Genomic DNA, 115,343 nt, shown 5'->3' with positions numbered 1-115,343 from the left:
CTCGTGACATTCCTGAAGGGTTCAATCCACTAGCTGATGGTGTTTTAATGCAACATCAAATTGAATGCTTAAAAATTAAGGCTGCTATACTTGCAGTACCTAAAGGACGTCGTACTGGCATTACTTTTTCATTTGGTTTTGAAGCCGTTTTAACGGCAGCCGCCCGTAAATCGGCTGGTGGTATGAATGTATTTTACATTGGTGATACCAAGGAGAAAGGTCTTGAATTTATAGGTTACTGTGCCAAATTTTCTAAAGTAATTGCAGAACAACAATCATCGTCAGTATCAAGCATTGAAGAGTTTTTATTTGAAGACATTGATGAGAACAAAAATTCACGCTATATAACCGCATATCGCATACGCTATTCATCAGGTTATCAAATTACCGCTTTATCATCTCGTCCGGCTAATATCCGTGGTTTGCAAGGTTTAGTTATTATCGACGAGGCAGCATTTCATCAAGATGTACAAGGTGTACTTGATGCTGCAACAGCATTACTAATTTGGGGTGGTAGAATTATTGTTATTTCATCACACAATGGTAAATCCAATCCCTTTAATCAATTTTGTATTGATATCGAAAATGGTATTTATGGTGACACAGCAAAAGTTTATCTGGTCACATTTGATGATGCGGTTGGTAATGGTTTATATGAACGTGTTTGTTATATGAAAGGTGAAGAACCAACTATCGAGGGCAAAAAGAAATGGTATACAACAATTCGTAATTCCTATGGTCCTAATAAAGCCGCTATGCGTGAAGAATTGGATGCAATACCTCGTGATGGACAAGGCGTTTGTATCCCGGGTGTTTGGATTGATAGAGCAATGCGTGAAGAACGACCTGCTGTGCGCCTAATTTGTGGTGATGATTTTGCAGCTAAAGATGAGTTAGATCGCATCGCATGGTGTGATAATTGGATTTTTCAGGACTTAGATCCCTTAATTGCTACATTAAATAATCAGAATGAACATGTCTTTGGCATGGACTTTGCCCGTCATCGCCATTTTTCAGTTATCTGGCCAATGGAGATAGAACAAAATTTGACGCGAAAAGTTCCTTTTTGCATTGAGTTAAACAATGTACCCTCAGCACAACAACAGCAAATTTTGTTTTACATTATCAGTAAGTTACCACATTTGATGGGAGGAGCTATTGATGCTACCGGACCGGGGATGGTTTTAGCAGAATATACTGCAGATAAATTTGGTAGGCCATTTATTGCAGAAATTAATTTAAACCGCCAATGGTATGGCCTCTGGATGCAAAAATTTATCAGCGCATTTGAGGATGGTGTAATTGATATTCCACGAGATTTAAATATTGAACAAGATTTGCGGGCAGTACGCTCTGTTGACGGTATTCCCATGGTGCCAAAACTAGAAAGAAAAGATTTAAAAGATCCAGATCTTGTCCGCCATGGTGACTCTGCAATTGCTGGTTGTTTAGCCTGGTATGCAACATTAAATAAAACGGCACAAATTGAGGGACAATCAACTGGTGAGCGAGATATTTATCATCAGCTATATGGCTATGTGAATGATTCATCATTCGAACAATTCACTAGTACTGGCTTTGGCACGGTACGGGGCGGTAACGATTTTGGAGGATTTATTTAATGCTATGGTTTAAAGGCAAAAAGCCACATGTTGAGACAGGAAGAGAATTAGCCGGAACTGGCGAAGGCAATGACATTACGCGGCCTTATCTTGGTCCACTTGCTTTACCTGATGACAGCGTTTTACGAAAGAGAGGCGGAGGCCGTCTAGATATTTATAAGGAAGTACTAAATGATGACGAAGTCAAGTCGGCATTTACCCAACGCCAAGATGCAGTTATTTCACGTGAATGGAAAGTTGAACCAGGTGGAGATAAACCAATTGATACCGAAGCTGCTGAAGCTATGAGTGAGTTACTGAAATCGGTGGGATTTGACCGAGTGACTAAGTTAATGCATTACGGTGTTTTTTATGGTTATGCTGTGGCGGAGTTAATTTATGGCATCAAAGATAATCTATACTGGATTGATGATATCAAAGTTCGTGATCGCCGTCGTTTTCGCTTTACTCCAACCGGTGAACTGCGTTTACTGACACAAAATAATATGCATGAGGGGATAGCATGCGAAGCACCGTATTTTTGGCATTATGCGACTGGTGCCGATCATGATGATGAACCGTATGGACTTGGACTTGCTCACTGGCTTTACTGGCCAAGCTTTTTTAAACGCAATGATATTAAGTTCTGGCTAATTTTTCTGGAAAAATTCGGCATGCCAACGGCTGTGGGCAAATATAGTACAGGTGCAACACCTGAACAAAAACGGGACTTACTGTCACTCACTCGTGCAATTCAGACCGATTCTGGCATTATCATGCCAGATGGCATGACGCTTGAATTGCTACAAATAGCACGCTCAGGCGCAGGCGATTATAAGGCATTCTATGACTCAATGAACGAAGCAATTAGGCGTGTAACCGTGGGACAAATTACCTCGTCTGGTGGTGCTTCAAACTCAATTGGTGGTGATGAATCACTACAAGCAGCTGTGCTGGCATCAATAGCAAAATCAGATTCTGACGTTATGTGTGAGTCTTGGAACCGCGGACCAGGAACATGGTTTACACAGATGAACTTCCCTGGCGCTGCTGTTCCTCAAGTTTCGCGCATTTTTGATGAGCCTGAAGATCTGAAATCGCTATCCGAACGGGATAAGAACATTATTGAATCGACAGGCTACCGCCCAACATTGGCTCATGTGCAAGATACCTATGGTGGTGAATGGGAAGAAAAAAAACAACCAGAAGAGCTAATTAATGCACAATCTTCAAAAAAAGTTGATTTTGCGGAACAACAACCAAATATCTTTGCACCTGTGTTGCAATCAAATCGTTTAAATTCGGAAATACAACCAGTTACCAACCAATGGATTAATCAAATCAAAGAACTGGTTGATAACGTTAAATCGTTAGAAGAATTACGTGATAAATTATTTGAGTTAATTCCAGATATGCAGTTGGATGATTATGCTGAGGTCATGGCGCAAGCATTAACCGCTGCTAATTTAGCGGGTCGCACAGAGCTACTTGAGGATAGCAATAATGGCTAATGTTGCATATGGCTCTTTGCCATTTAAAGAACAAATCGAATTTTTTCGTCGTAAAGCTAATGTGCCTACCAATAGCTATGCTGATATCTATAACAACGAACACGATTATGCATTTGTTGTCGCTGGTGCTAATCGTAATGCACTACTAAATGATTTTCGTGCAGCTATTGATAAAGCTATTAGTCAGGGTACAACACTGGATGAGTTCCGCCAAGATTTTGCTGAAATTGTCGAACGGCATGGTTGGAGTTATAACGGCAGTTTCAATTGGCGTTCCCGTATCATCTACGAAACAAATTTAAACAGTTCTTATCAAGCTGGGCGCTATCAACAACTACGTGATGCCAAGTTTCCATACATGGAATACTTACATAGTGATTATGTTGAACATCCTCGTGAATTACATCAAAGCTGGAACCATTTAGTATTAAATTTTAATGACCCATGGTGGGATAGCCACTTTCCGCCAAACGGGTATGGTTGCCAATGTCGTGTTCGGGGGCGAACTAAAGGTGATTTAAAAAGAATGGGTAAAGATGGTCCTGATGCCGCTCCAACAATAAACTGGGTTGATAGAGTTATCGGTGAAAATAGTGGTAATCCTAGAATTGTAAGAGTGCCTGAAGGAATTGATCCAAGTTTTGAACATATTCCTGGACAATCGCGACTTGATACATTTGTACCCAATCCTTTAGATAGTGATCCAACATTAAAACGTGGTGTGCCATCCGTTAGAGCTACTGATGAATGGCCGTCCATACGTGAAGTTAGTAAAAATAGGTTATTAGAAAAAGGCTTAACGGAAGAAGATTACGCCAATATATTCTTAAATGAATTTGGTGCAACGTTAACCAATCCTGCTATTTTTAAAGATGTAGCGGGTGAAGCATTAGTAATCGGTAAACAGCTTTTCACTGTTAGCAAAACAGGTGAACTTAAAGTTACAAAACGTGGTCGTGAGCAATTTTTATTATTACTAGCTGATTCATTAAAACTACCGGATGAAATTTGGACGAGAATGGAATACTTTGATCATCTGCAAAAATCAGTAGTTCGTCGGCGCTATATCTCACGTTTTATGATTGATGGCGAAATTAAGCCGATGCTCGCAGTATTTGAAGTTGGTGATGATGGTTGGCTCGGAGTTACAACATTTGCACCGGATAATCCTGATTATCTAGAGCAATTGCGGGTTGGTATTAGAGTGTTTAAGCGAAAATAAAACCCAATCGCCGACACGTTGGGTAGGCAGCGCGTGGGATTAGAGGTCCTGTCGGAGACTGCCCGCGAATACCTTTTAAATAGTATAGGTGAAAAAATGACTGGCGTAAACATTGAATTTAATATACAAGATGCTCTTGATGCTATGCTTCATATTGAGGCAGCCATAGATGATATGTCTGGTTTATTTGATCACATGGGTGAAGTGTTATTAGATATTCATGAAGCGCGCTTTAATGCACAAGAATCGCCAGATGGAGTGCCTTGGCAAGAGTTATCACCTTGGTATAAAGAATCCAAGCCAAAACAAAAAGATAAAATATTGACCCTGGATGGAACTTTACGCAGTACACTGCGATGGCAGATTGAGGGCAATACTTTGTTATTTGGTACCAACTTAATCTATGGCGCAATTCATCAATATGGTGGCACAATTAAGCCAGTTACTGCAAAAGCATTGAATGTTGGAGGACGTCCGGTAACACAAGTTGTAATTCCTGCTCGCCCGTGGCTTGGTGTTAGTGCGCAAGATAAATTGCTGTTAGTTGATGTTGTTCGTGAACATCTTGGTTTCACATAAAACGCAATTTAACGCGTTTTAAGCGACTTTATTCTAAAATGCTAGTCAGTTTATTTACGAATCACTTTAATCGTGTTGTAAATGCTTTATAATAAGTTTTTAGCTTATATTTCTTTTATTATTTTGCCAATCCAATCTCCAAATCATTAAAAAATTATCTGCCCGCGTTCAGATTACCCTTTCCTTAAAATAGATCATGATGCTCTATATCAATTTATTGGAGCATTTTTTATGGCACTTATCCCCGTTTTTAAACCTGGTACGCATACTGCGGTAGATGGTCGAAAAATCACTTTTACTTTAGAGAACTGTATTGATTTAGCAGAAAGCTACGATCCAAGTTTGTCAGAAGCGCCTGCTGTAATTGGTCATCCTAAATTAACCGCTCCTGCGTATGGCTGGGCTAAAACATTTCAAATCAAAGACGGCTTGGTTTACGCCGAACTTGATCAAGTTAACCCCGAATTTGCTGAAGCATTCAATTCAGGTGCTTATAAAAAACGTTCATTATCAATCTATTTACCAGAATCACCAGGTAATCCTAAGCCTGGTCATTACTATGCGCGCCATATTGGTTTTTTAGGTGCAGCGGCTCCTGCTATTAAAGGCTTGCCTGACGCCAGTTTTGCTGAGTCTGACGGTGAGCTAGGTGCTGCTGAGTTTGCCATGCCATTTAATGAAGATTTTTTATTGATGTTTTCAAATCTGCGTGAGTACTTGATTGAAAAAGATGGTATCGAAAAAGCAGATCAACTTTTACCAAAATGGCAACTTGAATATTTAGCTGAACAAGTTGCACAAAATAGAAAGGAGAACGAAATGCCACAACCAAACAACATCGATTTTGCAGAGCAACAAGCCAAAATTGATGCAAAAAATGCAGATTTAGCTGCACGTGAACAAGCATTACTTGAAAAAGAACAAAAGAACCAGCGGGCAGAATTTGCTGCCTTTGTTGATGAATTAGTTAAAGATGGAAAATTATTACCTGCGCATAAAACTACAGTTGTTGAAGTATTTATGGCGTTGGGTAGTGATCCAATTTCATTTGCTGAAGGTGATGCAACTGTTAACAGTTCCCCAGTTGATTTAATCAAAAAAGTACTTTCTGAGCGTCCCGCTTTTATGAACTTTGCTGAAAAATCGGCTGCTGAAGATGAAGAAAATAAAGTTGATATACAAGACCCGAAGGCAATAGCTGAAGCTGCGGCTCAATATCAAAAAGAACAAGCAGACAAAGGTAATACTATTTCGATCAGCCAAGCAGTTACGCATGTAACCAAGGCTAAAAAGTAAAACTACTAATTTTAAAGGCTGATTATTAATATCAGTATCATTTTAATTTTAACTAAAAGGTTTTTATATGAATATTCCAGGATTAACAGTAGCAAAAACCGCTGAAGGCGAAGTCAAACCACGCGTGATTGTCTGTCATGGTAGTGAAGATGGGCTAGCAAAAACAGCGATTGACGGTAACGCATTATTAATCGGTGTATCAACAATTGTTGGTGGCGGTGACGGTGAAGTGTTTGATGTTGTGCGCAGTGGGTTGGCACAAGTTTTTTATAGCGAAGCGATTGCGATTGGTGACCCAATTACTGCTGCAGCAGATGGTAGAGCGAAAAAGGCGGCTTCTGGCGATTTTATTATTGGTTACGCTGAGGAAGTTGGCGATACAGATGAATTAGGTTCTATTTGGATCTGCCCTAGCAAACTAGCTTAATATTTTTAACTAATGGTCTAAGACCTTTAATACACAATTATTTAGAAGGAGTTTTATATGCAACGCCCTTTTCCCATTGATCCTCAGTTGACTGCTGTAGCAATTGCTTATCGCAATACTAAATTAATCGCCGATGAAGTTCTTCCACGAGTACCGGTAGAATCCCCTGCCTTTAAATGGTTAGAATATGATTTTTCAGAACGATTTACATTACCAAATACAAGAGTAGGACGTACTTCACAACCAAATCAGGTTGAATTTAGTGCAATAGAAAAAGAAAGTTCGGTAACAGATTATGGTCTGGATAGTCCGGTTCCGCAAGATGATATTGACTCAGCGATTACTGGCTATGATCCGCTTGGACATGCCACTGAAGCTACTACTGATTTGATCTTGTTAGACCGCGAAGTACGCACCGCTAATGTGCTTTTTAACGGAGATAACTATAACAACAAAACAACATTAACTACTGCCGAGCAATGGAACGACCCAACAAGCGATCCAATAAAATTGATTACTGATGCATTTGATTCAATGATCCAACGTCCAAATATCGGTACATTAGGCCGTCGAGTTGCCACAATTTTACGTCGTCATCCGAAGATTGTTGCTGCGTATCACGGTAATTCAGGAGAAAGTGGTTTAGTTCCTCTTGGCTTTTTGGCCGACCTATTAGAGTTAGAATCCATTTATGTTGGAGATGCATTTTTAAATAGTGCAAAACCCGGTAAATCTCCAAAACTATTACGAGCATGGGGCGACAAAGCAGCATTTATTGTGCGTAACAAATTAGCGAATACTAAGGGCGGAGTAACATTTGGTTATACGGCACAATTTAAAGACCGTGTGTCAGGTTCAATCAATGATCCAGATATTGGTTTACGTGGTGGTCAACGTGTGCGTGTTGGTGAATCAGTCAAAGAAATAGTTGTAGCAAAAGATGCTGGCTATTTGTTTGAAAATGTTATTTCGCCAAACAGTTAATAATGTGAATAGTAACCAACGGTAATCTATCGTTGGTTCGAGTCAAAATTATGAATATTCCATACATTACATTGCTAAATTTATCAGAACGTCCGGGGCTAACTGAGCTTGCACAATTGGTAGCACAAGATGGTGAAATCCCCGCAGATGCTAAGTTGTTAGATGCCATCATTAATAGTAATGACATTTCAAGTTGGACATCTGATGAAATTACTAATGCAAATCGTGCAATCTCACGCATTAATGAATCAATTGATGATGCTGAAGCTGAAATAAACGGTTTTTTACGCCAACGCGGGCACAAATTACCATTAATCAAGGTACCACGATTGTTGAGTGATTGGGCTCGAATTATTGTTCGTTACAAATTGCATCGCAATCGTGTTTCTGATGAAAAAAACGATCCTATCGTGCGTGATTACAAACAAGTTCTGGGCTTTTTAAAAATGGTAGCTGAAGGTAAATATTCGCTGGGTATTGATGATGCTTTGCCTGTCGCAGGTGGTGTACCAAAACAGACTGGACCTGTTCGTGTATTTGATATGAACACATTACGGGATTTTGGACGATGAGTAGCGCACCATTTGATGTATCAGTCATTGCAGAAAAACTAAAAGGTTTAATGTCTGATAAAACCTTAGTTTTTGTTGGTACCAGTGCTGAATACAGCAAGCTGACTGATTTAACTTCAGCACCTACCCCTGCTGCTTACGTTTTGCTTGGTAAAGAAACGCCAAATGATAAGCCCGCAGGAACACGTCAGTCAGTAAGTGTTAATTTTGGTGTTGTGGTTGTTGCACGTGATATTTCAAGTCAAGCAACCAATATTCAAAATGTTAAACAGCTAGCAAACCCCGTTATAGGTGCGGTGCGTGATTTGTTGATTGGTAAAACAGTTCAGTTTATTGATGGAGTTCGTCCAGTCACATGGGTTGGAGGACAAACTCTAGGTTTTCAAAATGGCGTATTAGTGTGGATTGATTCGTATCAGACTCAGCATTTTATTGGTAGCCGCTAAATAGTTTTAGGAGAAATATATGTCAGATTTATTGATGAGTTTACAAGGTACCATAAACCTTGCTACGCGTAATACCGCAAGTTCACCAGCACGACCAGGTGCATTTCGTCATGTTGGAACCGCCGATTCATGCGAAATGGAACTAAGTGTCGAAACTGTGACACAAAATGAATCGTACACTGGGCAGCGTTTACAGGTTGGAGAATTAACACTAGGCAAAAGTGGCACTCTGAACCTCACATTAAAAGATTGGTCAATCGAAAATATTGCCCTCGCGCTCTATGGTGAAAAAATCACGGTGAATTCAGGTATAGCAACTGATGAAAAATTACCTGACGGGCTCGTTGTCGGTGACCGTATCAAACTCGCGCATCCATTTGTGTCAGATGTTGAGTTAAAAGCTGTTGATGGTTCGATGTTAATTTTGGGCAATGACTATGAAATAGAATCAGCACATGCGGGGTTAATCAAATTATTAACTACAGCAGCATTAACTGCAACGGTTGATTATTCATATGCTAAAACTGACAGTCTAGGTATTTTTACTCGTCAACCCCCAGAACGCTGGTTCATGTTAGATGGCATTAATACAGATCGCGATGATGAACACGTTATTGTTGAATTATTCCGCGTTAAATTTAATCCAATTTCAAATTTCTCATTATTACATAACGAAGGTTATGGTGAACTGCCGTTAACTGCGACTGTTCTGGCCGATATGAGTCAAACAAAAGACAGTTCACTCGGTTATTTCGGTTCATATATTCAAAAAGCAAAATAATAAACTAATGATTAATTATTCATTGCGGTGATATTTCACCGCTTTAATCGCAGGTAAATAAAATGGCAGAAAAAGTTACAGCAACAAAAGAAGAATCCAATGATTTGGAAGTTTTAATGCCAAATCGTGAAATTACTCTAGCTGGCGAAATAATTACAGTACGCGAATATTCATTTAAAGATGCATTGACCATTGGACGTGAGATTGACCAATTTGCAGCATTAATTGTGAATGAAATGAATGGTTCAAATAAAATCACTATTGAGCAAGCCGACATGCTTATTATGAATAACCTAGAGCTTGTTTATTCATTAATCAGCACCTCAATTCAAAAACCAATTTCATTTATTGAGGCGTTGTCATATGAAAATGGTTTACAGCTGCTCGACTGGTGGTGGGTCGTTAATTCTGGTTTTTTTATGAACGCGGTAACTCGCAAAATCATTCGGCAAAACGCTGCAAAACAGGCAAATCAGTAAGCTGGAGTGAGATTTTTACACTATTAATTAAAAACGGACATGAACCACAGCAGTTACCGTATTACACACAACGCCAATTACTGCTGTATTACGATGAATTAATTAAGTTACAAAACCGAGAACGAGCTAACCGAATTGAAGATATTTGTGTTGGCTTTAATGGTGGTAAACAAGTTACAAAGTTTGTAAAACAGTTACGCGGAGAGCAATAATAATGGCTAATAACGATATGAATATTGCAATGAAGTTCACGGCTGACGTGAATCGTGCTAAAAAAAATATTCATGAAGTGGGTGATGAGTTAAAAAGCGTCTATGAAAAGCAAGTAGATGCGATGAACCGTGGCCAACAAGCTATTATCAAATTATTGCAACAAGAACAAGCTGAAGAAAAGGCACAGCAAGCAGCAGCTAAAGCCACTAAAGTCCATCAAAAAGAAGTTGAAAAACTGCGCAATGGATTAGATCAGCTATTGGGTAAAATTGATCCAGCAGTTAAAGGTTTGGGCCGTCTTGATGAGTTAGAGAAAAAATTACGTCAATCGAAAAAAGCTGGTGTACTTGATAATGAAACATTTGATAGTTATCTAAGTAAAATAAATAATCAAAGAGCCGCATTATCAACCGTTGAATCTCTAAACGACGGCACCCAAAAATTAAATTTAAATACACTGAGCGCCCGCCGCAGTATCGCTAGTATGATTAAGCAGTTAGCGAATGGCAATTTTAGAGGTGCTGGCAATTCGTTATTTTCAATAGCTAATGTAACAGGTAAGTTACCACCTCTATTCAGTGCTGCAACATTGTCTGTTGTTGGGTTTATTGGGGCAGCATACGGAATTGCAAAGGTTTTGTATCGCATTTCATCTGAGCAAGAAGCTTTTAAAAAATCGATTATTTCAACAGGAAATTATGCTGGTACAACAGCATCAAACCTTGAGGTAATGTCACAAAAAATTGGAAGCATTGGCCATAATTATTCCGAAACTAGAGAAAACATCGCACAGTTAACCCAACAAGGTCAATTGTCAGCTAAGTCAATCGAAAACATAGGTACAGCTGCTGCATACATGTCAGCATTAACAGGACAAAGTAGCAAAGAAGCGATATCCAGTTTTAACAATATTCAAAACTCAGTTACTGAATGGGCATATGAAACAAATAAACAATATCATTGGATGGATCTTGCTACATACCAACGGATAGCTGCGCTTGAAGCTCAAGGGGACACAGAACAAGCAATTGCTGTTGCCACTGGTAAATATGCAGATGTACTCAAAGCACGTGCTGAAGAAATGAAAAATCAACTAAATTGGTTAGAAACAGCATGGGTGAATTTTAAAAATGGTATTAGCGATCTCGGAAATTCTATAACAACGGAATTAAAGTTCAGTTTTGGCTTAGCAACATTAGATGAAGAAATTAAAAAAATTGAACAAGCCAAGAAAAGAGGTTTTTATATTGTAAATGGCTCAAATTCTATTGAGTACAATGAAAATGATGATAAATTGTTACAACAAAAGTATGCCGAAAGAGATAAGCTGCAAAATGAAGCAGCTAAAAATCGGGAACAAGCAATTGCAGCCGAAAAATCCATTTCCGCTCAAAAACAACTTGATGAACTTCATAAAAAAAATACTACTGATGCAGAACGTCAATCTCAAGCCGTCGAACAATTAAATAAAAACTACCAGGCATTATGGGCAGATGAAAAAGGACGCAAAGATCTACAAGAGCACGGTGTTACATCAGATGACGGTAAATCATTCTCAGGTGGTCAGTACGATAAAGATGTAAAAAACATTACGGACAAAGGTATTCAGGGATATAACCAGAGCCTTGAGAAATCACTTAAACTAACAACCGAACTACAACGCGTAACGTATGAGATCAATGAAGGCCAATATAAAAATGCATCGCAAGCAGAAAAAGATAGAGCTATTGAACTCGCTAAACAGATTGATGCTAAAAATGCAGCTAAAAATAAAAAATCTGATTTTTCATTAAAAAATGATAAAAACAATCTAGCATTACAACAACAATTAAATGAACTATTACTTGGTACAAAAGCAACTGATACAACAGTTGAACAATGGTATAACAATTTACTAACTCAATTTAAAAAATCTGGAAATAAAGAAGGTATCGATTTAATCGACCAGATTTTACCGTTAAAAAAAGCTGAAGCAAATCTAAATGCTATCACTGCTAAAATTCAGCAAGCGCAATCACGTCAATCAACCAAAGAACAAAGTATCCAGGCGCAAGTAACCAGTGGTTTAATTACACAAGTAGAGGCACAAAGTCAGCTAGTCGAACTACATAAGCAAACAGCGCAAGAGCTTGAAAATTATTTACCCATATTGCAAGCAATGACTGATTTGCCGGGACAAGCAGGAGAAAATGCCCAAAAATCACTAGCAACACTTCAGTTACAAATTGCTGAGTTAAATAAAACCACGGATGCACTCACTAGTGCATTTCAAAACGGTTTACAAACAGGTATTCAAAGTAGTTTGGATAGTTTAGCCAAAGGAACATTCGAACTAAAAGATGCACTGCAAAATCTGGCTCAAAGTATATTGTCATCAATGGCGCAAGTTGCGACAAAAGGTTTAGCAGATATGGCAATGAATGGACTATCAAATTTAGGTAATTCATTGTTTGGTACAGCAACAGATGCTGCTGTTGATAATGCAAGTGCTGCTGCTTCAGCAGGACTGATGGAAACAGCTATTGCTACAAGTACTGCTACTGGGGCAGGATTAATGGGTGAGTCGATTTCGATGTCGGCTGGAATTGGAGCTGAAACAATTTCCGCATCAATGGTAACGGCTGGTACAGCTGCTGGTGAAATTATTAGTGCAGCGATGATTGCTGCAGCGGGTGCAAATGCGGGTAGTTCGGCAGTTGGTGCAGCAGCAGTTGCAGCAGCTACAGGGGGGTATATTTCGGGACCAGGTTCTAGCACATCAGACTCAATTCCAGCGCGATTATCTAATGGTGAGTTTGTTGTGAATGCCGCATCTGTTAAAAAATATGGCATTGATTATTTACATGCTATCAATACCGGGCGTGCTCATCGTTACGCTTCAGGTGGATTGGTTTCAAATGTTAGCAGTCCTAGAGCGCCAAATATATATGATGAAAATTCAACATCACGCACTGCTAATCAATCACAATCAGCGCCCGTTATTCAACAAACGTTAGTTTTAGATAGTGGTGAAATGATGAAATCGGGTATTAGTTCAGTGGCAGGTTCACGGGCAATGATGACGTGGATTCGTGCAAACTCCCAAACCCTAAAACAGGAGTTGTCATAATGAAAAAATTTTTATGGCAAGCTGAACCAGATTGGACTAATGGCATAACTGAAATACTGGAATGGAAAACCGATATTTTACAATCGTACAGTGGCGCAGAACAACGCATTGCTCGGCGATTATCACCGCGCCGTACGTTTGAATTTTCCATTTTAATTAATGGTAATGAACGTGCACGATTTGAAAATAGATTGGCGTTTGTAGGTGGTAATTCGTGGTATTTCCCTGTTTATACAGATGTCACCTATCTCGATGATGACATTAATACAGGCACTACAGTTCTCCCGTGTAATACAATTGGTCGTGATTTTGTAGTTGGCAATAAAGTACTAGTTAAAAGTGAGATTAATAATATTAATCAAACAGCATTACTAGAAGTCGCAGCTGTAAATGATTATTCAATTACATTAGTTAACCCTCTTAGATCGCATTTTAATGCTGGTGCATGTATTTATCCTATAAAATTAGCTGTGCTAACAGATGTGCCCGAGCTAACTCGTTACAATGATGATTTATTAAGTGCTCAAATTCGATTTCGAATTAGTGAACACAATGCATTTAGTAATGATATTTCACATTTACCCATTTATCGTAATTTTCCTGTTTTAAACATGTTCCCCGATTGGTCAGAATCATTAAAAGGTCGATATGAGCGATTTTTAATTGAGCTCGATAATGGTTCTAGCGCTCCATCCCGATTAGATACTGCACGGTTACCATTTTTTGTGCAAGAATTTCGTTGGTTTCTAACTGAGCGAAATGAGCACATGCAATTGCGTCAATTATTTTATTATCTTAATGGTTGTCAAAAAAATATTTGGGTATCAAGCCAAGCGAGCGATTTTAATGTTCTAGCTGTTGATGGTCGAGTTCTTGAAGTTGAAAACACTGGATTTAATGAAATTGGGTTAATGTCAGGTCGAAAAGATTTAGTCATAACTTTATGTAATGGCAATGAGCTATATCGTCGTATTGAAAAAGTTGCAGTTGCATCTGATGAAATTGAACGACTGCTGCTCAACGATTCAATCAATGTAAATGCTGCTGATATTTTGTCAGTTTCGTTTTTAACATTGTGCCGTTTAGATTCGGACTCTGTCAGTTGGGAGCACGTAACAGATGCTGACGGACTAGCTAACATAACTTGCAGTTTTAGAGGGGTTCGTGATGAATTGGAATCAATTTGAATATTCAACAAATAATGGTAAACCATTAACGTTATACGAGTTTGTTAGAAATGAACAAAAATACTATCGTTATACAAATGCTGACCGTGATGTTGAATTTAATCATACGATTTGGTTCAGCGAGGCTATAAGCAACACTGGTTTAAGCATTGGTTCAGGTAATAATTTAGAAATTACTCTGCCATCTAATAATGATGTAGTGCGACTATTTCGTGGCGTACCACCAACTAAACCTGTTGTAATCAAAATGTATCAGTTACATGAAAATGACAATGAGTTTAGAGTTATCTGGATTGGAAAAATCCAAGAAGTTAAACGAGAATCAATTGAAAAAGCAAAACTCATTACAGCAAGCGTTGCAAGTTCGTTTGAGCGGAATGGCCTCAGGTTAACTTACGGGCGGTCATGCCCTTATGCTCTCTATGATCATAACTGCCGAATTAGACAAGAAAATTATAAAACATCAAATATCGAAATTATGGCGTTGGATGGTGCAAATATTACTGTCAATTTACAAAATGTTCAATCGGGGTATTTTTCAGGTGGATATATGGAGTTTTATATCGACGGTATTCAAGAACTGCGTGGATTGAAATCACAAGTTAATAACGTGATTGGCGTCCTTGGTGGCACCCAAGGTTTACAAAAAGGAATGAAAATTAATTTATACCCTGGTTGTGATAAAACCATCAAAACGTGTAATGAAAAATTTAATAATCATCTTAACTATGGGGGGCAACCCCATATTCCGGGTATTTCACCGTTCACAATCGTCAAGCTTTTTTAATTTGGAGGAATTCTATTATGTGGTGGGCTGTTGCTAAATTTGTCGCTGTTATTGTTGCTAGTTATGTTATTGCTCGTGTCACAGCAAAACACCCCAAAAGCAATCGACCAACTGCAGCAACGGAGGACGATTGGAATATGCCGGTTCCTGACGAAGGTACCCCTCAATGTGTGTTTTTTGGTGATTGTTGGACTGCCGATTGGTTTGTTTTAGGTTATGGTAACTATCGTTATAGTGCAATTCGTAAGTAAATTGGAGCATTCATTATGAAAATAACAATGGAACATATTCGTGCGGGCGGTGGTTGTGCGTGGGGATTACGTGAATTTTTCAAACGTTATCATCTAGATTTAAATGCATTTATTAGAGACGGTTATATTGATTCAACAACTTTATTAAAAACAGGTGATGCACTAGCAATTAATATAGTCAACATTGCAGAGGGAACTGAAAATGGGCGGTAGTTCATCAGGTAAAGTTACAGTGGGGTACAGATATCATTGGGATTTATTCTGTGGTCTAGGTCGTGGTCCAATTGATTCACTCGTGGCTATAACTGCAGATAAAAAAATAGTTTGGCTAGGTACTGCAAACGAAGCAACAAATAATTGTACTATTCTGATTAATAAACCAAATCTATTTGGTGGTGAAGATACGGGGGGTGAAGGCGGTATTCAAGGGAGTTTAATTATAATGATGGGTGAAAAAAATCAAGTACCATCATATAGTTTATCAAGTATTTTACGCGGACTGATTCCTGGGTTTAGAGGGTTAGTTACTACTTTCTATTCAGGATTAGTCAGTTGCTATAGTGCATCGCCAAAGCCTTGGACCTATCGCGTTCGTAGAACAATAGAAGGTTGGGATGGTGACCCTTGGTACCCGGAAAAATGTTTGATTTTAATGTGTGATGAAACAGCTGAAATCCAAGGTATTGAGGGGGAAATTGAAAGTCGTTATGGACCTATAAACACAATAATAAAAAAACCGAATTTTATAAGCAAAAATAAAGAAAAAACGCCAGAAGAAGAGGAAGCAGAGCGAAAAAAACGCGAAGAAGAAAAGCGAAGAAGAGAAGAGAGGAAACGAAAAATTAATGCGTTGCGTAATGATCTTTATTATAACATTCGTAATATACATGCAATGAATCCAGCTCATATATTATTTGAATGTGCGACTAACCGAGACTGGGGGCGTGGTTTGTCATGGAACGATATTGATGTTGACAGTTTTAAAAAAGCGGCCGATACACTATTTGCCGAAAAATTTGGTATGTGTTTTCGATATAATCGGCAAGATCAACTACAAACGTTCATACAACAAGTTTTAGATCATGTTGGTGCTGCGCAATATGCTGATCTCTCAACCGGAAAACTAAAATTAAAGTTAATTCGTAATGACTATGACCCAAATATGTTACCGCTGTTTACATATGATAATGGTATTTTATCAGTGCAAGATGACGATAGTGCCAGTAGTGATGCATCATATAATGAAATAGTTGTGACCTATCACAATCCAGTAACTAATGAGGATGCAACTGTTCGTGCACAAAATCTGGCATCTATTCAACAAGTTGGTTTAATTAGTAATTCTGTTGAATACAAAGCTATACCGACACAACAATTGGCAGCGAGACTGGCGGAACGTGATCTTGAAATGAATGCTGCGGGCATTACACGTTTAATCATTAAATTTGACAGGCGTGGAGGCATATTAGAGCCTGCATCTTGTTTTAGAGTATCCCTGCCCGACCGTGATATTGAAAATATGATTCTGCGTGTTGGAAAAATAGAAGAACAAGGAGATGGGGCTTTATTAATTACAGGAGTCCAAGATGTTTTTAGTTTGTCATCAACATCATTTAGCAGCGAACAACAAAACAACGAATGGACGGCAACGGATAATTCAATTCGCGCTGTAAATAATGTCAAATTAATTGAACTTCCCTATGCACTTCTTGTGACAAGATTAAGTGCAGCAGACATGGCGTATTTAAAACCATCATCGGGTTATTTTGGTGTGATGGCAAAAGCTCCCACCCCCATGTCAATTAATTATGTATTGCTATCGCAAGCAGCAGGAGCTGAATCAATTAATGAAAATCGATGTGACTGGACAGCAAGTGCAACATTAATTAATGATATTGAAAAGTTAGAAACAAAATTTGAAATTAAGATTGATTCTGATTACCAGATGTCAATTGGCGAAGGTATTATAATTGATGACGAATTCATGCGTATTGATGAATTTGACGTTGAAACAAATATGTTAACGGTCGGTCGCGGTTGCGTTGATACGCTACCAACATTTCATCATGCTGGCTCGACAATACGTTTCTATATGAGTGTTCTGGAAACAGATCATATTGAATATATTAGTGGTGAAACAGTTGGAGTTAAACTACTTACGCAAACTAATGCTGGCAGACTAGATGAAGATATTGCTCCAGTTGAAAAAATTGTTATGGGCAATCGTCAAACTAGGCCGTATTTACCAGGGAACATCAAGGTTAATGATTCATTATATCCAGATCTAATTGAATCAGCTGATTCATATGTCTTGAGTTTTACTCATCGTGATCGTTTGTTGCAAGCTGATCGGCTAATTGATTGTTTATCCGATAATATAGGTCCAGAACCAGGTACTGAATATATAGTTGAAATAGCAGATTATTATACAAACGAAGTCTTATGGAGTTTTAATGCTACTGATACGTTAATTGCATTGCCGTATGTCTCAAATCAAGATCATATCTATGATGATCGCCACATACTCACATTGTATAGCATGCGGGACGGTTACGAATCGTTATACAAATTTACAGCTGAATTACCGGAAGGCCATTTGGTTGGAGGTGAATATGTCTAATCAAAATGAATACTATTACGGACAAGGTAAAGTATTTTTATCTCAACTAAATAGTGGACAATGGCGTTGGATTGGCGATGTTTCATCATTAAAAGTCAATTTTGAATTTGAAGAACAATATAGCAAGCGCAGTATAGGTGGAAGATTAGTTAAAGATAAACGTTATATAACATTTACAGGTGGAAATGTGACTGCGACATGGTTTGATCGTTCTGTTGAAAATCTAGAATTATTATTGCGCGGAAAGTCTATATCACATCAACAAAGTGGGGCTGAAGATGAATTTAGTAATATAAAAGCTGGCATGACAATTTATCTACAGCATCAAAATGTACGGGATGTATTCATAGAAAATCTAAAAGAAAATACCGATTATATTATCGATTATAACCAAGGTTCTATTTTATTTATCACAAAACCGCACTCGCCAGTACTAATTGAATATGACCATTCTGGACTTGACGGTATCAGTATTTTAAATAATGAACCGATAGAGCTTGCCCTTCGTTATGTTGGACACAACATTATTGATAATAAATCGGTAAATATTGAACTTTTTAGATTATCACTAGATCCAGTCGAATTCATTAATTTAATTGATGACAAATCAGAATTTTCAAATATTGAAACAACATTACAACTATTACCAGATCTAACAAAAAATCCAAGATCAGATTTTGGGATGTTCGGCCGAATGATCAAATTTACAGATTTTATCGATATCTTATACGACGATGAAATTGCATATGATGAACAATACAACTTTTCAAATTAAATTAGAGGTAAATGTAATGGAGAATTTAAATGAAGTGGCTAGCTGGGATGATGCGGTTTATTTAATTCAACGTAAAGATCGTGTAGGCGGTGGCGTTAGAGGCATTGCAAATAAGCCACACATGGCACTGGCAAATCGAACACAATATCTAAAAAAAGCTGTAGATGAAAATACTGAGGCATTAACACTAACATTATCCGCATCTAATAATAATCCCAATTTTAATGCACAAAATAATCGTATTGAAAATCTAAACAATCCCGTCAATTTAAAAGACGCGGCAACTAAAGATTATGTTGATGTGTCAGATGAGCTATTACAAAAACAAGTAAATGAACTGAAAGAAGCACAGATCGGTTACGAAAATGTAGGTAACTTTAAAGCTGGATGCACATTAAATACTCGTAATGAAATTGTCTATGATGAAGTTACAAGGAAATATTATGCTTGGGCAGGAAATCTTCCGCATGTTGTTTTACAACATACAAATGTTGTTGATGAAATAGCAAATGGACAACCATGGCTAGTAATTGAAAATTCAAACGAATTTAATGCAAAAATTGAAAGCATTAAACAAACAGTTCAAAGTGTAGCTACACGTTTTTATGGTTTTAGAAAAGAAGGGGCAAAATTGATTTTAGAGTGCGCTGGGAATATTGACAATAAAACATTGCTAGTCTCAGATTTTATTGAGTGGTTAATGGCACCCGGCGGATGTGAATTTAAAATTAAAGATAAAGATCTATTAATGATTATATAAAACGGAGGTAAAAATGGTAACTATAAATTTGGGAAACATCAGGTTTAACTGGTGTGGTGAATATAGTGAAACAACGACATATTATCAAGATGATGTGGTTGGTTGTAATGGTTCAAGCTACATAGCAAAAAAAACAAATAAAGGCATTAGCACAGCTGATCGTGATGCGTGGGATCTGATGGTCGCTGGAGCGGAAAAACCCTACGTGATTGGTGAACAAAAATTAATGCCGTTTCGTGCATCTGAATTGCCGCCTGGATGGTATTTTAGAAACGGTGATAATTATTTACTAGATTCGCCACCCGGGCGAGCGTTAGACAGTCTATCGGCAAATTATAAAGAAGACTATAAAATCACTATAAAAGTAATTAATGGTCAGCAATATATCAACGTACCCTCAGCTTTTTCGTCTGATGGACGTGGTTTTTTTGAGCGAGCTGTTGATGGAACGACTCGCCAGGTAGGTAGTGTTGAAGATGACGCAATTCGTGAAATTTGGGGGCATTTCGATTCGGGCGTTGTTGATAATCATGTCAATTATGCAAAAGGAGCTTTTGCTGGGTCAAGCGCTATAAATCCAAATGGCGGAGCGTTTCAACCAGCAAGAGACTGGCGCGCATGGGGTTATGAGTTTTTCGCATCACGAGTTGTACCAACCGCTAACGAAAATAGACCAATTAATGTCGGCATGACGCCAGCTATATATTTAGGAGTTTAATATGATTAATTATTATTTTGACAATACAAATGCACTAAAACCATTTACACATGAATTAGAAGCGAACGATGACACGTTACCACCAGATAATGCATTACGCATACCTCCCGAATTCAAAAACGGTTATTGGCCGTGTGAACAGAACGGCAAATGGGTATTAGTTGAAGACCATCGCGGTAAAACAGTTTATAACACAGAAACTAAAGAATTGGTTAAAATTGATTATTTGGGAGAAATAAAAGAAGGGTTTACGCCACTAGAACCGTTTCAGTTTTCAAAATGGAACGGTAAAAAATGGGTTTTAGATGAGGACGAACAAAAAGCGTTTAAAATAAAACAAAATAAAGCTCAAAAAAATTTATTGCTAAACGAGGCAAATGAAAATATATCAATTTTGCAAGATGCTATTGATTTTGACATGTCAGAAAATGGCGATGAAGAAAAACTAAAGTTATGGAAAAAATACCGAATTCTATTAAATCGCATTGACGCATCAGATATAAATGTAATTTTTCCAGAAAAGCCGTAAAATGTAATTTATTTTCATATTTAGAAATACGCGGCGCAACTAATTATCAATTGATTCACTGTATAATTATCGCGCGTCGCATCATATAAATAAAAAATTAAAATTAACATCATTGGAAGCAAGAGTATATATCATGAGTTTTTTGGCTATTTTACTGCTAGCATTAGCCATGTCTACAGATGCCTTTGCGGTAGCGATTTGTCGTGGCGTATCATTAAAATCAACGCCGTTTTTAGGCGCATTAAAAGTGGGGATCTTATTTGGTTTTGTTGAAGCCATCACGCCATTACTAGGTTGGTTAATTGGTTATATTGCCTTACAATATATTGAAAGATGGGATCATTGGATTGTTTTTACCGTTATGCTATTGTTAGGTCTAAACATGATCTATCATAGTTTTAAACAAGATAACGATGACAACTGTGATGCAAAACCACTTCCTTCATCAAAAAAATCATTTCTAATATTAGTTCTTACTGCGATTTCAACAAGTATTGATGCATTTGCTGTTGGTGTCGGATTAGCACTTGCCAGCGTTAATATTTATATTGCCGCCACCATGATTGGGCTTGCAACCTGTATCATGGTTACGTTGGGCTTATTGCTAGGTAAAAAAATTGGTTGTTTAATTGGTAAACAAGCATCATTTATCGGTGGCATCGTTCTTATTGTCATCGGTTCAATCACATTGTACCAACATCTCGCTATATAATTTTATTCTTTACTTAAGTTTAGATATAAAAAAACCCCCAGTAATTGGTTGTCCAACTATTGGGGGGCACTTCACATATTGGAGTGGTTTTTTATTTTGACTGGCTAAATAGGGGAATTACATCATTCCGCCCATTCCTCCCATGCCGCCCATACCACCAGCAGCACCTAAATCAGCTTTATCATCTTTAGGTAAATCAGTAACCATACATTCAGTTGTGATCATAAGACCTGCTACTGATGCAGCATATTGTAATGCACTACGTGTTACTTTAGTTGGATCTAAAATACCCATGGCAATCATATCACCATATTCTTCAGTTGATGCATTGTAACCATAGTTACCTTTACCGCCTTTAACCGCATTAACCACAACAGAAGCTTCTTCACCGCAGTTAGTAACGATTTGACGTAATGGCGCTTCCATTGCACGAAGAGCAACTTTAATACCAACGTTTTGATCTTCGTTTGCACCTTTAAGGTCTAAAATTGCAGAAGCAGCACGAACTAACGCAACACCACCACCAGCAACAACACCTTCTTCAACTGCTGCACGAGTCGCATGTAATGCATCTTCAACACGTGCTTTTTTCTCTTTCATTTCAACTTCAGTTGCTGCACCAACTTTAATTACTGCAACACCGCCAGCTAATTTAGCCACACGCTCTTGAAGTTTTTCTTTATCGTAATCAGAAGTTGATTCTTCGATTTGTTTACGAATTTGTTCAACGCGTGCATTAATTAATGATTCTTCACCAACACCGTCGATGATAGTTGTGTTATCTTTATTAATAACCACACGTTTAGCTTGACCTAAATCTTCAAGTGTTGCTTTCTCAAGCTCTAAACCAATTTCTTCCGAAATTACAGTACCAGCAGTTAAGATTGCGATATCTTGTAACATTGCTTTACGACGATCACCAAAACCAGGAGCTTTAACCGCTGCAACTTTAACAATACCACGCATAGTATTCACAACTAATGTTGCTAATGCTTCGCCTTCAACATCTTCAGCGATGATTAATAAAGATTTACCTGCTTTAGCAACGGCTTCTAATACTGGTAATAATTCACGGATATTAGAGATTTTTTTATCTGCTAATAAAATATACGGGCTATCTAATTCAACAGTCGCAGTTTCAGGTTTGTTGATGAAATATGGTGATAAATAACCACGGTCAAACTGCATACCTTCAACAACATCTAATTCGTCTTGTAAACCAGTACCATCTTCAACAGTGATAACACCTTCTTTACCAACTTTTTCCATTGCTTGAGCAATTAAAGTACCAACAGTTTCATCAGAGTTTGCTGAAATAGTACCAACTTGGGCAATCGCTTTAGAATCAGCACATGGTGAAGATAATTTTTTAAGCTCTTCAACTGCTGCAACAACTGCTTTATCAATACCACGTTTTAAATCCATTGGATTCATACCAGCAGCAACGGCTTTTAAACCTTCGTTAACAATAGCTTGAGCAAGTACAGTTGCAGTAGTAGTACCGTCACCAGCTGCATCGTTTGCTTTTGAAGCTACTTCTTTAACCATTTGCGCACCCATGTTTTCGAATTTATCTTCTAATTCGATTTCACGAGCAACTGACACACCATCTTTAGTGATAGTTGGCGCACCAAATGATTTATCTAATACAACATTACGTCCTTTTGGACCTAAAGTTACTTTAACTGCATCAGCTAATACATTAACGCCTTTAAGCATTTTAGCACGAGCGTCATTTCCAAATTTTACATCTTTAGCTGCCATCTTCGTATTTCTCCTAAATTCTGTATATAAGTTAAATTATCTGCCAGTTATTCTTGAACAATGGCTAAAATATCGCTTTCTGATAAGATAAGCACTTCTTCGTTATCAATTTTTTCTGTTTTAACGCCATATCCTTCATTGAAAATTACGATATCACCAACTTTAACATCTAATGGTTGAACTTGACCATTTTCTAAAATGCGACCATTACCAACAGCTAAAACTTCACCACGTGTTGATTTACCTGCTGCTGAGCCAGTTAACACAATACCGCCAGCTGATTTTGATTCTACTTCTTTGCGTTTAATGATCACACGATCATGCAATGGACGAATTTTCATTAGTTATCTCCTAGCACTAATTTTTACTTAAGTAATTATTGACAATAAATCATAAAATTATGATATGTATTATATAGTGCATTATAGATGGGGATTAATTTATATTCTTCAAGAGAATAAAATAAAAAAATTTTCTAATTGATTAATTATTCGTCATCTTTCCGTTCAAATTCTCCTTCGATCACATCATTATTTACTTGTACATTGCGACTAGAAGAAAATGAATAAAATTTAGTAGGAAGTTTTTTAACAATAAAGCGCACAATATATTCCTGAACATATGGAATTAATAAAATTCCCCCTAGGATATCAGTTAGAAAACCTGGAATAAATAAGAAAAAACCAGCAAATAATAGCGAAACACTATTAATAATTTCTTCTTTTGGGCTTTGTTGATTAGCAATCTTTTGTTGCATAAGGCTTAAATTTTTTAACCCTTGCTTTTTAATTAATGAAAAACCAATAATCGAGGTAGCAATAATGCCGATTAATGCAAGCAATACCCCCACTGAATTAGCAACTGCGATAAAAAAACTAATCTCACAATAAACATAAATAAAAAATATAATAAAACCAATAATTCGCATACAAAAATTCCTCTAAATATAGAGCGACATTATTTTCAATCGACTATTAAGATGGTGATGATTAGTTAAATTTCAACCAAACAGTTTATATTTTTAAAAATATCTTACAAAAAGGATTGACGAATAATCTCTAATCGTGTTTAATACAGCTCCATTGTTGCCCGGATAGCTCAGTCGGTAGAGCAGGGGATTGAAAATCCCCGTGTCCGTGGTTCGATTCCGCGTCCGGGCACCAATCACCAAATTTTAAGACCTGCTTCTAGCAGGTTTTTTTATGTCTAAAGCCTTTTCCAAGCTACCTTCCAAAGGATTTTCTTTGTCAACCGATGTCAACTGAGATTACCCCATATCAAGTGCAAAATCGGATACAAACCCGGATACATTTGGTTCGATAATGGCGTGTATCCATAAAATGGCTGTAAAGCCTTTATTGGCAAGGGTTATAGAGAATTGCTTGTAAAATTCATGTTTCTTTATTTAATTAGAATTGAGGTTATTATTACGTTTTATGGCAGCAATCACCAAATTTTAAGATTCGATAAATTCGAGTGGATAACCATGATGTTCAGCCAGTTTATCCAGATAACGGGTAACTCTACCAGCCGACAAGCTGACTGCAATATCAATGCCTAATGCCTTACGATTAAAGCCATCTATCACATTATTGAAGTTCTAAATCGGCGTTGATTGCAACTGCTGTCACTCATAAAATTCATTGATCAGCATTCAACTTGTTTATTGGGTGCTAATAGTTTTTCAGGGCTTCGCGGAGCGAGCAATACACTGTTTATGCTTTATCCTAAGATTAAACCTTAATTCACAATACACCCGTTTATGGTTCCATTTATAACTCAGCTTTCTGATGCGATTAAAACATTTGGCAAAGCCCCAACGTAAATGCTTATTAGTCATCGTACTGAGTACCGATATAATCACCAAATTTTCCTCAAGTTGATAATAGTAAGCAAAGCAGCTTAAGCCAACGATATTGCAGCTCATGGCAATATTAATAGAATGACTTTCTTACAATTGCACTACCCAAACTTTACGTTTCTTAGTAGGCACTAGAGCTTTTTTGTAATTTCCTTCTGGAGCTGAGCTTTTAAACTAAGTTCAACAACCATCTGCTTAATCTTAAGATTTTCAACTTCTTTTAAGATAGATATAATTTGATGTTCAGTCATTTTTTCATGGTTAAATCCTCTGTGGATTAATAAAGAGAATGTTCTACTCTTTTACTGTAATATTTTAGGGAGTAGTTACAGATTTTTTAATATCAATAGTAAAGGTTGATAATGTTTGAGTCTATGAACCTTTATACCTTTTTCTTTTAATCCATCAAATGTAGGTGGAGTATTAATTTCATGAAGAAGATGTAAATCTATATAGATAAGGACTTCGCTCCCACCTAAGGAATCAACAATATGTGATCACCAAATTTTCTAAAAAATTTATTTTAGGATTCATCGATATCACCAATAGACGTTAAAGGTTCTTTCTTTTTAGAGAAAGAAACAAAACACAATAAAGATGCAAATGTTAAAATAGCTACAACCGCCCAAACTGCTCCCCATCCATAGCCATGTGCAATACTAGATACTAGAATAGGTGTTAAAAAATATGCAAAAAATACTGTGGCACCAACCATACCCAATGCAGTTCCTGCTCTTTCAACACCAGCTTTTACAGCTGCTTCAGTATAAGCAAGACCGTGCCATGCATGTCCAAATAAACCCGTTAATACAAGAAAAGCAACACCTGAGTAAGTGTTATTCACCATTAAACAAAGTATAAAAGAAGCAATTCCACTTAGTACGGCATAATACTTCAATAAAGAAATACGATTCTTTTTCCGATCAGTATAATAACCTGACCAAATTCTGAGAATTCCACCACCTATTTGAACACCAATGAGAATGATAGAGATCAAAGTTAAATTGATATCGAGAACATCTCTCATATAAACACCTCCAAAGGTAAGTACTGCCATTTGCGGTACAGTTAGAAAGCCTGCGGCGATAACAACTTTCCAAACGTCAGCACTTCTCAGTGGTGACACGGTAAGAGTAGATGTTTTTACTTGTTTGAATTCATTTTGTTTAGAGTTAATAAAAAACAAAACAGCAAAGCTGACAGTTAAACCTATTACAGCTAAGGCTAAAAAAGTCACTTCAAAACCATATGAATATGCTAGCCAAGGAAGTAAACCAGTACCAATTGCCCCACCTACTGGAATTGCAGTTTGGCGAACACTCATAGCAAAGCCTCGCTCACTATCATCAAACCATTGCATTACTGTTCGACCTGATGACGAGTTAATACTACCGCCACAAGCTCCAGCCATTGCCAAAGCAGCTCCTAAATGTAAATATTTAATTCCACTATTTGAATTTCCTGGTGTAAACCATAATGCTATAACGACAAATACCAGTGTTGATGACCATAGCCCTAAAATTAGAACTGTCTTATCGCCTAACTTATCCGTGATGATTCCCCAAACTATCTCAGAAGCTGCAACACCAAGTCCCATTGAACCTAAAACAAAACCAAGTTCATGCAATGAAAAATTGTAAGATTCTCGCATTAAAATTCCAGTTATAGGAATGCCAGCAAACCCCATTGCGAATGTTGCTTGTGCCAACACTCCGATTCCAAGCACAAACCAACGATAATTATTTTTTTTATTCATATATTTGTATTTCCTTAATTAAGAGTTTAAATTTAGTGTTTTAGATTCTGTTTATAGGTGACGCAAATTTTTTACTCGACTCGCTGTGCCTTTTAGCTCAAGTAGAAAAATCACAATTTTGATTAATGAAATGAACTGTTTAGTCATTTCATCAATAGATTGTGAGCAAGTGATGTTATATTTATTTGCTAGGCAAATATCATTATCTGTAGCCACGATCTCTATAGTGTGATTTTTACTTCCAACAATAGCATTAAATACAAGCTCAACATCTTTATTCAATGCCCTAGAAAATCTTGTAATTTCAGACCAAGTAATACTCCGACAAATCAATTTTATTGCTTCAAAATCAAATGTAGATGAAGCTGGAAATCCTTATTCGATATGATTAACTCCAAATGACTTTAACTTTAGAGTTATTTGGAGTTTATGTATTGGATTCATCACGTTTTGTGATGTTTGTTCCTTGTCATTTGACGTTGTATCTAAAATTGATATTTTTTTCATTTTACAATTTCCTTTTTTTCTTTATAATGAAAATACATACTATTATGTATGTTAATAAATTTACTAAGACTTGTACACTATTAAATTAAACTAGTTTTAATACATTGATTAATAATTGTAATTTAATTTGATTATGGTTAAATAATTTAATTAATAACATACCAATAAGTATGTTTTAATTTAAAAGGAGATAATGATGACAAATGTAGCTATTAATGGTTTTGGTCGTATTGGACGAAGTTTTATACGTGCATTGCAAGAGAGTTCGAATGATATCAACGTCGTTGCAATCAATGATTTAGGCTCAATTGAGCAACTAGCTCATCTTTTAAAATATGACACAGCTTTTGGACGTTTTACTAAAAGTATCGAAGTAAAAAAAGATTATTTAGTTATTGATGGTTACGAAATTGCTGTTTACCAAGAACGTTATCCTGAAAATCTTCCATGGGCTAAACATAAAATTGATGTTGTTCTTGAATCAACAGGAATATTCAATGATGGAAAAAAAGCACAAGCACACATAAAAGCTGGGGCTAAAAAGGTTCTGATCTCCGCACCAGCCTCAAATGTTGATTTGACTATTGTACAAGGTGTGAATAACCATATGTACAATAGGAATGAACATCACATCATTTCAAATGCTTCATGTACTACAAATTGTTTAGCACCTTTAGTAAAAGTAATACATGAAAATTTTGTTATTAAATCAGGATTTATGACTACTATTCATGCTTATACTCAAGATCAGAATCTTCAGGATGGCCCACATCGAGATATGAGGCGAGCACGTAGTGCAGCTCAAAATATCGTCCCGACGTCAACTGGTGCAGCACAATCAATTGGTATAGTTATACCTGAATTAAATGGAAAACTGGATGGTGGTTCGATACGAGTTCCAGTTATCACCGGTTCAATGATAGATCTGACAGTAGAACTAGAGAAAGAAGTGACAGCACAATTAGTAAATAATACCATTAAGGACGCAGTTAAATCCGAAGAAATGGAGGGTATTCTTGTTTACACCGAAGATGAAATTGTTTCATCTGATATTATTCAAAATCCAGCTTCCTCTATTTTTGACTCTAAACTGACTAAAGTTATAGATGGTAAATTACTCAAAGTTGTTAGTTGGTATGATAATGAATGGGGGTTTTCAAATCGTTTAGTGGATACAATATTGCAAATGAAATAATTATTTAATAAGATCATACCATCTTAGGATGGTATGACGTTCTGCCGCAAAAATGAATACAAAACGAAATTCAAAAGAAAAACTAATCAAAGCTATGGCTGTTCTTTTGTTAGAGAAAGGTCTAGCCAATACAAGCCCAAATGATATTTTGACTCGTGCAGAAGTTGGTCAAGGTAGCCTGTATCATTATTTTCAGGGTAAAGAAGATTTATCACTAGCAGCAATAAAATATAATGTAGAGCAATTAGTAAATTTCAATACGTTAGTTTTAAGTTCTGATAAAAATGCATATGATAAACTTTCAGATCTTCTATTAAAATCCCGTAATATAGATAGAGGGTGTTTAGTTGGTCAACTTGCTCGAGATAGATCGATTATGGAAAATAAAGGTTTAGCTGCGGAAGTTAATCGTGGATTTGAGTCAATGAAACAAACTTTAGAAAGTATCATAAAAGTTGGGATTTCTGAAGGTACTATCTCTAATATTCTCGCTCCGTTAGAAGCCGTAACACTTATTATGTCTACTTCGCAAGGTGCTTATATTATAGCAAAAGGATTGCAAGATGATTCCTATTTCCACTTAGCTATTAATACCCTATTGAAAATATTTACTCCGTAACATAATTTTTACAGTTTCGTTTGTTTTTTTGCTTTTCATTTATCAATTTCACAAATTGCTGGTCGTGGATAAGATAAACGATCCTCGCCCGAAAAGTAGACAAAAGTCACCTCTATGATATAAACAAAAATCATAGGAGACACATATCATAGTCAAAAAATTTAGTGTCTAATTCAAACAACAATCTTTTGATTATGCGTTATCTCATGCACACATTCCTATAAGTGAACTTACCAATCACTTAAGAATAGGCAAATCAACCCTAGATAAGTAGAAAATTATGCAGCTTGTTTTAATGGTTAATATTCACTGACGTTTATGCTTTTAAGTTATTTCTTTTATTTTTAAATAACACTTCAATTGTATCGCAATTTTATATACAACATATACTACATGTACTTTCATACTAAATTAAAAACAATAATTAAAATGAGAACTGAAACCAAAGAATCTCTTATTAATATTAGAGCTAAAGTATTCCCAAAAGAATTGATTGATATTGCAACATATTTAATATCTAAATCACGTACTGATTTTATTTTAGAAGCGACCAGCTTAAAGGCTGAAGATATTTTGCTTAATCAGTGTTTTTTTAATCGACGATAAACAGATAAATCCCTTCAATCATGCAATTGAAGTTTTTTTGATAGTAATAAAAAAATCCAAGCTTTATTACCTCGGAAGTCACCATGGTAAAAATAGAAGCACCACACATTATTCAATGTACATCATGATGTTACATCATTTAATTATGAAGAGTTGTCTTTGAATGAATGATTGAAGAAAAATCTATAAAAAATTAGAAAAGTAATGTTTCGGTACATTTATGGTATGTAACAATAACAAAATAATTGGCTTTTATTGTTTATCAACTGGTAGTATCTAACATTGAGTAGATTTAAGCGCAATATGCACGATCCTATTTTAGGCACCAATCACAAATTTTAAGATCTGCTTCTAGCAGTTTTTTTATATCTATAGCCTTTTCCAAGCTACCTTTCAAAGGATTTTCTTTGTCAACCGATGTCAACTGAGATTACCCCATATCAAGTACAAAATCGGATACAAACCCGGATACATTTGGTTCGATAATGGCGTGTATCCATAAAATAGCTTTAAAGCCTTTATTTGTAATGCTTAAGAGAAATTGCTTGAGCGCTACCTTTTATGATCAGTATTTTTTCATACTAACTCAAATTTTTGTGAGCAGATCACGTAAAATGGAAACCACATAGTTGAAAAACTATTTTGGGATTTCGATGGCAAAAACATCTTATTATCTCGAATAAAAAGAGATTATTAGCAATAATCTTCTATTTTGGTATTAATTATCGATATAAACATCAGTGCTGACTTTTGTTTGCTTGATTTAATGTACAATACGAATGATATGTAGTATTAAATAGAGGATTTCTTCATTTGAAATCGTGATATTAAGCTGATTGATTAAATATTTTTTAATGACATTTGCACATTTAAACTCATCTGGATATTGCCTAATCACCTGTTGAAAAACAAAATCATTATCAGATTGTAGCTGCTTCTGCTCAAAAATACGCTGAATAAAAAACTGCATATGAGTTAAAAAGCGTGAATAATGTAACGATTGTTTATCTATTCGAATTGCAAAATTAAATTGAATAATATTGAATATATCCTTCAACATTTTAACGGACAATAACGTGTGCTGCATAGTTTGTTGATGTGATTGGCCGTTAACTAAATGAAAGGCTATGTTACCGGCTTCCTCCTCAGGTAAACTAATATTAAGACGTTGGTTTATATAGGTTATGCCGTACTTTGCAACTTCAAACTCTTTAGGATAAAAGCTTTTCACTTCGTATAACAAGCGATTTTGAATAACCACTCCTGAATAATATCTTTCAATAGCATAATTGAGGTGATCTAATAAGGTAAAAAATAGCGTTTCTCTAAAGGTAGTTTGTAATGTTTTGCTCGCATAATCTAACAAAAATCTCGTTAACTCGATGTAATCATCAGGTAATGATTCAATTAAGTTAAGATAACCTTGAATATCTGTTATTTGTTGTAAAACAAAACATTTCTCAATCTGCTCAGCATCGAGCAGATCACCAACTTTAGCATTAAAACCGATCCCTTTTCCCATCAGGATCACCTCGTTATTATCACTATTTTTGGATAATACTAGGCTGTTATTTAAAATTTTATCGACTTTAAATGTTATCATAACTATTACGTCAATTTATCCAACTGACCATTAGCCTTAATTAATTTCTGATACCAAAAATAACTCTTTTTCTTGATACGTTTCATATCTTTTAAATCAAATTCGCCTCGATTAACATAGATAAAACCATAACGCTTACCATAACCTTGATGAGTACTTACCACATCAATAACAGACCATGGGCAGTAACCAATAAGTTCAACACCATCGGTGATAGCCAATTGCATTTGGGTTATATGTTGGCTAATAAAGTCGATGCGATAATCATCGTTAACAGTATTATCTGCATTAAGTTTATCTGGAGCACCAATGCCATTTTCAGTAATTAGAATTGGTAAATTGTAACGTTCATAAACTTTTCTTAAAGTTAATCTTAAACCAATAGGATCAATTACCCATCCATAAGCCGTTTTGTTGACAAAAGGATTTTCCGCCGCTCGATAAACGCCCTGTTCACCCAGCATGATTTGTTGATCGCCAGCTCTGGCTGATATATCGGAAGCATTTCCTTTACTGGCGGCAATTGTTGCTGTTGAATAATAATTCATGGCAATAAAATCAGGTTGAGCATTTTTTAATACAACGAGATCCTCTGCCAAAATTGTTGGGCAAAGCCCTCTATCCTGTAAATAACTTAAAAATAACGCATTATAGCGCCCCAAAATAGCGGTATCGAGGAAACTCCAACATCGAATAGTTTCCCAATTATGAGCTGCTATAGCATCTTCAGGTCGGCAAGTTTCAGCATACATTGAAGTGATATTTAATGCTGGCCCAATTTTAGCATTGGGACAAAGAGTGTGGCATAGCTGCATAGCTTTAGCCTGAGCGATAAACATATGGTGATTTTGTTGATAGAGTGTTTTCTTATCTGGTAATTTACCATTTTCAGGAACACCAATTGCACCAGGATGAAGAATCATGGTGTTTTGTTCATTAATTGTTAGCCAATATTTAACTTTTTCACCAAAATTTTGGAATAGAACTTCAGTATATCGGACAAAAGCATCAATGGTTGATCGTTCACTCCATCCCCCTTGTTTGTCCAATTTATAGGGTAAATCAAAATGATATAGAGTTACTATTGGTTCAATATCATAACGTTTAAGTTCATCAATTAAGTTGTGATAAAAAGCTAACCCTTGTTGATTAACGTCACCAATACCATCTGGAATAATACGCGTCCAAGCAATAGAAAAACGATAGGCTTTTAAGCCTAATTCAGCAAAAAGCCGCACATCTTCTTTATAATGATGATAGTGATCACTTGCTACTTTAAAATCGGCTACATCTTCAGGATGACAATACATATCGACAATTGACGGAGATTTTCCATCTTCATCCCATGCCCCTTCAAACTGATAAGCCGATGTTGATCCTCCCCATAAAAAATTTTGAGGAAACGGTTTTAATGTTTTATAGAGCATGATTATCACCTTGATTTGCTTTTTTAACTAATATCAGATCATCACCTATTGCCACCATATTTTTCTTAAAATTTTCAACAAAATACTGATCTGAATGTAAAATAATTATTGGGGTAGTTGTCATATAACCAGCTTGATTGATAGCAGCTAAATCAAATTCAATTAACTCATCACCAATATTAACCCGCTGACCTTGTTCAACTTTAGCTGTAAAAAATTGGCCACCTAACTTAACGGTATCTAGTCCTATATGGATCAAAATTTCAATACCCTGATCACTTTTTATACCGATCGCATGTTTTGATTCAAGTAAACTGACAACCTTACCACTAATTGGTGCAACAACTTTACCTTGATTAGGCTCAATGGCTATACCATCACCTATCAAATTTTTTGAAAAAACATCATCTTTTACTTCTGATAGTGGTATTACTTTTCCTGTTAAAGGACTGCTTAAGATAACATTACTCAAATCAGCAGCGACAGAGTTATTTGTTGAAGATAATGTTGATTCTGTATCAATAGTTTTAATCAAATCATCCTCATCAATTGGATCATCAAATCCCATAAACCATGTCAATACAAATGTTACGACTATCGCAATACAACATGTCACCAGAGCATGAACAATATTCATCGGGTTATCGCCTATAAAAGCAGGTAAACCAGCTAATCCTGGTGATACAAAAGCATAACGTAATAATCCAGATACCCCTGCATAAACGCCAGCAACTCCACCACCTATCATTGAAGCGATTAATGGGCGTTTTAGCTTTAAGGTTACGCCATACAATGATGGTTCAGTAATACCTAATAATGCGGTGAAACCAGCAGAATACCCAAGTTGTTTTAGATTTTTATTTTTAGTTTTGATTGCTACACATAATGTAGCTGCACCTTGTGCTATATTTGAGGCTAGCATACCAGGACCATTAATCATTTCAGAACCATTACGACTTAACTGTCCTGTTGCGATTGGTGTCATTGCCCAAGCTGTACCGGTAATAATTAAAAATGGCTGTAATCCGCCCATTAACATTGGAATTAACCAACTAGCTTTACTATTTATATAACCCGCCCCTTGTGCAACTAAATCATTTAGTAAGATGCCAAATGGACCAATAATCACTAATGCTAATGGCCCTGCTATCAATAGAATAATCATTGGTTTGATAAAAAATTTTATCATTGATGGAGTCACTTTTTCAGCAAAGCGCTCAATATAAGACATTGCCCATACGGTAATAATGATAGGTAATACAGAACCTGCATAATCGGCTAATTTAACCGGGATACCAATAAAAGAAACATCTTGACCCAACGCCATTAATTTTCCTAAATTGGGGTGTAACATTGCACCTGCAATAGTCATAGCTAAAATAGGATTACACGAAAATTTACTTGCAGCACCATACGCTAACAAAATAGGCATAAAGAAAAATGCCGCATCAGCCAACATGTCCAACAAATAATAGGTATGGCTATCTGGCGATAACACCCCCATTAACTTACATATAGCTAATAACGCTTTAATCATCCCCGCACCAGTTAATGCAGGAATTACAGGCGTAAATGAAGTGGATATAATGCCAATAATATATGAAAGTATCCCTTCTTTCTTTTTGCTTCTTACCTTGCCATGTTGTTGGTTAGATAAATTCTGACTAATAGCTTGATACACTTGTTGGACTTCGTTACCGATCACTACTTGGAACTGCCCCCCACTATCTACAATACTAATAACACCAGTTAATTTCATGATTGCATCACAATCAACAATATTTTTATCAAAAAGATCAAACCGTAAACGAGTTGCACAATGAGTCAAGGAATTAACATTATCTTTTCCCCCAACTAACCGCAAAATTTGTATTCCTAACTGTTGATAATCCATATATACACTCACTCTAAAAGATCCAAAAAAAAAGACCAAAACAAAAACTCACCTTCTAGATAAGTTTTTGTTTTGGTCCTGCCTGAATTAAATCAGTAACATGCCTTAATGGATCCGATAGTATATATAACTAATATTTATTTCAAATTAAAATTCAAGAAATGTGATCTATATCTTATTTTATATAACTTAGATAATTACATTGCTATGCGTTAATTAAGCGCGAACTTTAATATTTTTGCTAATTTTTAAGGAGCCTTCAATTTCAGCTTTGTGCAATCAATTGAACTCTTTATTTAATAAAATAACCCAAATAATCCACTGTGAATAATCACTAATCATCTTTAGGGGAATGTGTTGAAGAAATTACTGAATCAACAAAAAGGCAATATATATTATAATGGTGTTGAATACCCTTTACCGGAACCAGTATATTAATATCTAAGTAACCAAGATCCTCTACTCCAACCAAAACCTAAAATGGACAGATTCTATCTTTAATCTTCTGTCCTTTATTTTTAACTTCGTAAATGATTCTTTTATAGTTTATTTACTTCATATCTTAATAAATTAAAACAATTAGTTAACTTAACAGTTATTCTGCGGTAGCGATTGAGATCTAGTTCACAGTTCTTCTAAATCAAAATTGACTCAACGCCAATTGTATGTTTGTATGCTATTAAACAGGCATGTGACTGGTAGAGCAGGCAGGACCTTAATAAATTGCGTAGGTAAAACAGCATTTTATTAGGTTCTGCTTTTTTTTACCACTAACAAAAGCAATAGGAGATAGTAATGGATTATCAAAAAATAGCCGTAACCATTCTAGATAATATTGGTGGCAAAAGTAACATCGCGCATTTAGAACATTGTGCAACAAGGCTAAGATTTACCTTAAAAGATGATAACCTAATTAATATTGCGGCTTTAGAAAAAATTGAGGGTGTTATAGGCGTACGGCAAAACGTTCAATGCCAAATAATTATTGGTAATGAAGTGGTTGAAGTTTATAACGAAATAATTAAATTAATTGGCAACATTAACGAAAATAGCGTTAACCATCAGCCTAATAGCAAGAAAAAAATAAGTGCTATTTTACTCGATTTTCTTGTTTCAATTTTTCAACCATTAATTCCAGCAATTGCTGGCGGCGGTCTGTTGAAATCTTTTGTAATACTGTTTGCCATGCTCGGATTGATTGATGAGAATGGATCGAACTATAAAATTTTGCAATTAATTGGTAGTGCGCCCTTATATTTTTTACCGATACTGGTCGCATTTACCACCGCGAATAAATTAAAAGCGAATCCATTAGTAGCGGCATCCGCGGTAAGTGCGTTAATCCTTCCTGATATGGTGGCTCTACTACAAAAGGACAGCACCCTCTTCTCTTTGCCTTTAGAGAATATCAATTATGCGTTTCAAATATTTCCAGCCATTTTAACCATCCTTTTTTATTCTGTTGTTGAAAAATTTTTCACGAAATATTCATTTAAAGTTATTCGTCTGTTCTTTGTGCCAATGATGAGTTTAATCATTACCGTACCGGTCTCGTTACTGTTACTTGGTCCCCTTGGCTACAACGCCGGTGTGATATTTTCTAAATTTATTATATTTTTTTATACCCATTTTTCATGGATTACCACCGGATTATTAGCCGCGGTACTTCCATTTATGGTTTTTGCCGGCATGCATAAAGCAATGCTGCCTTATGCCATTGATGCAATGGGTAAAACTGGATGTGAAATGTTATATATGCCGGCTTCTTTAGCACACAATATTGCTGAGTCAGGTGCTTGTTTTGGCGTAAGTATTAAAACTAAAAATAGTAAATTAAAATCGATTGCTTTATCTGCCGGATTATCCGCCCTTTTTGGTATTACCGAACCTGCGTTATATGGTGTGACAATTGTAAATAAAAAAATTCTTTATAGCGTGATGACCGCTGGTTTAATTGGTGGCGCTTTTGCTGGCATTATTTTATTAAAAGCATTTGTTCTGGTAGGTCCAGGTTTAGCCAGTATGACCATGTACATTGATAAAGACAATGCGATGAACATAGTCTGGGCATTTGTGACTTTAGGGATATCGTTTTTAGTGGCATTTATTCTTTCCGCCATACTATTCAAAGATAGTGTTGAGATTGATGATGAAAAGATAAATAACAACACTAAAAATATAACTAAAGATGAAGTTATCCAAATTAGAAGCCCGATTAAGGGTAAAGTGATACCAATGACGGAAATTAACGATAATGTTTTCTCTACTGGTATTGTTGGTCAAGGTATCGGTATTATTCCCAATGATGGCGTTTTAAAATCACCCTGTAAGGGGGTTATCGCTATGATATTCCATACTAAACATGCTCTAAGTATTCAATTAAATAATGGCGCTGATCTGCTTTTCCATATAGGAATCGATACGGTACAACTCAATGGTAATGGTTTTGAGACACTGGTTAATGTTGGCGATATTGTCGATATTGGTGATGATTTAATTAAATTTGATATCAACATCATTAAAAATAAACAACTAGATCCTACTGTAATATTTTTAGTCACCAATCCAGAAGACTATACTATTTCTACTTTTAATGAAACTAAACAAGTCACTAACGACGATACTATTTTAGAAATTAAGCCAAAGATATTAAGCTAAGGAGAGTAACCAATGAAAAATTTAGCATTTCCAGATAATTTCTTATGGGGCGGAGCGATAGCCGCCAATCAAATCGAAGGCGCATGGAATATTGACGGCAAAGGAATTTCTGTTGCAGATATAGCAACCTATAAACCAAATCTCGATGTCAAAGATTATGTTGCTCATATGGCAGTAACCAGTGAAGGAGTAATGGCGGCGATAAGCGATCCTTCTGATAAAAATTATCCGAAACGACGAGGGATTGATTTTTATCATCGTTATAAAGAAGATTTAGCGCTTTTTGCTGAAATGGGATTTAAGACATTACGCTTATCCATTGCTTGGACCAGACTGTTTCCGACTGGTGAGGAACTTACACCAAATCCTGAAGGCGTTGAGTTTTATAAAAATGTTTTTAAAGAGATGAAACGACTGGCAATAGAACCTATTGTGACCTTATCACATTATGAAATGCCAGTAGCATTAAGTATTAAATATAATGGTTGGGTAAAACGTTCAGTAATTGATGATTTTGTCCGTTTTTCTACCGTTTGTTTTGACCAGTTTGGCGCTTATGTAAAATATTGGTTAACCTTTAATGAAATAGATAGTATTTATCGACACCCGTTTACTACAGCCGGAATTATTCCGGATAAATGTAAAGACGGGCAACTTGAACAAGATATCTATCAAGCTTTACATCATCAATTTGTAGCAAGTGCATTGGTTACCAAAATCGCCCGCGAAAAAATTGCAGATTGTAAAATAGGCTGTATGCTCACTAAATTAACCACTTATCCATTGACATGTAAGCCAGAGGATGTGGAATTGGCGTTGCAAAAAACCTTAGACAATTATTTTTACGCCGATGTACAAATTAAAGGTGAATATCCTAAACTTACATTGGCTAATTTAAAACAAAAAGGAATTGATATTAAGTTTGAAGAGGGCGATAAGCAACTTCTTAAACAAAATACCGTCGATTTCTTATCTTTTAGCTACTATATGTCAAAAGCTGAATCGACAAATCCTGATGCTGATCGCATACCCGGTAATACGATTATCGGCGTTAAAAATCCTTACTTAAAATCCACAGAATGGGGCTGGCAAATCGATCCTAAAGGGTTAAAAATTTCACTAATTGAACTCTATGACCGCTATAATATTCCAATGATGATCGTCGAAAATGGGATTGGCGCAATTGATAAGTTAGAGGGCGACATCGTTCATGACCATTATCGAATCGAATACTTTAAAGAACATTTTAAACAAATGAAAGAAGCCATTGATGAGGGCGTGGAGTTAATTGCTTATACCAGTTGGGCACCAATAGATTTAATCAGCGCCAGTACTTCGCAGATGTCCAAACGTTATGGTTTTATCTACGTAGATCAAGATGATGAAGGTAATGGCACCTTAGCTAGATATAAAAAGGAATCATTTTATTGGTATAAAAAAGTGATTGAAACCAATGGTAAAGCTATTTACGACAAATAGCTGGAGTGTGAATAATGATTTTGGTGGTAAAAGTATTAAATTCTAGTGTCGTTTTAGTTGAAGAAGAGGGTATCGAAAAAATCGTATTAGGGAAAGGCATTGGTTTTGGTAAAAAGCCCGGTGATACCATTGATGATGAGCGAGTGGATAAAATATTTTTAGAAAAAAATATTAAACTTTCCTATATCACCGATTTAGCGAAAGAAGTCCCTTTTCAATTTTTTCAGATAACCAAAGAAATCATCACATTAGCTGAAAACAACTTAAACAGAAAACTGAATAATAATATTTATTTAACACTGACAGATCATATTTACTTTGCGGTTGAACGAGTTAAAAAAGGTCTGTTTATACCCAATAAATTATATTGGGAAATAAAAAATTATTATCCGCAAGAGTTTAATATCGCTAAGCAAGCTATTGAGTTACTCAATGCCAGATATAATCTCACTTTTCCTGAAGAAGAAGCGAGTAATATTGCATTTCATCTCATTAACGCTCAAACCACGACCACGCAAAATCTTAATACGTTTCAATATGCCAAAATGATAAATTCAATAGTGAATTTGGTGAAGTATTCCGTCGGCGTGCCAATAGATACCTCATCAATTCACTATAGCCGTTTTATTACCCATATTAAATTTTTTGTAGAACGATTTTATGCCAATAATCAATTACAAGAAGATAATAACGATCTTTATCAACAAATATCCTCGCTTTATCCTTATGCGATGCATATTGCAGAAAAAGTAAAACAGTACATCGATCAAACTTATCATAGCTCAATATCTGATGATGAGGTGGTCTATTTGGGGATTCACATTAATAGACTAATACGCAATACCAAATGAATAGTCTTAGATTTTTATCTAAACAGGTTACGCTAAAGTAAGCAATCCTTTTTAGATAATTTTTCTTCTCTTATCAGATAACAAATTGTGATATTAATGGTTTTGTGTTAGTTTCTTTGTCTCAACTAACTACATTCATTATTGGCTTTGCCAAGGTCTAACTATGCCCAATTCATCTGCTAAAAAAGTCGCTTTTGCTGCTTTTATTGGTACTACCATTGAATGGTATGATTTTTATATCTATGCGTTAGCATCAGTCTTAATTTTTGGTCAGCTTTTCTTTCCTTCTGATAATCAATTTGTGCAAGTTTTAGGGGCATTTGCCTCATTTGCAGTTGGTTTTTTATCTCGACCATTAGGCGCAATAATTTTTGGCCATATTGGCGATCGATTAGGGCGAAAAAAATCGCTAATTATCACCTTGCTATTAATGGGGATTGCTACAACATGTGTTGGTTTGTTACCCTCTTATCAACAAGCAGGAATCATCGCACCGATACTGTTAGTTGGATTACGTATTTTACAAGGTATTGCTGTCGGTGGTGAATGGGGTGGCGCAGTATTAATGGCCAATGAACATGCTCCCAAAGGCTTAAAAAACTTCTTCTCATCGTTTGCTCAGTGGGGTAGTCCGGCAGGTAATATCCTCGCATTATTGGTTTTTTCTTATATCATTAGCTTGCCTACAGATAAACTTATAGATAGCGGTTATTGGCGCATCCCGTTTTTAGTCAGTTTTATTCTATTAATTGTTGGTATTATTGCCAGAATTACCTTAACCGAGTCACCCGTATTTATCGAATCAGCTAAAAAGCAAGCTAGCTTGAAACAAAAAGAGTCAGTGCCAATTATTGAGGTGTTTAAACGGGCAACGTCAATATTGGTATTAGCTATATGCGCCAATGTACTATCATTTAGTGGTATTTTTTCTAATACGCTAATGATTGGTTATACAACAATGGCACTAGGGGTTGAGAAGAAGATCATCGTTGATGCACTATTTTGGATTGCAATGGTACACTTTATTGCGCAACCGTTTATCTCTTATTTTTCAGAAAAGTTTTCAGCAACACGCTTTTTAATTATTTCAGCAATATTAGCGATGGCATCCGTATTTTTGTTATTCCCAATTATTCAAGCAGGAACAAAAACCAGTTTTATTATTGGTATTTCATTAAATGTGATCTGTTACAGTGGTTTCTATGGAGTAATAGCGGGTTATTTAAGCCGAATTTTTCCTGCTAGAATTCGCTATACCGGCTTATCCATGAGTTATCAAGGTTGCGCAGCTATTTTTGGTAGCCTTATTCCATTGATCGGGGGTTATATTATCTTTACCTACCAAACTTATTGGTTACCATTAGCACTATTTTATTGCGGATTAGCAATGCTATCCATTATCAGCATCTATCTTTTAAGCCATTATCACTATTATGATGAATAAAAAGGCAACTACTTATGAAAACCGTTTTATCAATTCAATCTAATGTTGTTTATGGCTATGCAGGCAACAAAGTTGCCACATTAGCCATGCAATTACAAGGCGTTGAAGTCATGCCGATCCACACAGTACAACTATCGAGTAATACGGTTTATCCCGATTATGATGGTATTGTATTAGGGGCTCAGCAAATTACACGGATCGTAAATAGTCTCGAAAAAATTGGCGTTTTAAAATCAATTGATGCCGTCATATCAGGTTACATTGGCCTTGCCGAACAAGGTGAAGAAATTATCGAAGCAGTAAAAAAGATAAAATATTATAACTCTAACGCCATTTATGTGTGCGATCCGGTTATGGGCGGAGATATTAATAAAGGCAGTTCGCTACCGCAAAATATTATTGATTTTTTCACTAAGCAAGCGATTAAACATGCAGACTATATTACGCCGAATTTATTAGAATTACAGATATTATCGAATATCGAAATTAAAACCTTTAACGATGTACAAACGGCAATTAAAAAACTGCAAAATCAACCTATCCAAGCAATTTTAGTTAAAAATTTAGTCCATGCCGGTAAAACCACAGAATTGTTTGAAATGATATTAGCCACACCATCGCAAAGTTATCACCTTGCCCGTCCATTATATGACTTCCCTTATCGTCCATTGGGCGTTGGCGATTTAATCTGTAGTTTGTTCACTGCTCATTTAATTAATGGCAAATCACAATTAAATGCATTTGAACTAGCCGCCAATGCAGCGAATCACGTATTAGCTGTTACCAAACAAAAAGAGGCTAGAGAACTAGCGATTATTGATTCACAAGACTGGCTAAAAAAACCTGATTTACAGTATCGAGCAACACCATTATTATAAAAACAGCATTTTAAAAATAATTTGATTTAGATTATTGGCATAATTAATTAAAAGCGTTAACAATAGATTAATATGCCATATAAACAGGATGGATGAGATGAAAGGTTACCGAATAAATATTAGTTTGATTGTAATAGCGTGGTTGGCAACTATTGGAGTAGCTACTGCTTATGAACTTGATTGCCCAACCCGAATCAATATTAAATCCGATCATCCTGAACTTGAAGCAACTCCTGAGGGTTGGCAAGTTTCAATGAAAAAAAACCGTAGTTTACTACTCAGTGGTATTGGTGTTTATTCCGATGAGCCAGTTAAATTATTTCAATTAAAACCTGAAATTGGCATTATTGATGGCAAAAAACATGACCTTACTTGGCAAATCAATTCAGCCTATGATGAAAATGGAAACTACGTTAGTTGTAGCTATAATGGCGATGAAGTCCAATTAGTAAAAAAAATCGATCCATCGATGAAAAGTTGCTGGGCGGATTATTCAAATGATAAAAATCAACACACAACAGCCAAACTTATCTGTAGTGCTAATGAATGGCAAAAGGTGGAATAAATCTGGTTTTTTAATTTTAAATGCTTTGAATTTAAGTATCTTTAATAGTGTTTGTTATGCTTAGTCGGTTTGATAATTATCTCATCGACTTATCAAATTTGGCATATTTTAATCTATGCTTAGATGTCATTAATTGAACTAATAAGAAATATATCAAAATTTGTAACAAGAAAATAAGATATTTGTGGTTTTACACAATGAAAAAATTATGCCTTTTCCTGTATTCATTATGTGTAAAAATAATTAAGGAGTCTATACCATCAAAAGGACAACGATAATGTATCATTCTCTATTACCGATTGAGCAACATCTTGCCGCTGAACGTTTTTTGCTGGCGTTGCCGGATTTGGTGGCGACAACGCCTTTATGTCGACGTTTTAAACCAGCTTCATTGTTCATAAATATTGCGCCAATGACGTTAAGCAATCAACCACATAGCTTTATTGCAGATAAGTTTAACCTTTCAGCGCGAGCAGCACGGCGGTGGGATAATGTTATCCGTCAGTTGTTAGCACAATATGAACCGGATCTTTATCAAGCGATTCTTAACCTTGCTCAAGCAAAACCAACAGAAGTTTTTCAGCAAGCTAAGGCTTTTAAATCGTGGCTTACTGGACTACTTAAGACGTCTGTCATGCCTTGCGATTATTGCCACTCTTTGAATACTATTCGCATTGGCCATCGGCTTAATTTTCGTTGTAAAACCTGTCGACGAACCTTTAATCCACTGAAACAATATCAACTTAATAAGTTATCTCACCATGAACGATGGTTACCGTTTATTGATTTATTGCTGCAAGGTGAAACATATAAAACCATTCAGCAACAATTAGGCATTAATGCCAATACCGCAGCTAAATGGCAGCGCTATTTTTTTACATTAATGGAAGAACAAGGATTTACACTTTTGGTTAACTATTGCCGAGCAAAGCGACGCCAGCGTTATCGTCAAACCTGGTTAGATATTAATGCAAAATAATATAATTGTAAAAAATATTGAGGAGTTTATGCTGTCTTAAATTAAATTGCTAAACAATTTATAGCTAAAAGTTTTTAACAATACGTTTGAATAAAAATCTGTTTTTTTAATTAATTATTATTAATAATCTTATAACTAATATAAATTCATAAATAAACAAGTTTCTTGCTTTGTGATATCGGTGGTGGCTATTGCAATAGTGTATTTATCTAGATAGTAATGAATCAATACTAGAATCAATCATTGTTGGATTATTAAGACTCTTTCAATATATCGGTATTATTGCAGAAACAACTCTTTCTCTATTCTTACTGGAAACAAATACACGATAGTTATTTTTGTTTTTTTATATTAGTGTATCAGTAATTTTAGTGGTAATTTGGCAATGTTTGGGGTTGTTTATTCTAAGGTGTGAATTTTAATTGGTTAAAAGAATTAAATTACCTTAATTTATTCAATAAAAACAACATTAAAACTAAAAAATAATCTGAAAGTTTACTAATTCATTTAAGAGTCCTAAAATACTAAAAAATTACAACTAAAAAGGCTTATTTGTTTGTAATTTAATTATTATATCAAATGGATATTTAGGTTTGAGGGGAGTTTTGTGGCAATAAGAAGACAATATAGAGGTGATGAAGATGATAAAGAATATTTTCAACGACTATTTCAATCTGCAAATATTAATTTTTTGATTGGCTCTGGAGCATCTCAACCTGCTATAAATATGCTAGGTGATATAGAAAATAACTTACAGAAACTTATAGAAGAAGAAAATGAACCAGATTATTTTGGCCTTGCAGAAAGTTTCTTATCAAAAATTTGGGATGTAACAGATAATCTTTTAGAACGCAATTTCATTATTAATATTGATCCTACTAAGATTGATACTACAAAAAAAAATTATATAAATTTCATAGCAAGTTTAGAAAATATTTTAATTAAAAGGCGAACCAATCTATTACCAAGAAGAATAAATATCTTTACAACTAATTATGACTTATTTATTGAAGAAGCAGCTACTTACCGACATAATTTAATTCTAAATGATGGTTTTACTCATCGCAAAAATATTTTTAATGAATTTATCTATGATCCTAAAAGTTTTTATCGTTCAACTTATGCTACAGGAAATTTTTATAATTATAGTGTTGAATTACCAACTATAAATTTAATCAAATTACACGGTTCTCTTTCATGGAGTAAAGAGAATGATGATATCTACTATAGAATTCCACCAGAAAGACCTATTAATTTTGAAGATGAAAAAGCGAAGAAAGATTGGGTTAATCAACATGCGCTAGTTTTGCCACGCAAAGAAAAATTTAAAGAAACAGTTTTAGAAAATATTTATTATGATTTGTTAAGAACGTATTCTAACGAATTGGATAAAGAAGGAACATTATTAATCGCATTTGGATTTTCTTTTGGTGACGAGCATATAGAATTATTAACTAAAAAAGCTTTACGGAATACTACTCTTAAATTACTTATATTTTCATATAATGATAATAGTATTAAATCTTATGAAGATAAATTTAAAGACTTTTCCAATGTGGAAATTATTTATTTAAAAGATAAAAACATGGATTTAAAAAGTTTTTGTTCAATATTAAAAATCATTTAGGTTATACACATGACTGAATTTTTCATTGATAATGAAGCAGTACTTAGAATAGGTGAAGTAGTCGAAGTATCAGGAAGGAATATAACAATTCTTGTAGATAAAAATAAAAATTTAAGCGATCTTTTTTTTAATGGCAAAGTACTGAGAAATGTTTCTGTAAACAGTTTTATTGAAATAAAAAAAGGATTTCTTAGTTTAATTGTAAAAATTGAATCCGAAAAAATTATAGAAGATAAAAACTATTCTTTAAAAAATATTGGTGGTTCAAGTTCTAATCGTTATCTCCGTTTTTTGACTACATCACTACTTGGCTTTATTGATAATCGAGGAATATTTGTTGGCGGAACAAGGGAATTTCCTCTTATTGGTAACGAAGCATTTATTGTAACTGAACCAATTATTCAGTGCATTCATAATATAACAAATGAAAAAGATTTTAGTATAAACTTCGCTAAAACAGATTTAGAAAATATTGATATTTCAATTCCTGTTGATGGGTTATTAAATTCGCACATAGCTATTTTTGGTAATACAGGTAGTGGAAAATCAAATACTTTAGCTGCATTATACAAAAATGGTTATGAAACCTTGAAAACTAAAATAGTAAATAATTTTCATAGTAAATGTCGATTTTTATTATTTGATTTCAATGGCGAATACATTTCTAATGATTGTATTACTCCCGATAAAAAGGTTTATAATCTTTCCACTCATACAGATAAGGGTGATAAAATCCCAATTCCTAAAGAAATGCTACTGGAGCACGAAATGCTTTCTATTTTATCCAGTGCATCAGAAAAAGCTCAAAAACCTTTTTTAAAAAGAGTGTTGGATTTTTATACTATAATTAACGCTACTACAACTAGTACTCCAATAGATTATTTTAGATCTATTCTCAAAAATTGCGTTAAAAAAACACTTACAATTAGTGATAAAGTAAAAGCAGATACTATTTTTGATTTTTTTAGGCCATTATTTAAAGATGATGATTTAACATCTGATTTAGAATTTAATTTTAAAAATAAAGTTTGGACAGTAAGAGATACAGGTAAATATATAGATACTGAAAATGATGCTGAACAAACAAAAATTTATAAATCTGCTGAAAAATTTACATTTGCTACTGATTTATTAGATAATTTATTACAATTTATGTATTTAAAATTAATACAAGAAATGTTATCAAATAGATCAGAACAAGCTCATATTTCACCAGTAATTAATAGGCTTATTAGTAATAGAAAGGATATTAGAAAAATTTTTGATACTTCTGGAGCAATAAAATTTTGGACAGAGAGTAATTTTGTTGTAATTAATCTTAACATGGTTAATCTTACAATGAAAAAAATACTACCTCTACTAATATCAAGGTGGGCTTATAATAATAAAAAACAAGAAAGTGAAACTTCCTCACTTTCATTTATTATTGACGAAGCTCATAATATTCTTTCTAGTACATCTAGCAGAGAGTCAGAAAGCTGGAAAGATTATCGTTTAGAAACTTTCGAGGAAATAATTAAAGAAGGTCGAAAATTTGGTGTATTTGTTACTATTTCCAGCCAAAGACCAAATGACATATCGCCAACAATTATTTCACAAGCTCACAACTATTTTATTCATCGATTAATTAATCAAAATGACTTATTTTCCATCCAAAAAGCAGTCTCATATATTGATAAAGTGAGTGAGGAGTCAATACCAACACTACCAAGAGGTACTTGTATATTTAGTGGTGTTCTAAGTCAAATGCCATTAAAGTTAAGAATAACTGAATTAGATGATAAATATAAACCGAAAAGCAATACTTTATCATTTAATGATTTTATATGAGAAAACAATCATCAATACTTTATTAACATCAGATCACAACATCCTATGTAAATATCATATTTTTGAACCTTTATTAATTAGCTAATAAAAACCACCAACCCTTTACCTTCCCCCAATTTTTGTAAAAATATTGAGGAGTCTATACCGTCTTAATTTTTCTTAATAAGAAAATAGATGCTATAAAACACAATAATTCCATGTTGAGAATTTTTAGTTACTTTTTATAATCATATAGTTATGAAAAAGTCCATCCTCAAGATAAGGTTTAGCTGTGGTTTGAATTAAATCGGCATTTTCTTGTGCTTGAATGACTGACGTAATCACTTATATCAATCATGATGATTAATAAAAAGAGCGCTCATTTTAATAACGGCGCTTTTTACATTCAATTTTACTAAAGCTTATTATTTATCATCACCAGCCAATAAATATAATGCTTCGTATGGTCTTAATTGGATTTCAGAGTCGAATGTTGTTGCTGGCTGATAATTACTCAATAATCTTTGCCAATTAGTACTTTGTAAGGTTTTTGGTAACTGCCAGTTAACAGGTTGTTCAGTAAGATTGGTTATCACTAATAGTTGTTGATTATTATAACGGCGCAAGTAGCACCAATAATCAGCAACATTGGCGGTTAAATCCTGATAATCACCTAAAATAAATATCGGGTATTCTTGGCGTAATTTAATTAATGCTTGGTAGCAGTAAAAGATAGAATCGGGATCTTCAAGTGCGGCTTTGACATTGATTTGTTGATAATTACTTGCCACTTCGATCCATGGTTGACCTTTAGTGAAACCAGCATTTAAGCTATCATCCCATTGCATGGGGGTTCGGCTGTTGTCACGCGATTTGCTCGCTAATATGGCTAAGATTTCCGCTTTATCCATACCTTCGGCTATTTTTTCGTGGTAGATATTTAGGCTTTCAACATCACGATACTGGTCAATATTATCAAAATGTGGATTGGTCATGCCGATCTCTTCGCCTTGATAAAGGTATGGCGTACCCTGTAATCCATATAGCAACATGGCAAGCATTTTGGCGGATTCTGTGTGATATTGGCTTTCATTGCCTAAGCGTGACACAATTCGCGGTTGATCGTGATTACACCAGAAAATAGCATTCCAAGCTTTATTATGCATCCCGGTTTGCCACTCGCCGATGATATTTTTTAACTGGAGTAGATCAGGTTTGGCTAATGCCCATTTATAGCCATTTGGATAATCGACTTTTAAATGGTGGAAATTAAATGTCATAGTTAGCTCTTTTCCGTCTAATGAGGCATATTTTAAGCAGTTAGCTAACGAGGTCGAAGACATTTCCCCCACCGTTTTTAGATCATTGGGTTGAAAGGCATCTCGGCTCATTTCTTGTAAAAACTCGTGGATTTTAGGCCCATCGGTATAGAAGCGTCGACCATCACCATTGTTGTCATCTGCAAAATCTTGTTGTTTGGAGACTAAATTAATCACATCCAGTCTTAAGGCATCCACGCCTTTATCTGCCCAAAACTGGCATACTTTTTTAATTTCGTTACGAACTTGTGGATTTTCCCAATTAAGGTCAGCCTGCTCTTTGGCAAATAGGTGTAAGTAATATTGCCCAGATTGTTCATGCCATTGCCATGCTTTACCACCAAACTTGGAGCGCCAATTATTGGGCTCGCTACCGTCCGCCTTAGCATCTTTCCAGATATAAAATGAGCGATAAGGGCTAGATTTATCTAAGGCTGATTTAAACCATGGATGTTCGGTTGAGGTATGATTAAACACCATATCCATCATAATGCGGATGCCACGTTCATGCGCCTGTTTGACTAATAATTCAAAATCCGCCATTGAACCATAAGCCGGATCGATATCGTAATAATCGGCAACATCATAGCCATTATCAATTTGCGGTGATGGATAAATTGGCGTTAACCAAATGGCACTAATACCAAGTTTTTTTAGATAATCTAAGCGACTGATAATACCTAACAAATCACCGGTTGCCAGATCTTGACTGGCTTGAAAACTTTTTGGGTAGATTTGGTAAATGGTACCGTTTTGCCACCATGGGATAGCTATTTTATTCATTGCTCGCTCTTTATTTTTAATCAGTAGATTCAAATTCACCAGCGGTAAAAACCGTGGTGAATCCCCTATTTATAACCGTTATCGGATATTTAACGTGCCTTTTTTCTGTTTTATTTTGTAAACAATGGCGGTTAATACGATTGGCACCACAATCGCCACCAACATAGCCAAGGCATAAATCGCCCAGAAGACTGGTTTTATCGATAGGATACCGGGTAATCCACCGACGCCGATACCATTGGATAACACCCCATATAAGCCACAAATTAATCCGGCACAAGCAGCACCAATCATGGCGCAAAACATCGGGAATTTATAGCGTAAATTGATACCATACATCGCTGGCTCAGTCACACCGAGATAGCCAGATATTGCTGCAGGAATGGATACTTCACGTTCATTATGTTTTTTACTTATTAAGATGATACCAACCACCGCTGAAGCTTGGGCAATATTGGATAAAGCGATAATTGGCCAAATAGGTGTGCCACCCATGCTTTCGGTAATCTGCATATCGATGGCTAATGTGGTGTGGTGAATACCTGTAATAACCAAAGGAGCATAGAAGAAGCCAAAAATAGCAGAGCCAATAAAGGCATAATTACCGGTCATTAAATACTTAACCACATAAGCAATACCATCGCCGAGCATGCGCCCAATTGGTCCTAAAACGAAGTGAGCTAAGACGACTGATACCATTAAGGCAACAATTGGCACGATAACTAAATTTAAGTAATCAGGAATAATTTTGCGAAGACGCGTTTCAATCCATCCTAACGCTAAACCGGCAAAAATTGACGGTATAACTTGTGCTTGATAGCCAACTTTAGCAATGGTAAACCAACCAAAATCCCATACTTTGGGAATGGCCTTACCCAAATCATAAGCATTCATCAGTTGTGGTGAAACTAATGTGATGCCTAATACAATGCCCAAAACGGGTGATCCGCCCATTTTTTTCACCGTAGACCAGCAAATAGCTACTGGTAAGAAGTGAAAGATAGCTTCACACGGTAACCATAGGAAATCGTTAATTGGTATCAGCCAACTAAAAGTATGTATTAGCGGTTTATTGTCAATGGTTGGCATTTCACCAATCACATTACGTAAGCCAAGTAGTAAACCACCCGCAATGAGTGCGGGTAATAATGGCACGAAGATTTCCGCTAAATTCGAGATTAACCGTTCAAACCAGGACATATTTTGTTTAGCTGCGGCTTTGGTTTGTTCTTTGGTTGCTTCATCAATATTTAACTGTTCAGTGAGTAATTTGTAATAACGGTCAACATCCGTGCCAATAATAACTTGGAATTGCCCGGCGTTATTAAAGCAACCTTTGACAAAAGGTAATTCTTCAATAGCGTCAACATTGGCTATTTTCGGATCAGCAAGCGCAAATCTTAATCTGGTTAAACAATGGGTGACACTGGCAATATTTTCTTTTCCGCCAACCAGCTCAATTAGTTGCATAATTGATGCGGTTGAAACTTTAGGTGCTTTCGCCATTGTTAAGTCTCCTTATTTTCAATTTAAGCCAATATTTTGGTTTTTAGTTAAATCATTTCGATCCTAATTTGATAGAGATTAAGCATAAATGGAATTACTATTTAAATAAATGGGAACGTTCCCTTTTTGTGATAAACCTCACAATTTTCAGATAATCACAGCTAAATGCGATACACAGAGAGTTATCTCAGTAATTGGGATGGAACAGTAATAATTTTAGCGTTTACTTGTTTTTCTAACATCAGTAATAGCTCGTTTGCAGCATAGATGCCCGCTTTATCAAAACCAAGATCAACCGTTATCGTTTGAGAAAATAAGAAATTTAGTAACTCACTACTACCGATACTAATAACAACAATATTATTAATATTTTTTTCCGATAAAAATTTATTTAAGCCTAAAGCAATCGAATCAGTAGCACAAACTATCGCTGTTGGTGAATGAACTAACACCGATTCGGCAAGCTCATAACCAGAATAATAACTTAAATTACCAAGTACGGCATTGGCTTGAATTTTATAGGCAGTACAAAAATCAATATAGGCCTGATAACGTAAACCACCAGTAGTTTGATCTTGTTTATCAACACCAATAAAACCTATTTTTTTATGTTTTTCTGATTGATATAAGTAAGTTAGTGCTTTATTTACTGCACCAATATCATCATAACAAATACAAGAATAAGCCGGAAATGGCCTAGCAATCACCACACATTTATGTTGCCAAACCGTTAACAATGAACTGTCCAATCCCGTAAAAGCAAACACAATAATGCCATCAGCTTGTTTTTCTCTTAACATCGTCAGATGTTCGGCGACTTTTGTGGCACTAAATTGACTCTCAATAATTATAGGATCATAGCCATTAGCATAAAAAATCGGCAACATACTTTGCACTGCATGATTTTCAGATATTGAATCAAGGCGTGTGACAATAATACCAATCACTTTATTACCATAACCACGCATTGCTCTAGCCGATTTCGATGGCGTAAATTGATATTGTTCAACAATTGCCATCACTTTATTACGAGTTGATTCCTTCACCATAGGATCGTGATTAATCACTCGTGAAACCGTCGATTTACTGACGCCACTTAATTTAGCTATATCTTTAATGGTTAAATTAGTTGATGATTTACTCATAATCAATTTGTTGAATGAATATCAATTAAATCATAGTAATACAGATTAAAGAAAATAGCGATAATCATATCAATGATAAGATTATCGCTAATTCTGATCTTATTTGCTGTATTTTAATTTGTAGATGCTACCCCAATCTAACATAGCATCGTGTACTTGCTTTAAACTTTCTCCGACTTCAGTTAAGGTATATTCCACTTTAGGTGGCACTTGGGCATACACTTTGCGGGTAATTAAACCATTTTTTTCCATAGTGCGTAGATGAGAAGTAAGCACTTTTTGTGAGATGCCGTTGAGTGATTTTTTCAGTTCACCAAAACGTTTGGTGCCAGAAAGTAAGTCTCGAACAATTAGGACTTTCCATTTGTCACCCATTAATAATAGGGTGGTTTCAACAGGACATGGCGGTAAATTTTCAATTGCCTGCATAATAAAATTCCTTTAATTTCAACAATAGTATCTAAATAGTAACTATATTACTACTTGGTACCTACTTTACAATAGAAACTTTGGATATTAAGCTAAAAAAATTAATTTATCTAAGTCGTAATAAGGAGAACAAGATGAAAATTGCAGTAATTGGTGCAAATGGTAAATCAGGACAATTATTGGTTAAAGAAGCATTATCACGAGGACATGATGTCACAGCTATCGTACGTAAACCGAGTTCAAATAGCGACGCAAAAGCGAAAGTATTAGTTAAAGATCTATTTCAATTAACTTATGACGATTTAAAACCATTTGATGTGATTATTGATGCATTTGGTACTTGGACACCTGAATCACTACCATTACATCAAACTAGCCTTAAACATTTAACCGATATTTTAAGCGGTAAACCTAACCGTTTATTAGTTGTTGGTGGTGCCGGCAGTTTATACGTCAACCCAGAGCATACCGTTCGTTTAGCCGATTCACCAGATTTCCCTGATGAATTTAAACCATTAGCCAACAATATGGCGAAAGCTTTAGATCAACTAAGAACCTGTGATGATGTGCAATGGACCTATTTAAGCCCAGCAATTGAGTTTATTGCTGATGGAGCAAGAACTGGTCATTATATTGTTGGTGGCGAGCAATTCTTAGTTAACAGCCAAGGTAAAAGTCAAATCAGCTACGCTGACTATGCGATCGCTATGATTGATGAAGCAGAAAAAGCCCAACATATCAAACAACGTTTCACTGTTGTCGCTGAATAATCAAATTATCCAAAAGTCTTGCCAATTTAATAGGTAAGACTTTTTGGTTTATCTCTTATCTATTCACTACCAATTTGACAGGTCACTTTGATTTCACGATTATCGCTAATTTCTAAATTTGATAATACCGCTAATTGTGGAAAGTTAGGTCTTAAAAACTGCGCCAACATAGCCCGCAAGGTATGATTAACTAATAAAACTGGCGGTGCACCAATTGCATCTTGTTGATTAAGGGCTTGCTGAAGCTGTTGGAGTATATGTTCCGCCAAACCTGGCTCAACATTACTGGTATTTTGTAACGCTTGCAGTAATATTCGCTCTAAACTGATACTTAATCCAATCACTTTTACCGGCTCAGTTCCCGGAAACCACTGCTGAGTAATCACTCTACCCAATGCTATTCTAACAATACTAAGTAACTGGTAAGCATCATTTTGGTTAGCTGCTTGTTCACAAATTGTCTCAATAATCGTACGCATATCACGAATAGAGACTTTTTCGGCCAACAAGTTTTGTAAAATTTTATGAAACGTGGTTAATGGTACGACACCAGGAATAAAATCCTCGACTAATTTAGGAATATCTTGTTTGATGCGATCCAGTAATTCTTGCGTTTCTAAACGCCCTAATAGATCACTGGCAAATTGATGCAATAAGTGATTAAAGTGAGTAGCAATCATGGTACTGGTATCAACCACGGTATAACCTAATATTTGGGCAGCTTCTTTATTATTGGCATCTATCCAAACCGCAGGTAAACCAAATGCTGGTTCAGTTGTTGCAATACCATCAATTTTTTCGGTCACTGTGCCAGGATTAATCGCTAACCACTTGTTATTCATAATTTCACCTTGACCTATTTCGCCACCTTTTATAAAAATTTTATATTGATAAGGAGATAATGAGAGGTTATCGCGAATATGTACTTGTGGTGGTAAAAAACCTAATGTTTGGGCAAACTTTTTGCGTAAACTGCGAATTCGGCCTAGTAATTCACCATTTTGATTTTGATCAACCATAGGGATTAAGCCATATCCGACTTCCATCGCTAAAATATCTTCAATATTGACATCAGACCATGAAGCTTCAACATTTGTCGGTTTAGTTGCTGCTACATTTTGTTGCGGAGTAGACACTGACTTTTCAAGTTTCTTTTGTTTGCTTAACCACCACGAAATGAGTGATAAAATAGCCGTAAACATTAAAAATACTAAATTTGGCATACCCGGAATAAGTCCAAGCAACCCAATTACAACTGCAGTTAAGATTAATACTTGTGGATTATTAAATAACTGCTTTAACATTTGGTCACTGATGTTTTCTTGTGAAGTGACCCGAGTCACAATAACACCTGCAGCAGTGGAAATAATTAGGGAAGGAATTTGCGCAACTAATCCATCACCAATAGTTAATAGCACATAGGTTGTACTGGCATCGGATAATGTCATACCATGCTGCATCACGCCAACTAATAAGCCACCGACAATGGTAATCGCCATAATCAATAAACCAGCGATAGCGTCACCACGCACAAATTTACTTGCCCCGTCCATGGAGCCATAAAAATCGGCTTCTTGAGTAACTTCTGCACGCCGAGCTTTAGCTTCATCCTCACCGATTAGTCCTGCATTAAGGTCGGCATCAATAGCCATTTGCTTACCCGGCATACCATCTAATGCAAAGCGAGCACCTACTTCAGCTATCCTACCCGCGCCTTTAGTGATTACCATAAAGTTAATAATAACTAAAATGATAAACACAACAATACCAATGGCAAAATTACCACCAACTAAAAAGTGTCCAAAAGCTTCAATTACTCGACCAGCCGCATCACTACCAGTATGGCCTTTTAGTAACACCACTCTAGTTGAGGCAACATTAAGAGATAAGCGTAATAAAGTTGCAAACAATAAAACGGTGGGAAAAGCGGCAAAATCAAGAACTCGCTTAGTAAACAGTGCCACAATCAAAATGATAATAGATAAGGCAATATTAAAAGTAAAAAAGAGATCTAAAATAAATGCTGGTAAAGGTAATACCATCATCGAAAGAATCAATAAAATCAGCATTGGTCCAGTTAAAATTCGATAATGACCATTTTTTAAGCTATTTATTGATAATAGATTAGTTAATTTTGATTTCATCATAACAATTGCAATTACCTTTATTTATTCACATATAAAGATTCTGGGATTGATAAATTGGTTGGTTTGAGTGGTTTTTCACCACCATATCTATGCCATCTTTTTAATTGATAAACCCAGGCGAGAATTTGTGCTACCGCAGCATAGAGCTCTGCTGGTATTGATTTACCTATCTCACCATGGCGATATAATGCTCGAGCTAAAGGTGGCGCTTCTAATTGCGGGATCTGATGCTCTTGAGCAATTTGTTTGATTTTGCTCGCTATATTATCGGTACCTTTAGCCAATATCTTGGGCGCACTCATGGTTTTTTCATCATATTGCAGAGCAACCGCATAATGGGTTGGGTTAGTAACAATAACATTAGCTTTAGGGACATCTTTCATCATCCTACGCCTTGCTATTGCCTGCTGCATTTGTCGAATACGCCCTTTAATTTGCGGATTACCTTCTTGCTCTTTAAACTCATCTTTCACTTCTTGCTTCGACATTTTTAACTTTTTCAAATTGCTCCATATTTGGTAAAAAATATCAAAACCAACCATTGGTATTAAGGCTAATACAATCAATAAACTAGCGTAAATCAGCAATTGCATTACCTGAGATAACGCATTATTTAAATACATACTGGGTAGTGCCAGCATATTAGGAAATTGATGTATCAAAAATAGGGCAGCAGCAAAAGCGATTAAAACCACTTTAAGAATACTTTTAAACAATTCGGAAAAAATTCGCAGACTAAATAACCGTTTAAATCCACTAATAGGATTCAATTTGCCTAAATTAGGTTTAATCGATTGTAGGCTAAACAGCAAACCACCAACACTAAGCGGAGCAATGATAGCGACTATAACTAATCCCACAAAAATAGGTAAAATCGCCCAAAATCCAGCGGTTAATAAATTAATTAAATTGAAAATAATCTGTTTATCATCATCGGTTCGGTGGGCAACTAACATGGCTTGTTGAATAATTGCTTTTAATTTGCTAACAAAATGTGTTCCCATTATCCAAAACAACATAATGCCAACTAATAATATAATTAGCGATGTTAACTCACGAGATCGAGGAATTTGCCCCTTTTCCTTAGCCTTTTTTAATTTACTATCGGTGGGTTGTTCACTTTTCTCTAGATCACTATCATCAGCCATATATCAGTTAAACCAATTTTACTGTCTAATTACACTTTACTTTGATAGCACAGTATGAACGTAACTTATTAAAGTTATTGGCTTAATAAGACCCTAAATTACTGGTTATTTAGCTCGTTTAGCTTTAAATAGTATTAAAATGATTAAACTTTAGCACGTTTAGATGAAATAGTTTCAGGCTGTTGATAACCGTGATAAGTGTAAACCGCGGGGTTATTAATACTTTTCAAATAATCAATCGATTGTTGTGTCATATTCATACGATTTTGAATAAGTATACCGTTATCCCGATTGATTTGAGCTAATCGTTGAGTGGTATTAGTGATGGCTTGCCATTTCAACGCTAGCTCTGGGTTTTCACTATAAGGTGATTGGATATTATAGCGTGCACTTACTTTTAGCCGTTTTTCATCAAGTAACTTTAACTCAATAAGTAATTGGCTTTTTTGATTTATAACGTCATTTAATTGGCTAATTGTATTAGTCCCAATTAGGATTTGCTGTTCAGACTCTAGAATATCTGAAAGTGATTGCAACATGACTGTTACATTATTAAAAATGTTATCTAACTCTAACATTATGATATTCCTTCAAAAATTAATTAGCTTTCAATCTCTTCAAGAGTTTGCTTAATAATTTCGTCTGCAATTTTATTTGGATTGATGACTAAGTTACCATTAGTAATAGCCTGTTTTATTTTCTCAATTTTACTAATATCAATATCATTTTCTGTCGAATGTAATAATGCGATAGTGTTTTGGCTTAATTTGACATTGCTATTCAAATTTAAGCTATTTGACGTTTGCACAGATGCTTTAGTTTCTTTATTTTGTCCATTTATTAAATCACGATTCAGCAATCCCGATACTGCTGTAACCAATTTTGTTGCATCTATACTCATAAAATTCCTTTAATTCAAGTCAAGGTTTATAGGGTTGGTTTAGTCTAATTATCGGCAAAAATCAAAAAATCATTAATTTTATTTATTAATAATAATGATAGCTTTTTCACTAACAACACCTTCAACAACATTACCCGTATTAAGTTTAATATTAATTGATTCTCCCAATGCCCCATTACTTAATGTCTTGCCATGCGTTGCAATTGAGTAACCTTCGCCATTAATAATGACCTTTACGGTTTGACCGGCTTTAACATACCAGTTTTTCTGCAGCATTGAATTTTTTATTACTTCACCATCATTAATATTACGTAAAGCAAGATGATTGATAACTTCAGATTGATTTAAAATTACTGTTGCTGGTAATTTATCTAGCTGACCAGACTGCATTTTTACCAGTTGTTCAGTAATTAATGTTCCTGCACTAATTGCTTGTTTAGCAATAACATAATGGCCACTCACAGCGACGTATATCTGGATATATTTAGTGATATTTTCGCATTTGGCGGTAATGGTTAAATTGCCCCATTGTTTATTTTTGTTCAATATCGCCAATGTTGGTGAGTCACAACTTAATTGTGGTTTTGCAGTTGGATAATTAATGACAACTTTATCAACATTCACATCAATAAGTTGTTGATGGATCAGATCACTAATTTGTTTTTCAAGTGCAGTGGCACAAACTATTTTTGAACAACCTAACATACAAAAAAGAAACAACAATCTAATAATCTGAGGCATATTTGTTGGGGTTCATGTAATTATTGATAACTAAATTGTACTTTATAAGCCCAGCTATCGAATGTTGAAATAAGGGCAATTTTTATCGTTATTTATACGATGATTTTTTTTTGATTTGCTTAAAATTCTTTTTATCTATCAGGATGAGATGATTTTATGCTAAATAAATTAGATACTTTCGTTAATTTTCACCAACAAGCACTCAATGTTCGTGAAAAACGTCAAAATATACTTGCAACCAATATTGCTAATAGTGATACGCCTAATTACCAAGCGAGGGACATTGATTTTAATACTGAATTAAATAGAGCCATCAATAATCAATCGACCCACAATAATATAAAACTAAATATTACTTCTGCAAAACATATTCAAATAACTAGCGCTGATTTCACTAATTATAATCTTCTTTATCGTATTCCTTATCAATCATCTGCTGATGGCAACACTGTTGAGATGGATCAAGAACGAACTGCTTTTATGGATAACAGTATCCACTATCAAAGTAATTTAACCTTTTTAGGTGAACAGTTTAAAAATGTCATTTCGGTATTACAGCAAGGATAATCATCATGAGCTTCTCTATTTTTTCGGTTTCTGGTTCAGCCTTAATGGCACAAACACAACGAATGAATGTCAGTGCCAGTAATTTAGCTAATGCTGATAGTGTTACCAGTACTTCTGGTCAAGCTTATCGAGCCAAACAAGTTATCTTTCAAGTCGATGACAATGGTTATTCCAATAGTGTTGCTGGAGTAAAAGTAGCACAAGTTATTGAAGATCCTGCACCAATGAATTTAGTTTATGAACCTAATCATCCTTTGGCTGACGAACAAGGCTACATTCAAAAACCTAACGTTGATGTAGTAGCTGAGATGGTTAATACCATTTCTGCATCTCGTAGCTACCAAGCAAATGTAGAAGTGATTAACACCGCAAAAAGTTTAATGCTAAAAACACTGACTCTAGGACAATAAAAGGGCGTAATTGATGGGTATCTCAAATGTAGCAGTTTCACAATCAACTAATATGGCCAGTCCACAAGCGCTAAAGAAAGGTACGTCTGATGGTAACTCTAGTCAGGAACTACAAGATAATTTCTTAACATTACTTATTGCCCAAATGAAAAATCAAGATCCTACCAATCCAATGGATAACAGTCAGTTAACCTCGCAATTAGCTCAAATCAATACGTTAGCGGGTATCGAACGACTGAATACCACATTAGGTATGGTTTCAGGCCAAATTGACGATAGCTTATCAGTCAATGCCAGCAACATGATTGGTAAAGGTGTCATGGTTCCAGGTAATAAAATTTTGGTTGCTACATCAGAAGTGGAAGGTTCGGAAAGCGAAAAGGAAACTATTACCACACCATTTGGCTTTGAACTTATGCGTGATGCTGAGTCAGTAGTCATTACCATCAAAGATGAAAATGGCAATGTTGTACGTGAGGTCGATTTAGGTTCGATTCCTGCTGGGGTTAGCTCTTTTACTTGGGATGGTGAACTGAATGATGGAACACTAGCGCCAGATGGTAGTTATACGTTTTCGGTTAATGCCACTTATGACGGGCAAAAAGTATCATCCACACCACTATCTTACTCGGTTGTGTACGGCGTAATTAATAGCAAAGTTAATAATAAAGTATTACTTGATTTAGGGATACTTGGTTCAATTAGTATTGACGAAGTACGTCAAATTCTTTAAAGGGGAATAAGTTAATATGGGATTTTCTCAAGCAATTAGTGGTATGAATGCCGCATCAAAACAATTAGATGTTATAGGTAATAATATTGCCAATTCTGCAACAGTTGGCTTTAAAAGTGCTAGCATTTCATTTGCCGATATCTATGCTGGTTCAAAAGTAGGAATGGGCGTCAAAGTGGCTGCGGTTATGCAAAATTTTAATGATGGCACCACAACCTCCACCAATAATAGTCTAGATGTTGCTATCTCTGGTAATGGCTTCTTCCGCTTAGTTGATAGTAGTGGTCAAATCTATTATACCCGTAATGGCCAGTTTCAATTAGACGCTGATCGCAATATTATCTCAGCGGATGGTTTTCAATTAACCGGTTATCTTGCCACAGGCACACCACCACAGATCCAACAAGGTTCAGCACCAGGCCCATTAAAGATTTCACAAGAGATGTTAAATGCATCAGCAACCAATAAAGCCTCTTTGCAAACAAATTTAAATTCAAATAGCAAAGTACCTGAAAAACAACCAATTAATGCCACCGATGCTGATACCTTTAATTATTCAACCACGATCACCACTTATGATTCTTTAGGTAATCAACGTAATGTTCAGCTTTTTTATGTTAAAACGGCTGATAATCAATGGGATGTTCATTATCTTGATAGTAGTGATCCTAACGCAAGCCTACAAGCATTAGGACAAATGGAGTTTGATTCATCAGGCAAATTAATTAGTGATCCAGAAATGACGATTAATATTAATGGGCTTAATGGTTCAGCCGACAATAGCTTCACGCTGTCATTAGCAAACAGTACGCAACAAAATATGGGTAAAGAAGTCGGTAGCATTAAAACCCCTGTCGTTGATGGTTATGCTGCTGGTGATCTAGTTGGTTATAGTATCAGTGATGATGGCTCAATTTATGGCGTCTATTCTAACCAACAAACGATGTTATTAGGCCAAATTGCCATGGCTGATTTTGCCAATGTTAATGGCTTAGAATCAGCCGGTAACAATAACTGGCGGGCGACGCTTAAATCAGGTGGTGAAGTATTAGGCTCAGCTAATACCGGTACTTTTGGTTTACTAACCAGTGGTGCAGTTGAATCATCCAATGTCGATATGAGCCAAGAATTAGTTAATATGATTGTTGCCCAACGTAATTATCAATCTAATTCACAAACCATTAAAACTCAGGATCAAATCCTTAATACATTGGTTAATTTAAGATAGTTTAAGGAGTATTTATGGATCGCGTTATTTATACTGCTATGTCTGGCGCCAGCCAAACATTAAATCAACAGTCCATAACTAGTCATAATTTAGCTAATGTATCGACAGTTGGCTTTCGGGCGCAATTAACAGCAATGAAAGCCGTTCCCATTGTCGGTAGTAGTATGCCGACAAGAACCATGGTGACGGCAACTACGCCAACCTATGATTCAACAATCGGTGCCTTTAATTACACTGGACGCAATTTAGATGTTGCTTTATCCCAAGACGATTGGCTAGCAGTACAATTAGCTGATGGCAGTGAAGGATATACCCGTAATGGTGCGATTCAAATCGATGAAAACGGCACACTTAACATTCAAGGCTTTCCGTTACTTGGTGATAATGGCGTATTAACAGTACCTCAGCGTTCACAAGTTAGTGTCAGTACTGATGGGACTTTATCAGCTCTAGGTGCTGGCGATAAACGCACCACCATTGCCCAAGTAGGAAAAATAAAAAAAGTTCACCTAGAACGCAATGAATTGGTACGTGGTGATGATGGATTTTTCCATGCCACTGAGGCAACCATAAATAATCGTGGTGCCGTGTTACAAGATAACCCAAATGCAAAATTGATGTCTGGAGCACTCGAAGGCAGTAATGTTAATCCGGTTACGGCAATGGTGAATCTAATTAGCCATTCTCGTCAATTTGAAATGCAGATGAAACAAATTACCACTGCCGACGAAAATGCCCAAAAAGCCAACCAAATATTATCGTTAACTTAACTAAAATAGGAAACAGCAATGATTAAATCATTATGGATTGCAAAAACCGGTTTAACTGCGCAACAAATGAATATGGATATTATTTCCAATAATTTAGCCAACGTTAGTACAGGTGGTTTTAAACGCCAACGCGCCGTTTTTGAAGATCTGTTATACCAAACAGTTCGCCAACCTGGCGCGCAATCTTCAGAACAGACAACATTACCTTCAGGATTACAAATTGGTACCGGGGTAAGACCAGTTGCAACCGAACGAATTCATAGCCAAGGTAATTTAGAATTAACCGATAACAGTAGTGATATTGCCATTAATGGACAAGGATTTTTCCAAGTTCTTATGCCAGATGGAACACAAGCCTATACCCGCAGTGGCGCTTTTCAAGTTAATCAAAATGGTCAGTTAGTAACAGCAGCCGGTTATGAAATTCAGCCAACAATTAACATTCCATCCAATGCCATAAAAATGACCGTAGCACGTGATGGCGTTGTCAATGTCACCTTAGCTAATCAATCAACTCAAGTACAAGTTGGTCAATTAACATTACACACTTTTATCAATGACACCGGATTAGAAAGCGTTGGTGAAAATCTATATCTAGAAACCGAAAGTTCTGGTGCACCAACTGAAAATACACCGGGGCTCAATGGTGCTGGACTGCTATACCAAGGTTATATTGAAACGTCAAATGTGAATGTGGCCGAAGAGCTGGTTAATATGATTCAAGTACAACGTGCTTACGAAATTAATAGTAAGGCAATATCGGCATCTGACCAAATGTTGCAACGTTTAAATCAATTATAAATCTAACAAAATGATAGCGGTAATGAGATATCTTTATATTTTAATAACTTTGTCGTTAGTTGGTTGTAGTCAATTACCTAAAAAGGCATTAGTTGAAGGCGACACCAGTATTGTTCCAAAAATGCCAGAAATTGTGAACACCAGTGGCTCTATTTATCAAGCCTCACAACCAAGTAGTTTTGGTTATCAACCGATGTTTGAAGATCGTCGACCACGCAATATTGGTGATGTATTAACGATTGTTTTACAAGAAAACGTTAGCGCAAGTAAAAGTTCATCGATTAATGCCGGCCGTAATGGTGGGGTCAATTTAGGGGTAAAAACTGTACCGCACTTTTTAGATGGGCTGGTAGGTCGTGGCAAAGTCGATACAGATATCTCAGGTAGCAATGATTTTAAGGGTTCTGGTGGTGCCAATGCTAAAAATACCTTTAGCGGTACCATTACCGTCACCGTTCAAGATGTCATGATTAATGGTAATTTAAAAGTGATTGGTGAAAAACAAATTGCAATAAATCAGGGCACAGAATTTATTCGATTTTCAGGTGTTGTTAACCCTCGGACAATAAGTGGTAGTAATACCGTTATATCAACTCAGGTCGCTGATGCTCGTATTGAATATGTAGGTAATGGCTACATCGATGAAGCACAAACAATGGGTTGGTTACAGCGCCTGTTTTTTAATCTTTCGCCATTTTAATGAGTATTATTATGCTAAATAAATTACGTACTTTTATCTGTTTTGTTTTGCTAATAATGGTTGTCCCTTCTAGTTATGCTGAGCGAATAAGAGATTTGGTGACAATACAAGGCGTTCGCGAAAACGCCTTAGTCGGCTATGGTATCGTGGTAGGGCTTGACGGTACCGGTGACCAAACTTCACAGACACCATTTACGATACAAAGTATCACCAATATGCTCTCACAATTAGGTATTACCGTGCCATCAGGAAGCAACATGCAGTTAAAAAATGTGGCTGCGGTAATGGTCACGGCTAAATTACCGTCTTATGCGCGTGTTGGCCAACAAATTGATGTGGTTGTTTCGTCATTAGGCAACGCCAAAAGCCTGCGTGGTGGTACATTGATTATGACACCATTAAAAGGCGCCGATAACCAAGTTTATGCGATTGCACAAGGTAATCTTTTTGTTGGTGGTATGGGGGCAAGCAGTAGAAGCAGTAGTGTAACAGTTAACCAAATGGCTGGTGCCACCATTCCTAGCGGTGCAACCATCGAAAGAGAGTTAGTTACCCGCTTAGATGAAAACAGCACTATTCATTTACATCTTAACCATTTTGACTTTACTGTGGCTACAAAAATTGCTGATGCCATTAACAAAGTGCAAAAAAATATCGCCATTGCTTTAGATGGCATGACCGTAAAATTGACCATGCCACAAGACAGCCAAGCAAGAGTTAAATTATTATCTAAAATTCAAAATCTCCAAATTAGTGCTAGCCCTATTTCCGCTAAAGTGGTGATTAATACACGTACTGGTGTCGTGGTCATGAATCAAAAAGTACAATTAGACAATTGTGCTGTTGCACATGGTAATTTATCCGTGGTGGTAAATAACAAATTGAAAGTTAGCCAACCCAATACACCACTCGCCGGTGGCAACACAGCAGTAGTTCCAGATGATGAGGTCACTATCGAGCAAGATGGTGGTGCACTGCAGAATTTAGCATCTGGCGTTGATCTAAATCGAGTTATTCATTCACTTAACTTATTAGGTGCCAATCCTACTGAGTTAATGTCGATACTAGAAGCATTAAAAACCGCAGGTTGTTTGCATGCCGCATTGGAAACTATTTAAAGCAGAATCATTGAAATGAAAAACCTAATAAATCAGTCTATGAATCGTTTTGCTTATGATTTTTCTAGCATTAATCAATTAAAACGTAATGCCGTTAGTGGATCAACTGACAGCATCAAACAAGTTGCCGATCAGTTTGAGACACTATTTGTAAATATGATGATGCAATCTATGCGCAAAGCGGTACCCAATGGCGGTTTATTTAATCAATCAGCAATGCAACTATTTACCTCTATGTTTGATCAACAAATTGCTCAACAAGCGGCAGGTAAAGGTTTGGGGCTATCTAATGTTATTGTTAAACAATTAACTAATCAGCCTCATTCTACGCTTAATATTCATTCACAAGCTCAAGCGAATAATAATCAAACCAATATGCGATTGGCACAATCTTTATTTAGTGATAATTCATCCAATTTATCGCCAGCAGCATTAGGGCAAATGCTTTATCAACAGCATAAAGCCAACAATTTAACCAAAGCAAATGTTAATGAATCAACGTTAGCAACATCGCTCAACGAAGTTGATAAAGACCATATTAGCCAATTTGTCCTCGAATGGTTTGAGCCAGCAAAGCAGGCATCGAAAATATCTGGCATTCCTTATGAAGTCATTATTGCTCAAGCTGCTTTAGAAACCAGTTGGGGTAAAAAACAGATAAAAACTGCTGATAATAAGCCGAGTTATAACTATTTCGGTATAAAAGCAACCTCATCATGGCAAGGTGATTCAACTCGATTAACGACTCAAGAATTTCTAAATAACAATATGGTTAAAATTAAAGATGAATTTAGGGTGTACAATAGTAAACAACATGCATTAACTGATTACCTTAATTTATTAACCAAAAGCCCACGTTATCGTGCAGTGGTTAATGCTCCCGATGCTAGAACAGCTGCCAAAGCACTACAAGATGCACACTATGCAACTGATCCTAACTATAGCGAGAAACTGATCCAAATTATTGGCCGAATCGAGCAAATTGCCCAAAATACACCGCAAAAATCAATATCTGGATTTAGACAAATTGCCTTTAAATAGTGCTTAAGTAAATATAACTGTTAAATAAATTGCATTATCATCACAGCCAAAAAGTAGACCAAACTCTGCTCTATAGTCAATAAATAACCAATAATGCGTTAGTTACATATATCGAGATCACCTATAATCGTATTTCTCACCCTTTAGCAAATAGCTGGTCATCAGCATAGCAATATAAAAAACAGTATGACTATAAAATGATAACCGTAAGCAAATCGATAATCAGGAGGTTGCACCCCCTGTTTGTTAGATGAATAGTAATGTTTAGGACGTAAGAAAATTAATAATAGATTATTTCATTTGAAATAATGACATGTTTTGCATGTTCATAAATGTATATTGTGCTGCTTGTAAATTTGCTTGTAGCATCACATAATCTGAAATCGCTTCATACCAATCAACATCTTCAATTTGACTAATTTGCGTTTCAAAATCAATATCTAAGGTTTTACCCAGTGCGGTTAGTCTTTCGACTTCAGCCAATACATTTCCGCCTGCAGCTCTAACGGTAGAGATGTTTTCAAATGAGTTATCAACACCTTGACTGGCTTTAGATAAACCTAATCGAAACTGTTCAATAGCTTCAGGGTCATTATCATCTAAACCAATTTGCAATGCCGCTATGGCATAATCGATACTCGCAAAGACATCACTTTCTACTTCTGTATTGGCGCCTGTCATAAAAATCTGTTGGCCAGTAAAACTTAGCGATACTTCACGGGTATCATCGATGAAAACATTAATCGTGGTTGCACCACCGACATAATTCACTTTACCGCTTTCATCGACCACAAAAGGAGGGGTATCATTTTTATTACCAGCAAACAGATAATTACCATTGGTATCTTTAGCATTGGCTAACGAAATTAACTGATCTTTTAATCCTTGTAGCTTATTAGCTAAATCTTGTCTGTTTTCATCATTTAACGTCTCATTACCGGCATAAACTAAAGTTTCTTGGATTGATTGAATCACAGTATTCGCTTCTTTTAATACTGTATCTTGCCGACTTAATGATTTATCAACACTATCTCGCGCTGCTTGAAATTGGTTATTTCTTGATTGAGCTTGCTTTAAAATTAATGTTTGTGAAGCACCCATCGGATCATCTGAAGGTGATAATATTTTCTTGCCGGTTGCCAAATGTAATCCTGACTTTTGCCATTTGGTATTGGTATTTAAAATACTATTTAGATTTTTTTGATACATTGAATGAGTACTAAGTCGCATGTCTAAATCCTTTTATTATTTGGCCAAACCTAAAATGGTATCAAATATTGTCGTTGCCGCATCAATAACCTTGGCATTTGCTTGGTAATATTGCATATAAACTTGCATAGAAATATATTCTTCTTCGATATTCACACCAGAGATAGATTGATTCTGCTCATAAATTTCTTGAGTGATATTTTGACTCGATTGTGCTGAAATTTTAGCGGTCTGCGTCTCACTACCTACATAACTAACTAATGATGTATACGCACTATTTAAGGTTTTAGTACCATTAACTAGTTTTTCATTTTGTATATCAAGTAGTTTAGCCACATTTCGATTATCACCACTACCATTTTCATCATCGTTAATACCGGTCGCGAGTTTATTTACATCTTTAACCAGTAACTGTAATGATGAGGCTACATCGGCAACAGGTTTAAGTAAAAAGCTATCACCAGCAACAGCATTGCCAGTAATTTCAATCGATAAGCCGTCAAACACTAACTTACCATCGCTAACTTGTGGGGTAATTTGTTGATTATCAGATAATCTGGTTACTACCCAATCGTTGCCATTGAACTCTATTTTATAATCAGAAGCTTTGACTTCAGTTACTGAGTTATAATCCATTTTAACGGTAGCATTACCTTGGTTTTTGCTATTAGCAATACTAGTCGGTTTGTGATAATCAAATAGTTTTTCGCCAGGGTCACCATTAACATCAACGCCAGACGTATGTACTTCATTAAAGCGCTCAGCTAAATTTAACGCCAACAACCCTAATTGATTACGAGCTTCAAGGAGTGGTCCATCACGAAAAGCTAATAGTCCATTTAATCGGCCTGATGCGATATTTTGACTTGTCAGTTCTTGTGTCGCACCAGAATTATGGGTGTAAATAATCGTATTTAAGGCTGGATCAGAGGCCGAAGGCTGCACCGATAACTGATTTGTCGATGCGCCTTGTACTAAGCTTAAACCATTGCTAAGCGAAATATTATATTGGCCATTTTGCTCGGTAACAGTTATACCAATCAGTTCGCTTAATTCAGTTACCAGTTGATCTCGTTCATCTAGTAAAGAATTAGGTTCATGACCACCACTGACAGCCTGTAATTTGGCAATTTTTTGATTGAGATCGGCAATTTGTTGGGTATAAGTATTAACTTTATCTATGTTATTCGTCAGTTCAGTATTGATATTGGCAATTTGATTTTTTAAATTCAATTCCGTTTTATTGAACTGGCTGACTAAAGAGGTAAGATCGCTAATCACTGTCTGTTTTGTTGCAGCATCACCCGCATTGGAAGAGAGCTTATTTAAGCTAGCAAACAGATTATTTAATTGTGAGGAAATACTGTTTTCGTTTTCAGCTAGTAAATTATCGACTTTTGATAATTCATTGTAATAGGCTTTTATCGAACCATTTTGCGATTGTGATTGGCGTAATTGACCAACCACAAAACTGTTATATGCACGGTTAACTGATGATACCGCAACACCATTACCTACAAAGCCAAAATTATACTTAGTACCGTTTGCTTGACGCAAAATTTGCTGCTGGCGGTTATAACCAACTGTATGTGCATTACTAATATTATTACTAATCACATTAAGCATATTTTGTGCTGTATTTAATCCACTAATACCGGTATTCATCAATGAATTTGACATAAAGGCTCCTAAATATAATTTCAGTTAATAATAAAATTATTAAACTAAAGTGTTATTATTTATATCGGCCTACAATTTAAAAACTTTAATTATTTTTAGATAAAAATGGATTTTTTTTGATTTTAATTTTTTAACCAGCTTAATCTGAGTATTTATGTTGATATTATTCTGATTTAATTTGTTTGGCCTGTTTTAAAAAATCGATGCCTGTCATGGTATTTTCATCTTCAATATACTGCTGTGCTGATTTGTTCAAAATTAATATACTAATACGACGATTGGCATCTTTGCTGTAATTTGGGTTATTTAATCCCACCGTATCGGCTAAGCCAATAATACGAATGATTTTATTGGAATCTAATCCGCCAGCGATCAACTCTCTTCTTGATGAGTTTGCTCTATCAGCGGATAACTCCCAGTTACTATAACCACGATCGCCGGTTATATACTGACGCTCATCAGTATGACCAGATAACGTCATTTTATTAGGTAACGAATTTATGATCGGCGCTAAAGCATACAAAATTTCTTGCATATTAGGATGAATAACCGCACTACCAACATCAAACATCGGTTTATCATCGGTGGCTAAAATCTGAATTCTTAGTCCCATTTCTGTTAGTTCAACGATAAGATTAGCGGCTAATTTTTGTAGTCGAGGATCAAGTTCAAATACTTCATATATTTTATTCGCTGTATCAATTAATTGATGTTTCTCATCTTGATTCAAATCAGATTCGACAGGATGATCATTCAATATGGTATTTTTATCTTCACCTACATTTTTAGATACATCATCGCCACCACCCGGTATCGGACTTTCACTATCACTGATATTTTTGCCACCATTTTGACCTAATATCAATGGTGTTCTAAAGTATTCAGCAATGCCTTGTAACTCTTGTGGACTGGACTTAGCAATTAACCACATGACAAGAAATAGCGCCATCATCGCCGTCATAAAGTCAGCATAAGCAATCTTCCATGATCCACCATGATGGCCACCGCCATGACCGGATTTCTTTTTAGAAATAACTATTCTTACTGACTTCTTTTTCATTATTCATTATTTTCTGTTGGGTTAGCGTTTTTATCTTTCACTTCTTGAATATATTTTTCTAATTCAAAAAAAGATGGCCGTTCGTGGGAAAAAATTGTTTTGCGACCAAACTCAATACAAATTTGCGGCGCATAATCATGCATACTGGCAATAAGAATCACTTTAGTACATTCTAAAATTTTTACTGTATCGGCATTTTTTTGCCTTAATAAGGCTGCTAAAGGCGACACAAAACCATAAGCAAGTAAAATACCTAAAAAGGTACCAACCATAGCATGGGCAATAAGCTCACCCAATTCGCTAGCTGGTCGGTCAGCTTGTGCTAAGGTGTTAATAACCCCCATAACTGCTGCCACAATACCAAAAGCGGGTAAACCATCACCGACGCTAGCAATAGCATCAGCTGGTTTTTCAAGTTCATGAGTATAGGTTTCTATTTCCTCATTCATTAGTGCTTCGATTTCATATACTTCCATATTGCCACTGATCATCAAACGTAAATAATCAGTGATAAAATCACAAACTTGCGGATTGGCTAAAATAAGTGGGTATTTTTTAAATAACTCACTCTCCTTGGGATTATCGATATCTTCTTCAATCGATAAGCCACCACTTTGACGCACTTTAGTTAATATGGTGTACATTAAATTAATTAATGTTAAATAAAGTGTTTTATTATATTTTGAGGTTTTAAATAAATTACCTAGCGATTTAAGTGTCGCTTTGATAACTTTCTTTTCATTACTGACAATGAAAGCACCAATAGCTGTCCCACCAATAATGAGAAACTCTAATGGCTGAAAAAGTACCGCCAAATACCCGCCACTTAGCACATAGCCGACTAAGGCTGAAGCGATAACCACAATATATCCTATAATTATTAGCATTGGCTTTCCTTTATCTCCATAAAATATAACTAACTCTGTTTTACAGCTTAATGTTTACTTAAATTGTTACCTGATTTGCTGTGACTAAATTAAATGCATTTGGTATTGATAAAACTTGTAAACATTTGGCATGACTCTCTTTATGTGTTTTATTATTTTTTTCTGCTCTTGATGGTGGCTGGCATAAACTGCACACAAAGCTATTATGCGGTTGATAAGCATGGGTAATAAATCGCCCTTTGCACTCCTTGCAACTTGACTGCTGCATAACATTACTTTCAACAAATTTAACTAAAATCCATGCTCGGGTTAATCCTAAAATAGGCTCTTCATCTTGAGGAAAGGAACACTGCTCTAAATAGAGTTGATAGGCTTTTAAAATGGCCTGAACACCAGGTTTAATGCCATGTTTAACTAAAAAATGGTAAGCATTATAAAACATACTTGAGTGAATATTGGGCTCCCAAGTCATAAACCACGTAGTTGAAAAGGGAAGCAAACCTTTAGGAGGAGGACATCCTTGAATTTCTTTATATAATTTAATTAATTTACCACGGCTTAAATTGGTTTCACTTTCTAACATTTGGATTCTAGCGCCGAGTGAAATTAATCGAATAGCTAATTGAACTTCTTTATACTTTTGAATAATACTTGTGCTACTCATCTTTATTATCTACCTACTTATTAATTGAATCTAAAAGTAAGCTTGATAGAAGGATCCCTGTATGCATCTGCTTTATATCACTAACGCGAGATTCCTCAGTTAATTTTTCCATCATTGCCGAATTTTTAAATCTAAATTGAAATGTTAATTGATTGGTTTCAGATAGAACCAACATTTGAGAAGCACTTAAATTACTCAAGATATCAGCTGTTTTTTCATCAATTCCTAATCGATACATCGCCATCACTTTATCTTTTTCAATCATCTTTTGACTTAATAAAAGCGTTGAAAGATTTAAATGATGAATACATTTCAAAATATCGTCATCTTGTATATTTCCCAATTTAACCACCACAATCCATATCTGCTTGCGTTCGTATAAAAAAACGCAAAATTAATAAAATACAACTAACACCACTTTTTTAAACTTAAAGTTACATTTTTAAATTCGAAAGGTCAATAAAAAAATCATTTCAATTTATTTTCGATTTATTTTTCCATGTTTTACTGTTTTAATTCTTTTTTTTATAAAACAATTTTACTTTGTATTCGTTTAATTGCTTGGCTATGTAATTGACTTACTCGAGATTCGCTAATATCCAACACTTTTCCAATCTCTTTTAAATTTAATTCTTCTTGATAATAGAGAGCTAAAACCATTTTTTCTTTTTCTGGTAAGTTACCAATTTGTTGAACAATAATATTGCGAATTTCATCATTGATAATGGAAGCAAAAGGATTGTTATCGGCGTCAGGCTCAATTAACGCATCCAAATTATCGCCGAGTTTTTTGTGAATCTCATCATAAGAACAGATTTGGCTATAATTTGAATCTAATAATACTTTGTGATATTCAGTCAGAGATAATTGCAGATGAGCAGCTATCTGCTGATCATTGGGAGGCATGCCTAATTTTTGTTCTAATTCATTAATAGCATTAGTGACATCTTTAATTTTTTTCCGTGTTTGCCGTGGTAACCAATCTCGACTACGCAATTCATCTAGCATAGCCCCTTTTATTCTCGGAGTAGCAAAGGTAGTAAAAGTATAACCTTGAGATGCATCATAGCGTTTTATGGATTCTAATAAACCTATATAACCAACTTGCAGTAAGTCATCAAGTTCAATCGTGGTTGGCAATCGAACAGCTAATTTCAACGCCTCATTACGAACTAAATATAGATATTGTTGCCAATCGATTTGATTCACTACACCTTGAGAGTTATACAGGCTATCACTCATTTTTCTGAACCAATGTAAAAAAATGCTAATGATTATTATGACGATAATTGATTGAGTTAATGGCAAGAATAAGATATTAAAAAATAGGTAATTAACATTATTAACAATAGTGGTATTAAAAAATACCACTATTGTTATCGTACAAAATTAGAGTGACCGAAATTCTATCTATGTACTTGTATGGTTTTATTGTAATAAAGACAATACTGATTGTGGTACTTGGTTAGCTTGTGCTAATACTGAAGTACCAGCTTGTTGTAAGATTTGACCACGTGTCATATTAGATACTTCTTCAGCATAATCTGCATCTTCAATACGGCTACGTGCTGAACTTAAGTTATTTACAGTATTGTTGATGTTAGTTACAGTTGACTCAAAACGATTTTGTACCGCACCAAGCTCACCACGTAATTCATCAATTTTTGATAATGCAGCATCAATTGTTTTTAATGGATCTGCTGTTGGCGCATCTGATACATTAAAACTAGCTAAACCTAATTTGTCGCTGTCAATTTGTTTTAAATTGATAGCAATGATTTCACCATCATTTGCACCAACTTGAATGTTAAGGGTTTTGTCTTCTGATAATACTTTAGTACCATTGAAGTCAGTTTGTGCTGATACACGGTCGATCTCTTGTAAACGTTGGTCGATTTCATTTTGGATTGATACAAGATCGCTTTCAGAGTTAGTACCGTTTGCTGCTTGAACAGTTAATTCACGAATACGTTGTACGTTATTATTGATTTCGTTTAACGCACCTTCTGTAGTTTGTGCAATTGAAATACCGTCATTGGCATTACGTGCAGCTTGAGTTAGACCACGAATACTAGAAGAAAAACGGTTAGCGATTGCTTGACCAGCCGCATCGTCTTTAGCACTGTTGATACGCATACCAGATGATAGACGCTCAATTGCAGTTCCAAGCACGCTTTGAGAATGATTAAGGTTGTTTCTTGCCATTAAAGACATAGTATTAGTATTAATTACTTGTGCCATTTTTATCTCCTTTAATATGATTAGTTAGATCAACGAGATATTGAAAAATAATTCAATATATATGCTGATGGTTTAGTTATCGGTATTAAAAAAAGAAACTTTAATATTTTTTTGAATTTTTATTTGTTGGTATTAAATAAAGCTGAATAACTAAGTCGTTTGATGAACATGATTAAAGGGCATCATACATGTTTATATGTGTAGTAATCGAAGTTATGTATCGCTGAATCGACTGGTTAATATAGCCTTAATTTGTGGCAACAAAACTTAAGCTTGTCCCAATTTAATTCATGGCAATATATTTTCTAATCAATCAATAGTAATGATATTGAAAGTTTCACTACACAATTTTAATGTTAGGCAACATAAAGGAGAGGTAACATTATTATTGATTAAGATAACTAACTCGTTTTTTAATAGATAAAACTGATTATCAATATTCTCATTACCAAAACCGACTTATTTATTAGTAAAGATAAAAAACTAAAAACAGCTAAACTTTTTACGGCATTGGTCGATAAAACAAGGGATGAAAGAATTTATATTAGGATAATCAATCATGGCAATGAGTATATTAGGAATTGGTTCTGGTATTGATTTAAATGAAGTATTAGATCAATTAGAAGCCGTTGAAAAAAATCGTCTTACACCGATAAAGGCCCAACAAAAAGCAGTTAATAACAAAATAAGCGGTTTTGGTAAATTAAAAAGTGCATTATCAACATTCAACAGCGCAACAGCAAAACTGCAAAAAAAAGAGCTGTTTCAAGCGCGTTTTGCATCTGGTAATGACAACTATTTTACCACTAATGTAAATAGCAAGGCCCAATTAGGTAATTATGCAGTTAGCGTCGAACAACTTGCCACTGCACATAGTGTTGCCACGAATGCTATAAATGATAAAACATCAGCTTTAGGTAATGATAATGAAACCCGTACCCTCACAATAGAACAAGCTAATGGCCAAAAATTAAATATCACGTTAGGCAAAGATGACACATCGCTCGAATCAATAGCCAATGCAATCAATCAAGCTAAGGTGATTAATGAAGATGGTTCAACCAGTGAAACAACGGTAAATGCCACTATTGTCCGTTCTGGAACTGATAGCTATCAACTGGTTATCACATCAAAAGAAACCGGTGAACAACAAGCCATTACCTCTATTTCATCCGATGATGATAAGCTTAATTCACTAATTGGTTTTAATGCTAATCAAGCTGATTCATCAGCTATGAGTGAAGTAGCTAAAGCGCAAGATGCTAAATTTAGCTTTAATGGTATAACGATTAATAGCTCATCAAATACCGTTAAAGAGGTTATTCCTGGTGTCGATATCACATTAAAAGCAGTCACTACAACAGCGCAAAATTTAACCATCAGTGCTGACAATGACAAAGCTCAAGAAGCCCTTAAAGAGTGGGTTGATGCCTTTAATCAATTACAATCAACCATATCAAGCTTAACGCAATTTACCGCTGGTGATGCCAATTCAGATGAATTAAATAATAGTAATGGCCCACTGATTGGTGATTCAACACTACGTAATATTGATCAAAGTATTCGCTCTATATTTTCTAAAGGTCAAACAGGAGAATTATCGGTACTAGCACAAATTGGTATCAATATGGATAGTAATGGCAAGCTGGTAATTAAAGAAAACGAATTAGAAAAAGCCCTTAAAGAAAACAGTGAAGCAGTCGCCATTTTATTTACTGGTGATGGTGAAACAACTGGCATTGCCAACGAAGTCTTTGCCAAAGTAAGTAGCTTTATTGATAGCGACGGCATGATTGATACGGCAACTAACGGTTTAAATTCTACCTTAAAATCATTAGATAAACGCTATGACCAAGTCAATAACTCTATTGACCAAACTATCGAGCGTTATCGGGTACAATTCACAAAACTAGATATCTTAATCAATGAATTAAATGGTATGAGCAATTACCTTACCACCCAATTTGAAATGATGGCGAATTTAAAAAAATAAGGCATAACAATGTATAAAATGGGATCTCAAGCTTATAAACAAGTTAATTTAGAAACTAGCGTTAGTCAGGCTTCACCTCATCAGCTTATTGTTTTGTTATTTGATGGCGCATTAAATGCTATTCGCTTAGCTGAGTTATATATACAAAAGGGTAATATTGCTGGTAAAGGAAAAGCCATTTCTAAAGCTATTAATATCATTGATAATGGGCTTAAAAGTTGCCTTGATTTAGATCAAGGCGGTGAAATTGCTGAAAATTTAGATCAGTTATATCAATACATCAGCCAGCAACTGGTTTTTGCTAATCTACATAATGATACGCAAATACTGCAAACTTGTTTTGATCTGCTTAATAATATTGCCCAAGCTTGGCGAGAGATAGCATAGTTATGGATGTAGCAGAATTGAATACGAATCTAGTATTAGAACAATACGAGCAACTTAATTATGTTGTTGAGCAAATGCTAATTAATGCACAACAAGAAAATTGGGAATTATTAATTAGTTGGCAAACTAAATATCAACAGTTAGCCCGTGATATTCAACTCAAAAATGGGTTAACTACTATTGATAATATACCATTATCACAACAAGATATGATTCAAATGTATATCAATAATATTCTTAGTTATCATGAGCAATTAAAGCAATTAATCCATCTGCGACATAATGAATTAAGCCAATTAATTGGTGAACAGGTTGATTATCAAGCAAAAATAGATAGCTACCAAACAATCGCCAATTTAGTTTAGATTATTCACAGAGTAGTCAAAAAAATAGTACAAAAATAATTGAGGAACGGGGTTTTTTTAGCTAGTTTTATCTGCCAAAAACCCCACTCCGCAAACTTTTTTTGATTAATTTTACATCGTCAATGTATATACTTTGCTTGTACTGGTGACTAGCTTACTTCACAATAACTAATGCATTTTTAATTTGAAAAATAATCTTATAGCGAGTATCTCGATAGTCGTTGTAACAACAATAGTGGTAAGGTTAAGCCAATTTAGGATAAAAATTGGCGATTAATTAATACTATTTTTTAAACCAAAATATTATCATCTAGTCGATAAGTAACCATCCGATAAAGGTTTAAACATTCATATTCATAATTTCTTGATATGCTGCGACTAATTTATTGCGAACTTGAATACCAAATTGTAAAGAAACTGAAGACTTTTGCATGCTAACCATCACCTCATTTAATGCGATATTGGCTTCACCCATCTCAAATGCTTTAGCTTGCTGGCTAGCGTCTATTTGTGTTTGACTGATTTTATCTAATGCCATTTTTAATTCAGCCATAAAGTTTTGTTCACTATGATTAACAGATTGCTTATGTGAAAAATCAAGTTGGGTTAATGTTGTGCTATTAAAGGCATCAATACTATTCATAATAAAGGTCACGGTTATTCGTCTTAATCAAGTTATAGCGTAAATTATCATAAAGATAACAATCTAAAAGCGATAACTAAAGGGTAAAGCATATGCTTTTTTAGCTATTGATTTTTTTAAATACACAGATAATAAACCCTAGAATTAATCTAGTCAGTTTAGTGTTAGGATACATATGGATAGCCAGGCAGTTGGTAACAAAGGCGAATCAATATTGAGTAAGTTACCTTTTATTAATCAATTAAAAATAAATCGTAAAATGCTACTCCTTATTGTAGGAGTAATTGTAATAGCAATTAGTAGTATTACTTACTTATGGCTTAAAGACGATAATTATGGCGTATTATTTAGTAATTTGAATGATAAGGATGGCGGTGAAATCATTAGCCAACTTGATAAGTTAAATATTCCCTACAAATTTTCATCCTCTGGCACAACTATCTTAATTCCCCAAAATCAAATTTATCATACTCGTTTACGAATAGCCCAGCAGGGTTTGCCTAAAGGTGGCGCAATTGGTTTTGAACTACTCGACAAAGAAAGTTTTGGCATGAGTCAGTTTAATGAACAAATCAACTATCAACGAGCATTAGAAGGCGAACTATCGAGAACCATTGCAATTATTAGTAGTGTAGATGATGCCAGAGTGCATTTAGCGATGCCTAAACCCTCTTTATTTGTTCGAGAAAGAAAATTCCCTTCCGCCTCTGTTGCACTAACTTTATTACCAGGTCGAGCTTTATCGCAAGGTCAAATTGACGCCATCATTCACTTAATTTCGAGTAGTGTTCCAGAATTACAAGCGGATAAAGTGACGATTATTGATCAAAAAGGCAATTTATTAACCGGTGAAAGATACCGTGACAGTAACGTTAATATTGCCCAATTAGAATATAGTGAACGGATTGAAAATCTAGTTCGAGAACGAGTAGAAAAAATTATTATCCCTATTTTGGGACAACAAAATGTTAAGGTACAAGTGAATGCGGATATCGATTTTAGTCGGCAAGAGTCAACATCAGAGATTTATGATCCCAATAGCGATGCCAGCAACCAAACTATTCGTAGTAAGCAACACATTGAAAATAGCCAATTAGCATCAAGCAACATTATCGGTGGTGTGCCGGGCGCATTATCTAATCAACCGGTACCAACGCCTAGTGCACCAATTGATGGTGAGAACGATACCAAAGATAAAGACGATAAACAAAAAATGTATCATTTACAGTCAAATAAAACATTGAACTTTGAAGTTAATCGTCAAGTTGTTCATAGCAAAATCCCTGAAGGTCGTATCAAACGTTTATCCGTCGCCGTTTTAGTTAATTATAAATTTATCTCAGCCGATGAAGTCGCATCGGCAAATGAGGAAAATTCAGAAAAAGAAGCCGTTGAAAAATGGGTAAAACTAGATCAAGAGGAACTCACCCATATTGAAGCACTTGCCCGTCAAGCGATGGGATTTTCTGACTTGCGTGGTGATTCATTAACGGTGGCTAATTTGAAATTTACCGATCAAATTGAAGATGAAAATGCCACCATGGTCTTTTTACAAAAACATGAAGTTTTCGACATGCTGAAAAGTGCGATTAAATATCTGATTTACATTTTAATAATCTGGTTTGCATGGCGCAAAGTATTACGCTCGATATGGATTAAAATTCAAAGACAATATCTTAATACTGATAACAGATCATCTGATAGCACAATGGCTAATGAAGATAAACTCGATTACAAAGCACACAGTAAACTGCAACAGAAAATTTTTGAAGATAATATGCAACAACAGCAATACATCCGCAAAATTGTCGAGAAAGATCCTCGTGTAATGGCTCTGATTATACGTGGTTGGATGAACAAGAAGGACACCGAGTAATGAATTTAACTGAAGCGCAAAAATCGGCGACAATTTTAATGATTTTAGGTGAAGAATTAGCAGCCAAAGTAATGCAATTTTTAAACCATAAAGAGGTACAAAAAATTAGTAGTGCCATGATGGAATTGCCACAATTAACTCAAGAACAACTGAAAAATATTCTTAATGAGTGTCAAACTACTCTTGATGATTGTGCAGTATTAAATACGGACACCAATGGCTATTTAAGAAAAGTTCTAGAAAAATCAATTGGTAGTGATAAAGCTAACCGCTTGCTTGATGAACTATTAGATACCGATATCGAAGATACCACTGATGGTTTAAAAATGCTTAACTTTGTCGATGCTGCACGCGCTGTTGATTTAGTTAAAAAAGAACACCCACAAATTATCGCCACCATTTTAGTTCACTTAAATCGCGATTTGGCTGCTGAGATTTTAAATTTATTTGATGACCAATTACGTAATGACGTCATGCTACGTATTGCAACTTTCGGTGGTGTAGAGCCATCAGCATTAGAAGTGTTATCGACATCATTATCAACCTTACTACATGGACAAAATATTAAACTTAATAACATGGGTGGCATCCGCACCGCAGCAGAAATTATCAATCTGATGAAATCACAACAAGAAGAACTGGTTATCAATGCATTACGTGATTATGACAATGAGCTTGCTCAAAAAATCATTGATGAAATGTTCTTATTTGAAAATCTGGTGGATGTCGATGATAGAAGTATCCAACGGCTACTCAAAGAGGTGGATAATGAAACCTTAATCATCGCCATGAAAGGGGCAACAGAAACCTTACGCGAAAAACTATTAGCAAATATGTCGCAACGTGCTGCCTCAATATTAAGAGAAGATTTAGAAAACAGACCACCAGTTCGCTTGTCGCAAGTCGAAACCGAACAGAAGAAAATTTTGGTTATTGCACGGCGCTTAGCAGAAACTGGTGAGATGATCTTAACGAGTGGTGATGATGAATATGTATAATCATACTAATAGTGTAAGTTGGAAACCATTGCATTTCCAAGATTTGGCACTTAGCGAATTGTCACCATTAACCAGCCAACAACAGCCAGAAGAGTTGGAAGAATTTGCGCCACCATTAGAGCCAGATAACCAAGATGATCAAGATGAAGACTCTTTTGATATTAATAGCCCAGCAATATTGCTAGAACTCGAAAATATTAAACAACAAGCAAGAGATGAAGCATACCAAGAAGGCTTTAATTTAGGTAAAGAAGAAGGTTTTAATATTGGCAAACAGACTGGCTATGAGCAAGGATTCACACTCGGACACCAAGAAGGGCTGGACACAATAGAACAACAGTTAACGGCAGAAAAATTAACTAGCATAAATGCCATCAAAAATTTAGCAATCAGCTTTCAGCAATCGATTAGCCAAATTGATGAGAGAATTGTACCAAAGCTATTTGACTTAGCTTTACTTGCTGCCGAAAAAACAGTTGGTTCATTATCAAAAGTAAAACAAAAACAATTATTACATATTATAAAATCATTAATTGAACAAAATACAATTGTTAACCCACCAATTGTAGTACGAATCAATCCAACAGACTTGTTATGGCTTGAACCACAACTGAATAATGAGTTGCAACCACAGCAATGGCAGTTTATAGCCGATGCCAATATCGAATTAGGGGGTTGCAAAATATTTACCCAAACCAATGAGATCGACGCCAGTGTAACCCATCATTGGCAAATCATCTCAGATAATGTACATGGAGTTGAACATTAAGGTGGACTTTTGTAGGCAATGGATGACTAAAATTGATTGTGCGCAACAAAAATTACAGTCAATATCGTTAATCCGTCAATATGGTCGCTTAGTTAAAGCTTCGGGCTTAGTTTTAGAGGCCGTAGGCTTAAAATTACCTTTAGGTTCTAACTGCTTTGTCGAACGGCAATTAGATGGAAAAGTGCAAGCCGTTGAGTGTGAAGTCATTGGTTTTAATGGTAAAACCTTATATCTGATGCCATTTGAATCAACTGATGGCATATTACTTGATGCCAGAGTATATACCTCACAATATGATCTAACCCATTTTAGCCATAAAGTTTTACCTATTGGTGCGGGGTTATTAGGACGAATAGTTGATGCAATGGGCAAACCATTGGATGGTAAACCTTTACCAGAAAATATTGAATATGAAGGATTAATCAATAAATCACTAAACCCTCTGACTCGCACGCCTATTCATCAAGTATTAGATGTCGGCATTCGTGCTATCAATGCATTATTAACCGTTGGCCAAGGTCAACGAATGGGGCTTTTTGCTGGTTCTGGTGTTGGTAAAAGTGTCCTACTTGGCATGATGGCTAGGTATACCAAAGCCGATATTATTGTGGTTGGTCTGATTGGCGAACGAGGTAGGGAAGTAAAAGATTTTATCGAAAATATCCTTGGTGAAGAAGGCTTAGCGCGTTCAGTAGTTGTCGCGGCACCAGCAGATGTATCGCCATTATTACGTCTACAAGGTGCAGCTTATGCCACAAAAATTGCCGAAAATTTTCGTGATCAAGGGTTTAATGTATTACTGATCATGGATTCACTAACCCGTTATGCCATGGCACAACGGGAAATAGCCTTAGCCATCGGCGAACCACCGGCAACCAAAGGCTATCCACCATCAGTATTTGCAAAATTGCCAGCATTAGTTGAAAGAGCAGGTAATGATGCCAAAGGAAAAGGTGCAATTACTGCTTTTTATACTGTATTAACTGAAGGTGACGACCAACAAGATCCTATTGCTGATTCAGCAAGGGCAATTCTTGATGGTCATATAGTGTTATCACGTTCACTAGCAGAATCGGGGCATTATCCAGCCATTGATATCGAAGCGTCAATCAGTCGTGTAATGACCGATCTTACCTCGCCAGAAGATGAAAAAAAATCACGGTTATTTAAACAATTATTTTCAAGTTTCCAGCGCAATCGGGACTTGATTAATGTTGGTGCTTACGTAGCTGGAACCGATCCATTATTAGATAAAGCTATCTCACTTTTTCCAGCTATGCAGCAATTTTTACAACAAGGAATCAATGAGCATTGTAGTTATCAAGACGCTTATCAACAATTAATCAATATTGTTGCAGTTCGCTGATAAATTAGGAAAGAATTATGGCCAATCAACATCATGGTAAATTTGCATTTATAACGTTAAAAAAGCTCGCTGAAAAAGCAGTTGATGACAAATTGATTAAATTAAAACATGCCCACGAGAATAAACGTAATGCACAATCACAACTAAATGTATTAAATGATTATTATCACGAGTACCAACAACGGCTAAATAATGCCTTATCCAGTGGCATTAAAGGATCGGAACTAAATAATTTTAATGCTTTTATTACAGCTATTGAACAAGGTATAGCGCAACAAAAAAAACTACTATTAGCTTTAGATATAAAACAAAAGCAGATCACCAATGAGCTTAATCAATCACAAAAAAGCCTAAATACTTATACTACATTATTAGATAAACAACATAAAAAACTGTTACTACAACAGAGTCGTTTACAACAAAAATTAACCGATGAATTTGCTCAGCAGCAGATAGCAAGGAGAACATTGAATGAATATTAATCAGTTTAACGATATTCCATTAATCTCATCTCAACAATTTGAATTAAACGACAACAAGTTATCTATTCTTGATGATGATTTTTTCCAAAAATTATTACAACTTACCGAAAAACAGCAATGGCTAAGTGATAATAATAATCACATTAATGCTACAAGCTTAAAAGACAATGAGTTAGAGCAGAAAGAACGAATGGATAGTGAAGAGTTGTTCATACTATTTTCTATGCCACTCAATCCGCAAGAGGATATACAGCAAAATAGACAATCGGATACTCAACCGAAAAATGAAGCAATATATGAAACTAAACTATTATTAGAAGCTAATCCAACTATGATTGATCCAAAATTGGATAAACAATGTGCTGATGATATTAAACAACTCATCAATATTAATGAAAAAGCTGCCGAGATTATTACTTCAATTAATCACAGTGAGCAATTAATCAACAAAGCCACTAAGCCAAACCTTAACCATTTATTGGCTTCGGAAAATAATCAGCCACAAACGACCAAAAATGCACATTTGATCATTAATCAAACTCAGTCAACAGATACGTTGGTAAATAATAACAACAATGATCATCATTCTGATTTAGCGTCAACGCTGACAGATAAATTGTTTACTACTAATTTGGCTAATACACCATCAGAAATGGCTTTATCAATAGATATAAATGGTCAATCATCGCTATTTAATCCGCCAACCTTTACAACAAATCCAACCATCTTAAACTTAAATTTACCGATGCCCATGGATATTAGTAAGTGGCAAGCATCTTTAAATGAACAAATTTGTTTGATCAGTCGACAAGGTATTCAAAATGCCGAAATAAAATTAAATCCACAAGAACTAGGATCATTACATATTAAATTAGCCATGATTGATGACAAAATCGATCTGCACATGGCGGTTGCGCATAATATGGTTAAGGGTGTGTTAGAATCAGCACTCCCTATGTTAAGAACCTCATTGGAACAACAAGGTATCACTTTACAACACACTAACATTAGTGATTTTTCAATGATGAATGATTCTAAACAGTCGTCTTCTTATCAACAACCACAACAATCTGAAACAGAGCAACTATTAGATGATATCAATCCAATTCAACAAAAAATTAATCATCATACTAAGGTTGTTCAATCAGGATTAAGTATTTTTGCCTAAATAATGGTTATGGCAATATTTATAAAATAATTGATATCTACGTTTTTAACAGTGTTTAACGTTGATAACTTAATATTAAAAAGGTTGAATAGATAATATTTTTATTGCCTATTCTTCCGATTAATTCTTACGGCATGATTTATTATTTTGGTAATTTTTGGTTATTTAAATAGCTACAAATCTTTCGTTAATTTTCATTGAGACAATAATAAATATGCAAACCACCAATAAAAAAGTAAGAATTTTAAACCTAATACTTATTCTAATTACCTTACTCGCAATAGGTTCAGCAGCTTATTTATGGTTCGAAAATCAAGCTAAAAATACGACACATACTCATCAAGAACCTCAAGTTTCATCACCGGTTTTTTTAACCTTAAAACCATTTACTATTACATTACCTCCTTCTGAAGATAATTTAGATATCAATAAAATTCTATATGTTGGTATGGTGTTACGCGTCGAAGATGAAGATCAAAAAACAGTATTATTAGAATATTTGCCTGAAGTAAGAAGTGATGTATTGCTGTTAACCTCAAAACAATATGTCAATAATTTGAAAAAAGAATCTGGCAAACTCGAATTACAAGAGCAAATAAAAACAGCATTATCACGTCAATACGATGCCAAACATTCAGTAAAAATTGATGAAGTGTTATTCACTGATTTCATTATAAGGTAATTATCATGTCGGATAAGCTTCAATCTACTAGCGATAAAAGTGAATCTTTAGCTAAACATTCACCGGATAATGCTGCCAGTATTGAAAAAGATATTGTGCAAAATTATCAATCACAGCAAAGCAAACGGACTGAAGTAAAACCTTATGATATATCAGTTAAACATAGTTTTATCCCTGAACGACTAACCGCATTAGAAATCATTAATGAACGCTTTGCTCGTCAATTTCGAATTGGTTTATTTAATTTATTACGTCGTAATACGGATGTTATTACCTCGCCAATTGAGCCAAAAACATTTAAAGAGTTTTCGCATATCTCGGCAACTTACCATTTAAATTTAGTTCATCTTAATCCTTTACGGGGTAGCTGCTTATTTTCTTTTTCACCAGAACTGGTATTTATTGTTGTTGATACGCTTTTCGGCGGTGATGGACATACCACCAATATGAATACTGAAGGACGTGAATTTACCCATACTGAACAAGAGATTATTAGACGAGTATTAGATCTTGCTTTAACTACATACCAAAATTCATGGATTGACGTATACAGCATTGAAACTGAATATATTCGTTCTGAAGTAGAAAGTAAATTTACCAATATCACCAGCTCTCCTGATGATGTAGTGTTAACTTCGACATTTTTAATTGAAATTGGTAACTTTAAAGCAACTTTCTGCATTTGCATTCCATATGCAATGGTTGAATCTATTAAAGAGTTATTAATTAAACCACCGATCGAAAGCCAAACCCATCAAGATGATAATGTCTGGATGAGTTCACTCACTAGCGGTATTAAACAATCAACGGTTGAGTTAGTCGCTAATTTTACAAATATTCAAACAACTGTTGCCAAATTATTAGCATTAAAAGTAAACGACATTTTGGATATTGAAAAACCAACCAGCCTAGATGTCACTATTGGTGGCGTACCGGTTCTAAAAGGTCAATATGGTAGTGTAAATAAACAATATGCAATTCAAGTAGAGCAAATAAGCAACCCTGTATTAGAACAATTGAATGAAGGAGTGTTCAATGAGTGATATGCCAAATAACAGTGATGATAGCCAAGCAACTAACTTAACTGATGAAGAATCGGTAACGACAGAAGCTATTTTTGAAACCCTTTCACCCCAACCGTCAAATGTAAAAGAACAAGATATTAATCTTATTTTAGATATTCCGGTTAATTTAAGTGTTGAACTTGGCCGTACCAAAATGGCCATTAAAGATCTATTAAATTTAACTCAAGGATCTGTTATCGCCTTAGATGGTTTAGCTGGTGAGCCATTAGATATTTTAATTAACGGTTACTTAATTGCTCAAGGCGAGATCGTGGTGGTGGGTGACAATTATGGTGTACGAATTACCGATATTATTACCCCTTCAGAACGGGTACGTAGATTAAGTCGTTAATAACCATTAATGAGATAACCATGAGCGAATCAACAATCAACGCCGGTATACAAAACTTTTCGTCTATTCCTACTGAATCAAGTTTATATAGCCAAATAGGAATAGCCTTTTTTAGTGTCATCACCATTATTTTCGTTTTAACCTGGCTAATAAAACGGTTAGGTTGGAAAAAATCTACTAAGCAATTCATTGATGTTAAAGCAACTTACAATATAAATGCCAAAGATCGCATTATGCTGGTTTATGTTGACCATCAATTACTGGTGGTCGGGGTTACAGCCCAACAAATGACTTTACTCCATACTATCAATGAACAACGCACTGAAATGTTATTCGCTGAACCGGTTGACGTTGAACAACAGTCAAAAAATAATCTGTTCAATCAGATATTAAAATCTGTGCTAAACAGTAAAAAGGTGTAATTAATTGTGCGGTTAAAACTTATTATTTTATTTAGCTTATTGCTGGCCAGCCAATATAGTTATGCTCAATTATCACCGTTAACAATTGTTACTCAAACCTCACAACCAGAAGGGCAAACTTGGTCATTACCAGTTGAAACTTTAGTTTTTTTAACTCTGCTGACGTTTATCCCAATTATATTACTATTAATGACGAGTTTTACTCGTATCATTATTGTGTTAGGGCTATTACGTAGTGCACTTGGTACCCAATCAGCACCGCCTAATCAATTAATTTTGGGTATTACCCTATTTATGACATTTTTTATTATGTCACCGACATTGGATAAAATATATCAAGATGCTTATCTTCCCTATTCACAACAACAAATCACTATGCAACAAAGTTTGACAGAGGCAAGCAAACCACTGCGTGAATTTATGTTGAGTCAAACTCGTGAAAGTGATTTAACACTATTTGTTAATATGTCCCATACTGGTGATATTCAAACGCGTGAAGATATCCCGCTACGAGTTTTAGTCCCAGCTTTTGTGGTTAGTGAACTTAAAACCGCTTTTCAAATTGGCTTTACTCTGTTTATTCCTTTTTTAGTCATTGATTTAGTTGTTGCCAGTACATTAATGGCATTAGGGATGATGATGGTACCACCAGCAACAGTATCACTACCTTTTAAAATTATGTTGTTTGTATTAGCTGATGGCTGGCATTTATTGTTAGGTTCATTAGCACAAAGCTTTTTTAATTAACGCCAACAATAAAGGGATTATATGCCTTCTGAATATATTAGCCATTTTGCCATTCAAGCAATCAAAGTTGCCGCATCACTTGCAGGCCCTTTATTACTTGCAGCCTTAGTCACTGGGCTAATTATCAGTTTGTTACAAGCGGCAACCCAAATTAATGAAATGACCTTATCTTTTATTCCTAAGATTTTAGCGGTGGTGTTAGTATTAATCATTTTAGGCCCCTCAATGCTGACAACTATGATCGATTATATCCGCCTGGTTATTACTGATATTCCTAACTTAACTAGTTAACCTTAATGGACGCCGCGATTCACGATCTGTTTAATATTGATTTTTTTGCTTGGGTTCGATCAAGTTTTCTGCCTTTTACCCGTATTTTAGCGCTAATTATGGTCGCACCTATTGTCGGTGAAAAAGAGGTGCCAAATCGGTTAAAAATCGGTTTAGCAGTGCTGATCGTCATTTTATTACCGTTACCTAAGTTAGACGACAACCTTAGCCTTTATTCATTACTCGGTATCTGGGTTATTGCCCAGCAAATCATGATTGGCATCATAATCGGTTTTACCGTACAACTTACTTTTTTAACGGTAAGATTTGCCGGTGAATTAATTGGTATGCAAATGGGGTTAGGCATGGCGACCTTTTATGATCCTATTGGTGGACCATCTACTTCCGTACTGTCACGTTTAATTAACATTATTGCCTTGTTGATATTTCTCAGCTTAGATGGCCATCTATGGTTACTGTATGGATTAGCTAATAGCTTTGAGATTATTCCTATTAGCGTTTCACCTTTAAAGGCCAACGGTCACTTAGCCTTAATCGAAACAACCGGTTTGTTATTTAGTAATGGCGTTATGTTGGCATTACCATTAATGACGTTATTGCTGATTATTAATTTGTCGTTAGGGCTATTAAATAGAATTACCCCTCAGTTATCAATTTTTGTAGTTGGCTATCCGCTTACCTTATTATGTGGCTTAATGATGTTAAGTTATTTATTTTCCACCTTGCCTTCATTTGTTGAATTTATTTTAGAACAGATATTTTCAACCACTTCGCAAATTTTAATCTATCTTGCAGCCACCAATAATTAAGCCAATTAAGCTTAATAAAATTTAGGAGTATCTTTTAACAAAAAATTTTGAGGAACGGGGTTTTTTAGCCTTAACATTAAAGGTTATTAACCATGTATATAACTAATAGTTGCTTATACGAGATAATAAAAAACCGCTGTGTAGCTTTGCGTTACACACCGGTTCAAGTTAATTATAAATTAAAAATTAATTAAATAATTTATGGAATTGTAAGCTTATCCAATCCCAAATATTACCAAAGAAGCCCGCTTCTTCAACATTTTCAAGGGCAACTAAAGGTTGTTCGTTGATCACTTTATCATCTAATAAAAATTGGATTTTACCAACCGCAGCACCTTTGGTGATTGGTGCATAGATGTAATCATCAATAGTGTATTGTACTTTAACGTCAGCTGAACGACCTTTTGGCACAGTAATATAAGCACCATTAATAGTCCCTAAATTTACTTTGTTTTCATCGCCATACCAAACTGACTCTGTCACTAATGGCGCATTAGGCTTAACTGGATTAGCCGTTTCAAAGAAGCGGAATCCCCAAGTGAGTAATTTTTTACTCTCTTCTTCACGACCTTTAAAGGTTCGGCCACCAAGCACGGCTGAAATTAAACGGGTATTACCATCAACCGCTGATGCAACAAGGTTATAACCAGCAGCATTCGTATGACCGGTTTTAATACCATCTACATTTAAAGTTGTATCCCAAAGTAAACCATTGCGATTCAATTGTGGTTTAGACAGGTTATAGGTGAACTCTTTTTCTTTATAGATAGCATATTCAGTTGGTAAGTCCCGAATCAAAGCTTGACCTAATAGTGCCATATCTTTAGCTGTTGTATACTGACCTGGTGCATCAAGGCCATGTACCGTTTCAAAATGGGTATGTTGCAAACCTATTTTTTTGGCATATTCATTCATTAAATTAACGAAAGCACCTTGACTACCAGCAACATGTTCAGCCATAGCGATACATGCATCATTACCCGATTGAATAATGATACCTTTATTTAAATCGGCAACCGAAACCGTTTTACCAACCTCTAAAAACATCAATGATGAGCCTTTTAAAACCGGGTTACCGGTTGCCCATGCATCTTTACTGATCAGCACCATATCATCATTTTTAATACGGCCTGATTCTAATGCTTGGCCAACAACATAACTTGTCATCATTTTAGTTAAGCTTGCTGGATCGCGTTGTTGTTCAGCATTATATTGCGCTAGGATTTCACCAGATTTGGCATCGATTAAAATATAGGCTTCTGCATCTAATTGAGGGATAGCTGGAATAGGAAAAGCCATCTCTGCAGAGGCAGAAGAACATATTGCAAGCGCCAACAAACCAAAAGATAATTTTAATTTCTTTTTCATTTATAAAAATTCCGTTAAATGTTTTTAGATAACATGTATCGATGAGTGTGAATAGACATCATAATGCCAAAACTTGCCATTAAAACGACCAGAGAAGAGCCACCATAACTTATTAGTGGTAATGGTACACCAACTACTGGTAAGATTCCACTGACCATACCGATATTAATAAATACATAGACAAAAAATACTAAAATCAAACCACCAGACAGTATTCGTCCAAACGTCGTTTGTGCCTGTGCGGCAATAATTAATCCACGTATAATTAAACATAAGAACAAGACTAACAAAACAATAGAGCCAATAAAACCAAACTCTTCAGCGATAACTGAAAAGATAAAGTCAGTATGTCTTTCCGGTAAAAATTCTAGCTGAGATTGCGTACCTTCAAGCCAACCTTTACCCCATATTCCCCCCGATCCTATCGCGGTTTTCGATTGCAAGATATGATAGCCAGCTCCATTAGGATCACGCTCAGGATTAAATAATGTTAATACTCGTTCACGTTGATAATCATGCATTAAATAAAACCACATAATCGGTAAAAATATGGCTATCAATATCAAAGCAACAAGAATAAATCGCCAGTTAATCCCAGCTAAAAATATAATAAAAATACCCGACATAATAATTAAAATAGCCGTTCCTAAATCGGGTTGCATTGCTACTAATAAGGTAGGTACACCAATAATAGCTAAAGTTTGCAAAGTTGTTTTAAGCGGTGGTGGGCAGCCGTCACGATGAATAAACTTAGCTACCATTAATGGCACGGCAATTTTAGCAATTTCTGACGGTTGAAAACGAATGACGCCTAAATCTAACCAACGTTGAGCACCTTTACTGGTATAACCGAAAATATCAACTAATAATAATATAATAATACAGGCAATATAGAGATAAGGTGCCCACTGTTCATAGCTTCGCGGTGAAATTTGGGCAAAAACAATCATCACAAAAAAACCAAGAATTATTTGGATAACTCGTTTTTGCATCATATCTACATTTTGGCCACTAGCACTCCATAAAATATAAAGGCTATAACCAAGTAGTAAGGTTATAAATAAGCAAAAAAGTGGATCGATATGTATCTTTTGCCAAAAAGATTTCTTAATATTGTTCATAATTAATCTTCATGTCCTGTCGTCGATGATGATGCATCATCTAATTCTGTTGAGTTATCACCTTCAAGATAATAATCCAATATTTTACGGGCTACTGCACCACCATTGGAGCTACCACCGCCACCATTTTCAAGGACTATAGCTAGCGCTATTTTCGGTTTATCATAAGGTGCATAAGCGATAAATAAGGCATGGTCTCGTAAATGTTCCGGTATTTTATGGGCATTATAAGTTTCGTTTTCTTTTAAACCATAAACTTGAGCAGTACCTGACTTACCTGCAGCTTGATATTTAGCACCAGCATAAACTTTACGTGCAGTACCTCGAGCACCAAACATAACTCGATGCATACCTTCTTTAGCTAATGCCCAATAGGTTGGATTAACATCAACTAGGCTATTAGTTTCAACATATTTTTCGGGATCAATAGTTGGTTGATTCTGATTAGTATTAATAATGTCACTTTTTTTATAGAGTAAAAAGTGTGGTGTAAAAGTTTTACCGTTATTAATTAATGTGGTTAAGGCTTTAGCCATTTGCATAGGTGTGGCAGTCCAATAACCTTGACCTATACCAACCGGAATAGTGTCACCTTGTAACCAAGATTTTTTATGGCGCTTCAGTTTCCATTCGCGACTTGGCATAACCGCACGAGTCTCTTCATTAGCCGAAATATCGATACCGGTACGCTCACCATAACCAAACTTAGTCATCCATAAATTTAAACGATCTATACCCATATCATAAGCAACCTGGTAAAAATAGGTATCCACCGATTCTTCAATTGCTCGTAATACATCAACATGACCGTGCCCCCATTTTAGCCAATCTCGATAACGTCTTTCTGTACCAGGTAATTGCCACCAGCCAGGATCATTAACCACACTTTTCGGTGAAACGACACCTTCACTTAAAGCGGCTATCGAAATAAATGGTTTTACCGTTGAAGCAGGAGGATAAGCACCAAGTAAAGCTCGGTTAAATAGTGGTTTACTTGGATCATTAAGTAACTCACTATATTTTTTACTGGAAATACCACCAACAAAATCATTTGAGTCATAACTAGGGCTAGACACCATTGCTAATACTTCACCATTATTGGGATCAATAGCAACAACTGATGCTTTTCGGCCAGCAAGCAGTGATTCAATATAGAGTTGTAATTTTAGGTTGATGGATAAATAGATATCTTCACCGGCTTGTGGTGGATGTTGTTCAAGTAAGCGAACTATACGACCTCGGCTGTTTACTTCAACCTTTTCATTACCAGCCGTACCATGTAAAACATCTTCGTAATAGCGTTCAATCCCCATTTTACCAATGTTAAAAGTAGCCACATAATCGCTGGCTTTATTTTCTTCTTCTAAACGTTGTTTATCTTGAGTATTTATTTTAGATATATAGCCAAGAATATGGGTAAGTGAAGCGCCATACGGATAATATCGATGTTGAATTTTAACAATCGACACAAACGGAAAGCGATGCTGATCAACAATAAAACGTGCTATTTGTTTTTCGGTTAGATTTTCTTTTAGTGGTACGGGACGATGAGCCCGATAATTACGGCGTTCCTTTTGGAAATTCTCAATATCTTCATCAGTTAAATCAACAATCGTTTTTAACTGTTCAAACTGTTCGTTAAGGTTTTTGGTTTTATCAGGAACAATATTAAGTTGATAGGTAATATTATTTATCGCCAATGGCGTACCATTACGATCATAAATCATACCGCGACTAGGAGGAATAGGGATAATTTCAATACGATTGTTGTTTGATTTGGTACTGTAATAACTAAAGTTTGAAATTTGTAGATCAGCTAAATTGGCTAATAACACAAAAATTAATAGAATAATTACCACAAATGCAAACAACGCTCTACGCAAAAATAAGTTTGTTTCTGCTGAGTGATCGCGAATATTGCCCTTTTTTGTTTTACCTGAAATAGAGATAATATAACTCCTCTAAATTCTGTTTATGACTGTTGTTGCTTGTGTTCTTGTTGTTCCCATTTTTCATAAGCATTAACAATTCTAGCTACGACAGGATGGCGAACGACATCTTCACTCTTGAAAAAATTAAAACTAATATCATCAACTTCACTTAATACTTCGATAGCGTGGCGTAATCCTGATTTTTGGTGACGCGGTAAATCAATTTGCGTAATATCACCAGTGATGACCGCTTTAGAATTAAAACCAATTCGCGTTAAAAACATCTTCATTTGCTCAATTGTGGTGTTTTGGCTTTCATCAAGAATAATAAATGCATCATTAAGCGTACGCCCACGCATATAGGCTAATGGAGCAACTTCAATAACACTTTTTTCAATTAGTTTTTCAACTTTTTCAAAACCAAGCATTTCAAACAATGCATCATAAAGTGGACGTAAATAAGGATCGACTTTTTGACTTAAATCACCAGGTAAAAAACCTAGTTTTTCGCCGGCTTCAACCGCAGGACGAGTTAAAACGATACGTCTAATTTGCTGTTTTTCTAGTGCATCAACCGCTGCGGCTACCGCTAAATAGGTTTTTCCGGTACCAGCTGGACCAATACCAAAAGAAATATCATAATCTAATACATGAGCAATATATTGAGCCTGATTAGGCGTACGTGGTTTTATCACTCCACGTTTGGTTTTTATCATGACTTGCTTACTACCATGCAGATCAACATAGGCAGGAAGATGCTCTTTGGCTTTTTCTAATGCACCAGATTCTTTAATGGCTAAATGTATCTGCTCAGGTTCAATATCGATAATATTATCTTTTTGTTTAGTTTGCTTATATAGCGATTGTAATATTTCAGATGCAGCTTTTACACAGATGGTATCACCAGTGATGGCAAAGAGATTACCACGGTGATTTATTTCAATCCCTAAACGACGTTCAAGTTGTTTAATATTGTCATCATAAGGACCACAAAGACTATTAAGTCGCTGATTATCTGCTGGTTCTAGCATAGTTTCATGGGTCGTAATATTCAATGATAAGTCCTCTAATTATTCAGGTTAATGACTAAATACGCTCTTCACATAAAGAACATTTTTCAACACCTTTTAAAAAATCCATATGGCAATGATGACAAGTCACTATATCGTCACCAACTATATTATTCACAGCACTAGTCGCCTGATTATTATCTAGCCCTTGGCTTTTCAACTTATTAATAACCATTGTAATAGGTGTACCACTTTTTAACTCTTGCTCAACATAAGATGCTACTTGCTGTTCAAATGTAGGTGGTATATAAGTTAAAACACTTTCATTAAAATCAGAATTACAGTGTTGACATTTAATATATCGACCTAAAGTTTGAAAACTAAAAATAGGAATAAAAAATAGTGTAAAATATTTAGCTACCTTTATTTGCGTATACTGATGTTGTTTTTGATCACCAGCAATATTTTGCTGAGCACAACAGTTTGGGCAATTAAATTGCCCTGTATGTTCATTAACTTCACGTCCTTTTGTACCAAATACAATAAACATTTAATATTCCTTATTTATAAATTATCATCTTTAATTATTAATTAAATTACACTTCTATTTGTATAATTATGGTTGATAAATACCAACGCCTAAATTATTTTCTTTACGAGTTCGAGAAATAACTGAAATTGGTGATTCACTAACCCGTAGATCCATCTGATCTTCAGTTCTCACTACTTTACCACGCAATGAGTTAGGATAAACATCGGTAATTTCAACATCAACAAATTTACCAATCATATCTGGATTGCCAGCAAAATTAACAATTCGATTGTTTTCAGTTCGGCCGGTTAATTCCATAAGATCCTTTTTAGATGGACCTTCAACTAAAATACGTTGTACGGTATTTAACATGCGACGACTAAATTGCATAGCTTGTTGATTGATTCGCTCTTGAAGAATATAGAGCCGTTGTTTTTTCTCTTCTTCAGAAACATTATCTTCCATTTCCGCAGCAGGCGTACCCGGACGAGCTGAATAAACAAAGCTATAACTTAAGTCAAAATTAACATCAGCGATCAATTTCATAGTTTGTTCAAAATCTTCTTGTGTTTCACCCGGGAAACCAACAATAAAATCAGAACTGATTTGAATATCTGGGCGAACTTTACGTAATTTACGAATAATTGATTTATATTCAATTGCAGTATGGGTTCGTTTCATCAAGTTCAATACGCGATCAGAACCACTTTGTACTGGTAAATGTAAAAAGTTAACCAGTTCAGGCGTATCACGATAAACATCAATAATGTCATCTGTAAATTCAATTGGATGGCTAGTGGTAAAACGAATACGATCAATACCATCAATAGCAGCAACTAAACGTAATAATTCAGCAAAAGAACAGATATCACCATCAAAGGTTGGTCCGCGATAGGCGTTTACGTTTTGCCCTAATAAATTAACTTCACGAACACCTTGTTCTGCTAACTGAGCAATTTCATAAATTACATCATCACAAGGTCGACTTACCTCTTCACCACGGGTGTAAGGTACCACACAATAAGTACAGTATTTGTTACATCCTTCCATTATGGATACAAATGCCGTTGGACCTTCACTGCGAGGTTCGGGGAGACGGTCAAATTTTTCAATTTCAGGAAAACTAACATCAACAACATGCTGGCCATTACCACTGCGGATCTGTTCAATCATATCTGGCAGACGGTGAAAGGTTTGTGGTCCAAAAATAATATCAACAAAAGGTGCTCGTTTACGAATATGGGCACCTTCTTGTGATGCTACACAGCCACCAACACCAATAATAATATTAGGGTTATGTTGTTTTAAATTTTTCCAACGACCTAGTTGGTGAAAAACTTTTTCTTGGGCTTTTTCTCGAATAGAACAGGTATTTAATAATAAAATATCTGCTTCTTCGGCATTTTCTGTTAAGGTTAAACCATGGGTGGATTCAAGGAGATCTGCCATTTTAGTTGAATCATATTCGTTCATTTGGCAGCCCCAAGTTTTGATATGTAATTTTTTGCTCATCAATAACTCAGCTATATTTAATTGTTAAAATGAAAACGGGTTTAAATCCGCGATTTTAGCGAGCCATATTGTAATCCTTTGTGATTGTAGGGTCTATAATAAATATAAAAAACTATATTTATTACTTTATATATAAAAAATAAACAATTAGTTATTTATTTATCGAAAAAACAACTGATTATGATAATCATTCTTTTTATTTTATGTTATTATTCTCGCCCTATTAATATTTTTAACAATATAAGTATTTAGGTATGTCAAAAACATTTAGTCCAACAAAGCGCTTTTTAATTAAAGGCATTATTGCGACTTGTTTATTGTCTGTCACGCGAGTTGGCTTTGCTGCGGCAATGGCTCAGGTTATTGCTGTACGTGTTTGGCCATCATCAACTTATACACGAATAACGTTAGAATCAAACGCTAAACTTAATTATAAACATGCAAATTTGTACAACCCCGATCGTATTGTTATTGATATTGATAATCTCAATTTAAATCCAACTCTAAAAACGATTTCAACAAAAGTACTAAGCCGAGATCCTTTTATTAAATCGATTCGGGCATTACAGTTAGATCCAAAAACTGTTCGTTTGATGATTGAATTAAAACAAGGTATTGATCCAAATACATTTACATTACCACCAATTGCTGAATTCAAACATCGATTAGTCGTTGATCTTTATCCATCTAAACCAGCTATAACTGATGATGATCCACTGTTAGCACTCTTAGAAGAGTATCAAAAAGGCGATCTCAATAAAAAACAATCGCAAATAAAATCACCATCCAATAAGAAGAAAAATTCACCTATTATCGTTATGCTTGATCCGGGTCATGGTGGTGAAGATCCTGGCGCTATTGGTTATAAAAAGACTAGAGAAAAAGATATTGTGTTGCAAATTGCTCGACGCACTTACAATTTGCTAAAAAAAGAACCCAATATCAAAGTATATATGACTCGTAATGAAGATGTATTTATACCTTTAAAAGTTCGTGTAGCAAAAGCGCGATCTTTACATGCAGATCTATTTATTTCGATTCATGCTGATGCTTTTGCTAATCGCTCTGTTAAAGGCTCATCGGTATTTGCTTTATCAACCCGTGGTGCCAGTAGTTCAGCAGCCAGTTATTTAGCACAAACCCAAAATGATGCCGACCAAATAGGTGGGGTGAGTAGAAGTGGTGATAAATATTTAGATAATACGATTTTAGATTTAGTACAAAAAACAACCTTGTCTAATGGGGTATTATTAGGTTCAGCTATTTTAAATCGAATGAAAAACGTGAATAAACTACACAAACCATCGATTGAAAAAGCGGGTTTTGCGGTATTAAAAGCACCAGATATCCCATCAGTTTTAGTTGAAACAGCCTTTATTAGTAATATGAATGAAGAGCAAAAACTTAAGACTGCTTCCTTCCAAAATCAAGTATCTAAAGCAATAGTTGATGGTATTAAAGATTATTTAAAACGTCGTAAAAATTGATCTAATAATTTTTTAGATCAATTTTACCTTTACTGAATGATCATTAATCGTCGTTCAGCATTTAATTCCGGAATAGTCAGTTTAATATTTTGTTTAAGAGTAAACCCTTCAGGGATCGCATCAAGATCGCTACCTTTTAATGCGTAAAATGATCCTTGCTGGTTAGGAAGATGTTTACACCAAGTTAGCATATCTTGCAAAGAAGCAAATGCTCGGCTGATGATTCCATCAAATTTTTTCTCATTATATTCTTCTATACGGCTTTGAATTGGTTGAATATTCTTTAATTTTAATTCAAATTGAACTTGCTTTAAAAAGCGGATCCTTTTACCTAAACTATCCACCAGATCAAATTGCTTATCAGGATTAATGATGGCTAAAGGGATCCCAGGTAATCCAGGACCCGTTCCCACATCAATAAAAGTATTACCAACCAAATAAGGTGAAACAACTAAACTATCCATAATATGTTTAATTAACATTTCACTAGGATCGCGCACTGCGGTTAAATTGTAAGCTTTATTCCATTTATTAAGCATTTCAACATAATCGATCAACAGATCAATTTGCTGTGAAGTGATCGAAAGATCCGTTTGATCAATAAGATTAATGAGTTTCTTTTTTAACATAGTTTTTCTTTTTTAAATAAACTAATAACATTGAAATTGCCGCTGGCGTAATGCCAGAAATACGTGAAGCTTGGCCAATTGAAACAGGTTTATGCTGTTTTAATTTAGCAACGACTTCATTAGATAACCCTGATATTTCAGCATAATCAATGTGCTCAGGTATAAGGGTTTCTTCATTTCGTTTTTGTCTTTCAATTTCTTCAATCTGTAATTTTATATAACCATCATATTTTACTTGTATCTCAACTTGTTCAGCGGCTTGAGTATCAGTTAAACCTGGTGCAAAAAGCGATAATGATTGTAGTGTTTTGTAGCTCATTTCAGGACGTTTAAGTAACTCTTCACCATTAGCTTCTTTGGTTAAATTAGCACTTAGTACCGCGTTAACTTCATCGATTGTTTCAATGTGAGGGTGAACCCAAATATCACGAAGGCGGGCTCTTTCTTGTTCTATAGCTTCAAATTTTTCATTAAATCGTTGCCAACGATAATCATCAACCATGCCAAGTTGTCGGCCTATTTCGGTTAAACGAATATCGGCATTATCTTCACGTAACATTAAGCGATATTCAGCACGAGAAGTAAACATACGGTAAGGTTCATTAGTGCCTAAAGTACAAAGATCATCAACTAGCACCCCTAAATAAGCTTGATCCCGAGTAGGGAACCATTGATCTTGATCATATACAAATCTTGCCGCATTTAAACCTGCTAACATACCTTGAGCAGCAGCCTCTTCATAACCGGTAGTGCCATTTATTTGACCAGCTAAAAATAAACCTTTGATCACTTTGCTTTCTAAAGTTGGTTTAAGATCACGCGGATCAAAATAATCATACTCAATAGCATAACCAGGTCTTACTATATTGGCATTTTCTAGTCCTTTCATACTACGAACAAACGCTAATTGGGTATCAAAAGGCAAACTGGTTGAGATCCCATTTGGATAAATCTCATTACTATCTAACCCTTCTGGTTCTAAATAGATCTGATGAGAATTACGATCAGCAAAACGCATTATTTTATCTTCAATAGATGGACAATATCGAGGGCCAACACCTTCAATCACACCTGTGTACATAGGACTACGATCTAAGCTATTACGAATGATCTCATGGGTTGTTTCATTAGTACTGGTTATATAACAAGGGATCTGTCTAGGATGCTGTTTAGCATCGCCTAAAAATGAAAAAACAGGCACTGGATCATCACCATATTGAGTACCTAATTTAGAAAAGTCTATTGTTCTGGCATCAATACGTGGTGGTGTTCCTGTCTTTAATCGTCCCATTCTAAATGGATATTGATGTAAAGATTTAGACAAACCGATCGAAGCAGGATCGCCAGTTCTACCACCACTATAATTATCTAAACCTATATGGATCTTACCATCTAAGAAGGTACCTGTTGTAAGTACTACAGCTTTTGCTTTAAAAGAGACGCCCATTTGGGTAACTACACCAGTGATCTGATCGTTTTCGATGATCACATCTTCAACGGATTGTTGAAATAACATTAGATTTTCTTGGTTTTCCAGTGTAGTTCTTATTACTTTACGATATAAAGATCGATCCGCTTGAGCACGTGTTGCTCTTACTGCTGGTCCCTTACTGCTATTTAAGATCCGAAACTGGATCCCTGCACGATCTATAGCTTGAGCCATTAATCCGCCCATAGCATCAATTTCTTTTACTAAGTGCCCTTTACCAATACCACCGATTGCTGGATTGCAGGACATTTGTCCTAATGTATTGATATTATGCGTTAAAAGTAATGTTTTTCGGCCCATTCTTGCTGATGCCATTGCAGCTTCAGTTCCGGCATGGCCTCCACCAACGACGATGACATCAAAAAGATCTGGATAAAACATATAAAGCCTCGTTTTTTATATTACTGATAGATGATCACTATTTTTGATCAGGTGATTTGGTTTTATTTAGCGTTACGAATTTTACTCATCTTTTTTATTACGTCAAATGATCTATTTTGATCGCGATCTAAATTAAATAAGATCTTTTATATGATCTTTTTATTTTTACTATTATTAAGTTAGATCGTTTTTGTTGATAACTAATTTTTGTGCTTATTTTATATGATCTTATTGATCAGTTAATTCTGTTAATTGATCGGATCTTTTTTTAATTAAACTTGTTTATAACTATCTTATTTATCCACAATCTTGATTTAAATTAAGGTTATTAATGCGATTATAACAGCTTATGATCGTTGTTTATCACAGAGTTATCCACAAAAAATAAGTTTGATTGCTTAAATTTTTATCTTTTATTGTTTATAAATTAGCCTTTCCAATTTAAGTTAATTAGAGGATTCTAGTTAAAAACAATTTATAATAGCAGAAGTTGTATAGATAAATATGTTGTTATGAGTATTAAACAGTTCTACAAAATTCAAAATAAGATAGTCAGTCGTACTTGGCGCCATAAACCAACTTATCCTGTTCTACCGAGTTGGGAGACTGAATTTGTTTACATTAAAGGAATAATTGAGCGTATAGATTTAGAAGAAGAGTATAATTATTTTGAATTCGTACCTAAAAGCGAACTTAAAAATAGGATAATTAATACTTATATTGATGATTTATCTCCTGAGTATAATTTTGAGGAATTAAAAAAAGACTTCTTAGCAAAAGAAGTTAATCCTTCTATTGATACAGCATCTCTTGAGTTTGATTTTAAGGAATTTAAAAAAAGTTTATTAGCAAAAGATCCTTCTATTAATGCTGCATCTCTTGAATTTGATTTTGAGAAATTTAAAAAAAGCTTTTTAGCAGAAAAAGTTAATCCTTTTTTAATTAAGGCTAATTTTGTTAATGTTCAAATTGATGGTGTTATTTATCGAGGTTGGATAGGTGATTGCCCTTTTCAAGCGGGTGAAGAAGTTGCTGTTATAGCGCAGTGGCAAGAAGATCATTATGAACTTTATGCTTTAGCTAAACCTGACGAAAGGATTATTAGTATATGTCCTAATTGCAGTAAAGGACGAATAGCTTATTTAATACATCAAGCTAAATCGACATTATTTCTGATCCTTTCTTTTATGATTTTTTTTAATGTTTTTTATATTTTAGTTTGGGGTAGTCTCTATCAATTACTTCATTTAACAGCTGAATATATATCTTTTATGAAACCTATATTTTTTGGTAGTAGTATTTTTTGTAGTATTGGTATGATTATTGAATCTATACCTAATGTTAATAAAAAAGCAAAAATAGCCGAGAAAATTTTTAAAACTTTAAATCTGCCGAAAATAGCTAGAATAGATTTAAGACGTTTTACTAATAAAAAAGTAGCTAAATTAAAACAAAAAAAGCAGCATAATAGTGTGAAACCTTCTAAAAGGTTCTTTCCTAGAAAAGATGAAAATAATTTATTTTATTATTAATTAATAATAATAAGTTAAAGTTTATAGCTATATAGCATTTTAGCTATGTTATTATTTGGTTTTTTGTAAATTAACTAGTTTTTATATATCGACTTTTAATAGCTGCTTTTGCTAACTTGTTTTGTTCTCTATAAAAGTGATTGATTTTTGTGAAAGCAAATTTATACTTAGTACGATTGTATTTTTATTGTGAGGTTATTTTATTACTCTTTCACAGTTGCCTTTACCTTTTATATTACCTAATAACGAAACATTTGATAGTTTCTACGTAGGTGATAATCAGCTATTGTTTGATTCTTTGCAAACCTTACTTGATAGGGAAGGTTTTAATGTCTTTTATATATGGTCAGCAAGCGCAGCTGGTCGTACGCATCTATTACATGCTTCAAGCCAAAATAAATTAGCTAGTTATATTCCATTAAAGCAACATGTGTTATTGGTTCCTGAAATTTTACAAGGTTTAGATAATTATGATTTGGTTTGTTTAGATGATATTGATGCTATAGCTGGCCATCGTGACTGGGAAGAAGCTATATTTGATTTATTTAACCGTCTAACTGAAAAAAATGTTAGTAAACTTTTAATTACCGCTTGTGCTCCACCTAAACAAATTCCTTTTATCCTGCCTGATTTAGCTTCAAGATTAACTTGGGGACAAGTCTATCAGCTAAAAGAGTTAAATGATGAAGATAAACTAAAAGCTTTGCAACTTAGAGCACAATTAAGTGGTTTTGAGTTATCAACTGAAGTTGGCTTGTTTTTATTAAAACGGGTTAATCGCGATATGCGAACATTGTTTTCCTTAATGGAAAAATTTGAAGTTGCAACATTAGCTCAACAACGCAAATTAACCATTCCTTTTATTAAAAATATTTTGGATTTATAAAAATGACTAAAAAACCTGAAGCTATCGTTTTTTTTGATTTAGATGGTACTTTATTTGATAGTAATATAGAAGTGTTGCCAAGTTCTTATACAGTAATTGAAAAATTAAAACAAAATAATATTATACCAATGATAGCAACAGGCCGAACACCTATGGAAGCTGCTAAATTGATGAAAGATACAGGTATAAATTCGATTATAGCAATGAATGGCCAAGTTGTTATTTATGAAAAAGAAGTCATATTTACTAATAATATTGATAAAAATGTTATTACTAGATTGTATGAATTTTCACGAGAAAAGATGAATATTCCTTTGTCTTTTTATAATTATAATAAAATGCGCGTCAGTGAAATTAATCAAGCTACTGAACAGTTTTATCGTTCTTTAAAACTACAAATTCCTCCTGTTGATGATCAAATTTATTTAAAAGAACCTCTTCAGATGTTGTTATTACTTTGTGAACAAGGTGAATCAGCTTATCGAGAAGTCTTTCCTGAATTAACTTTTATTCGTAATACTCATTATTGTGTTGATGTTTTTAACCATGGCGGATCGAAAGGTAATGGCATTAATGAATTAATAAAAACTAAAGGTTTTGATAATGTGCCTACCTATGCATTTGGTGATGGCATGAATGATTTAGAAATGTTCTTAACCGTTGATCATCCAATCGCTATGGCTAATGCAGTTGATGATTTGAAAGATAAAGCAGAGTATATAACCGATAATAATGATAACGATGGTATTGCTAAAGCACTGCAAAAAATTGGTTTAATTTAGATTTATATATAAAAATAAGTAGATAAAAAAAGGTCATTGATAAATAACCCCTAAACATATAGATTGGCTTGCTCCAGTGACCTCTGGAATATTGGAAGGAAGATTATTTATTCTACAATAAGCAAGCCAAGCAAAAGCGATTGCTTCCATATCATCACTGTTCACCCCTTTAACATCAGTCGTTAAAACTTGCCATTTGGGTAATAATATTGATAAGCGTTCCATAATGAGTGGGTTTTTTGCGCCACCTCCACAGACTAACAATTGACATGGTAAATGCATTTTTATTGATAATTTATTAATCTCTTGGGCAATTGTGGTAGCAGTAAATTCTACCAATGTCGCTTGAATATCTTGGCTATTTAAAGCAAAGTCAGTTAATTTTTGCATCAACCAAGCTAAATTAAATAATTCTCTGCCAGTACTTTTTGGAGCGGGTAATTGGAAATAATCTTCATTACATAATGCTCTTAATAAGTTTTGATTTACTTTACCTGATTTTGCCCATAAACCATCTTTGTCATAGCTTGTTCCGAGGCTTTTATTTATCCAACCATCAAGCAATACATTACCTGGGCCGGTATCGTAGCCAATTACTGGTTGGTCTGGTATTAACACAGAAATATTACTGATACCGCCAATATTTAACACTACACAGTTAATTGCCGAGTTTAAAAATATTGCTTTATGAAAAGCAGGAACTAATGGCGCACCTTGACCACCATAAGCCATATCTTTACGACGAAAATCGGCAATAGTGGTAATGCCTGTTTGGGCGGCGATGATATTGGCATCACCTATTTGCATGGTAAATGGATTAGCACCATTCGGCGAATGATAAATAGTCTGTCCATGACAGCCAATTGCTTTAACTTGTTTGTTATCAATATTATTTTGTTTTATAAATTGATTAATACTTTTAGCGTAAAGTATGCCGAGTTGATGATCGAGTTCGCCTAAATCTTGTAATGTTGTTTGTTTGCTATTACAAAGCGTTAATAATCGAGTTTTAATTTCGTTTGGCATTGGATAACAATCACTAGCAATAGCAGTAATTTTTCCATTGCTGATATCAACTAATGCAATATCTACTCCATCCATACTGGTACCCGACATTACACCAATATATAAATTTTGCATAATATTACCCCTGCCGAATGATAGTGCCAGTTAGCACATCGCGAATGATTGATGGTTGTGAACGATTGCCTGTTTGACCAGCTAAAATGGGAAAATTATTACCGAATTGGTTCGCCACTTCAAACGCTGTTTTACAAGCTGGATGGCCAGAAAGATTGGCACTGGTTGAAACTAATGGCTTAGCAAATAAATCACACAATTTACAAACTAAAGGATGATCGGTAACTCGAACAGCAATGGACTGATATTTTCCACTTAAAAAATCAGGGGTATTAGTATTCTTGGGAAAAATCCAGGTATTTGGTCCCGGCCAACTGTTAAACACCATTTGTATCTGTTCTTTCGTTACTGCCGATTGATCAATATAAGGGATCAGTTGTTGATAATGACTGGCAATTAAAATCAATCCTTTATCAACCGAACGTTGTTTTAGATTTAACAGTTTATACACTGCTGATTCACTGTCAGGATCACAACCTAAACCAAAAACGGCTTCAGTTGGATAAGCAACAACTTCACCTTTTTGTAATAGTCGATTAATTTCTTGTAGAGTTAATAAGTTTGCCATCAAATTTGTATGTTTACCCAATATCATTAAAATTTATATTAAACTCAGGTAAGACTATTTGCAAATTGGCAACAATAGAATTAATAATGTTATTACAATGAATATCGCTTATTTGCTGTGATAGATAAATTAGCTTTTATCGAAAATAGCAAAATTATTCCCAATTCATTTGCGGAAAATAGTTAACTGTTAAATCAATAACCTGTTGCAGGTTGATAATTTTAACTCTTGAATCAATTAGGTCGCCTAAGCCTCGAGCATTAATGTCGTTATCAAGTACATAACAATGATGGGTGTTTTGCAAAATAGTATTTAATGTAGGGTTATCTTGACAACACATAATTACACCATTTTGCCAAAATAGTACGGCATCTTGCGCTGAAATTAACGTTGGATCGATTGTTGATTGGTTCGCTGTTGCAATGGTATGTAACATTTTTCCTCTTTTAGCGTCAAATTTACCCTTAAAAAACCCCGTTCCTCAAAATTTTTTCGGTAAAAATTCAACTTAATCTTAGTTGGTACATCTTTAATGGTTATTAGTATATAATAAGGGCTATTTATTGAGCAAAGAATTCGTTATGAAACCCATTATTTTAGCCAATGAACAATTAGCTAACGAACAAGAGACAATATTGTTTGGTAAACAGTTGGCAGAAAAGTGTTTAAATTATTTATCTAATCATGATAGTGCAATTGTCATTTATCTAATTGGTGATCTCGGTGCTGGTAAAACAACTTTTAGTCGTGGTTTTTTGCAACAATTAGGTCATCAAGGTAATGTTAAAAGTCCAACTTATACATTAGTTGAACCTTATCAATTTGATACATTTTCCGTTTATCATTTTGATTTATATCGCCTTGGTGATCCAGAAGAGTTAGAATTTATGGGAATTCGTGAATATTTTTCCTCAAGATCTATTTGTTTGATTGAATGGCCTATGCAGGCAAGAGGTATGTTACCTGCTGCTGATATTGAAATTCATTTGGCCTATTCAGCACTTGAACGTACGGTTAGTGTGCAAGCTAATAGTGAAAAAGGTAAAGCTATTATCAATCCATTACAATAAAAATTAGCGAAAAAACAATGAAGAAAATATTAACTTTTTTTATATTATTACTACTATGTAGTTCAGCTTATGCGGCAAAAGTTGTTATTGCCGTCGATGCTGGACATGGTGGTAAGGATTCTGGTGCTGTTGGTAAAAATAATTTATATGAAAAAAATGTAACGTTATCAATAGCTAAAAAATTAATTAATTTATTAAATAAAGATCCTAATTTTAAAGGGGTTTTAACCCGTAATACGGATAATTTTATTTCAGTTCCTCAGCGTTCTGATATTGCGCGTAAAAATAAAGCGAACTTGTTAATTTCTATCCATGCTGATGCCGCACCAAATCGTAATGCTTCTGGTGCATCAATTTGGGTATTATCTACTAAACGCGCTGATACTGAATTGGGGCGTTGGCTGGAACAGGATGAAAAACAGTCACAGTTATTAGGTGGCGCTGGTGATGCATTAAGTGATGATCACGACCAAAATTTAAGCCAAGCAGTACTCGATTTACAATTCTCTTATTCGCAGCGTGTTGGTTATGAACTTGCTAGTCAGGTTTTAAAAGAGATGAAAGGGGTTATTAAATTGCATAAAGGTGTACCTGAACATGCTAGTTTAGGCGTATTACGTTCACCTGATATCCCTTCAATATTGATTGAGGTTGGATTTATTACTAATCAAGCTGAAGAAAGTTTGTTGGCTAGTAATGCTCATCAAGACAAGATCGCTAAACAGATTTATCAAGGCATAAAAAATTATGTCAAAAAAAATCCTAATTTTGGAGAACAGCATTAATGGCAATTCAAATTCTATCACCTCAACTAGCTAATCAAATTGCTGCTGGTGAAGTGGTAGAACGGCCTGTATCGGTAATTAAAGAGTTAGTCGAAAACAGCCTTGATGCAGGTAGTACGCAAATTGATATCGATATTGAACAAGGCGGTAGTAAATTAATTCGCATCCGTGATAATGGTGGTGGTATTGCTAAAAGCGAATTAGCATTAGCTTTAGCACGCCATGCGACTAGTAAAATTAGCTCGTTGGATGATTTAGATAGCATAATGAGCTTAGGCTTTCGTGGTGAAGCATTGGCTAGTATTAGTTCTGTTGCTCGATTAACTTTAACGTCACGTACCGCCGATCAATCTGAGGCATGGCAAGTTTATGCTGAAGGTCGAGATATGAAACCAACCATTAAACCTGCGGCACATCCTGTTGGCACTTCGGTTGAAGTTCTCGACTTATTTTATAACACCCCAGCTCGGCGTCGTTTTCTAAAAACTGAAAAAACTGAGTTTATGCATATTGAAGAATTTGTTAGGCGTATAGCTCTGGCTCAACCTGATGTTACTTTCAATCTGCAACATAATGGAAAATTAATTAAACAGTATCGAGCATCTGCACTTGAAAAACGCGTTGAATTGGTTTGTGGACGTACATTTGTGCAAAAAGCAGTAAAATTAGATTGGCAACATGATGATTTGTTAATTCAAGGATGGGTAGCAAGTAATGAAATCAGCGATCTACAATATTTTTACGTTAATGGTCGAGTAATAAAAGATAAATTAATTAATCATGCGCTGCGCCAAGCTTATATTAGCCGAACCAATGAGCAACAAAGTTATGTGGTTTTTCTACAAATCGATCCCAAACAGGTTGATGTTAATGTTCATCCAGCTAAACACGAAGTACGTTTTCATGAAGCAAGATTAGTGCATGATTTTGTTTATCAAGCTATTGTTATGGCTCTTGAATCAAGCCAACAGCTTACCGATGATGAAAAAGTGATAATAACCCCAAATCGACAAGCTGCTGGTGAAAATATTTTTAATCAAAAAATAACCACGGAGCCTAAAAGCTATTCTACGACTAACATATTACCCAAAAAACCGATTAATCATGTTAAAGAAAATGCAATTTATGGTCAATTAATTGATACTAAAGCAAGCTTTGAAATTGAAAAAACGCAATCTAATCAGTTGCCGTTAGCCGATGATAATGATTCAATAACTGCACCACAACAAGCGGTTATTGAGGGGTTATTTCCTAAACGAAATGTACCATTACAATCACTGCAACAGCAGCTTGATAGTTCTTCATTAGTACAGTTTGGTCGAGTATTAACCGTTATTCAACCTGATATAGCTTTACTAGAAAAATTGCAAGATAGTCAGCAAACATTTATGCTTATGAAGTTAAATATTGCTGAGCAAAAAGTAAAAGCAATAAAATTATTATCTCAAGCGTCAGAAAAATTACTGATTCCACTAACAATTTTAGTCAATCAAAAAGAACAACAGGTATTAAGTGATTATCGACCGCATTTAAATTTTTTAGGATTTGATTTTTATATTGATAAAGCCAAATTTCATTTGCATAATGTGCCGAAAATGTTACGAACCACTAATTGGCAACAATTATTACCAAGTTTAATTGATTTTCTTTTATCTGATCAATCGTCTGTTATCGATCCTACGCAAATTGCAATGTGGTTGGCAGAAAATAGTAGTGATAATTATGTGGAGAGTTGGAGTGTAACAAAAGCTATCCAGCTATTAGCACAACTAGAACAGATAGATATTAATTTATTAAAAAAAGATACGTTTTTGTATCCGATTGATCTTCAATCTTTATCACAATCAATTTTATCATGAATAAAGCAAAAATTATTTCATTAATGGGGCCCACTGCATCCGGTAAGACGGCTTTTGCCATGGAACTTTATGACAAATATCCGATTGATATTATTAGTGTTGATTCGGCGCTTATTTATCGTGGTATGGATATTGGTAGTGCCAAACCAACTAAACAAGAACAGCAAAAATATCCTCACAAATTGATTGATATCTGCGATCCAGCTGAAAGTTACTCGGCAGCTAATTTTCGGCATGATGCGATTGAAGAAATTGAAAAATCGTTAAGTAATGGTCGAACGCCATTACTGGTTGGTGGAACAATGCTGTATTTTAAAGCTTTAATTGAAGGACTTTCACCTCTTCCTGCTGCGGATAGTGATATACGGCAGCAAATTGAAGAAAAAGCCAATAAATTAGGTTGGCAAGCGATTCATGAGGAGTTAAAAAAGGTTGATCCAGTGTCAGCTCAGCGAATTCATCCAAATGATCCGCAACGGCTTAATCGTGCATTAGAGGTTTATCTCATTTCTGGTAAAAGTTTAACTGAGCTTACCCAAGAAAGTGGTGAAGCATTACCTTATGACATTATGCAGCTAGCTATTATGCCGGAAGATCGAGCTGAGTTACATCAACGTATTGAGCAACGTTTTTTACAGATGTTAGATCAAGGTTTTGAAGAAGAAGTAAAAACACTTATGCAGCGTTCTGATCTGCATACCAATTTACCTTCTATCCGTTGTGTAGGCTATCGTCAAATGTGGGAATATCTCAATGGCGATAGTAGTTATGATGAGATGGTGTTCAAAGGTATTTGTGCTACTCGTCAATTAGCAAAACGGCAAATTACTTGGCTAAGAGGCTGGAAACAACCGATAACATGGTTAAATCAAGATAATAAAGATACTGTTTTTAAGCATATTTTTTAAATTATAAATTACAGCAATAGGTATTAGCGTTTTTTCTATTTGATTATAATAATAAACAGAAATTTTTCATTTAGAAAACCTTTCTAAATTTAGAATATCTATCATGTATGTTTTTTTGTATGAATTTCGTTAATTTTTTAAATTTTTAGTTATTTGTGCATAAATTGTAGTTGATTAGTTTAAGAGCTGGGTTTTTTATGTTATTTTGATAAATACTACATAAGTATGTTATGTTGCAATCGTATAAATCATCATTTCGATTGTATATTTATTTTATCTTTATATTTTTATTTCATCTTAAAGGATAAACTCATGTCAAAAGGGCAGTCATTACAAGATCCTTATTTGAATTTGCTTCGTCGCGAGCATATTCCAGTATCAATTTATCTAGTTAACGGTATTAAATTACAAGGACAAATTGAATCATTTGATCAGTTTGTTATTTTATTAAAAAATACTGTTAGTCAAATGGTATATAAACACGCAATCTCTACTGTTGTTCCTTCAAGACCAATTTCTGGTTTAGTATCTCAGCCTGAAGAGGAAAGCGAAAGCTAATTATTTGAGTGGAGAATGTGATTGTTTGAGCGATATAAAGGTGGCGAGTCTGCTTTATTAGTCCATGTATTCTTCCCTCAAGAAAGCGATATCGAGGATTTAAAAGAGTTTGAAGTGTTAGTTTCTTCTGCTCAAATTGAAATTCTCGATATTGTGACAACCTCAAGAAAGTCCCCGCAAGCTAAATATTTTATTGGTGAAGGTAAAGCGTTAGAAATTGCCGATAAAGTAAAAGAACTGAATGCTTCAGTTATTCTGGTCAATCATACCTTAACCCCAACTCAAGAACGAAACTTAGAACAACTATGTGAATGTCGTGTAGTGGATAGAACAGGATTGATTCTGGATATTTTTGCTCAACGTGCTCGAACCCATGAAGGTAAGTTGCAAGTTGAATTAGCGCAATTACAATATCTGTCAACACGTTTAGTTCGAGGTTGGACTCACTTAGAACGTCAAAAAGGTGGTATAGGCTTACGAGGTCCTGGAGAAACTCAGCTAGAAACCGATAGACGATTAATTCGTCATCGTATTCAGTTAATCTTATCAAGACTTGCGAAAGTTGAAAAACAACGCAATCAAAATCGTCAATCTAGACAAAAAGCAGATTTATCAACGGTATCACTAGTTGGTTATACCAATGCTGGCAAATCGACACTATTTAATGCACTAACTAATGCTGATGTTTATGCTGCTGATCAATTATTTGCTACGCTGGATCCAACCTTAAGACGCATTATGGTTGATGATGTTGGCGAAGTTGTTTTAGCTGATACGGTTGGATTTATTCGTCATTTACCTCATGATCTGGTTGCTGCTTTTAAAGCGACTTTACTTGAAACACAAGAAGCATCACTGCTATTACATGTCGTAGATGCTGCTGATCCTAATTTATTAGATAACATTCAAGCTGTTGATGAAGTTTTACTTGAAATTGATGCCCATGATATTCCTACTTTGTTGGTAATGAATAAAATTGATTTAATCGAAGGTAAGCAACCAAGTATTGATCGTGATGAAAATGGCGTGCCAATTCGAGTTTGGATTTCAGCACAAAATAGTTTAGGATTAGATCTCTTATTTACTGCATTAAAAGAAAGGCTTGCCGGTAAGATTCAAGTTTGTCAATTAAACTTGCCTATCCATCTAGCAAAACTTAGAAGCCGTTTATATAAATTAAATGCGGTAGAACATGAAGTCATCAATGATGACGGTAGTTTTCAGCTAAATATAAGAATGCCTTTAATTGAATGGAATCGCCTCTGTAAACAAGAGCCAGATCTGTTATACTTAATCAATACGCAAAATAACAACTAATTGTTAAATGGAGCATATAAAATATGGCGTGGAATCAGCCCGGCAATAACGGACAAGATAACGACCCATGGGGAAATAATAAGAAACCTTCCAATTCAACTGGAGGGATATTTAACCAACTCAAAGATCTCTTTAAAAAAGGGAGTTCAGGTAATAATCGAGGACCTTCTGATATTAAGCTATCAATGAATAGTTCGAAAATTATTTTGGCAGTGATAGTTGTTCTTATCCTAATTTGGGCGGTAAGTGGTTTTTATACTATCAAACAAAATCAACGCGGGGTAATAACTCGTTTTGGACAAGTTCAATCAGAAATTATTCAACCAGGTTTGAATTGGAATCCATCATTTATTGATAAAGTTTATAAAGTCGATACGCAAGGTACTTATAACTTCAATGTGCATGGCGATATCATTACAACAAGTGAAAAAGGTGAGAACTTAGTTTTTGTTGAAATGAACGTACAATATCGTATTAGTGATCCTGTTAAATACTTATTTAATGTGACTAATGTTGAAGATAGTTTACGTCAAGCTGCTGATAGTGCGCTGAGGACTTCAGTAGGTAGTTCTAACATCGATGCCATCATTTCAGATGGTCGTTCTGATTTAGAAGATAGTACTAAAGATGAATTAAATAATGTTATTTCTCATTATGATATGGGGATTACTATTGTCGATCTTAACTTCCAAGTTGCTCGTCCTCCTGTAGAGGTACAAGATGCTTATGCTGATGCAATTAGAGCTCAAAATGATAGTGAACGTGAAATAAAACAAGCTAAAGCAGATAAAGTCCAATTAGTTCAGCAAGCTGAAGGTCGTTCGGCGACCATTCTAGCGGATGCAAATGCTTATAAAGTAAAAGTAGAATTAGAAGCAATTGGTGATGTTGCTCGGTTTGAAAAATTGTTACCGCAATATAAAGCTGCGCCCGAAATTACTAAAGATCGTTTATATATCGAAACGATGGAAAAAATATTAGCTAAAACGCAAAAAGTTATTGTTAATGATAAGAGTGGTAATTTATTAGTACTACCGTTAGAACAATTATTAAAAAATAAAAATGAGCAATCATCTGAATCAACTACAGCAAATTCAGATAGTGATTATAATATTAATCTGCCAAATCCTTTAGATGCAGAAAGTGCTCAACAAAATAGTGCTGAAGCCGAAAATCATAGCTCAACCACTAATAATAATTCTAATAATCGCACTAGACGGACTATGGGTCGATAAGGAGAAAAAAGAATATGCGAAAATTATTGATTCCTATAGTTTTAATTTTAATTGGCGTACTTTTTTCAAGTATCTATGTGATAGAAGAGGGTACTCGTGGTGTCGTTTTACGTTTTAATAAAATTATTGGTTTATCTGAACCTGGGTTACATTTTAAAATGCCATTAATCGATAGCGTTAAAACTATTGATGCCAAAATCCAAACTACCAATAGTTCAAATAATAATAATGAACAACGTTTTTTTAATGTACAAAAGAAAGAACTGATTGTGGACTATTTTGTGCAATGGAAAATTGTTGATTTTAACCGTTATTACGAAACTATTGCTGGTGGTAATGATGTTAATGACTTAATTTTAGCTCGCTTAAATGGTCGTTTACGTTCTGAGATTGGTAAACTAAATAATCGAGATATCATTAATGATTCTAATGCCGATACCAAATCAAGAAATTCATTAATGGCGCGAGTTAAAGATTCGTTAAATGGTTCATCACAAGAGGGTGAAGAAAATTTACCGATTGATAAATTAGTTACTGATGCGAAAAAAGATCCTGAAAACAGTAAAACTAGCTTGAGGGCTTTCGGTGTTGATGTAATTGACGTTCGAATTAAACAAATTAACTTCCCTGCTGAAGTCTCTGAATCGATTTATGCTAACATGAGAGCCGAACGTGAAGTTATTGCTCGTGACAAACGTTATGATGGTATCAAACAAGCTGAGGAAATAAGAGCCGAAGCTACATTTGAAAAAACTAAAATCATATCAGAAGCCGAACGTCAATCTCGTTCAATTCGCGGTGAAGGTGATGCCAATGCTGCTAAACTTTATGCTGACGCTTTTGGTAAAGATATTGAGTTTTTTAGCTTTATTCGTAGTTTAAAAGCTTATGAACAAAGCTTTACAGGTAATGATGTTATGGTCATTAGCCCTGATAGTGAATTTTTCCAATACATGAAATTAAAGTCTAACAAATAATACAATGAGTAAATAAACTATGAGTAATAATGTTGTTGTGCTAGGTACACAATGGGGTGATGAAGGCAAAGGTAAAGTTGTTGATTTACTCACAGAAAAAGCAAAATATGTAGTACGTTATCAAGGCGGACATAATGCTGGTCATACTTTAGTTATTAATGGTGTAAAAACAGTATTGCATTTAATACCATCTGGTATTTTGCATAATGATGTCATAAGTATTATTGCTAATGGTGTTGTACTTTGTCCTGAAGCACTTATGAAAGAGATGAAAGAGCTTGAAGATAACGGTATTCCAGTGAAAGAAAGGCTACTTATTTCAGAATCATGTCCTTTAATTTTGCCTTACCATATAGCATTAGACCAAGCCCGAGAAAAAGCTCGTGGTAATAAAGCAATTGGTACCACCGGTCGTGGTATTGGTCCAGCATATGAAGACAAAGTAGCCCGTCGTGGACTACGTGTTGGTGATTTGCGTGATCGTCAGGCATTTGCTGAAAAATTAAAAGAAGTTATGGAATATCATAATTTCCATTTAGTCAATTACTATCAATCAGAAGCTGTTGATTATCAGAAAGTACTTGATGAAACATTAGCGATTGCTGATATTTTGGTGGCAATGATTGCTGATATTCCTACATTACTTGAAAATGCGCGTAAAAATGGCGAAAGAATCATGTTTGAAGGTGCACAAGGCACTTTACTTGATATCGATCATGGTACCTATCCTTATGTGACTTCTTCAAATACTACTGCTGGTGGCGTGGCAACAGGATCTGGTTTTGGTCCTCGTTATGTTGGTTATGTATTAGGTATTGTTAAAGCTTATTCAACTCGTGTTGGTGCTGGTCCTTTCCCAACGGAATTATTTGATGAGGTTGGTGAATATCTCTGTAAGCAAGGTAATGAATTTGGCGCAACCACCGGTCGTCGTCGCCGTACTGGATGGCTTGATGCTGTTGCGGTACGCAAAGCGGTACAACTTAATTCAGTTTCTGGCTTTTGTTTAACTAAGCTTGATGTTTTAGATGGTCTTAAAGAGGTAAAAATTTGTGTCGGTTATCAATTACCTAATGGTGATGTGATTAAAAATGCACCGGCTGCCGCTGAAGATTGGAGTTTAGTTAAACCAGTATATGAGTCTATGCCAGGTTGGAGCGAATCAACTTTTGGTATAAAAAGTTATGACGCTTTACCACAAGCGGCTAAAGCTTATATCAAGCGAATTGAAGAATTAACTGAAACACCAATTGACATTATATCAACTGGACCGGATCGAAGTGAAACTATGATTTTACGTGATCCATATTTGGTGTAATTTAGCATACAGAAAATCGGGGTAACTATCCCGATTTTTATTTTAAGCTTATTAATAAAGTATAATGGTCTAAACCTATAAGAGGATATTATGGCGAAAATAGGGACACCGTTATCACCTAGTGCAACAAAAGTATTACTCTGTGGCGCAGGTGAATTAGCCAAAGAAGTTGTTATTGAATTACAACGTTTTGGCTGTGAAGTTATTGCTATTGATCGTTATGCCAATGCCCCCGCTATGCAAGTAGCCCATCGTTGTCATATTATTAATATGCTAGATGGTAATGAACTTAGAAAAGTTATCGAGGCTGAAAAACCTGACTATATTGTTCCTGAAATAGAAGCAATTGCTACTGACACCTTAGTAGAATTAGAAAAAGAAGGGTTTACTGTTATCCCTACCGCTAAAGCGACGCAATTAACCATGAATCGTGAAGGTATTCGTCGTCTGGCCGCAGAAGAACTTAACTTACCAACCTCACCATACCGTTTTGCATCAAATGAAGCTGAATATAAACTCGCAGTTAAGGAAATAGGTTTTCCTTGCTTAGTTAAACCGGTTATGAGTTCTTCTGGTAAAGGGCAATCTTTATTAAGAAGTGAAGCTGATATTGAATCTTCATGGAAATATGCTCAAGAAGGCGGTCGTGCCGGAAGTGGTAAAGTTATTATTGAAGGTTTTGTTGACTTCGATTATGAAATTACCTTATTAACCGTTAGACATATTAGTGGTGTTTCATATTGCCAGCCTATTGGTCATCGGCAAGAAAATGGTGATTATCGAGAATCATGGCAACCTCAGCCGATGTCGGTTAATGCATTGTCTTTAGCGAAAGATATTGCTACCAAAATAACCGAAGCTTTAGGTGGTTATGGATTATTTGGCGTTGAATTGTTTGTGAAAGGTGATCAAGTCTGGTTTAGTGAAGTATCTCCACGACCACATGATACCGGCATGGTAACATTAATATCGCAAAATCTTTCTGAGTTTGCATTACATGCTAGAGCGATTTTAGGATTACCAATACCTTTAATAGAACAATATGGTGCTAGTGCATCAGCAGTATTAATCGCAAATGGTGATTCTGACAAAGTTGCATTCTCTAATTTAGATAAAGTACTAAGTGAAGCAGACACTGATCTACGTTTATTTGGTAAACCTGAAGTAAAAGGTATAAGAAGAATGGGAGTTGCATTAGCTAAAGCGCCAACTGTAGAAAAAGCGGTTGAAAAGGCTGTTAATGCTATTAAACAGCTAAAAATAACCTTTTAAATGGCTTTATTGAGTAAAAAGCAATCACTTGAAGAAAAAAAAGCAAATTTTGTAAAATAGGGGTTGACGTAGACAGGTGAAATGAGTAACATACGCAACCCTTGAGACAGCAAACTGAAACAAGAAATTGTGAAGTAAATTAAAAGGCTGTCAGCTCTTTAAAAAGAAGAAACAGACAATCTG

General features: G+C 35.2%; 110 protein-coding genes, 1 tRNA gene and 2 pseudogenes (1 of these 113 running past the window's edge). 75 read left to right on the top strand and 38 right to left on the bottom strand.

From position 1 onward, the window contains the following. From H3T56_RS07525 to H3T56_RS07420, 22 genes are all read left to right on the top strand, one after another. Positions 1 to 1,622, top strand: the 3' portion of a protein-coding gene (locus H3T56_RS07525; protein ID WP_198192415.1) for a hypothetical protein. The gene continues 58 nt to the left of window position 1, outside the view; 1,622 of the gene's 1,680 nt are visible here — the last part of the coding sequence; its start codon lies off the left edge, out of view; it ends in the stop codon at positions 1,620 to 1,622. Next, entirely contained in the window at positions 1,622 to 3,112 is a 1,491-nt protein-coding gene (locus tag H3T56_RS07520) for a DUF935 domain-containing protein (protein ID WP_198192414.1), read from the top strand. Before H3T56_RS07525 ends, H3T56_RS07520 begins: the two co-directional genes overlap by 1 nt. Beyond that, positions 3,105 to 4,334 (top strand): PBECR2 nuclease fold domain-containing protein, encoded by a 1,230-nt coding sequence (locus H3T56_RS07515; RefSeq protein ID WP_198192413.1) that lies wholly within the window; start codon positions 3,105 to 3,107, stop codon positions 4,332 to 4,334. The genes H3T56_RS07520 and H3T56_RS07515 overlap by 8 nt, the downstream gene beginning before the upstream one ends. Before the next feature lie 96 nt (positions 4,335 to 4,430). Then, positions 4,431 to 4,913, top strand: a complete 483-nt coding sequence (locus tag H3T56_RS07510) for a phage virion morphogenesis protein (RefSeq protein ID WP_198192412.1) — start codon at positions 4,431 to 4,433, stop codon at positions 4,911 to 4,913. A gap of 231 nt (positions 4,914 to 5,144) precedes the next feature. Next, complete coding sequence (locus H3T56_RS07505; RefSeq protein ID WP_198192411.1) at positions 5,145 to 6,209, top strand: hypothetical protein; 1,065 nt, start codon at positions 5,145 to 5,147, stop codon at positions 6,207 to 6,209. A gap of 67 nt (positions 6,210 to 6,276) precedes the next feature. Further along, the gene (locus tag H3T56_RS07500) at positions 6,277 to 6,636 is read left to right on the top strand and encodes a hypothetical protein (protein WP_198192410.1); all 360 of its coding nucleotides are present in this window, start codon (positions 6,277 to 6,279) and stop codon (positions 6,634 to 6,636) included. A 57-nt stretch (positions 6,637 to 6,693) separates the two neighbouring features. Beyond that, positions 6,694 to 7,620 carry a hypothetical protein gene (locus H3T56_RS07495; protein ID WP_198192409.1) on the top strand — a complete coding sequence of 309 codons (927 nt, stop codon included), beginning with the start codon at positions 6,694 to 6,696 and terminating at the stop codon, positions 7,618 to 7,620. 50 nt (positions 7,621 to 7,670) lie between these two features. Then, positions 7,671 to 8,192, top strand: a complete 522-nt coding sequence (locus tag H3T56_RS07490; RefSeq protein ID WP_198192408.1) for a gp436 family protein — start codon at positions 7,671 to 7,673, stop codon at positions 8,190 to 8,192. Continuing rightward, a complete protein-coding gene (locus H3T56_RS07485; RefSeq protein ID WP_198192407.1) occupies positions 8,189 to 8,638 on the top strand; it encodes a hypothetical protein in 450 nt (149 codons plus the stop codon). Before H3T56_RS07490 ends, H3T56_RS07485 begins: the two co-directional genes overlap by 4 nt. Positions 8,639 to 8,657: 19 nt before the next feature. Then, positions 8,658 to 9,419, top strand: coding sequence for a hypothetical protein (locus tag H3T56_RS07480; RefSeq protein WP_198192406.1), 762 nt, complete (start codon positions 8,658 to 8,660; stop codon positions 9,417 to 9,419). Positions 9,420 to 9,481: 62 nt separating this feature from the next. Next, positions 9,482 to 9,898: a DUF6631 family protein gene (locus H3T56_RS07475; RefSeq protein WP_198192405.1), complete on the top strand. Its 417-nt coding sequence runs from the start codon at positions 9,482 to 9,484 to the stop codon at positions 9,896 to 9,898. A gap of 214 nt (positions 9,899 to 10,112) precedes the next feature. Then, complete coding sequence (locus tag H3T56_RS07470) at positions 10,113 to 13,220, top strand: phage tail length tape measure family protein (RefSeq protein ID WP_198192404.1); 3,108 nt, start codon at positions 10,113 to 10,115, stop codon at positions 13,218 to 13,220. Then, on the top strand, positions 13,220 to 14,407 hold the full coding sequence (locus H3T56_RS07465; protein WP_198192403.1) for a hypothetical protein: 1,188 nt from the start codon (positions 13,220 to 13,222) through the stop codon (positions 14,405 to 14,407). Before H3T56_RS07470 ends, H3T56_RS07465 begins: the two co-directional genes overlap by 1 nt. Further along, positions 14,388 to 15,194, top strand: coding sequence for a phage BR0599 family protein (locus H3T56_RS07460; RefSeq protein WP_198192402.1), 807 nt, complete (start codon positions 14,388 to 14,390; stop codon positions 15,192 to 15,194). The genes H3T56_RS07465 and H3T56_RS07460 overlap by 20 nt, the downstream gene beginning before the upstream one ends. A gap of 17 nt (positions 15,195 to 15,211) precedes the next feature. Beyond that, positions 15,212 to 15,445, top strand: coding sequence for a hypothetical protein (locus H3T56_RS07455; RefSeq protein WP_198192401.1), 234 nt, complete (start codon positions 15,212 to 15,214; stop codon positions 15,443 to 15,445). A gap of 15 nt (positions 15,446 to 15,460) precedes the next feature. Then, entirely contained in the window at positions 15,461 to 15,658 is a 198-nt protein-coding gene (locus tag H3T56_RS07450; RefSeq protein WP_198192400.1) for a hypothetical protein, read from the top strand. Next, a complete protein-coding gene (locus H3T56_RS07445) occupies positions 15,648 to 18,065 on the top strand; it encodes a phage tail protein (RefSeq protein WP_198192399.1) in 2,418 nt (805 codons plus the stop codon). Before H3T56_RS07450 ends, H3T56_RS07445 begins: the two co-directional genes overlap by 11 nt. Further along, entirely contained in the window at positions 18,058 to 18,840 is a 783-nt protein-coding gene (locus tag H3T56_RS07440) for a hypothetical protein (RefSeq protein ID WP_198192398.1), read from the top strand. Before H3T56_RS07445 ends, H3T56_RS07440 begins: the two co-directional genes overlap by 8 nt. Positions 18,841 to 18,856: 16 nt before the next feature. After that, positions 18,857 to 19,600: a hypothetical protein gene (locus tag H3T56_RS07435; RefSeq protein ID WP_198192397.1), complete on the top strand. Its 744-nt coding sequence runs from the start codon at positions 18,857 to 18,859 to the stop codon at positions 19,598 to 19,600. Between the two features lie 13 nt (positions 19,601 to 19,613). Beyond that, the gene (locus H3T56_RS07430; RefSeq protein ID WP_198192396.1) at positions 19,614 to 20,318 is read left to right on the top strand and encodes a hypothetical protein; all 705 of its coding nucleotides are present in this window, start codon (positions 19,614 to 19,616) and stop codon (positions 20,316 to 20,318) included. A 1-nt stretch (position 20,319) separates the two neighbouring features. Beyond that, positions 20,320 to 20,847, top strand: coding sequence for a tail fiber assembly protein (locus tag H3T56_RS07425; RefSeq protein WP_198192395.1), 528 nt, complete (start codon positions 20,320 to 20,322; stop codon positions 20,845 to 20,847). 133 nt (positions 20,848 to 20,980) lie between these two features. Then, positions 20,981 to 21,559: a manganese efflux pump MntP family protein gene (locus H3T56_RS07420; RefSeq protein ID WP_034901053.1), complete on the top strand. Its 579-nt coding sequence runs from the start codon at positions 20,981 to 20,983 to the stop codon at positions 21,557 to 21,559. A gap of 117 nt (positions 21,560 to 21,676) precedes the next feature. On the opposite strand, the gene groL is transcribed toward H3T56_RS07420, so the two are convergent. The 3 genes from groL to H3T56_RS07405 form a co-directional block, all read right to left on the bottom strand. After that, positions 21,677 to 23,323 (bottom strand): chaperonin GroEL, encoded by a 1,647-nt coding sequence (gene groL, locus H3T56_RS07415; RefSeq protein WP_065613631.1) that lies wholly within the window; start codon positions 23,321 to 23,323, stop codon positions 21,677 to 21,679. A gap of 47 nt (positions 23,324 to 23,370) precedes the next feature. Further along, positions 23,371 to 23,664 carry a co-chaperone GroES gene (locus H3T56_RS07410; RefSeq protein WP_034901049.1) on the bottom strand — a complete coding sequence of 98 codons (294 nt, stop codon included), beginning with the start codon at positions 23,662 to 23,664 and terminating at the stop codon, positions 23,371 to 23,373. 146 nt (positions 23,665 to 23,810) lie between these two features. After that, the gene (locus H3T56_RS07405; RefSeq protein WP_034901046.1) at positions 23,811 to 24,251 is read right to left on the bottom strand and encodes an FxsA family protein; all 441 of its coding nucleotides are present in this window, start codon (positions 24,249 to 24,251) and stop codon (positions 23,811 to 23,813) included. Between the two features lie 159 nt (positions 24,252 to 24,410). On the opposite strand from H3T56_RS07405, the gene H3T56_RS07400 reads away from it, so the two are divergent. Next, positions 24,411 to 24,486 (top strand) — tRNA-Phe (locus tag H3T56_RS07400). 293 nt (positions 24,487 to 24,779) lie between these two features. Here the strand turns inward: H3T56_RS07400 and H3T56_RS11690 are convergent. From H3T56_RS11690 to H3T56_RS07390, 3 genes and pseudogenes are all read right to left on the bottom strand, one after another. Continuing rightward, entirely contained in the window at positions 24,780 to 24,911 is a 132-nt protein-coding gene (locus H3T56_RS11690; RefSeq protein WP_255542242.1) for a hypothetical protein, read from the bottom strand. A 796-nt stretch (positions 24,912 to 25,707) separates the two neighbouring features. Continuing rightward, a complete protein-coding gene (locus tag H3T56_RS07395; protein WP_198192394.1) occupies positions 25,708 to 26,940 on the bottom strand; it encodes an MFS transporter in 1,233 nt (410 codons plus the stop codon). Positions 26,941 to 26,991: 51 nt separating this feature from the next. Further along, positions 26,992 to 27,303: pseudogene (locus H3T56_RS07390) on the bottom strand (hypothetical protein); the annotation flags it as partial. Between the two features lie 337 nt (positions 27,304 to 27,640). Here H3T56_RS07390 and gap point away from each other — a divergent pair. The 3 genes from gap (at position 27,641) to H3T56_RS07375 (ending at position 29,867) form a co-directional block, all read left to right on the top strand. Beyond that, positions 27,641 to 28,642 (top strand): type I glyceraldehyde-3-phosphate dehydrogenase, encoded by a 1,002-nt coding sequence (gene gap, locus H3T56_RS07385; protein ID WP_034901042.1) that lies wholly within the window; start codon positions 27,641 to 27,643, stop codon positions 28,640 to 28,642. A 52-nt stretch (positions 28,643 to 28,694) separates the two neighbouring features. After that, positions 28,695 to 29,261, top strand: coding sequence for a TetR/AcrR family transcriptional regulator (locus tag H3T56_RS07380; RefSeq protein ID WP_034901040.1), 567 nt, complete (start codon positions 28,695 to 28,697; stop codon positions 29,259 to 29,261). 429 nt (positions 29,262 to 29,690) lie between these two features. Then, the gene (locus tag H3T56_RS07375; protein ID WP_086356990.1) at positions 29,691 to 29,867 is read left to right on the top strand and encodes a DUF1778 domain-containing protein; all 177 of its coding nucleotides are present in this window, start codon (positions 29,691 to 29,693) and stop codon (positions 29,865 to 29,867) included. A gap of 763 nt (positions 29,868 to 30,630) precedes the next feature. Here H3T56_RS07375 and H3T56_RS07370 read toward each other — a convergent pair. Genes H3T56_RS07370 through H3T56_RS07360 form a run of 3 tightly spaced genes read right to left on the bottom strand, consistent with a single transcriptional unit; the run spans position 30,631 to position 34,791 of the window. Next, complete coding sequence (locus H3T56_RS07370; protein ID WP_034901038.1) at positions 30,631 to 31,470, bottom strand: PRD domain-containing protein; 840 nt, start codon at positions 31,468 to 31,470, stop codon at positions 30,631 to 30,633. 5 nt (positions 31,471 to 31,475) lie between these two features. Beyond that, positions 31,476 to 32,897 carry a glycoside hydrolase family 1 protein gene (locus H3T56_RS07365; RefSeq protein ID WP_198192393.1) on the bottom strand — a complete coding sequence of 474 codons (1,422 nt, stop codon included), beginning with the start codon at positions 32,895 to 32,897 and terminating at the stop codon, positions 31,476 to 31,478. Beyond that, complete coding sequence (locus H3T56_RS07360) at positions 32,887 to 34,791, bottom strand: beta-glucoside-specific PTS transporter subunit IIABC (protein WP_198192392.1); 1,905 nt, start codon at positions 34,789 to 34,791, stop codon at positions 32,887 to 32,889. Before H3T56_RS07360 ends, H3T56_RS07365 begins: the two co-directional genes overlap by 11 nt. A gap of 795 nt (positions 34,792 to 35,586) precedes the next feature. On the opposite strand from H3T56_RS07360, the gene H3T56_RS07355 reads away from it, so the two are divergent. From H3T56_RS07355 to H3T56_RS07315, 9 genes are all read left to right on the top strand, one after another. Then, entirely contained in the window at positions 35,587 to 37,449 is a 1,863-nt protein-coding gene (locus tag H3T56_RS07355; protein WP_198192391.1) for a beta-glucoside-specific PTS transporter subunit IIABC, read from the top strand. Positions 37,450 to 37,461: 12 nt separating this feature from the next. Continuing rightward, complete coding sequence (locus tag H3T56_RS07350; RefSeq protein WP_198192390.1) at positions 37,462 to 38,928, top strand: glycoside hydrolase family 1 protein; 1,467 nt, start codon at positions 37,462 to 37,464, stop codon at positions 38,926 to 38,928. Between the two features lie 14 nt (positions 38,929 to 38,942). Further along, a complete protein-coding gene (locus H3T56_RS07345; protein WP_198192389.1) occupies positions 38,943 to 39,779 on the top strand; it encodes a PRD domain-containing protein in 837 nt (278 codons plus the stop codon). Between the two features lie 163 nt (positions 39,780 to 39,942). Continuing rightward, the gene (locus H3T56_RS07340) at positions 39,943 to 41,223 is read left to right on the top strand and encodes an MFS transporter (protein WP_198192388.1); all 1,281 of its coding nucleotides are present in this window, start codon (positions 39,943 to 39,945) and stop codon (positions 41,221 to 41,223) included. A gap of 14 nt (positions 41,224 to 41,237) precedes the next feature. Next, a complete protein-coding gene (pdxY, locus tag H3T56_RS07335) occupies positions 41,238 to 42,101 on the top strand; it encodes a pyridoxal kinase PdxY (protein ID WP_198192387.1) in 864 nt (287 codons plus the stop codon). Between the two features lie 97 nt (positions 42,102 to 42,198). Then, positions 42,199 to 42,666 carry an STY0301 family protein gene (locus tag H3T56_RS07330; RefSeq protein ID WP_198192386.1) on the top strand — a complete coding sequence of 156 codons (468 nt, stop codon included), beginning with the start codon at positions 42,199 to 42,201 and terminating at the stop codon, positions 42,664 to 42,666. Between the two features lie 277 nt (positions 42,667 to 42,943). Next, positions 42,944 to 43,645: an IS1 family transposase gene (locus H3T56_RS07325; RefSeq protein ID WP_198192385.1), complete on the top strand. Its 702-nt coding sequence runs from the start codon at positions 42,944 to 42,946 to the stop codon at positions 43,643 to 43,645. 607 nt (positions 43,646 to 44,252) lie between these two features. Next, on the top strand, positions 44,253 to 45,272 hold the full coding sequence (locus H3T56_RS07320; RefSeq protein WP_198192384.1) for an SIR2 family protein: 1,020 nt from the start codon (positions 44,253 to 44,255) through the stop codon (positions 45,270 to 45,272). A 9-nt stretch (positions 45,273 to 45,281) separates the two neighbouring features. Further along, entirely contained in the window at positions 45,282 to 47,102 is a 1,821-nt protein-coding gene (locus tag H3T56_RS07315; protein WP_198192383.1) for an ATP-binding protein, read from the top strand. Positions 47,103 to 47,506: 404 nt separating this feature from the next. Here H3T56_RS07315 and treC read toward each other — a convergent pair whose 3' ends face one another. The 4 genes from treC to H3T56_RS07295 all read right to left on the bottom strand — a co-directional run bounded on the left by treC (position 47,507) and on the right by H3T56_RS07295 (position 52,263). Next, entirely contained in the window at positions 47,507 to 49,183 is a 1,677-nt protein-coding gene (treC, locus tag H3T56_RS07310; RefSeq protein WP_198192382.1) for an alpha,alpha-phosphotrehalase, read from the bottom strand. Positions 49,184 to 49,261: 78 nt separating this feature from the next. Continuing rightward, positions 49,262 to 50,689, bottom strand: a complete 1,428-nt coding sequence (treB, locus tag H3T56_RS07305) for a PTS trehalose transporter subunit IIBC (protein WP_198192381.1) — start codon at positions 50,687 to 50,689, stop codon at positions 49,262 to 49,264. 182 nt (positions 50,690 to 50,871) lie between these two features. Then, positions 50,872 to 51,834, bottom strand: coding sequence for a trehalose operon repressor TreR (gene treR, locus H3T56_RS07300; protein WP_086360383.1), 963 nt, complete (start codon positions 51,832 to 51,834; stop codon positions 50,872 to 50,874). Positions 51,835 to 51,933: 99 nt separating this feature from the next. Next, the gene (locus H3T56_RS07295; protein WP_034901015.1) at positions 51,934 to 52,263 is read right to left on the bottom strand and encodes a helix-turn-helix domain-containing protein; all 330 of its coding nucleotides are present in this window, start codon (positions 52,261 to 52,263) and stop codon (positions 51,934 to 51,936) included. A 134-nt stretch (positions 52,264 to 52,397) separates the two neighbouring features. Here H3T56_RS07295 and H3T56_RS07290 point away from each other — a divergent pair, with 134 nt between their 5' ends. Further along, positions 52,398 to 53,033 carry an NAD(P)-dependent oxidoreductase gene (locus H3T56_RS07290; protein ID WP_198192380.1) on the top strand — a complete coding sequence of 212 codons (636 nt, stop codon included), beginning with the start codon at positions 52,398 to 52,400 and terminating at the stop codon, positions 53,031 to 53,033. 59 nt (positions 53,034 to 53,092) lie between these two features. On the opposite strand, the gene flhA is transcribed toward H3T56_RS07290, so the two are convergent. From flhA to flgA, 5 genes are all read right to left on the bottom strand, one after another. Beyond that, entirely contained in the window at positions 53,093 to 55,177 is a 2,085-nt protein-coding gene (gene flhA, locus H3T56_RS07285; protein WP_198192517.1) for a flagellar biosynthesis protein FlhA, read from the bottom strand. Positions 55,178 to 55,197: 20 nt separating this feature from the next. Beyond that, a complete protein-coding gene (gene flhB / locus H3T56_RS07280; RefSeq protein WP_198192379.1) occupies positions 55,198 to 56,328 on the bottom strand; it encodes a flagellar biosynthesis protein FlhB in 1,131 nt (376 codons plus the stop codon). Between the two features lie 143 nt (positions 56,329 to 56,471). Beyond that, complete coding sequence (locus H3T56_RS07275) at positions 56,472 to 56,906, bottom strand: flagella synthesis protein FlgN (RefSeq protein ID WP_034901007.1); 435 nt, start codon at positions 56,904 to 56,906, stop codon at positions 56,472 to 56,474. 23 nt (positions 56,907 to 56,929) lie between these two features. After that, a complete protein-coding gene (flgM, locus tag H3T56_RS07270; RefSeq protein WP_065579058.1) occupies positions 56,930 to 57,229 on the bottom strand; it encodes a flagellar biosynthesis anti-sigma factor FlgM in 300 nt (99 codons plus the stop codon). Positions 57,230 to 57,307: 78 nt separating this feature from the next. Further along, positions 57,308 to 57,934, bottom strand: coding sequence for a flagellar basal body P-ring formation chaperone FlgA (flgA, locus tag H3T56_RS07265; RefSeq protein ID WP_198192378.1), 627 nt, complete (start codon positions 57,932 to 57,934; stop codon positions 57,308 to 57,310). A gap of 192 nt (positions 57,935 to 58,126) precedes the next feature. Between flgA and flgB the strand changes: the two genes are divergently transcribed. The 9 genes from flgB to flgJ are packed head-to-tail and all read left to right on the top strand — an operon-like array spanning position 58,127 to position 65,338. Beyond that, positions 58,127 to 58,537 carry a flagellar basal body rod protein FlgB gene (gene flgB, locus H3T56_RS07260; protein ID WP_065579056.1) on the top strand — a complete coding sequence of 137 codons (411 nt, stop codon included), beginning with the start codon at positions 58,127 to 58,129 and terminating at the stop codon, positions 58,535 to 58,537. Positions 58,538 to 58,539: 2 nt separating this feature from the next. Beyond that, complete coding sequence (gene flgC, locus H3T56_RS07255; protein WP_086353945.1) at positions 58,540 to 58,947, top strand: flagellar basal body rod protein FlgC; 408 nt, start codon at positions 58,540 to 58,542, stop codon at positions 58,945 to 58,947. A gap of 13 nt (positions 58,948 to 58,960) precedes the next feature. Continuing rightward, a complete protein-coding gene (gene flgD, locus H3T56_RS07250; RefSeq protein WP_198192377.1) occupies positions 58,961 to 59,680 on the top strand; it encodes a flagellar hook assembly protein FlgD in 720 nt (239 codons plus the stop codon). A gap of 16 nt (positions 59,681 to 59,696) precedes the next feature. After that, positions 59,697 to 60,908, top strand: a complete 1,212-nt coding sequence (gene flgE / locus H3T56_RS07245) for a flagellar hook protein FlgE (protein ID WP_065579054.1) — start codon at positions 59,697 to 59,699, stop codon at positions 60,906 to 60,908. A 14-nt stretch (positions 60,909 to 60,922) separates the two neighbouring features. Further along, positions 60,923 to 61,678 carry a flagellar basal body rod protein FlgF gene (locus H3T56_RS07240; protein ID WP_034900991.1) on the top strand — a complete coding sequence of 252 codons (756 nt, stop codon included), beginning with the start codon at positions 60,923 to 60,925 and terminating at the stop codon, positions 61,676 to 61,678. 18 nt (positions 61,679 to 61,696) lie between these two features. Beyond that, a complete protein-coding gene (flgG, locus tag H3T56_RS07235) occupies positions 61,697 to 62,479 on the top strand; it encodes a flagellar basal-body rod protein FlgG (protein WP_034900989.1) in 783 nt (260 codons plus the stop codon). A gap of 22 nt (positions 62,480 to 62,501) precedes the next feature. Further along, positions 62,502 to 63,179, top strand: coding sequence for a flagellar basal body L-ring protein FlgH (locus H3T56_RS07230; RefSeq protein WP_086321103.1), 678 nt, complete (start codon positions 62,502 to 62,504; stop codon positions 63,177 to 63,179). 11 nt (positions 63,180 to 63,190) lie between these two features. After that, positions 63,191 to 64,297: a flagellar basal body P-ring protein FlgI gene (locus tag H3T56_RS07225; RefSeq protein ID WP_198192375.1), complete on the top strand. Its 1,107-nt coding sequence runs from the start codon at positions 63,191 to 63,193 to the stop codon at positions 64,295 to 64,297. A 15-nt stretch (positions 64,298 to 64,312) separates the two neighbouring features. Continuing rightward, complete coding sequence (gene flgJ / locus H3T56_RS07220) at positions 64,313 to 65,338, top strand: flagellar assembly peptidoglycan hydrolase FlgJ (protein WP_198192374.1); 1,026 nt, start codon at positions 64,313 to 64,315, stop codon at positions 65,336 to 65,338. A 291-nt stretch (positions 65,339 to 65,629) separates the two neighbouring features. Here the strand turns inward: flgJ and flgL are convergent, their stop codons facing one another. From flgL to H3T56_RS07180, 8 genes are all read right to left on the bottom strand, one after another. Beyond that, positions 65,630 to 66,568, bottom strand: coding sequence for a flagellar hook-associated protein FlgL (flgL, locus tag H3T56_RS07215; RefSeq protein ID WP_034900980.1), 939 nt, complete (start codon positions 66,566 to 66,568; stop codon positions 65,630 to 65,632). Between the two features lie 15 nt (positions 66,569 to 66,583). Continuing rightward, on the bottom strand, positions 66,584 to 68,227 hold the full coding sequence (gene flgK, locus H3T56_RS07210; protein ID WP_144190094.1) for a flagellar hook-associated protein FlgK: 1,644 nt from the start codon (positions 68,225 to 68,227) through the stop codon (positions 66,584 to 66,586). A gap of 163 nt (positions 68,228 to 68,390) precedes the next feature. Beyond that, complete coding sequence (motB, locus tag H3T56_RS07205; RefSeq protein WP_065579048.1) at positions 68,391 to 69,287, bottom strand: flagellar motor protein MotB; 897 nt, start codon at positions 69,285 to 69,287, stop codon at positions 68,391 to 68,393. Further along, positions 69,287 to 70,174 carry a flagellar motor stator protein MotA gene (gene motA / locus H3T56_RS07200; RefSeq protein ID WP_034900975.1) on the bottom strand — a complete coding sequence of 296 codons (888 nt, stop codon included), beginning with the start codon at positions 70,172 to 70,174 and terminating at the stop codon, positions 69,287 to 69,289. The genes motB and motA overlap by 1 nt, the downstream gene beginning before the upstream one ends. A gap of 58 nt (positions 70,175 to 70,232) precedes the next feature. Next, a complete protein-coding gene (gene flhC / locus H3T56_RS07195; RefSeq protein WP_086358409.1) occupies positions 70,233 to 70,838 on the bottom strand; it encodes a flagellar transcriptional regulator FlhC in 606 nt (201 codons plus the stop codon). 13 nt (positions 70,839 to 70,851) lie between these two features. Further along, the gene (flhD, locus tag H3T56_RS07190; protein WP_086357028.1) at positions 70,852 to 71,172 is read right to left on the bottom strand and encodes a flagellar transcriptional regulator FlhD; all 321 of its coding nucleotides are present in this window, start codon (positions 71,170 to 71,172) and stop codon (positions 70,852 to 70,854) included. A gap of 191 nt (positions 71,173 to 71,363) precedes the next feature. Further along, on the bottom strand, positions 71,364 to 72,080 hold the full coding sequence (locus tag H3T56_RS07185; protein ID WP_034900972.1) for an RNA polymerase sigma factor FliA: 717 nt from the start codon (positions 72,078 to 72,080) through the stop codon (positions 71,364 to 71,366). Between the two features lie 186 nt (positions 72,081 to 72,266). Continuing rightward, the gene (locus H3T56_RS07180) at positions 72,267 to 73,079 is read right to left on the bottom strand and encodes a flagellin (protein WP_034900970.1); all 813 of its coding nucleotides are present in this window, start codon (positions 73,077 to 73,079) and stop codon (positions 72,267 to 72,269) included. A gap of 559 nt (positions 73,080 to 73,638) precedes the next feature. On the opposite strand from H3T56_RS07180, the gene fliD reads away from it, so the two are divergent. The 3 genes from fliD to fliT are packed head-to-tail and all read left to right on the top strand — an operon-like array spanning position 73,639 to position 75,824. Continuing rightward, on the top strand, positions 73,639 to 75,072 hold the full coding sequence (gene fliD / locus H3T56_RS07175; RefSeq protein ID WP_081298909.1) for a flagellar filament capping protein FliD: 1,434 nt from the start codon (positions 73,639 to 73,641) through the stop codon (positions 75,070 to 75,072). Between the two features lie 9 nt (positions 75,073 to 75,081). Continuing rightward, complete coding sequence (gene fliS, locus H3T56_RS07170) at positions 75,082 to 75,459, top strand: flagellar export chaperone FliS (protein WP_034900965.1); 378 nt, start codon at positions 75,082 to 75,084, stop codon at positions 75,457 to 75,459. A gap of 17 nt (positions 75,460 to 75,476) precedes the next feature. Next, positions 75,477 to 75,824, top strand: a complete 348-nt coding sequence (gene fliT, locus H3T56_RS07165; RefSeq protein WP_165601607.1) for a flagellar protein FliT — start codon at positions 75,477 to 75,479, stop codon at positions 75,822 to 75,824. Positions 75,825 to 76,164: 340 nt separating this feature from the next. Here the strand turns inward: fliT and fliE are convergent, their stop codons facing one another. Next, the gene (fliE, locus tag H3T56_RS07160) at positions 76,165 to 76,467 is read right to left on the bottom strand and encodes a flagellar hook-basal body complex protein FliE (protein WP_198192373.1); all 303 of its coding nucleotides are present in this window, start codon (positions 76,465 to 76,467) and stop codon (positions 76,165 to 76,167) included. Between the two features lie 175 nt (positions 76,468 to 76,642). On the opposite strand from fliE, the gene fliF reads away from it, so the two are divergent. The 13 genes from fliF to fliR all read left to right on the top strand — a co-directional run bounded on the left by fliF (position 76,643) and on the right by fliR (position 87,493). After that, positions 76,643 to 78,343 (top strand): flagellar basal-body MS-ring/collar protein FliF, encoded by a 1,701-nt coding sequence (gene fliF, locus H3T56_RS07155; RefSeq protein WP_198192372.1) that lies wholly within the window; start codon positions 76,643 to 76,645, stop codon positions 78,341 to 78,343. Beyond that, entirely contained in the window at positions 78,343 to 79,341 is a 999-nt protein-coding gene (gene fliG / locus H3T56_RS07150) for a flagellar motor switch protein FliG (protein WP_198192371.1), read from the top strand. Before fliF ends, fliG begins: the two co-directional genes overlap by 1 nt. Continuing rightward, the gene (locus tag H3T56_RS07145; protein WP_198192370.1) at positions 79,328 to 80,110 is read left to right on the top strand and encodes a flagellar assembly protein FliH; all 783 of its coding nucleotides are present in this window, start codon (positions 79,328 to 79,330) and stop codon (positions 80,108 to 80,110) included. Before fliG ends, H3T56_RS07145 begins: the two co-directional genes overlap by 14 nt. A 22-nt stretch (positions 80,111 to 80,132) precedes the next feature. Then, a complete protein-coding gene (gene fliI / locus H3T56_RS07140; protein WP_232351417.1) occupies positions 80,133 to 81,476 on the top strand; it encodes a flagellar protein export ATPase FliI in 1,344 nt (447 codons plus the stop codon). A 17-nt stretch (positions 81,477 to 81,493) separates the two neighbouring features. Then, positions 81,494 to 81,958, top strand: a complete 465-nt coding sequence (gene fliJ / locus H3T56_RS07135; protein ID WP_065579040.1) for a flagellar export protein FliJ — start codon at positions 81,494 to 81,496, stop codon at positions 81,956 to 81,958. Further along, a complete protein-coding gene (locus tag H3T56_RS07130) occupies positions 81,948 to 83,126 on the top strand; it encodes a flagellar hook-length control protein FliK (RefSeq protein ID WP_198192368.1) in 1,179 nt (392 codons plus the stop codon). The genes fliJ and H3T56_RS07130 overlap by 11 nt, the downstream gene beginning before the upstream one ends. A gap of 214 nt (positions 83,127 to 83,340) precedes the next feature. Beyond that, positions 83,341 to 83,808, top strand: coding sequence for a flagellar basal body-associated FliL family protein (locus H3T56_RS07125; RefSeq protein WP_034900941.1), 468 nt, complete (start codon positions 83,341 to 83,343; stop codon positions 83,806 to 83,808). A 5-nt stretch (positions 83,809 to 83,813) separates the two neighbouring features. Further along, positions 83,814 to 84,851, top strand: coding sequence for a flagellar motor switch protein FliM (gene fliM, locus H3T56_RS07120; protein ID WP_034900939.1), 1,038 nt, complete (start codon positions 83,814 to 83,816; stop codon positions 84,849 to 84,851). Further along, entirely contained in the window at positions 84,844 to 85,224 is a 381-nt protein-coding gene (gene fliN, locus H3T56_RS07115) for a flagellar motor switch protein FliN (RefSeq protein ID WP_034900937.1), read from the top strand. The genes fliM and fliN overlap by 8 nt, the downstream gene beginning before the upstream one ends. Positions 85,225 to 85,244: 20 nt before the next feature. Then, positions 85,245 to 85,646 (top strand): flagellar biosynthetic protein FliO, encoded by a 402-nt coding sequence (locus H3T56_RS07110; protein ID WP_086360371.1) that lies wholly within the window; start codon positions 85,245 to 85,247, stop codon positions 85,644 to 85,646. A 6-nt stretch (positions 85,647 to 85,652) separates the two neighbouring features. Continuing rightward, positions 85,653 to 86,393 (top strand): flagellar type III secretion system pore protein FliP, encoded by a 741-nt coding sequence (gene fliP, locus H3T56_RS07105; protein ID WP_370545532.1) that lies wholly within the window; start codon positions 85,653 to 85,655, stop codon positions 86,391 to 86,393. Positions 86,394 to 86,414: 21 nt separating this feature from the next. Next, positions 86,415 to 86,684 carry a flagellar biosynthesis protein FliQ gene (gene fliQ / locus H3T56_RS07100; protein WP_034900933.1) on the top strand — a complete coding sequence of 90 codons (270 nt, stop codon included), beginning with the start codon at positions 86,415 to 86,417 and terminating at the stop codon, positions 86,682 to 86,684. A gap of 5 nt (positions 86,685 to 86,689) precedes the next feature. Then, positions 86,690 to 87,493, top strand: coding sequence for a flagellar biosynthetic protein FliR (gene fliR, locus H3T56_RS07095; RefSeq protein WP_198192367.1), 804 nt, complete (start codon positions 86,690 to 86,692; stop codon positions 87,491 to 87,493). A 186-nt stretch (positions 87,494 to 87,679) separates the two neighbouring features. On the opposite strand, the gene H3T56_RS07090 is transcribed toward fliR, so the two are convergent. The 6 genes from H3T56_RS07090 to miaB all read right to left on the bottom strand — a co-directional run bounded on the left by H3T56_RS07090 (position 87,680) and on the right by miaB (position 94,967). Next, on the bottom strand, positions 87,680 to 88,861 hold the full coding sequence (locus tag H3T56_RS07090; RefSeq protein ID WP_034900930.1) for a serine hydrolase: 1,182 nt from the start codon (positions 88,859 to 88,861) through the stop codon (positions 87,680 to 87,682). A 14-nt stretch (positions 88,862 to 88,875) separates the two neighbouring features. Then, positions 88,876 to 89,982, bottom strand: coding sequence for a peptidoglycan glycosyltransferase MrdB (gene mrdB / locus H3T56_RS07085; RefSeq protein ID WP_065579035.1), 1,107 nt, complete (start codon positions 89,980 to 89,982; stop codon positions 88,876 to 88,878). A 2-nt stretch (positions 89,983 to 89,984) separates the two neighbouring features. After that, positions 89,985 to 91,925 carry a penicillin-binding protein 2 gene (gene mrdA, locus H3T56_RS07080; RefSeq protein WP_086357020.1) on the bottom strand — a complete coding sequence of 647 codons (1,941 nt, stop codon included), beginning with the start codon at positions 91,923 to 91,925 and terminating at the stop codon, positions 89,985 to 89,987. 29 nt (positions 91,926 to 91,954) lie between these two features. Next, positions 91,955 to 92,968 (bottom strand): PhoH family protein, encoded by a 1,014-nt coding sequence (locus tag H3T56_RS07075; RefSeq protein WP_065613529.1) that lies wholly within the window; start codon positions 92,966 to 92,968, stop codon positions 91,955 to 91,957. A gap of 31 nt (positions 92,969 to 92,999) precedes the next feature. After that, on the bottom strand, positions 93,000 to 93,473 hold the full coding sequence (locus H3T56_RS07070; protein WP_086353933.1) for a hypothetical protein: 474 nt from the start codon (positions 93,471 to 93,473) through the stop codon (positions 93,000 to 93,002). 66 nt (positions 93,474 to 93,539) lie between these two features. Beyond that, complete coding sequence (miaB, locus tag H3T56_RS07065; protein ID WP_065579031.1) at positions 93,540 to 94,967, bottom strand: tRNA (N6-isopentenyl adenosine(37)-C2)-methylthiotransferase MiaB; 1,428 nt, start codon at positions 94,965 to 94,967, stop codon at positions 93,540 to 93,542. Between the two features lie 254 nt (positions 94,968 to 95,221). Between miaB and H3T56_RS07060 the strand changes: the two genes are divergently transcribed. Further along, complete coding sequence (locus tag H3T56_RS07060; protein ID WP_198192366.1) at positions 95,222 to 96,454, top strand: N-acetylmuramoyl-L-alanine amidase; 1,233 nt, start codon at positions 95,222 to 95,224, stop codon at positions 96,452 to 96,454. Positions 96,455 to 96,483: 29 nt separating this feature from the next. On the opposite strand, the gene rsmG is transcribed toward H3T56_RS07060, so the two are convergent. Together rsmG and mnmG are read right to left on the bottom strand one after the other, a co-directional pair. Further along, positions 96,484 to 97,083, bottom strand: coding sequence for a 16S rRNA (guanine(527)-N(7))-methyltransferase RsmG (rsmG, locus tag H3T56_RS07055; RefSeq protein WP_198192365.1), 600 nt, complete (start codon positions 97,081 to 97,083; stop codon positions 96,484 to 96,486). Then, positions 97,061 to 98,953, bottom strand: a complete 1,893-nt coding sequence (mnmG, locus tag H3T56_RS07050; RefSeq protein WP_065579028.1) for a tRNA uridine-5-carboxymethylaminomethyl(34) synthesis enzyme MnmG — start codon at positions 98,951 to 98,953, stop codon at positions 97,061 to 97,063. Before mnmG ends, rsmG begins: the two co-directional genes overlap by 23 nt. Before the next feature lie 512 nt (positions 98,954 to 99,465). Between mnmG and H3T56_RS07045 the strand changes: the two genes are divergently transcribed. From H3T56_RS07045 to H3T56_RS07035, 3 genes are all read left to right on the top strand, one after another. Continuing rightward, the gene (locus tag H3T56_RS07045) at positions 99,466 to 100,485 is read left to right on the top strand and encodes a putative type VI secretion system effector (protein WP_198192364.1); all 1,020 of its coding nucleotides are present in this window, start codon (positions 99,466 to 99,468) and stop codon (positions 100,483 to 100,485) included. Between the two features lie 202 nt (positions 100,486 to 100,687). Beyond that, entirely contained in the window at positions 100,688 to 101,371 is a 684-nt protein-coding gene (gene hda / locus H3T56_RS07040) for a DnaA inactivator Hda (protein ID WP_065579026.1), read from the top strand. Between the two features lie 2 nt (positions 101,372 to 101,373). Further along, positions 101,374 to 102,153 (top strand): Cof-type HAD-IIB family hydrolase, encoded by a 780-nt coding sequence (locus H3T56_RS07035; RefSeq protein WP_198192363.1) that lies wholly within the window; start codon positions 101,374 to 101,376, stop codon positions 102,151 to 102,153. A gap of 33 nt (positions 102,154 to 102,186) precedes the next feature. Here H3T56_RS07035 and H3T56_RS07030 read toward each other — a convergent pair whose 3' ends face one another. From H3T56_RS07030 to tusB, 3 genes are all read right to left on the bottom strand, one after another. Continuing rightward, positions 102,187 to 103,293 (bottom strand): anhydro-N-acetylmuramic acid kinase, encoded by a 1,107-nt coding sequence (locus tag H3T56_RS07030; protein ID WP_198192362.1) that lies wholly within the window; start codon positions 103,291 to 103,293, stop codon positions 102,187 to 102,189. A 4-nt stretch (positions 103,294 to 103,297) separates the two neighbouring features. Next, positions 103,298 to 103,861 (bottom strand): Sua5/YciO/YrdC/YwlC family protein, encoded by a 564-nt coding sequence (locus H3T56_RS07025; RefSeq protein WP_198192361.1) that lies wholly within the window; start codon positions 103,859 to 103,861, stop codon positions 103,298 to 103,300. A 154-nt stretch (positions 103,862 to 104,015) separates the two neighbouring features. After that, positions 104,016 to 104,297, bottom strand: coding sequence for a sulfurtransferase complex subunit TusB (gene tusB / locus H3T56_RS07020; protein ID WP_065579023.1), 282 nt, complete (start codon positions 104,295 to 104,297; stop codon positions 104,016 to 104,018). 145 nt (positions 104,298 to 104,442) lie between these two features. Between tusB and tsaE the strand changes: the two genes are divergently transcribed. The 10 genes and pseudogenes from tsaE (at position 104,443) to purT (ending at position 115,160) form a co-directional block, all read left to right on the top strand. Then, positions 104,443 to 104,931: a tRNA (adenosine(37)-N6)-threonylcarbamoyltransferase complex ATPase subunit type 1 TsaE gene (gene tsaE / locus H3T56_RS07015; RefSeq protein WP_086357569.1), complete on the top strand. Its 489-nt coding sequence runs from the start codon at positions 104,443 to 104,445 to the stop codon at positions 104,929 to 104,931. Between the two features lie 59 nt (positions 104,932 to 104,990). Continuing rightward, positions 104,991 to 105,695: pseudogene (locus tag H3T56_RS07010) on the top strand (N-acetylmuramoyl-L-alanine amidase); the annotation flags it as partial. Between the two features lie 20 nt (positions 105,696 to 105,715). Further along, a complete protein-coding gene (gene mutL, locus H3T56_RS07005) occupies positions 105,716 to 107,575 on the top strand; it encodes a DNA mismatch repair endonuclease MutL (RefSeq protein WP_198192359.1) in 1,860 nt (619 codons plus the stop codon). Next, on the top strand, positions 107,572 to 108,483 hold the full coding sequence (gene miaA, locus H3T56_RS07000) for a tRNA (adenosine(37)-N6)-dimethylallyltransferase MiaA (protein WP_198192358.1): 912 nt from the start codon (positions 107,572 to 107,574) through the stop codon (positions 108,481 to 108,483). Before mutL ends, miaA begins: the two co-directional genes overlap by 4 nt. A gap of 312 nt (positions 108,484 to 108,795) precedes the next feature. Continuing rightward, the gene (hfq, locus tag H3T56_RS06995; protein WP_065555596.1) at positions 108,796 to 109,041 is read left to right on the top strand and encodes an RNA chaperone Hfq; all 246 of its coding nucleotides are present in this window, start codon (positions 108,796 to 108,798) and stop codon (positions 109,039 to 109,041) included. A 21-nt stretch (positions 109,042 to 109,062) separates the two neighbouring features. Then, positions 109,063 to 110,358, top strand: a complete 1,296-nt coding sequence (gene hflX / locus H3T56_RS06990; RefSeq protein WP_198192357.1) for a ribosome rescue GTPase HflX — start codon at positions 109,063 to 109,065, stop codon at positions 110,356 to 110,358. Between the two features lie 23 nt (positions 110,359 to 110,381). Then, positions 110,382 to 111,593 (top strand): FtsH protease activity modulator HflK, encoded by a 1,212-nt coding sequence (gene hflK, locus H3T56_RS06985; protein ID WP_198192356.1) that lies wholly within the window; start codon positions 110,382 to 110,384, stop codon positions 111,591 to 111,593. 14 nt (positions 111,594 to 111,607) lie between these two features. Further along, positions 111,608 to 112,570, top strand: coding sequence for a protease modulator HflC (gene hflC, locus H3T56_RS06980; protein WP_065579016.1), 963 nt, complete (start codon positions 111,608 to 111,610; stop codon positions 112,568 to 112,570). 19 nt (positions 112,571 to 112,589) lie between these two features. Beyond that, complete coding sequence (locus tag H3T56_RS06975; protein ID WP_198192355.1) at positions 112,590 to 113,888, top strand: adenylosuccinate synthase; 1,299 nt, start codon at positions 112,590 to 112,592, stop codon at positions 113,886 to 113,888. Between the two features lie 90 nt (positions 113,889 to 113,978). Further along, complete coding sequence (purT, locus tag H3T56_RS06970) at positions 113,979 to 115,160, top strand: formate-dependent phosphoribosylglycinamide formyltransferase (RefSeq protein ID WP_198192354.1); 1,182 nt, start codon at positions 113,979 to 113,981, stop codon at positions 115,158 to 115,160. The last annotated feature ends 183 nt before the right edge of the window (positions 115,161 to 115,343 follow it).

This window comes from Gilliamella sp. W8123, assembly GCF_016101085.1.
In the GTDB taxonomy this organism is placed as follows: domain Bacteria; phylum Pseudomonadota; class Gammaproteobacteria; order Enterobacterales; family Orbaceae; genus Gilliamella; species Gilliamella apis.
This window is presented reverse-complemented; position numbering and strand designations above follow the sequence as displayed.

What these genes read in the sequence shown, in the direction of transcription:
- H3T56_RS07315 (WP_198192383.1), top strand. Translation starts at nt 45,282, where the DNA reads ATGACTGAATTTTTCATTGATAATGAAGCAGTACTTAGAATAGGTGAA.
- H3T56_RS07480 (WP_198192406.1), top strand. Translation starts at nt 8,658, where the DNA reads ATGTCAGATTTATTGATGAGTTTACAAGGTACCATAAACCTTGCTACG.
- H3T56_RS07430 (WP_198192396.1), top strand. Translation starts at nt 19,614, where the DNA reads ATGGTAACTATAAATTTGGGAAACATCAGGTTTAACTGGTGTGGTGAA.
- H3T56_RS07520 (WP_198192414.1), top strand. Translation starts at nt 1,622, where the DNA reads ATGCTATGGTTTAAAGGCAAAAAGCCACATGTTGAGACAGGAAGAGAA.
- H3T56_RS07110 (WP_086360371.1), top strand. Translation starts at nt 85,245, where the DNA reads ATGAGCGAATCAACAATCAACGCCGGTATACAAAACTTTTCGTCTATT.
- miaA (WP_198192358.1), top strand. Translation starts at nt 107,572, where the DNA reads ATGAATAAAGCAAAAATTATTTCATTAATGGGGCCCACTGCATCCGGT.
- H3T56_RS07275 (WP_034901007.1), bottom strand. Translation starts at nt 56,906, where the DNA reads ATGTTAGAGTTAGATAACATTTTTAATAATGTAACAGTCATGTTGCAA.
- fliJ (WP_065579040.1), top strand. Translation starts at nt 81,494, where the DNA reads ATGGCCAATCAACATCATGGTAAATTTGCATTTATAACGTTAAAAAAG.
- H3T56_RS07090 (WP_034900930.1), bottom strand. Translation starts at nt 88,861, where the DNA reads ATGAAAAAGAAATTAAAATTATCTTTTGGTTTGTTGGCGCTTGCAATA.
- hfq (WP_065555596.1), top strand. Translation starts at nt 108,796, where the DNA reads ATGTCAAAAGGGCAGTCATTACAAGATCCTTATTTGAATTTGCTTCGT.
- H3T56_RS07180 (WP_034900970.1), bottom strand. Translation starts at nt 73,079, where the DNA reads ATGGCACAAGTAATTAATACTAATACTATGTCTTTAATGGCAAGAAAC.
- H3T56_RS07230 (WP_086321103.1), top strand. Translation starts at nt 62,502, where the DNA reads ATGAGATATCTTTATATTTTAATAACTTTGTCGTTAGTTGGTTGTAGT.
- mutL (WP_198192359.1), top strand. Translation starts at nt 105,716, where the DNA reads ATGGCAATTCAAATTCTATCACCTCAACTAGCTAATCAAATTGCTGCT.
- H3T56_RS06975 (WP_198192355.1), top strand. Translation starts at nt 112,590, where the DNA reads ATGAGTAATAATGTTGTTGTGCTAGGTACACAATGGGGTGATGAAGGC.
- flgK (WP_144190094.1), bottom strand. Translation starts at nt 68,227, where the DNA reads ATGTCAAATTCATTGATGAATACCGGTATTAGTGGATTAAATACAGCA.
- H3T56_RS07490 (WP_198192408.1), top strand. Translation starts at nt 7,671, where the DNA reads ATGAATATTCCATACATTACATTGCTAAATTTATCAGAACGTCCGGGG.
- H3T56_RS07425 (WP_198192395.1), top strand. Translation starts at nt 20,320, where the DNA reads ATGATTAATTATTATTTTGACAATACAAATGCACTAAAACCATTTACA.
- flgG (WP_034900989.1), top strand. Translation starts at nt 61,697, where the DNA reads ATGATTAAATCATTATGGATTGCAAAAACCGGTTTAACTGCGCAACAA.
- H3T56_RS07365 (WP_198192393.1), bottom strand. Translation starts at nt 32,897, where the DNA reads ATGCTCTATAAAACATTAAAACCGTTTCCTCAAAATTTTTTATGGGGA.
- tusB (WP_065579023.1), bottom strand. Translation starts at nt 104,297, where the DNA reads ATGTTACATACCATTGCAACAGCGAACCAATCAACAATCGATCCAACG.
- fliG (WP_198192371.1), top strand. Translation starts at nt 78,343, where the DNA reads ATGAATTTAACTGAAGCGCAAAAATCGGCGACAATTTTAATGATTTTA.
- H3T56_RS07045 (WP_198192364.1), top strand. Translation starts at nt 99,466, where the DNA reads ATGAGTATTAAACAGTTCTACAAAATTCAAAATAAGATAGTCAGTCGT.
- groL (WP_065613631.1), bottom strand. Translation starts at nt 23,323, where the DNA reads ATGGCAGCTAAAGATGTAAAATTTGGAAATGACGCTCGTGCTAAAATG.
- tsaE (WP_086357569.1), top strand. Translation starts at nt 104,443, where the DNA reads ATGAAACCCATTATTTTAGCCAATGAACAATTAGCTAACGAACAAGAG.
- H3T56_RS07465 (WP_198192403.1), top strand. Translation starts at nt 13,220, where the DNA reads ATGAAAAAATTTTTATGGCAAGCTGAACCAGATTGGACTAATGGCATA.
- fliQ (WP_034900933.1), top strand. Translation starts at nt 86,415, where the DNA reads ATGCCTTCTGAATATATTAGCCATTTTGCCATTCAAGCAATCAAAGTT.
- purT (WP_198192354.1), top strand. Translation starts at nt 113,979, where the DNA reads ATGGCGAAAATAGGGACACCGTTATCACCTAGTGCAACAAAAGTATTA.
- H3T56_RS07375 (WP_086356990.1), top strand. Translation starts at nt 29,691, where the DNA reads ATGAGAACTGAAACCAAAGAATCTCTTATTAATATTAGAGCTAAAGTA.
- H3T56_RS07450 (WP_198192400.1), top strand. Translation starts at nt 15,461, where the DNA reads ATGAAAATAACAATGGAACATATTCGTGCGGGCGGTGGTTGTGCGTGG.
- H3T56_RS07410 (WP_034901049.1), bottom strand. Translation starts at nt 23,664, where the DNA reads ATGAAAATTCGTCCATTGCATGATCGTGTGATCATTAAACGCAAAGAA.
- H3T56_RS07295 (WP_034901015.1), bottom strand. Translation starts at nt 52,263, where the DNA reads ATGCAGGCAATTGAAAATTTACCGCCATGTCCTGTTGAAACCACCCTA.
- hflC (WP_065579016.1), top strand. Translation starts at nt 111,608, where the DNA reads ATGCGAAAATTATTGATTCCTATAGTTTTAATTTTAATTGGCGTACTT.
- flhC (WP_086358409.1), bottom strand. Translation starts at nt 70,838, where the DNA reads ATGAGTAGCACAAGTATTATTCAAAAGTATAAAGAAGTTCAATTAGCT.
- hflK (WP_198192356.1), top strand. Translation starts at nt 110,382, where the DNA reads ATGGCGTGGAATCAGCCCGGCAATAACGGACAAGATAACGACCCATGG.
- H3T56_RS07345 (WP_198192389.1), top strand. Translation starts at nt 38,943, where the DNA reads ATGATTTTGGTGGTAAAAGTATTAAATTCTAGTGTCGTTTTAGTTGAA.
- H3T56_RS07125 (WP_034900941.1), top strand. Translation starts at nt 83,341, where the DNA reads ATGCAAACCACCAATAAAAAAGTAAGAATTTTAAACCTAATACTTATT.
- H3T56_RS07475 (WP_198192405.1), top strand. Translation starts at nt 9,482, where the DNA reads ATGGCAGAAAAAGTTACAGCAACAAAAGAAGAATCCAATGATTTGGAA.
- H3T56_RS07290 (WP_198192380.1), top strand. Translation starts at nt 52,398, where the DNA reads ATGAAAATTGCAGTAATTGGTGCAAATGGTAAATCAGGACAATTATTG.
- H3T56_RS07185 (WP_034900972.1), bottom strand. Translation starts at nt 72,080, where the DNA reads ATGAGTGATAGCCTGTATAACTCTCAAGGTGTAGTGAATCAAATCGAT.
- pdxY (WP_198192387.1), top strand. Translation starts at nt 41,238, where the DNA reads ATGAAAACCGTTTTATCAATTCAATCTAATGTTGTTTATGGCTATGCA.
- fliE (WP_198192373.1), bottom strand. Translation starts at nt 76,467, where the DNA reads ATGAATAGTATTGATGCCTTTAATAGCACAACATTAACCCAACTTGAT.
- H3T56_RS07340 (WP_198192388.1), top strand. Translation starts at nt 39,943, where the DNA reads ATGCCCAATTCATCTGCTAAAAAAGTCGCTTTTGCTGCTTTTATTGGT.
- motA (WP_034900975.1), bottom strand. Translation starts at nt 70,174, where the DNA reads ATGCTAATAATTATAGGATATATTGTGGTTATCGCTTCAGCCTTAGTC.
- fliN (WP_034900937.1), top strand. Translation starts at nt 84,844, where the DNA reads ATGAGTGATATGCCAAATAACAGTGATGATAGCCAAGCAACTAACTTA.
- H3T56_RS07470 (WP_198192404.1), top strand. Translation starts at nt 10,113, where the DNA reads ATGGCTAATAACGATATGAATATTGCAATGAAGTTCACGGCTGACGTG.
- H3T56_RS07030 (WP_198192362.1), bottom strand. Translation starts at nt 103,293, where the DNA reads ATGCAAAATTTATATATTGGTGTAATGTCGGGTACCAGTATGGATGGA.
- H3T56_RS07500 (WP_198192410.1), top strand. Translation starts at nt 6,277, where the DNA reads ATGAATATTCCAGGATTAACAGTAGCAAAAACCGCTGAAGGCGAAGTC.
- H3T56_RS07130 (WP_198192368.1), top strand. Translation starts at nt 81,948, where the DNA reads ATGAATATTAATCAGTTTAACGATATTCCATTAATCTCATCTCAACAA.
- fliS (WP_034900965.1), top strand. Translation starts at nt 75,082, where the DNA reads ATGTATAAAATGGGATCTCAAGCTTATAAACAAGTTAATTTAGAAACT.
- flgM (WP_065579058.1), bottom strand. Translation starts at nt 57,229, where the DNA reads ATGAGTATAGATGCAACAAAATTGGTTACAGCAGTATCGGGATTGCTG.
- H3T56_RS07025 (WP_198192361.1), bottom strand. Translation starts at nt 103,861, where the DNA reads ATGGCAAACTTATTAACTCTACAAGAAATTAATCGACTATTACAAAAA.
- H3T56_RS07330 (WP_198192386.1), top strand. Translation starts at nt 42,199, where the DNA reads ATGAAAGGTTACCGAATAAATATTAGTTTGATTGTAATAGCGTGGTTG.
- H3T56_RS07355 (WP_198192391.1), top strand. Translation starts at nt 35,587, where the DNA reads ATGGATTATCAAAAAATAGCCGTAACCATTCTAGATAATATTGGTGGC.
- flgL (WP_034900980.1), bottom strand. Translation starts at nt 66,568, where the DNA reads ATGCGACTTAGTACTCATTCAATGTATCAAAAAAATCTAAATAGTATT.
- H3T56_RS07485 (WP_198192407.1), top strand. Translation starts at nt 8,189, where the DNA reads ATGAGTAGCGCACCATTTGATGTATCAGTCATTGCAGAAAAACTAAAA.
- H3T56_RS07240 (WP_034900991.1), top strand. Translation starts at nt 60,923, where the DNA reads ATGGATCGCGTTATTTATACTGCTATGTCTGGCGCCAGCCAAACATTA.
- H3T56_RS07070 (WP_086353933.1), bottom strand. Translation starts at nt 93,473, where the DNA reads ATGTTTATTGTATTTGGTACAAAAGGACGTGAAGTTAATGAACATACA.
- H3T56_RS07350 (WP_198192390.1), top strand. Translation starts at nt 37,462, where the DNA reads ATGAAAAATTTAGCATTTCCAGATAATTTCTTATGGGGCGGAGCGATA.
- H3T56_RS07460 (WP_198192402.1), top strand. Translation starts at nt 14,388, where the DNA reads ATGAATTGGAATCAATTTGAATATTCAACAAATAATGGTAAACCATTA.
- flhB (WP_198192379.1), bottom strand. Translation starts at nt 56,328, where the DNA reads ATGGCTGATGATAGTGATCTAGAGAAAAGTGAACAACCCACCGATAGT.
- motB (WP_065579048.1), bottom strand. Translation starts at nt 69,287, where the DNA reads ATGAAAAAGAAGTCAGTAAGAATAGTTATTTCTAAAAAGAAATCCGGT.
- flgA (WP_198192378.1), bottom strand. Translation starts at nt 57,934, where the DNA reads ATGTTAGGTTGTTCAAAAATAGTTTGTGCCACTGCACTTGAAAAACAA.
- H3T56_RS07445 (WP_198192399.1), top strand. Translation starts at nt 15,648, where the DNA reads ATGGGCGGTAGTTCATCAGGTAAAGTTACAGTGGGGTACAGATATCAT.
- fliI (WP_232351417.1), top strand. Translation starts at nt 80,133, where the DNA reads ATGACTAAAATTGATTGTGCGCAACAAAAATTACAGTCAATATCGTTA.
- H3T56_RS07370 (WP_034901038.1), bottom strand. Translation starts at nt 31,470, where the DNA reads ATGATAACATTTAAAGTCGATAAAATTTTAAATAACAGCCTAGTATTA.
- H3T56_RS07510 (WP_198192412.1), top strand. Translation starts at nt 4,431, where the DNA reads ATGACTGGCGTAAACATTGAATTTAATATACAAGATGCTCTTGATGCT.
- flgJ (WP_198192374.1), top strand. Translation starts at nt 64,313, where the DNA reads ATGAAAAACCTAATAAATCAGTCTATGAATCGTTTTGCTTATGATTTT.
- H3T56_RS07145 (WP_198192370.1), top strand. Translation starts at nt 79,328, where the DNA reads ATGAATATGTATAATCATACTAATAGTGTAAGTTGGAAACCATTGCAT.
- fliM (WP_034900939.1), top strand. Translation starts at nt 83,814, where the DNA reads ATGTCGGATAAGCTTCAATCTACTAGCGATAAAAGTGAATCTTTAGCT.
- H3T56_RS07440 (WP_198192398.1), top strand. Translation starts at nt 18,058, where the DNA reads ATGTCTAATCAAAATGAATACTATTACGGACAAGGTAAAGTATTTTTA.
- rsmG (WP_198192365.1), bottom strand. Translation starts at nt 97,083, where the DNA reads ATGTTAAAAAAGAAACTCATTAATCTTATTGATCAAACGGATCTTTCG.
- H3T56_RS07360 (WP_198192392.1), bottom strand. Translation starts at nt 34,791, where the DNA reads ATGGATTATCAACAGTTAGGAATACAAATTTTGCGGTTAGTTGGGGGA.
- gap (WP_034901042.1), top strand. Translation starts at nt 27,641, where the DNA reads ATGATGACAAATGTAGCTATTAATGGTTTTGGTCGTATTGGACGAAGT.
- flgB (WP_065579056.1), top strand. Translation starts at nt 58,127, where the DNA reads ATGCTAAATAAATTAGATACTTTCGTTAATTTTCACCAACAAGCACTC.
- H3T56_RS07505 (WP_198192411.1), top strand. Translation starts at nt 5,145, where the DNA reads ATGGCACTTATCCCCGTTTTTAAACCTGGTACGCATACTGCGGTAGAT.
- H3T56_RS07060 (WP_198192366.1), top strand. Translation starts at nt 95,222, where the DNA reads ATGTCAAAAACATTTAGTCCAACAAAGCGCTTTTTAATTAAAGGCATT.
- H3T56_RS07380 (WP_034901040.1), top strand. Translation starts at nt 28,695, where the DNA reads ATGAATACAAAACGAAATTCAAAAGAAAAACTAATCAAAGCTATGGCT.
- H3T56_RS07395 (WP_198192394.1), bottom strand. Translation starts at nt 26,940, where the DNA reads ATGAATAAAAAAAATAATTATCGTTGGTTTGTGCTTGGAATCGGAGTG.
- fliD (WP_081298909.1), top strand. Translation starts at nt 73,639, where the DNA reads ATGGCAATGAGTATATTAGGAATTGGTTCTGGTATTGATTTAAATGAA.
- flhA (WP_198192517.1), bottom strand. Translation starts at nt 55,177, where the DNA reads ATGAAATCAAAATTAACTAATCTATTATCAATAAATAGCTTAAAAAAT.
- fliR (WP_198192367.1), top strand. Translation starts at nt 86,690, where the DNA reads ATGGACGCCGCGATTCACGATCTGTTTAATATTGATTTTTTTGCTTGG.
- H3T56_RS07495 (WP_198192409.1), top strand. Translation starts at nt 6,694, where the DNA reads ATGCAACGCCCTTTTCCCATTGATCCTCAGTTGACTGCTGTAGCAATT.
- H3T56_RS07225 (WP_198192375.1), top strand. Translation starts at nt 63,191, where the DNA reads ATGCTAAATAAATTACGTACTTTTATCTGTTTTGTTTTGCTAATAATG.
- H3T56_RS07435 (WP_198192397.1), top strand. Translation starts at nt 18,857, where the DNA reads ATGGAGAATTTAAATGAAGTGGCTAGCTGGGATGATGCGGTTTATTTA.
- H3T56_RS07325 (WP_198192385.1), top strand. Translation starts at nt 42,944, where the DNA reads ATGTATCATTCTCTATTACCGATTGAGCAACATCTTGCCGCTGAACGT.
- mrdB (WP_065579035.1), bottom strand. Translation starts at nt 89,982, where the DNA reads ATGAACAATATTAAGAAATCTTTTTGGCAAAAGATACATATCGATCCA.
- flgE (WP_065579054.1), top strand. Translation starts at nt 59,697, where the DNA reads ATGGGATTTTCTCAAGCAATTAGTGGTATGAATGCCGCATCAAAACAA.
- fliF (WP_198192372.1), top strand. Translation starts at nt 76,643, where the DNA reads ATGGATAGCCAGGCAGTTGGTAACAAAGGCGAATCAATATTGAGTAAG.
- H3T56_RS07515 (WP_198192413.1), top strand. Translation starts at nt 3,105, where the DNA reads ATGGCTAATGTTGCATATGGCTCTTTGCCATTTAAAGAACAAATCGAA.
- treR (WP_086360383.1), bottom strand. Translation starts at nt 51,834, where the DNA reads ATGAGTAAATCATCAACTAATTTAACCATTAAAGATATAGCTAAATTA.
- H3T56_RS07035 (WP_198192363.1), top strand. Translation starts at nt 101,374, where the DNA reads ATGACTAAAAAACCTGAAGCTATCGTTTTTTTTGATTTAGATGGTACT.
- H3T56_RS07455 (WP_198192401.1), top strand. Translation starts at nt 15,212, where the DNA reads ATGTGGTGGGCTGTTGCTAAATTTGTCGCTGTTATTGTTGCTAGTTAT.
- flgD (WP_198192377.1), top strand. Translation starts at nt 58,961, where the DNA reads ATGGGTATCTCAAATGTAGCAGTTTCACAATCAACTAATATGGCCAGT.
- H3T56_RS07420 (WP_034901053.1), top strand. Translation starts at nt 20,981, where the DNA reads ATGAGTTTTTTGGCTATTTTACTGCTAGCATTAGCCATGTCTACAGAT.
- treB (WP_198192381.1), bottom strand. Translation starts at nt 50,689, where the DNA reads ATGGCGAAAGCACCTAAAGTTTCAACCGCATCAATTATGCAACTAATT.
- miaB (WP_065579031.1), bottom strand. Translation starts at nt 94,967, where the DNA reads ATGAGCAAAAAATTACATATCAAAACTTGGGGCTGCCAAATGAACGAA.
- mnmG (WP_065579028.1), bottom strand. Translation starts at nt 98,953, where the DNA reads ATGTTTTATCCAGATCTTTTTGATGTCATCGTCGTTGGTGGAGGCCAT.
- H3T56_RS07405 (WP_034901046.1), bottom strand. Translation starts at nt 24,251, where the DNA reads ATGCGAATTATTGGTTTTATTATATTTTTTATTTATGTTTATTGTGAG.
- treC (WP_198192382.1), bottom strand. Translation starts at nt 49,183, where the DNA reads ATGAATAAAATAGCTATCCCATGGTGGCAAAACGGTACCATTTACCAA.